Source organism: Cupriavidus sp. D39 (assembly GCF_026627925.1).
Lineage (GTDB): Bacteria > Pseudomonadota > Gammaproteobacteria > Burkholderiales > Burkholderiaceae > Cupriavidus > Cupriavidus ulmosensis.
Map to the genome: position 1 here is coordinate 3,828,457 of NZ_JAPNLE010000009.1, position 113,874 is coordinate 3,942,330.

The following is a 113,874-nucleotide window of genomic DNA, read 5'->3' on the forward strand; positions in this document are numbered from 1 at the left end:
CAGGCGTCCAGCAGCGCTTCGAGCGCGGGGCGGTCAAGGTCCTGGCCGATCAGCACCAGTTCCTGGCGCCGGTCGCCAAAGGGAGCGGGTTTGCCGTCCACCGTCATATCGGCTTCGAGCTCGGCGCGGCCGGCCTCGTCGTCCGGCCATTCGGACGAATCCAGCGCGGCCCACCAGGCGCCGGCGCCGCCGTGGCGGCACACGCCGCCGGCCTGGCCCCAGGTGCCGGCCGCGTGCATGCGCGTGGCCAGCCAGAAGAAGCCCTTGGAGCGCAGCACGTTGCCATGCTCGCGCAGCCACTCGGTGTGGATCAGGTCGGCAAAGCGCTGCGGATGGAAGGGGCGGCGGCGGCGGTAGACGAAGCTGCCGATGCCGTAGGCCTCGCTCTCCGGCACATGCTCGCCGCGCAGTTCGGCCAGCCAGCCCGGGGCGGCTGCGGCGGCGTCGAAGTCGAAACGGCCGGTGTCGAGAATGCTCTCCAGCGCAACCTTGCCAAAGCTGGCCGGCACGATAGCCGCGCGCGGGTTGAGCGAATGCAGGATGCCGGTCAGGCGCTCGCGCTCGGCCTCGCTGACGAGGTCGAGCTTGTTGAGCACGATCACGTCGCAGAACTCGACCTGCTCGATCAGCAGGTCGACCACCGTGCGGTCGTCGTCCTCGTCGCGCGCCTGGCCGCGGTCCTGGAGGAAGTCGGCTTCGTTGAAGTCTTGCAGGAAGTGCGCGGCATCGACCACCGTCACCATGGTGTCCAGGCGGGCGATGGCGTCCAGCGCCACGCCTTGCTCGTCCTCGAAGGTGAAGGTCTCCGCGATGGGCAGCGGCTCGGCGACCCCGGTCGACTCGACCAGCAGGTAATCGAAGCGGCCCTCGCGCGCCAGCTTGCCGATCTCGGTCAGCAGGTCCTCGCGCAGCGTGCAGCAGATGCAGCCATTGGTCAGCTCGATCAGGCGCTCGCCAGCCTGCGCCAGCATGCCGTCGCCAAGCAGGCGGGCGTCGATATTGACGTCCGCCAGGTCGTTGACGATCACAGCCACCCGCTTGCCTTCGCGGTTGGCCAGGACATGATTGAGCAGGGTTGTCTTGCCGGCACCGAGGAATCCGGACAGCACGGTGACGGGCAGGCGATCGGCCATGGCATCGAGGCGCGCCGGGGTTGGGCGCGTGTTATTGCAACAAAGTTGCGACTGTATCAGAAAGCAGGGGGAAAGCCGGTAATTCGGGGAGCGCGATGGCCGCACGAATCCAGCCGTTCCTAATGATAGGCCCGTGCCTGTGACACCACAAAGGCGAAAGACGAAAGGACGCGATGCCTGGCGGGGCGTGCCACTCAAACAAAACGGCCCGGAGAACCGGGCCGTCTGGCGCGCGGGGCGACGGCCCCGGGCAGTCGCGGAATCAGTCGCCGAACAGCTTCTGGCGCAGTTCGCGGCGTTGCTGGGCTTCCAGCGACAGCGTGGCGGTGGGGCGGGCCAGCAAGCGCGGCACGCCGATCGGCTCGCCGGTTTCCTCGCACCAGCCGTAGTCGCCGGACTCGATGCGGGCCAGCGATTGCTCGACCTTCTTGAGCAGCTTGCGCTCGCGGTCGCGCGTGCGCAGTTCCAGCGCGTGCTCTTCCTCGATGGTGGCGCGGTCGGCGGGATCCGGCACGATGACCGTTTCGCGCAGGTGCTCGGTGGTCTGGTCGGCGTTTTTCAGGATATCGTCGCGCAGCTGCTCAAGGCGATGTTTGAAGAAGCCGAGTTGCGCTTCGTTCATGTAATCCTTGTCGCCCATCTTCAGGATTTCAGCTTCAGTCAGAAGTTTATTGCTGCTCATGGTTGCTGCTGATTCTCTTGTTGGTGCGACCGGCGGCGTCTTGGTCCGCTCGGGTGCAGTGTCCGGCCGCTTGCGCGGCGCGGAGGTTTCGCTCTGGCTGGCTGCAGACTTGCTGCTGTGCGTGCCTCCCTTGGCCTCGCCCGCACCGGCGTGCGCCGTACTGCCGCGGGGAGCAGGCGCAGCCTCCATGGACTGTGCCTTCAGCGTCTCGGCCGCAGCGCTGCTGCTTTTGCTGCGGCTTTCTTTCGTTTTCGTTGCGGCTACCATGGGACACCTCTCTCTCGCGTCGATCGATGACGGCGCGTGACGGGTGCCCCAAGCGGAGGGCGGTCTCCGCATGAAGCACTGCGACCGCACCTGCCGGCAGCCCGCCTCATGCTGACGACGACCGCCGTCCTGCATTGCGGGTGCCGTCGCCAAAGGACAAAAGGCTACGTTACCCGCACTAAATCCAGCCTATTGTACTTGAACAAAAAATTTGGAGATATGGGAGAAAAGCGGGGAGTTTTCCCTGATATCCCAGCCCCCTCCGACGAGGGGGGCAGGGGGGCGGCGCTGCCCGTCGGCTTCAGGCCAGGCAGGTGGCGAGGCCCTTCAGGATGGCGTCCTTGGGCAGGTCCACGCCAATGAAGACCATCTTGGTGCCGGGGGTTTCATCGCCCCATTTGGCGCCGATATCGCTGCCCATCAACTGATGCACACCCTGGAAGACCACTTTCCGGTCCACCGCGTCCATATAGAGTACGCCTTTGTAACGCAGCAGGTGTTCCCCGTAGACCGACAGGATGCCGGACAGGAATTCCTCCAGCTTGGCGTAATTGAAGGGTTTTTCGCTGCGGAAGACGAACGAGCCGATGCGGTCGGTGTGGTGGTGGTGGTGGTGGTGGTCGTGCTTGTGACCATGGCCGTGATCGTGCTGGTCATGGCCGCAGTCATCCTCGCAATGGTCGCCATGGGCGTGTTCGTGCGCGTGGTCGTGATCGTGCTCTTCGGCCTCGGCACGCAGGAAATCCGGGTCGATTTCCAGCTTTTCGTTCAGGTTGAAGCCCCGAAGGTCAAAGATTGTGTCTATCGGCGCTTCGCCGAAATGCGCCGTGCGCACGGGCGCGCGCGGGTTCATGTGCAGCAGGCGGTGGCGCAGGTCTTTGATCCCGCCCTCCGGCACCAGGTCCGCCTTGGTGATGAAGATGGCGTCGGCAAAGCCAACCTGGCGCTGCGCTTCTTCCTGCTTGTCGAGCTGCCGGTTGGCGTGCTTGGCGTCCACCAGGGTGATCACGGCGTCCAGCAGGTAGCGCTGGGCGATCTCGTCGTCCATGAAGAAGGTCTGGGCCACGGGGCCGGGGTTGGCCACGCCGGTGGTTTCGATCACGACGCGGTCGAAATCGATCTCGCCGGCGTCGCGCCGGGTCATCAGCTGCGACAGCGCCGCCACCAGGTCGCCGCGGATGGTGCAGCAGATGCAGCCGTTGCTCATCTGCACGATCTGCTCGCGGCCATCCTGCACCAGGATCTCGTTGTCGATGTTCTCTTCGCCGAACTCGTTTTCGATCACGGCGATCTTCATGCCGTGCTGCTCGCTCAGGATGCGCTTGAGCAGGGTGGTCTTGCCGCTGCCGAGGAAGCCGGTCAGGATCGTGACCGGGATCAGTTTGGACATTGTTTTCTCCGGGAAGGGATACCGCTTTGGCCTGTCGTACGCGGGGTAAGTGGTGTTTGGATAACTTGTTCGTTCATATAGCGCGCGGGCGGGGCCTTCGCTCAGCCGTGCTTGCCATGGGTGCGTGCGCCGCATTCGGCACAAACGCCGTTTACGGTCAGCTCCACATGCTCCACGGCAAAGCCGCTTGGCACCTTGGGCGCGGCTTGCGCCGGCGCGCTGACGCCGTCCAGGCAGAAAGTGCGGTCGCAGCGGTTGCAATGGAAGTGGCTGTGCTGCCGGTGCACCTGGGCGCGCGCTGCCTCGTGCTCGACCAGGCTGAAGCGGAAGACGCGGTCGTGGCCGGCCCGTTTCTGGGCCAACCCTTGCTCGACCAGCCAGTCGAGCACGCGGTACACGGTCACGCGGTCGATCGCTTCGCCATCGGCCGGCATGCGGTCGATCACGGCTTGGTGGGTCAGCGGTTCATGGCTTTCCATCAGGCAGGCCAGGATGCCAAGGCGCGGCTGGGTCACACGGGCGCCCAGTTCGCGCAGGCGTTCGTGGGCGGCGTCCAGGGTAGCCGGCGCGGGGGACATGGCGGATGCCGGCATGGCCTGGGTGGGGGAGGGGCTGCTGCTCATGGACCGATTTAACCATAGCGCCCCGGGTGATGCAATTCAGTTGCGTCAACTCGTTGCCCTGGCTGCCATGCGCGGCGTGCGTCCCGTCGCGCTCTCGCTTTGCGTCTATCATCGCCAGCAGGCCCCCGAGACGCGAGGAGACACCCCATGCAGAACGACGCCAGCGCCCTGCTGTTTCCCAATTTCGAGTCCATTCGCCTGCACATCGGCGACGTGGGGATCGCCGGCGTGCGCGGCGGCTCCGGGCCGCCCTTGTTATTGCTGCACGGCCATCCGCAGAGCCACCTGATCTGGCACAAGGTGGCGCCGGCGCTGGCCGACCGTTTTACCGTGATCGCCACCGACCTGCGCGGCTACGGCGGCAGCAGCACGCCACCGGGCAACGCCGGCCACGAGAACTACAGCAAGCGCGCGATGGCGCAGGACCAGGTGGCGGTGATGGCGCAGCTGGGTTTCGACCGCTTCGCGCTATGCGCCCACGACCGCGGCGCGCGCGTGGCGCACAGACTGATCGCGGACCATCCGGGCCGGGTCACGCGCGCCATGCTGCTGGACATCGCGCCCACGCTGGCCATGTACGAGCGCACCAGCATGGCGTTTGCCGCCGCCTACTGGCACTGGTTCTTCCTGATCCAGCCGGCGCCGTTCCCGGAAACGCTGATCAATGCGGAGCCCGAGTTCTACCTCAGCAGGCTGATGGGCCTGCGCCACGCCGGGCTGAGCCCGTTCGCCCCCGACGCGATGGCCGCATATACCGCCGCCATGCGCGATCCGGCCCACGTGCACGCGATGTGCGAGGACTACCGCGCGGCGGCCACCATCGACCTGGACCATGACCGCGCGGACCGCGCCGATGGCCGCAGGCTGGATTGCCCGCTACGCGTGCTGTGGGGAGAGCACGGTGTGGTGGCCCGCTGTTTCGAGCCGCTGTCGCTGTGGCAGGAGGTGGCGAGCGAGGTCAGCGGCCGCGCGGTGCCTTGTGGGCATTACATCCCGGAGGAGGCCCCCGAGGTGCTGCAGGAGGAAATGCTCGGCTTCTTCTGCTGATCTTCTGCTGGTCTCCTGTTGTTGTCTTGTTGCTGTCCTGTTGCCTCCCGATTCCCGCGGGCTGCGGCGAGTTCGATACATTTGGCGTGATTTTGCGAAGAAATGTCTTAGCGGGTTATTCCGGATATTTGCCACTTTTCGACATTGATAGCATTGCGCTCCGGTCGCGCGGCCCAAGCCGCGGCGGCCGTATGCGCTGTGCCCGCGTCATGGTCGGCGCTGCCGCCCGGATCGGGCCGGCAGCGCAGGAATGGCAGCGCCCGACAGGGCGCGCCACTCCGGCCGGGGCAGTGTCGGGACGGGAATAGAAGGGTATCCAGGAGATAGCATGAAACGAGTTGCACAGTTTGTGGCTGCCGCGCTGACGGTCGGCGTAATGGGAGTGCATGCGGGCGCGCAGGCACAGGAATTCCCAGGCAGCAAGCCGGTATCGGTGGTGGTGCCGTTTGCCGCAGGCGGCCCGACCGACAAGGTCTCGCGCGAGCTGGTCATGATCATGTCCAAGCACCTGGGTACCACGATGGTGATCGAGAACCTGGGCGGCGCTGGCGGCACCATCGGCGCCAAGAAGGTCGCGCAGTCCAAGGGCGACGGCTACACCATCCTGATCCACCATATCGGCATGTCGACGGCGCCGGCCCTGTACCGCAACCTCGGCTTCGACCCGCTCAAGGACTTTGAGACCGTGGGCGAGATCGCCGACGTGCCGATGGTGATGGTTGGCAACAAGAACCTGCCGCCCGCCAACTTCAAGGACCTGGTCCCCTATATCAAGGCCAATGCCGCCAAGCTGTCGCTGGCCAACGCCGGCATCGGCTCGGCCTCGCACCTGTGCGGCCTGCTGTTCCAGAGCGCCATCCAGACCGAGCTGACCACGGTGCCCTACAAGGGCACGGCGCCGGCGCTGACCGATATCCTGGGCGGCCAGGTCAACCTGATGTGCGACCAGACCACCAATATCGCCGGCCAGCTCAAGGCGGGGTCTCTCAAGCCGTATGCGGCCATGCAGAACCGCCGCGTGGAAGCCTTCAAGGACATCCCGACGGCCGCCGAGCAAGGCCTGCCGGGTGTCGAAGTGAAGATCTGGCATGCCATGTACGCGCCCAAGGGCACGCCCAAGCCGGTGGTGGACAAGCTCTCGGCAGCGCTGCAAAAGGCAGTGACGGATCCGAACTTCCGCGCCAAGATGGCTGAGCTGGGCGCCGAAGCCGTGCCCGCGCAGCGCGCCACGCCGGAATCGCTGAAGGTCTTCCTGGCCGGGGAAATCGGCAAGTGGACCCCGGTGATCAAGAAGGCCGGCGTGTACGCCGACTGACCGGACGCAAAAGAACGGCTCGTCCGCGGGCGCCTGCCCGCGGATGGCGAAAAGGCTACGCGCAATGCGTGGCCTTTTTGTTTCTTGAGGGGGCGCGCGCGGCGGCAGCCACCTCGTCTATATTGGTTTGATTGCCTTCGGTCCGGCAGGGATGCGCACGGTGGGCCGCTTGCGGTGGCCCTTGAATTCACCGCACCCGTCGCCACCTACCTCCCTGACATATTCTTGCGAAGCCATCATGGAACAGTATCACGGCACTACCATCGTCAGCGTCCGGCGCGGCAACCAGGTTGCAGTCGGCGGTGACGGCCAGGTCACACTCGGCAATATTGTGATGAAGGGCACCGCCCGCAAGGTGCGCCGCATCTATAACGGCAAGGTACTGGTTGGCTTCGCCGGCAGCACCGCTGATGCCTTCTCGCTGCTCGACCGCTTCGAGGCCAAGCTGGAGAAGTACCAGGGCAACCTGACCCGCGCCGCCGTCGACCTCGCCAAGGACTGGCGCTCGGACCGCGCGCTGCGCCGGCTCGAGGCCATGCTGATCACCGCCGACCGCGACACCACGCTGGTGATCACCGGCAATGGCGATGTGCTTGACCCCGAAGGCGGCGTGGCCGCGATCGGCTCGGGCGGCGCTTATGCCCAGTCGGCCGCCAAGGCGCTGGTGGAGAACACCGAGCTTTCGCCCAAGGACATCGTCGAGAAGTCGCTGGGCATTGCCGGCGAGCTCTGCATCTACACCAACACCAATTTCGTCATCGAGACGCTGGAATGAGCGTCGGCCGGCCGCGCAAAAGCCTGACGCGCGGCTGCCTGGGCCCGGATGCCGCACCGCTCCGGTCCGTCGTCTTCCTCTGAACGGATACCATGTCGCATACCATGACCCCGTCGGAAATTGTTTCCGAACTCGACAAGCACATCATCGGCCAGAACAAGGCCAAGAAAGCGGTAGCGGTTGCGCTGCGCAATCGCTGGCGCCGCCAGCAGGTGGAAGAACCCCTGCGCCAGGAAATCACGCCCAAGAACATCCTGATGATCGGGCCGACCGGTGTCGGCAAGACCGAGATCGCGCGCCGCCTGGCCAAGCTGGCCGATGCGCCGTTCATCAAGATCGAGGCCACCAAGTTCACCGAGGTGGGCTACGTCGGCCGCGATGTGGACACCATCGTGCGCGACCTTGCCGAGATGGCGGTCAAGCAGGCGCGCGAGTCCGAAATGAAGAAGGTGCGCACCAAGGCCGAGGAAGCCGCAGAGGACCGCCTGCTCGACGTGCTGCTGCCGCCGCCGCGCGATATCGGCTTCAACCAGCCCGAGGAAAAGGATTCCAACACGCGCCAGGTGTTCCGCAAGAAGTTGCGCGAAGGCCAGCTCGACGACAAGGAAATCGAGCTCGAGGTTGCCGCCGGCTCGCCGAACATGGACATCATGGGTCCCCCGGGCATGGAAGACATGACCGAGCAGATCCGCACCATGTTTGCCGGCCTGGGCCAGGGCAAGAAGGCGCGCCGCAAGATGAAGGTGCACGAAGCCTTCAAGCTGCTGATCGACGAGGAAGCCGCCAAGCTGCTCAATGACGAGGAGGTCAAGCACAAGGCAGTGGCCAACGTCGAGCAGAACGGCATCGTGTTCCTGGACGAGATCGACAAGATCGCCAGCCGCAGCGAACTGGGCGGCGGCGAAGTGTCGCGCCAGGGCGTGCAGCGCGATCTGCTGCCGCTGGTCGAGGGCACCACGGTCAACACCAAATACGGCATGATCAAGACCGACCACATCCTGTTCATTGCCTCGGGTGCGTTCCACCTGTCCAAGCCCAGCGACCTGATCCCGGAGCTGCAGGGCCGCTTCCCGATTCGGGTCGAGCTGGAATCGCTGTCGGTCTCCGACTTCGAAGCCATCCTGACCCAGACCGATGCCAGCCTGACCAAGCAGTACCAGGCGTTGCTGAGCACCGAGCAGGTCGAGCTGGTGTTCGCGCCGGACGGCATCCGCCGGCTGGCCGAGATCGCTTTCTCGGTCAACGAGAAGGTCGAGAACATCGGCGCGCGCCGCTTGTACACGGTGATGGAGCGGCTGCTCGAGGACCTGTCCTTCCACGCCACCAAGTCATCGGGCGAGAGGGTCATCATCGACGCGGCTTACGTTGACGAACGCCTGGGCGACCTCGCCGGCAACGAAGACCTGTCGCGCTACGTGCTGTAAGCGTGTAAGCCTTAGCCCGCCATAGGTCTGTCAGGCGGCATCCAACGACAAAGGGCGCACTTCGGTGCGCCCTTTGTCGTTTTGCCATGCGCCCGCTCAGTGCGCGTGCACATGCCCCGCCGGCATCGGCGCGGTCAGTTCCAGTTCCGCCGCCGGCGTCTTCAGCTCGCGCAGGCTCTGGCCATCCGCGGGGATCTGCGTCCACTCGGCACGGCCGTCCTCGCACTCCTGCACCACCGGGAAATACAGCTTGCCGGCCTGCTCCGGCAGCTTCATCAGCATCACGAATTCATCGAAATGCGCGTCGGCCAGCGAGCCGGCAAACCAGCGCAGCGTGCGCACGTCCTCGCTCACGGTCTTGCCGTGCGAGGCATAGGGCTTGGCCAGTGGCGCGCGTTTCACTTCCAGTTGCCAGCCCGCCTTGGGCTGCGGATGGGCGCCTTGCACGCCTTCCGGGATGGTCACGGTGATGGCGCGGGTAGCGCTGCCGTTGCAGCCATGGCCCACCATCAGGGCGCCTTTGAAGTAGCTGCCGGCTGTCGCGGTCTTCTGCTCGAACACGATGTGGGCGAACGCGGCGGGCGTCCAGCTTGCGCCAAGCGAGGCCAGCGCGATGGTCATTGCGGGCAGCAGGCGGGATGCGGTCATGTCGATTCTCCTGGGAAGCGCGCCAGTCTAGCGCCGAAGGCCGTCGCTGGCCCTGCGGCGCAGGGCCGCAGGGCCACGGCGTGGTGTGCCCCGCAAATCATGTCGGAATTGTCTTACGTAGCTTTCGGAGCGTGACGCCTGATTGTAGGAGGTGCCCATGCGTACTCTGTACCTACGGTGTGGGCAAACGCGGATCGCACCGGGCAGGAGCCCAACAGCGAGACCGCCCTCCACAGTATTCCGCCACTGAAATAGGAGCACGACATGATGAAGAAATGGCTGAGCGCAGCAGTGTGTTCGATGATGTTTGCCGGTCCCGCCGCCTTCACGCTGGCGCATGCCGCACCCGCAGGTTCCAAGGCGGACTACGACGCGGCCGTGAAGACCGCTAACGCCGACTACAAGGCCGCCCGTGCCCAGTGCGACAGCCTCAAGGCCAATGCCAAGGACGTTTGCGTGAAGGAAGCCAAGCGCGACGAGGACGTGGCCAAGGCCAACGCCGAAGCGACCCGCGATGGCACGGCCAAGGCGCGCGCCAAGGCGGACAAGGTCAAGGCCGATGCCGACTACAGCGTGGCCAAGGAAAAGTGCGACGACAGGAAGGGCAATGACAAGGACGTGTGCGTGAAGGAAGCCAAGGTTGCCCATGAGCAAGCCCTGGGTTCGGCCAAGGTCGAGAAGGCTGCCGCTACCGGCACCAGCACCGACGTAGCCGAAGCGCGTGCCGATGCCAAGAAGGACACCGTGGACGCCGCCTACAAGGCTGACAAGGAAAAGTGCGATGCCATGTCCGGCGATGCCAAGAGCAAGTGCCAGGCCGACGTGAAGACCAAGTACGCCAAGTAACTTGCCTTCGTACGCTGACTCGATTCGTTGAGTCAGCACGCTGACTTAGCACGTTGACTTAGCACGACTCAGCACGTCACACATCCACGATAGAGGAAACGCCCATGAACTGGGATCAGATCGAAGGAAAGTGGGAGCAGGCCAAGGGTAAGGTCAAGGAAAAGTGGGGCAAGCTCACGGACGACGACCTTACCCAGATCCAGGGCAAGCGCGACCAGCTTGCCGGCCGGATCCAGGAGCGCTACGGCTACACCAAGGAGCGCGTGGAAGAGGAAATGAAGGCGTGGGAGCGGGATTCCCGCTGGTAAAGCACCGGGTAAGACGCGCTGGTAAAGAGAAGAGTAAGACAGGTAAGCATTCGTAAGCACGCTGGTGCGTGTTGCGATGCAATGCCAAAGTGGCGGCCGGCACGATCGAAAGCTCGTAGCCGGCCGGTTAGCACCCGCTTTCCGAACCCGCACCCTCAACCACCAACCAGGCAGGAGAACCGAAATGAAACGCGAGCTACTGTCCTCGTTCGGCGTGCTGTGTGGCCTTGCCGCGGCAACCGTCTTTCTCTGCGTGCGCCCGGAGGCCGCGCCCGTACTGCGCCAGGCGAGCGCGCCCGTTGTGGCGAAGCCCGCCGTGCTGACCAGCATCACGCCGCAAGCCGCGGTGGAGCTGGCCGTGCAGGCCGGCGATCTTGGCTCGCGCGCCGATCGCCATGCCAGTGACGCCCTGCGCGTTGCCGAGCAAGCCCTCGGCCGGGAGAACGATCTGGACTGGGACTACGTGCAACTGCGCCTCTGAAGGTGCGCCTGAGCGTTTCTCAGGCACGGACCGCCTACCGCGATACCGGCCGCTTGCCCAGTTTGCGCTGCAGCGTGCGCCGATGCATATTGAGCGCGCGCGCGGTAGCCGAGATATTGCCTTCGTGCTCGGACAGCACCCGCTGGATGTGTTCCCACTCCAGCCGCGCCACCGATAGCGGCACCGGCTCTTCCATGGCGGCTTCTGCCGCGTCTTCCGATACCCCGGCCATCAGCGCCGTCAGGATCGAATCCACATTGGCCGGCTTGGCCAGGTACTCATCGGCACCATGCTTGACCGCGGCCACCGCGGTGGCGATGCTCGCATAGCCTGTCAGCACCAGGATGCGCGCGTACGGCAATGCCGCACGCAGCGGCGCGACCAGTTGCAGGCCTGACTCGGCCGGCGCGGTGCTGCCCGCTTCCGGCGGCGCGCTCAGGTGCAGGTCCAGCGTGATATAGGCAAACGGCGTTTGCGCGGCGAGCGCAAGCGCCTGCTGGCGGTTGTGCGCGATCTGCACCGCATAACCGCGGCGCGTCAGCGCGCGCGCCAGGGCGCCTGCGAACACGGCATCGTCGTCGACGACCAGGAATGGAGCGGCATCGCTGGCGCCGGGCTGTGCGCCGTCGGCGGCGGGATCATGGTGGGCGTCGGTCATCGCGGGCTCGTTGTCGTTGTCAGGGGTGAGGCAAACGGTGGAGCGGCCGGCAAGGCTGCCGGGGAGGGCGCGGGCAGGCGCAGCTCGGCCACGGTGCCGCCCTCGTGGTGGTCGTGCCAGGCCAGCCGGCCGCCCATCTGCAGGGCTGCGCTTTGTGCCAGGTACACGCCGATGCCCTGGCCGCCATGCATGCTGGTCATCGGTGCTTCGCCCAGGCGCGCGCGCTGAGACTTGGGGATGCCCAGGCCGCGGTCGGTGACGCGAAACGTCAGCGTCGGCAGCGCGCGGTTGTCCTCCAGCGCGATGGCCAGGCGCAGCGGTATCTGTTCGTGCCCCGCGGCCAGCTGGCTGCGCGCGGCGTTGTCCAGCAGGATCGTCAGGATCTGCCCCACGCGCGCGGCTTCCACCGGCAGGGCGGCGGCTTCGCCGATGGCATTGGCTTCCAGCCGGGCATGGGGGTGGCGCAATTGCCAGCGCTCCACATAAGCGTCCAGCCAGGCATCGATGCGCTGCGCCGCCGCGGTCTCGTGGTCGTCGCGCAGGCGGGCCAGGATCGATTTGCACAGCTCGAGCTGCTGCTCCATGGTCTGCAGGTCCGGCAGGTAGGCGGCCACTTGCGTGGCCGCCAGGCGCGGGTCCGCGGCATCGGCGCGCAGCTCGCCCGCGATGACCGCCAGCGTGGCCAGCGGCGTGCCGATCTCGTGGGCGACCGCGGCGGCCTGGTCGTTCAGCGCTTCGATGCGCGCGTCGCGCAGCAACTGTTCACGCGCCAGGTTGAGCTCCGCGTCGCGCTGGCGCAGCACCCCGGACAGGCGCGCCACAAATACCGCGATCATCGTTGCGCTGGCGACAAAGTTGAGCCACATGCCGGCCAGGTGATAGTTGATGGCGTTGTCCGGGTTGTGCAGGTTCAGCGGCACGTACTCGATCAGCATCAGGCTGTAGCAGGCCATCGCGTAGACGGCGAGCGCGATCACATTGCGCCACGGCAGGATGGCGGCGGCAATCGCCAGGCCCGGCAGGTAGAACGAGACAAAGGGGTTGGTCGCGCCGCCGGTGAAGAACAGGTTGGCCGACAGCGCCGTCAGGTCGACCATCAGCTGGCCCATCAGCTCGGCGTCGCTCGGCATGCTGCCGCGGCTGGCGTGCATGCGCAGGCGCAGGCCGGTCAGCAGGTTGAACACCGCCTGCAGCGAGAGGATCGCCAGCAGCGGGCTGTACGGCAGGATCACGCCGGCCACGGACTCGCACGACACCAGCAGCACCGACTGCCCGCCCATCAACGCCCAGCGCAGCCAGAACAGGCGGCGCAGGCTCATCAGGTTGTGGCGGACCGGGGCGATGCTCGTGGCGGAGCCGGGGCGGAGGGGACCGTGTCTGGCGGCACGGCTGCGATGGTATCCATGCCGCGAGTTTAACAACGACCGGCGCCCGGCCCGTCGCGTGCGACACCGTGCCGCATTGGTTGGCGCCAGCGGCGCTGCCAGACTGAACGGTTCGCTGCAGGTTAGCTGCCCGGCCGGCTACCCGAATTGCGCTGCCCGGCTCACGTCGCCAGGGTCGACATGGTCTAATGTTTCTTTTGTGCAGTCCTTTGAATCTCAGTGGAGATAGTCCAGATGCAAGCCAGATTCCTCGCCGCGGTGCCCGCCGCCCTGCTCGCCGCGCTGTGCTCGAACGCGGCTTTCGCCCAGGTCGACGTCAGCAACGCCTGGGCGCGCGGCACCGTGCCCGCGCAGACCGCCACCGGCGTCTTCATGACCCTGCATGCGCACGAGCCCGCCAAGCTGCTCGGCGTCAGCACGCCAGCGGCAACCACGGCCGAAGTGCATGAAATGAAGATGGATGGCAACGTGATGCGCATGCGCGCCATCGGCGCGCTCGACCTGCCCCGCATGCAGGACGTCGAGCTCAAGCCGGGCGGCTACCACGTGATGCTGATGGGCCTCAAGGCGCCGCTGAAGAAGGGCGACACCGTGCCGCTGACGCTCAAGATCGAGCAGGGTGGCAAGGTGATCGAGCAGAAGGTCGACGCCGAAGTGCGTGATCTCACCGCCACGGCGCCGGCCGCCGGCGCGCACGGCGACCACAAGCACTGAAGCGCTAAAGGCAGGCAGCCAGTCTGCCTAGCTGCGCAGGCTGATCGCGTCGTCCGGCTCGTCGCCGGCCGCCACCGCGATCACGCGCTCGCGTAGCCAGCTATGGCCGGGATCGGCGTCGGTACGGTCGTGCCAGATCAGGCTGAAGCCGAAGCCCGGCAGCGGGAAGGGCGGATCGAACACCGCGAAGCGCGGATCTTCCTCGAAGGCGGCCAGGCTGCGCCGCGCCGTGGTCAGGACCAGGTTGGTGCCGGCGATCAGCGCTGGCGCCACGCTCCAGTGGGGCAGCACGCAGGCAATCTTGCGCCGCCCGCCAACCTTGGCCACGGCGACATCGATGGCATCCACGCGCTCGCTGTGGGCTGCCACCAGCACATGCGAGCGGGCCAGGTACGCCACCTGGTCAAGCTTGCCCAGGCCGCGCACCGTGGCCGCATCCACCATGCAGGCATAGGTTTCCTCGAACAGCTCCGTGCTGCGCACGCCTTCCGGAGGCTGCCCGAACACGCCCAGCGCCAGGTCGATCTCGCCATCCGCGACCTTGGCGGTCATGGCTTCGCGGCTGGCCTGGCTGACCACCAGGTCGATGCCTGGGGCGATCTTGCGCACCGCGCGCAGCAGCCCGGGGAGCAGCGCCATCGCGCCATAGTCGGACATGGCCAGGCGGAAGCTGCGGCGCGCCGTGGCGGGCTGGAAGCCGGACGGCCCCAGCAGGATGCGCACCTGCGCCAGCGCCTCGGCCAGCGGGCCCGCCAGTTCGTGTGCGCGCGCGCTCGGCACCAGGCCGCCCTGGCCGCGCACCAGCAGCGGGTCATCCAGCAACTGGCGCAGGCGGCCCAGCGCATGGCTCACCGCAGGCTGGCTGAGGTGCAGGCGCAGCGCGGCGCGCGAAATATGTCGTTCGGCCAGCAGGGCTTCCAGCACCACCAGCAGGTTGAGGTCGATACCGCGGAGATCATTCATGCGGCGCATATTAACGCTATGAAACGAGAATTGGTAATTCGCGGCGCAATATTTCACACTGAGGCATCAAATTTTTTTGCAGGAGATGCCTAGGTGCCCGGTCTCAACAACATTTCGCCGGCGCTTGCCGGCCTCGTTCCCGTCCTGGTGGCCATTGTTTCCGGGGCGCTGATTCCCTTCCAGGCCGGCGCCAACGCCACCCTCGGGCGCAGCCTGGGCCATCCGCTGTGGGCCACCGTGGTTTCGCTGCTGGTCAGCCTGGCGGTGGTGCTGCCGCTGCTGTGGCTGCTGAAGGTTCCGCTGCCCTCGCTGGCGGCGGGCGGGCCGGCCTGGATGTGGGCGGGCGGCGTGGCGGGCGTGTTCTACATTACCGTGGCACTGGTGCTGGCCCCGCGCCTGGGCGCCGGCGGCTTTATCGCGGCGGTGGTGGCGGGGCAGATGGTGGGCGCGCTGCTGCTGGACCAGTTTGGCCTGGCGGGCTTCGCGGCCCGCGCCGTGACGCCGGGGCGCCTGGCCGGCGCTGCGCTGGTGGTGCTGGGGGTGGTGGTGATGCATTTCGCCTGGGCGGGCGCGGCCAGCACGGTGCCGGCGCAGGCGGCGAACTGATCAGCCTTCGGCTTGCGCGTTGCCGCCATCCTTGCGGCGGCGCGCCAGGCAGGCGGGGCAGAGGCAGTGCTGGCCCGGCACGATCTGGCGGGCGGGCAGCAGCGGCTGGGTGGCGCACCAGCAGTGCGGCAGGCCGGCGGCATAGCCGCACACAAAGCCGGCGCCGCAGGCGCTGCAATGCTCCACCGGGCGCAGTTGCCCCGTCAGCACCGTGGCCGGATCGCTCACGGCGTGCCCCGGGGTGGCTCGTCTTCCTGGCCCAGCCGGGACATGGCGGCGCGCATCAGCCGCATCTGGCCCGAAAAATTGGTGCAGGCGTCGCAAATCGCCATGTGCCCGCGCATGCGCACGCGCTCGATCCAGGTCAGCGGCCGGTCCATGCCTTCCATGGTCAGGTGGTGGATCTCCCGGCAGTTTGGCAGCAGCCGGCGGCGGGGTGGCGTATCAGGCATGGCTTCCTTTGGTTCGAGAGGCGGTTTTGGGCCGTGGCAGCTTGCCTGGCTGTCGCGGCCCGCTTACAAGGTCAGGCCAGCTTCAGGCCAAGCTTCAGGCCAAGGTTCCGGCGCTCACGCCTTCTGCCCGAACCAGTTCAGCTCCAGGCACTCGCGCAGGCGCATGCGGGCCCGGTACAGCATGACCCAAGCATTAGTCGTCGTGATCTCCAGTTCCTGACAGATTTCTTCGGTTTCCAGCTCCAGCCATTCCCGCATCATGAAAATCCGGCCGATCTTGGCGGGCAGCTTGTCCACGCACAGTTGCAGGATCTCGAAGAACTCACGGCGCTCCAGGGCGCGGTCCGGGTTGCCCCAGTCGGACGGCGGCGTGTGGTAATGGCCATTCTTGGCGAACAGGGCATCGAAGGCGTCGATATCCGACTGGGCCTCGCCATCGTCGTCGCCGCCGCCCAGCGTCAGGCGCACTTCGCGCCGGCCGCTGCGCAGCGTATCGATGATCTTGTGCTTGAGGATGCCGATCAGGTAGGTCTTCAGCGCGGACTGCCCGCTAAAGCGCTCCGGGTGCTCCAGCGCGGCCACCAGGGTGTCGGAGACGGTATCCTCGGCCAGTGCCTGGTCACGCAGCTGCAGGCGCGCGAAGCGCAGCAAATGGGGGCGCAGGGCGCTAAGATCGTCGGGGTGCAGGCTCATTGTGTTGCCGCTATTCGGTGGTGATGCGACTGTTGGCCAACTGTTGCGTGGATAGAACGCCATGGTGCGCCGCAGTACGCATGCACCGGTTTTGAACCCCGCTGCACCACCGTCTGCACGCGTGCGCCGCGGTTTCTTGTAAAATCGGCGCCTGCCGCGGCCGGAGGTGGCCTAATCGGGGTAAAAACCCCCGTAACCAGTTGCTCACCGCCGGTCAGAATTGCCATGATACCTGTTGAATCTCACGGATGTCCCTTGCCATGAACGCCGACACCCCTGGGCCTGCCGCTACCGCGGTGGCCGCAATTGCCCCAGCCCTCAAGGCCGAAATCCTTGCCGAGGCGCTGCCCTATATCCGCAAGTTTCACGGCAAGACCATTGTGGTCAAGTACGGCGGAAACGCGATGACCGAGGACAAGCTCAAGCACGGCTTCGCGCGCGACGTGATCCTGCTCAAGCTGGTCGGCATGAACCCGGTCGTGGTTCACGGCGGTGGCCCGCAGATCGACGAAGCCCTGAAGAAGGTCGGCAAGGTCGGCACTTTTATCCAGGGCATGCGCGTCACCGATGAAGAGACCATGGAAGTGGTCGAATGGGTGCTGGGCGGCGAAGTGCAGCAGGACATCGTCATGCTGATCAACCAGTACGGCGGCCAGGCCGTGGGCCTGACCGGCAAGGACGGCGGCCTGATCCGCGCCAAGCGCCTCAAGATGCCGGACCGCGAGAGCCCCGGCGCCTTCATCGACATCGGCTTCGTGGGCGATATCGAGGCCATCAATCCGGCGGTGGTCAAGGCCCTGCAGGACGACGCCTTCATCCCGGTGATCTCGCCGATCGGCTTTTCCGACGACGGCCAGGCCTACAACATCAACGCCGATGTGGTGGCGGGCAAGATGGCCGAGATCCTCAAGGCCGAGAAGCTGGTCATGATGACCAACATCCCGGGCGTGATGGACAAGGCCGGCAACCTGCTGACCGACCTGTCCGCGCGCGAGATCGAGGAACTGTTCGCGGACGGCACCATCTCCGGCGGCATGCTGCCCAAGATCTCGTCGGCGCTGGACGCGGCCAAGAGCGGCGTGAATTCGGTCCACATCATCGATGGCCGCATCGAACACTCGCTGCTGCTTGAAATCCTGACCGAACAAGCGTTCGGTACCATGATCCGTTCGCACTAGAACGCATCTCCCGGCAGCGCGCCCATTGCGCGCATTGCGCGCGCTGCCGCCCCACCCTTCATTCTTTCCCGCGTGCCATCTATTTCCCCGCCCTTGCGCCGCAGCCTGCGCGGTGCGCGCCGACGCCGCCCCGCGGGCGACAATTCCGGCCGCACGGTCTGGCTGTTCGACCTCGACAACACGCTGCACGACGCGTCGCATGCGATCTTTCCCGCCATCAACCAGTTGATGACGGCGTATGTCGCGCGCGTGCTGGGCAGCGACGAGGCCACCGCCAGCGAGGTCCGGGTGAAGTACTGGCAGCGCTACGGTGCGACGCTGCTCGGCATGATCCGCCACCACAACGTGGACCCGGCCGACTTCCTGCGCGCCGCGCATGATTTCCCCGAACTGGCGGAGATGGTGCGGGTGCGGCGCGGCCTGGCCGGCCACCTGCGCCGCCTGCCCGGGCGCAAGATCCTGGTGACCAACGCGCCGGAGCAATACGCGCGCGCGGTGATGAAAGTGGCTGGCATCCAACGGTGTTTCGAGCGGGTGGTCGCCATAGAGGACATGTGGGTGCATGGCCACCTACGGCCCAAGCCGGACCGGCGCATGCTGCGCCGGCTGCTGGTGCAGCAGCGGGTGGCGCCGCACCGGGCGGTGCTGGTGGAAGACACGCTGTCCCACCTCAAGCGCTATGCGGGCACGGGCATTCGCACGGCCTGGGTGACGGGCTACCTGCGCACGCTGGCGCCATCGCGCCCGCACGACGTGCCGATGCCCGCGGGCGCTGCCGTGGCGGGCGCCGGCGGCGACGCCGCGGTGCGCAGCACGCTGGACGCGGAGGGCCGGCAGCACGCCGGCCACGCCGCGCAGGAACATTCGGTGACGCTGGTGGCGGCCGAGACGCAGGACCCGCCCGCGCTGGCGGCCGGCACGACGGCGCCGCAGGCGCTGCCGGCATCGGCGCCGCGCGTGCGGGCGCGGATCGTAAATCGCCCCGGCTATGTGAACGTAAAAGTACAATCCATGCATCAACTCCAACGACGAATGCGGAGAATCGGGTCATGATGCACAGTAACGGGCGCCCATCGGGTGCGGCTCCGGCCGCCGCCGGGCAGGGCGCAGGCGTGGACGGGGCGCCGGTACGCAAACGCCCGCGTCCGGGCGAGCGGCAGGTGCAGATCCTGCAAACGCTGGCCGGGATGCTGGAAGTGCCGCGCGGGGAAAAGGTCACCACCGCGGCGCTGGCTGCCAAGCTCAGCGTATCGGAGGCGGCGCTATACCGCCATTTCGCCAGCAAGGCGCAGATGTTCGAAGGCCTGATCGGCTTTATCGAGCAGACCGTCTTCGGCCTGATCAACCAGATCACCACCCAGGAAGAGCATGGCTTGCGCCAGGCGCACGCCGTGGTGCGCATGCTGCTGTCCTTTGCCGAGAAGAATCCCGGCATGACGCGCGTGCTGACCGGCGAAGCGCTGGTGGGCGAGCACGACCGCCTGCAGGAGCGCATCAACCAGCTAGTGGACCGGATCGAGGCCTCGCTGCGGCAGTGCCTGAAGATCGCCATCAGCCAGGGCGCCTTTCCGCCCGACGCCGACGTGCCGGTGCGCGCCGCGCTGATCGTGGCGACCGTGCAGGGGCAGTGGCATCGCTATGCCAAGAGCGGCTTTCGCAAGCTGCCCAGCGAGAACGCGGACGCGCAGTTGCGTGTGCTGCTCGGCTAGGCTGCGCCCATTCTGAAGCATTAGCCGAAGCCGGCCGGACAGGCCAAAACCGTCTGCCATGACGACGGCTGTCGCTCCCTCTCCCCTCAGGGGGAGAGGGCTGGGGAGAGGGGTGGCTTAGCTAGGAGCCACTGGAAGCGAAGCCCATGGTTTTTTCAGCATGACGGCATAACCAGCGCCAGCCCTCTCCCCCGGCCCCTCTGCCACAAGTGGGAGAGGGGAGCAAACCAGCGGCCCTGGACGAAGCCGCCGAACAGGCCAAAGCCGCGCGCCATGACGACGGCTGTCTCTCCCTCTCACCTCAGTGGGAGAGGGAGCAAACCGTGGCATTGTCCTCCGCTCAGGCCTGTATGGTCGCATCGGCGTTTTCGTCGGCCGGGGCCGCAGGCTTGTCGCGCAGAGGTTGCCATGCGGCGCCTGCGGCGTACCAGTCGATGCGCCGGGTCATCACCATGATGGCGGCCAGGATCACGAACATCAGCAGCGAGCCCAGCATCAGCGCATTGTCCTCCGACAGCAGCAAGCCATAGAGCGCGCCGTACAGCACGGCCAGCAGCGTGGCAAAGGCCAGCCCACGCCGCCAGCTCTGCAGCACGAACGACAGGTAGAAGCCCAGCAGCCCGATGCAGCCGGCGCTGGCCGCCAGGTAGGCGAGCGCGAACGAGATATGCTCGGACAGGCTCAGCAGCAGCAGGAAGAATACCGCGAGTGCGAGGCCTACCAACAGGTATTGGATCGGGTGGATGCGCAGGCGCTTGACCAGCTCGAACATGAAGAAGCCGGCGAAGGTCAGCAGCACGAACATGGCGCCGTACTTCACCGCGCGCTCCGCCTGCAGGTAGATGTTGACCGGATCGATCAGCGTCACCGACACCGTTTCGAGCATGCCGTCGCCGGTGCCCGCAAGCTGGCTGCGGGCCTTGGTGTTATACGAGGTCACGCTCCAGTTGCTGCGAAAGCCCTGCGCGCTCACGCTGCGGGTGCGCGGCAGGAAGTCGCCATCGAAACTCGGATGCGGCCACGCGGAATCGAGCGAGATGTCGTTCTGGTCCCCCACCGGGGTGAAGGCCAGCGACTGCGCGCCCAGCAGCGGCAAGGTCAGCGAGAACGGCACCACGCGCTGTGCCTGCGCGGACCTGCCATCCAGGCCGGGCTTGGCGGCTTTGGCGGGCGGCAAGTCGATCTCGGCGTGCAGGCCTTGCGACAGGCTTTTGAGCCGCGCGCCTTGCTCCAGCTTCAGCGCCTTGCCGTCCAGCTCGAACGCAGGTGCCGCCATCAGGCCGCGCGTGTCGCTGATGCCGATCGTGATGTACGGCTGGCCCACCTCAAAGGCGACGTGCCCGGCCGAGCGCGGCAGGTCGGCCGGGTCGGGCAGCGCGATGGTGCCCTGCCAGCGGCTTTGCATCTCGTACACCAGCACCTTGTGGATGCCGCGATAGCGCTCGCTCGGCGTGACCTCGCCCTTGACCCGTAGCATCGTGGGGAAGACCAGCAACTGTCCGACCTCTGCCTGCAGCACGGTGGCATTCGGCCGCTTCGGGTCGCTGCTGTCCGTCACGCGCAGGATCTCCTTGTACGGCAGCACCAGCACCGGGCCGGTCAGGGTCTGCGGGCCGGCGTAGCTTTGCCAGACGCTGCGTACCGCTTCCTCGCGGTAGTGCTTGCGGTCCTGCACGGCATTGCCCACGAGATGCAGCGGGATCAGGATCAGCAGGATCAGGAACGCCGTGATGGCGGATTTGAAAAACAGGATTCGGTTCATGGCGGCAGGCGCGCGGGAGTGACGATGCCGCTAGCTTAGGGTTGCCATGTGAGCCGCCGCGGAAGCCTGCGTGAAGCGATTGGCCCGATTGTGTGCTGAGTGTGAAGTCGCTATGCCGCAGGCAGCGCCAGCGTCGCGCACGCTCCGCCCTCGGCGCGGTTGGCCAGCGTGATTTCACCGTGATGCAGCGTAGCGATCTCGCGCACGAAGCACAGGCCCAGCCCGGTGCTCTTGTCCTGCCCGCCGGGGCGCGGCAGCGAGTAGAAGCGCTCGAACAGGCGCGGCAGCGCATAGTCCGGAATGCCGGGGCCGTGATCGGTGACGCGCACGGCGATCTTCTCGGCGGGATCACTGCCGTGCGCCACGGACACGTCGACCGTGCTGGCCGCCGGCGCGAAGTCGATGGCATTCTCCAGCAGGTTGCCCAGCGCCTGGTGCAGCAGGAACGGATCGCCTTTCACGACCGGCTCGGGCTGGCCAGACGGCATCAAGCGCAGCGTCAGGCCGCGCTGGCGGGCGCGCGGCTCCAACTCATGCAGCAACTGCTCGATCAGCGGCACCAATGCAACCGGCTCGTGGGTCTCCAGGCTCTGGCGTTGCTCCAGCGCCGCCAGCGCCAGCAGCTTGCGGATCATTGCCTCAAGCCGCTGTGCCTGCCGCCGGATATTGGCGACGAAGCGGTGGCGGTCGGCGCCCGGCATGTCTTCCTGCAGCAGCTCGGCGGCGCCGCTGATGGCCGCCAGCGGGCTCTTCATCTCGTGCGTCAGCGTGTGGATGTAGTGCTCGACATATTGCTTGTCCTCCAGCCGCAGGCGCATGCTCTCTACCGAGCGGCCCAGCTCGGCCAGCTCGCTGGCGCCGCGCAGGGGCATCTCGGCGCGCTCGCCCGCCGCCACCGCGCGCGCATAGCGCTGCAGCTGGCGCAGGCCGTGCACCAGCCACAGCGTGCAGGCCAGGCCGATGACGAACGCGCCGCCCATCAGCAACAGGCCGCTCTGCAGGATCTTGCGCTGGCTGCGTTCGATGAACGGCGCCATCGTCACGTTGGGCTTGGCCACGGTCAGCACGCCGATGGTCTTGTTGCCGTCGCGGATGGGGGCTGCCACGTGCATCACCGTGCTGGCATCGTCGTCGGGGTTGGCGCGCGTGCTGCGCGCGCCGTACTCGCCCCGCAGCGTGCGGTAGACATCGTTCCAGCGCGAGTAATCCGCGCCAACCGCCGCCTCGCCGGAATCGAAGCGCACGATGCCGCGCTCGTCCGTGATATAGATGCGGTAGCCCACCGCATCCTTGTGCATACCCCAGACATTGGCATCGACCTTGTCCTCGCGCAGCCGCGCCAGGCGGCGCGCGAAGGCGCCGTCGGCGATGCGGCCGTTCTTCATGTCGTCGGCGGCCAGCACCGCCAGCACATGGGCGGTATCGACCAGCGTGTCCTCCATGGCCTGCCGCACGCCGGGCTTGACCTCCTGCACGAACACCCGCAGCGTAAGGAACGCCGCCAGCCCGACGATCAGGAAGAAGCCGAAGAAGATGCGAAGCCCGATATGCATGCGTGGCCGTGGATAGGTTGTGTATGAAGTGGAGGCGCCGCTCAGCCTTCGAGCGAATAACCCATGCCACGATGGGTGCGGATCGAATCGCACTCCGGATCGAGCGCGCGCAGCTTGGCGCGCACCGTCTTGATATGCGTATCGACGGTGCGGTCGATGGTGTCGAGCGCGTCGTGCCAGACCAGGTCCATCAGCTGCGCGCGCGAATAGATGCGCCCGGGATGCTGCAGCAGCAAGGCCAGGAGCCGGTACTCGTAGCGGGTCAGGTCGAGCCACTGGCCGCGCCAGGCCAGGCGCGCGCCGTCGGCATCGAGCGTGAAGCCTTCAGGCTGCACGGGTGCCGGCGCAAGTCCAGGCGGCGCGGCACGCTTGCCGGCGCGCCGCAGGATCACGCGTACCCGCGCCGCCAGCTCTCGCGGCGAGAAGGGCTTCACCACGTAGTCGTCGGCGCCGATCTCCAGCCCGACGATGCGGTCGATTTCCTCGTTGCGCGCGGTGAGGAAGATCACGGGCACATCGGAGAAGGTGCGCAGCGTGCGGCAGACTTCGAAGCCATTGATGTCGGGCAGGCCCACGTCCAGGATCACCAGGTCCGGCGCTTGCGCGCGCAGGCGCGCAAGCGCGGCGCCGCCGAGCGCGCAGTGCTCGACCGTCATGCCTTCGGTGGATAGCGCATAGAGGATGGTGTCCGCGATGGCGGATTCGTCTTCGATGACCAGGATGCTGGGTGGTTTCGTCAAGGCTGGATTGGCGATTGGTTAGCGTTTGGTTCGTGTTTGGCCCGCGTCGGGCGGCGCGCCGCCGCCGCCGCCATTGTTTGCTCTATAATAGGCGGGTCGCGCCGATTTGATGACTGGCTTGCGGGCGCGCGGCGGCATGGTAACCCCTGGAGGCGTGGTTTTGGGGGTTCCGGCAGCCAATATAAATGCGGCTAAAGAGGTGGGTCGGTTCCCTGCCACGCAAGGCACCGACACGCGGGACACAAGACCCGTGCAAAACCCGATTTGGCTGCGCCGTCGTTGATGCTGTGTTTGATGTCAGGTTCGATGTCATCCGCAGGCAACGTCCACGCAATGCCGGTCGGGTTTTTTGCGCCTGTTTGCCAACGGGCTTATTCCATGACAGACGTAGCTCCGCCTCCTGCCACGTTGGCATTGCCGGCCGATTCGGTCGGCTTCGTCACGCCGCAGCGCATGCATTTCCCCGAGCCGTTGAAGCTGCGCAACGGCACCTCGCTAGCCGACTACGACCTGATGGTCGAGACCTACGGCACGCTCAACGCCGCCCGCTCCAATGCCGTGCTGGTGTGCCACGCGCTCAACGCTTCGCACCACGTGGCCGGCGTGTACGAGCACGACCCGCGCGACGTCGGCTGGTGGGACAACATGGTTGGCCCGGGCAAGCCGCTCGACACCGACCACTTCTTCGTCATCGGCGTCAACAACCTCGGTTCCTGCTTCGGCTCGACCGGCCCGATGAGCGCCAACCCCGCCACCGGCCAGCCCTATGGCGCGATGTTCCCGGTGGTCACGGTGGAAGACTGGGTCAATGCCCAGGCGCGCGTGGCGGACCGGTTCGGCATCACCCAGTTCGCGGCGGTGATGGGCGGCAGCCTGGGCGGCATGCAGGCACTGGCCTGGAGCCTGATGTATCCGGAGCGGCTGCGCCACTGCATCGTGGTGGCATCCACCCCCAAGCTGTCGGCGCAGAACATCGCCTTCAACGAGGTGGCGCGCAGCGCGATCCTGTCCGACCCGGACTTCCACGGCGGCAACTACTACGCGCACGGCGTCAAGCCCAAGCGCGGCCTGCGCGTGGCGCGCATGATCGGCCATATCACTTACCTGTCCGACGAGGACATGGCGGAGAAATTCGGCCGCGAGCTCAAGACCGACGACATCCGCTTCTCCTTCGATGTCGAGTTCCAGGTGGAGAGCTACCTGCGCTACCAGGGCGACAAGTTCGCCGAGTACTTCGATGCCAACACCTACCTGCTGATCACGCGCGCGCTCGATTATTTCGATCCGGCGCTGGCCTTCGGCGGCGATCTCACGCGCGCGGTGTCGCAGACGCAGGCCAGCTTCCTGGTGGCCAGCTTCACCACCGACTGGCGCTTCGCCCCCAATCGCAGCCGCGAGCTGGTCAAGGCCCTGCTCGACAACAAGCGCCCGGTCAGCTATGCGGAGATCGATGCGCCGCACGGGCACGACGCCTTCCTGCTCGACGACCCGCGCTATCACAACCTGATGCGCGCCTACTACGAACGCATCGCCGAGGAGATAGGTGCATGAATGCCGCGGCCAACCCCAATATCCTGGCGCTGCGCCCCGACTTCCGCGCCATCGCGCGCTGGATCGAGCCCAACTCCACGGTGCTCGACCTTGGTTGCGGCGACGGCAGCCTGCTGCGCGTGCTGCAGGACGAGCTCGACGTGCAGGCCTACGGCATCGAGATCCAGGACGACGGCGTGCTGGCGTGCGCGCAGAAGGGCGTGCACGTGATCCAGCAGAACCTGGAAGGCGGCCTGGCGCTGTTCGAGGACAAGAGCTTCGATACGGTGATCCTGTCGCAGACGCTGCAGACCATCCACAACACCGCGCAGGTCCTGCGCGAGACGCTGCGGGTGGGGCGCGAATGCATCGTGTCCTTCCCCAACTTCGGCTACTGGCCGCACCGGCTGTCGGTGTTCCGCGGCCGCATGCCGGTGTCGGAGGCGCTGCCGTACCAGTGGTACAACACGCCGAACGTGCGGGTGCTGACCATCAGCGACTTTGAAGCGCTGGCGTCCAAGGTCGGCCTGCGCATCCTCGACCGCGTGGTGATGCATGAGGGCGTGACGGTCAACTGGGGCTCGAACTGGCGCGGCAGCCTGGCGGTGTACCGGGTTTGCGCCGCCTGAGCCGGCGAGGGCGGGGGCTGTTCAGCCGCACTCCGCGCTAGTCTCGAGCGCCGTCTGCGCCACCAGGTGGTCGACGAAGGCGCGCACCTTGGGGGCCAGGTGGCGGGTTGGCGTGTAGACCGCGAAGGCGGTGCCCACGTAGGGTTCCAGGATCTCCCAGTCGTGAAGCACCGGTACCAGGCTGCCTGACGCCAGCGCCGCCGCGGCCGAGAAATCCGGCACCAGCCCGATGCCGCCGCCGGCCTGCGCCATGGCGACGATGGCCGCGCTGTTGTTGAGCGTGACCTTCGGCGGGATGCGCAGCGCCACTGTTTGCCCGTCGCGCTTGTGCCGCAGGCTCCAGCGTTCGCCGAAAGCGCCATAGCCCAGGTAGATGCAGCGATGCCCGGCTAGCGCCGCCGGCTCGGCGGGCGTGCCATGCCGGGCCAGCCAGCCGGGTGCCGCCACCAGCCGGTAACGCACCGCGCGGATTTGCCGCGCCGCCAGTCCCGGCGCCAGATCGCGCGCAATACGGATGGCCACGTCTATGCCCTCTTCCACCAGGTCCACCAGGCGGTCCGCCAGCGTCAGCTGCAGGTCCAGCGCGGGAAAGCGGTCCAGCAGGGCCGGCAGCCGCGGCGCCAGCCAGGCCTGCCCGAACACCACCGGCGCGCTGATCCGCAGCAGGCCATGCGGCGCGCCGCCGTGGTCGCTGGCCAGCGTGTTCACCTCCTGCGCGGCCGCCACCATGCGCGCGCAGGCGGCGTGCACCGCTTGCCCGAGTTCGGTCAGGGCAAAGGCGCGCGTGGTCCGTTGCAGCAGGCTTGCGCCGATGGCTGCTTCCAGCCGCGTCACATGGCGGCTGACGGCGGAGGGTGTCATGCCAAGCTCGCGGGCGGCGGCGGAGAAGCTGCCGCATTCCACCACCCGGGCGAATACGGCCATGGCATTGAGTTGCGCGACCGGCATGGCTGGCTCCTGGATTTGTGATCACAGGTCAAATAGTAATTGCTAATCTGATGGATTGTTGACTTGATTGCGCGGTGGAACAATGGCGTCCAAGCGTACGAAGCTCCGTAGGAGACATCAATGAATATCGATAGATCTGGCGCCGCCGTGGCTTCCCCGGCCCCACAGGCCACGGAATCCGCCCGGCGCGGCGGCGCCTGGCGCATGGTGGCCGCCATGGCCCTGTCGGGCACCATCGGCTGGTTCGTGGTGACCAGCGGGCAGTCCCCGCTCGACGTGGTGTTTTTCCGCTGCATCTTCGGCGGCGCCGCGCTGCTGGGCACGCTGGCCCTGCGGCGCGGCTGGCAGCCCATGCGCGGCCGCGACTGGGGCTGGATGGCGCTGGGCGGCGTCACGCTGGTCCTCAACTGGCTGGCCTTGTTCTCCGCCTATTCGTACAGCGGCATTTCGGTGTCCACGGTGGTCTATCACACCCAGCCCTTCTTCCTGCTGCTGCTGGCGGCGCTGTTCCAGCGCGAGGCGATCGCGCCCGGGCGCCTCGCCTGGCTGGTGCTCGCCTTTGGCGGCGTGGTGCTGATTACCGGGCTGGAACATGGCGGCGCCACTGGCGGCATGCTGTATGGGGTCGGGCTGGCGATGCTGGCGGCATTGCTGTATGCCATCACCACCATGGCCACGCGCCGCCTCAAGGGGATTCCGGCAGGGCAGATCGCGGGCCTGCAGATGGTGATGGGGGTGGTCATGCTGTTCCCGCTGGCGCATCCGGCGGTGGAAACGTTCGGCGGGCGGACCTGGGGGCGCTGCTGGCGCTTGGCCTGGTGCATACCGGGGTGATGTACACGCTGTTGTACGGCGCCTTCCAGCGCCTGAACGTGCTATCGATCGCCACGCTGTCGTTTGTCTACCCGCTGGTGGCCATCGTGATCGATGTGCTGGTGTTCGGGGTGGTGCTCACGCCGCTGCAACTGGCGGGCATGGCGCTGATCCTGCTGGCGGTGATCGGCAACCAGCTGGGTTGGAATCCTTTGCGGCGGGCGCGGGCGGCACGGGAGGAGGGCTGAGCCGGCGGCGGATTGGAGGGGACGCTCGGTTGACGCGGCGCCAGCGCCCATCTACCGTTTGCAGTATTATCGAACGACCGTACTTTTTTGTCCCCAACATGTCCACCACGCCAGCCAGCCAGACCGTCCATTCCTTCGACCATGCGATTGCGCTGGAGCCGGCAGGCGCAAACCTGTTCCACGGCCGCACCACGCCTGCCTACTGGAACATGATCGGCCCCTTCGGCGGCATCACGGCGGCCACCTTGCTGCAGGCCGTCCTGCAGCATCCCGAGCGGCTGGGCGATCCGTCCGCGCTGACCGTCAACTTCGCCGGCCCGATCGTCGAAGGGCCCTTTGTGATCGAGGCGCGCCCGGTGCGTACCAACCGCAACACCCAGCACTGGACCATCGAGCTGCGCCAGGGCGACGAAGTGGCGACCACGGCTACCGCCTTCTTCGCGGTGCGCCGCGAGACCTGGAATTGCGGCGAGGCGGTGTTCCCGCAGGTGCCGCCGGCAAGCGATGTCCCACCGATGGCCGGTTTCGCGCCGGTGCGCTGGCTGGATGCGTATGAGTTGCGGCCGGTGCGCGGCGCCAAGCCGAATGTCGAGGCCGGCACCGAGAATCCGGACAGCCTGACCCAGTTCTGGCTGCGCGACGCGCCCGCGCGTACGCCGGACTTCGCCGCGATGGCGGCATGGTGCGACACCTTCTACCCGCGCATCTTCCTCAAGCGCGCCGGCTTCGTGCCGGCCGGCACCGTGTCGCTGACCACATACTTCCATGCCGATGCCGCGACCCTGGCCGCGCTGGGCGACGGCCATGTGCTGGGCAGCGCCCAGGCGCAGGTGTTCCGCCAGGGCTTCTTCGACCAGAGCGCGCAGATCTGGAGCCCGCAGGGCGAACTGCTGGCGACCTCGCACCAGATCGTCTACTACAAGCAGTAAGCGTTCGCGCTGCCGGGTATCAGGGTGTCAGGGGGCAGGGGTCAGGCCGCGGCGCGGGCCTGGGCCTCGTAGCGGTGCACGGTGTTGCGCATCGCCCATAGCAGCACCACGCCGGGCACCGCCACCGCCACGGTGCTGAGGTAGAAGGCCGACCAGCCGAAGGCCTCCACCAGGTAGCCCGAGCTCGGCCCCACATAGACGCGCCCGACCGAGGCCAGCGCGGACAGCAGCGCGTACTGGGTGGCCGAGAACGAGCGGTTGCACAGCGTCATCAACAGCGCCACGAAGGCCGCCGTGCCCATGCCGCCGCAGAGGTTCTCCACCGCGATGGTGGCGCCCATGGTCCACAGGTGCGGCGGCGTCACCGCCAGGATCCAGTAGCCGAGGTTGGACACCCCCTGCAGGATGCCGAACAGCAGCAGCGAGCGGTACAGGCCCAGCCGCACCATCAGCGTGCCGCCGAACAGCGCGCCCACGATGGTGGCGGCCAGCCCGAGCGTCTTGTTGACCAGGCCGACTTCGCCGGCCGAAAAGCCCACGCCGCGGATCAGGAAGGTGGTGGACAGGCTGCCGGCAAACGCATCGCCCAGCTTGTAGAGCACGATCAGCAGCAGCAGCCACCAGGCGCCGGGGCGGGAGAAGAAGTCGCGCAGCGGGCCGAGGATGGCTTCTTCCATGGTGCGCGGCGTGCGCGCCGGCGATTCCGCCTCGGGCGCCCACAGCAGGCTGACGATGCCGATGCCCATCAACCCCGCCATCAGCAGGTACATCTGCTGCCAGCCCAGCACGCGGTCGGCCAGCCATAGTGCCAGTCCGCCCGAGACCAGCATCGCCAGCCGGTAGCCCAGCACCTTGACCGCCGCCCCCACGCCGCGCTCCGGCGCGCGCAGCACGTCGGTGCTGTAGGCGTCGAACACGATGTCCTGCGAGGCCGACATGAAGGCCACCAGGGTGGCCAGCGCGGCCAGCGTCCACAGCGCCTCGTGCGGCGGGCAGAAGGCCATGCCCGCGATGCCCAGCACCAGCCCGATCTGGGTCAGCAGCAGCCAGCCGCGGCGCCGGCCCAGCAGCGGCAGCGTATAGCGGTCCATCAGCGGGGCCCACAGGAACTTGAAGATATAGGCCTGGCCCACCAGCGAGAAGAAGCCGATGGTCTTGATATCAAGCCCTTCCACCGTCATCCAGGCCTGCAATGTGCCGGAGGTGAGTGCCAGCGGCAGCCCCGAAGCGAAGCCCAGCGTGAGCATGGCGCCGATTCGGCGATTGCGGAAAATGTCGAGATAGGCTTGAAAGGTCATGAATCAGGATGGCAATCGGGGCAATCGGGGCAATCGAGGCAGTCGGGATGGCGATCAGGCGGGGCAAGGCGCCGTGTATTATTGCATTACCGTCAGCGCCGGCCCCATGCGCGGGATGCGCCGGGCCCGGACCGTGTCCTGGCCGCATCAACCCTTGCTCACCCTGCTTGCAGGAAACCGCATCCAAGGAATCGCACATGTCCGATCGCCAGCGTTGTCAGTGCCGCCACCGGCGGGCCGGGATTGCGTTGCCACGTCGACTGGCCGCGCTGGCGCTGGCAGCCAGCGCCGCGCTGAGCATGGCCGCCGCCCAGGCCCAGGGCCAGGCACAGCCGCAGGACGCTGAAGATGGCATCCGCGTGCAACGCGGCGGTGCGTCCATCCGCCAGATCGTGCCGGTCGAGGTCATCGAGCAGCAGGCCTCGCAGGAGTACGAGCAACTCAAGGAAGAAGCGCAGGCCAAGAAGACCTTGGTCGGCGACAACAACCCGCAGCTGGTGCGCCTGCGCGCCATCGCTAAGCGCATCCTGCCGCAGACCCCGCGCTGGAACGAACGCGCGAGGCAGTGGAAGTGGGAAGTCAACCTGATCAACTCCAAGCAGGTCAATGCGTTCTGCATGCCCGGCGGCAAGATCGCCTTCTACACCGGCCTGCTCGACCAGCTCAAGCTGACCGACGACGAAGTCGCCATGGTGATGGGGCACGAAATCGCCCATGCGCTGCAGGAGCATGCGCGCGAGCGGGCGGCCAAGTCCGAGATCACCAACCTGGGCGCCAACGTGATCTCGCAACTGTTCGGTTTTGGCAACCTCGGCAATATGGCGCTCGGCACCGGGGCGCAGCTGCTCACGCTGCGGTTCTCGCGCTCGGACGAGACCGAGGCCGACCTGGTTGGCATGGACATCGCCGCGCGTGCCGGCTACGACCCGCGCGCCGCCGTGTCGTTGTGGCAAAAAATGGGGGCGGTCTCGCAATCCTCGGCGCAGTCGGGCTCGGAGTTCCTCTCCACCCATCCGTCGGGCCGCACCCGCATCGCCGAGCTGGAGAAGCACCTGCCCGAGGTGTTGCCGCTCTACGCGCGCGCGATCGATTCCAGTGTCGGCAAGCTGCCGACCTATCGGGCCAATATGGCCAACCTGAGCAGCGCGCCGGTCGACAGCGGCGACGACGACCGGCAAAAGCCACTTAATAAGTAAAGACGCCCGAGAGGCGCTCTTTATGGTGGATCCTGCAAGGGCATGGTGGACAAGGCCGGGATCTGATCGAAGGGATTTCCTGGGACGAAAAAAGCCGGCGAACCATCGCCGGCTTTTTCATTCGCGCGCGGCTGGTGAGAGCCGCATTGGCGCTTGAGCGTGTCAGGCGCTCAGGCCAGTCGCCTCGTCCGCGCCGACATGCACGTTCATGCATTGCACGGCAGCGCCGGCAGCGCCCTTGCCCAGGTTGTCCAGGCGCGCCATCAGCACGATGCGCTCGGCCGAGCCGAACACGAACAGGTCCACGCGGTTGGTGTCGTTGCTGGCCTGCACGTCGAAGAAGCCGCCGTCCAGGTTGGCCTCATCGCCCACCGGCATCACGCGCACGAACTGCTCGCCTTCGTAGTGCTTGCGGTAGATATCCGCGATCTGTTCCGGCGTGACCTTGCGCGCCAGGCGATCCGGGTACACCGGCACCGTCACGGCCAGGCCCTTGAGGAAGCTTGCCGACGATCGGGTTGAAGATCGGCGCCTGCGCCAGGCCGGCCTGCACGCGCATCTCGGGCAGGTGCTTGTGCGCGAGGCCGAGCGAGTAGGGGCGCGGGCTGTTGAGCTTGGGGTTACCGCCGGCTTCGAACTCGGCAATCATCTGCTTGCCGCCGCCGCTGTAACCGGTCAGCGAGAATGCAGAGACCGGGTAATCGGCTTGCATCACGCCGGCTTCCACCAGCGGGCGCACCGCCATCAGGAAGGCGCTGGCGTGGCAGCCCGGCACCGCGATGCGCTTGCTGGTGCGGATCTTCTCGCGCTGGCCGCGCGTGAGTTCCGGCAGGCCATAGGCCCAGCTGTCGGTGGTGCGGAACGCCGTGCTGGCGTCGATCACGCAGGTATCGGGATTGGTCACCAGCGCCACGGCCTCGCGGGAGGCAACGTCGGGCAGGCACAGGAAAGCGACGTCGGCGGCATTCAGAAAGCGTGCTCGTTCGGCCGGATCCTTGCGCTTGTCATCGGCGATACGCAGCAGCTCCACATCGGAACGGCCGGAGAGATAGTCGAGCAACCGGAGACCGGTGGTGCCTTCCTGACCATCTACGAACACTTTGAAAACCATGGCGGACTCACTCGGAAATACGAAAGGTCCCACGCCGGAATCGGATGGGAAACAGCATTGTAACTAGGTTGGGGGGACGTGGCAGGGTGCGTGCCGCAATGCAGCGCAAATCCCCTTGTCATGCATAACCTAGTAGGTTAAATTTGATCGAGAAACATACGCCTCACTGCAGGCCTCACTGCCGGCTCTCGGTGATCAGGACCTACGCGGATCACAAGGTATGGCAGGACGTTTACCGGCCAATTGCCGCCGCCCGTGCACTGCATCTGAAACTGATGGTCACCGATGCGGTGCTGATCATGTCATTCAAGGAGCTGGAACCATGAAATGTCCAGAATGCGGGGGTGCGGAACTGGTGCAGGACACGCGCGACGTGCCTTATACGTACAAGGGCGAAACGGTCATCGTTCCCGCGGTCTCGGGCAGCTTTTGTCCGGCGTGCGGGGAAATCGTGCTGGATCCGAATCAAGCGGACCGGTACGGCGAAGCGGCCGCGGCTTTCCAAAAGCAGGTCAACGCCGCGATCGTCGATCCGGCTTTCATCGTTGCCGTGCGCAAGAAGCTGAGCCTGGACCAGCGCGAGGCCGCGGAGATCTTCGGCGGCGGCGTCAATGCCTTCTCGCGCTACGAAACCGGCAAGACCAAGCCGCCGCTGGCCCTGGTCAAGCTGCTCAAGGTGCTGGAGCGGCACCCGGAGCTGCTCGACGAAGTGCGCTCGGCGTAGCCGGCGCGTCGGCTCACAGTGGGAAGTCGTAGTCGATCGACAGCGGCGCGTGGTCGCTGAACTTCTCGTCCTTGTAGATCGAGGTGGCCTGCGCGGTCTCGGCGATCTTGGTCGTGGCCAGGTGGTAATCGATGCGCCACCCGACGTTCTTCGCGTAGGCCTGGCCGCGGTTGCTCCACCAGGTGTACTGCTCGGGGCGCGGGTCCAGCTTGCGGAACACGTCCACATAGCCGTGCACATCGAACAGCTCGCCGATCCAGCCGCGCTCTTCCGGCAGGAAGCCCGAGTTCTTCAGGTTGCCCTTCCAGTTCTTGATGTCGATTTCCTTGTGGGCGATGTTGACGTCGCCGCACAGCACGATCTCGCGCCCGCTGGCCTTGAGTTGCAGCAGGTGGGGCAGGAAGGCTTCCATGAAGCGGAATTTCGCTTGCTGGCGTTCCTCCCCGCTGGAGCCCGAGGGCACGTAGACCGAGATCACGGCAAGGTGCGGATACTGCACCTCGACATAGCGGCCTTCGTTATCGAACTCGGCGACGCCGAAGCCGGTGATCACGCGCTCCGGCTTGTGCCGGGTGTAAAGACCGACACCGCTATAGCCTTTTTCTCCGCATAATGGAAGTAGCCGTGGTAGCCATGTGGCGCCAGGAACGCTTCCGTCATGTCGGCAGCCTGTGCCTTGAGCTCCTGGACGCAGACCATGTCGGCGTCCTGCTTGCCCATCCATTCGAAAAAGCCTTTCTTGGCCGCGGAGCGGATGCCGTTGAGGTTGGCGCTGATAATCCGTAACATCTCGGGAAATTTTGAAATCAGAGAGAAAAGATGACGCAGCAGACGACGCCGCAGCCCGGCGCTGGCGACCTGAGCCAGACCTTCATCCGCTTCGCGCTCGACGCTGGCGTGCTGTCCTTCGGCGAATTCGTGACCAAAGCGGGCCGCAAGTCGCCGTACTTCTTCAATGCGGGCCTGTTCAACCAGGGTGCGATGCTAGGCCAGGTGGCGCAATTCTATGCGAAAACCCTGCTCGCCTCCGGTTTGGACTTCGACGTGCTGTTCGGGCCGGCCTACAAAGGCATTACGCTGGCGTCGGCCACCGCGGTGGCGCTGGCCGGGCTCGGACGTGACGTTGGCTTCGCCTACAACCGCAAGGAAGCCAAGGACCACGGCGAAGGCGGTACGCTGGTGGGCGCCAAGCTGCAGGGCAAGGTCGTGATCATCGACGACGTGATCTCCGCCGGCACCTCGGTGCGCGAGTCGATGGCGATGATCCGCGCGGCTGGCGCAGAGCCGGCGGCCGTGCTGATCGCGCTCGACCGCATGGAAAAGAGCGGCACGGCCGATCAGGTCGGGACGCATTCTGCAGTGCAGGATGTGCAGCGCGAATATGGCGTGCCCGTGATCTCCATCGCCAGCCTGAAGGACTTGCTGGCTTACCTGGACGCATCGCAGGATCCCGCGCTGGGCGCCTCGCGCGAGGCGGTGGCTGCCTATCGGCAGCGCTACGGCGTATAGTCTGGAACCTGTTGCCTGCTGCTTGCAACGCTTTGTCGCAATGCAGCAGATAACGGGGAACCGCGCAGGAAAATCGCCGGTCTGACTGATTTCGCTGGCTGGCCCCTTCTGGATACCCGGGGCCGCCAGGGATTCGCCTTGCCGCCCGGCAAGGCGGCGCAGCATCTCTTTTGGGAGGTTAGCTGGCGATGGACATCAAGACGATCCGCGAGCAGGCATTCGCCATGCCGCTCACCAGTCCGGCCTATCCGATGGGGCCATACCGCTTCATTCATCGCGAATTCTTCATCATCTCCTACCGCACCGATCCCGAGCTGTTGCGCGCGGTGGTGCCGGAACCCCTGGAGATCGCCGACGCGGTGGTCAACTACGAATTCATCCGCATGCCAGACTCCACCGGGTTTGGCGACTACACCGAATCGGGCCAGGTGATTCCCGTCACCTACCAGGGCAAGCCCGGCAACTACACCCATGCCATGTACCTCGACGACCATCCGCCACTGGCGGGCGGGCGCGAGCTATGGGGCTTCCCGAAGAAGCTGGCCAGCCCCACGCTCGCGGTCCACACCGATACGCTGGTCGGCACGCTCGACTACGGCCCGGTGCGTGTCGCCACCGGCACCATGGGCTACAAGCACCGCGAGCTCGACATGGACGTGCTGGGCCTGGCGCTCGCGAGCACGCCCAACTACCTGCTCAAGGTCATTCCGCACGTGGACGGCTCCGCGCGCATCTGCGAGCTGGTCTGCTACTTCCTGAAAGACGTGCAGATGAAGGGCGCGTGGACCGGGCCCGCAGCGCTGTCGCTGTCCCCCCATGCGCTCGCGCCGGTGGCTGCCCTTCCGGTGCTGGAGGTCCTCGGTGCCAAGCACTACGTTGCCGACCTCACCCTAGGTCTGGGCGAGGTGGTGTTCGATTACCTGGCCTGAACGGCCACGCATCCATCGGTTTCCATTGGTTTCCAACGGCCCCGGCCCATCCGGCCCGGCCAACCATCCAGACAGGAGAAACGTCCATGAAGCTCCAAGGAAAATCCGCCATCGTGACCGGCGCCGCCAGCGGCATCGGCAAGGCCATTGCTGACCTGCTGGCCAAGGAGGGCGCGGCGGTCGCCATCGCCGACCTGAATCTCGAGGCTGCGCAGAAGGCCGCCGCCGATATCGAAGCCGCCGGCGGGCGCGCCATCGCCGTGGCGATGGATGTGACCAACGAGGACGCGGTCAACAGCGCCACCGAGGCGGTGGCCAAGGCGTTTGGCGGCATCGATATCCTGATCTCCAACGCCGGCATCCAGATCGTCAACCCGATCCAGAACTACGCCTTCTCCGACTGGAAGAAGATGCAGGCGATCCACGTCGATGGCGCCTTCCTCACCACCAAGGCCGCGCTCCAGCATATGTACAAGGACAAGCGCGGCGGCACCGTGATCTATATGGGCTCGGTGCATTCGCACGAGGCCTCGCCGCTGAAGTCCGCCTACGTTGCCGCCAAGCATGCGCTGCTTGGCCTGGCACGCGTGCTGGCCAAGGAAGGCGCGGAGTACAACGTGCGCTCGCACGTGATCTGTCCGGGTTTCGTGCGTACGCCGCTGGTGGACAAGCAGATTCCCGAACAGGCCAAGGAGCTTGGCATCAGCGAGGAAGAGGTGATTCGCCGCGTCATGCTGGGCGGCACCGTGGACGGCGTGTTCACCACCGTGGACGACGTGGCGCAGACCGCGCTGTTCCTGTGCGCCTTCCCGTCGGCGGCGCTGACCGGACAGTCCTTTGTCGTGAGCCACGGCTGGTACATGCAGTAAGCGACAAGAAAAGCGGCCGGGCGGCGATACCGCCGCCCGGCCGGCATGACCGCATGCAAGGTCGGAAAGCAAAGTCATCAAGGAGGGTTCGTGGCAGGTGGACGTCGGCAAAAGCTGGATAAAGTGGCACAGGAAAATATAGTTGCACTGCAAAAGGGCACGCCGAAGCAGCAGGCTGTAAAAAGCGCGGCCGTGAGAAGCACGGCTGTAAAAAGCGCCGCGGCGGCCGTGGTAGCGAACCCGGCGGCGCCCGCGCTCAAACACGAGGCGCCAAAGCCCGAACCGTTAAGAGAGCCGGAGCCAAATCTCCTGCCTCCCGGCGGCTGCGCGCCGCCGGACCTCGCGCCTGAGGGCGCCGGCCGCAAGCGGCCGGTTCACAATGAATACACGGTCAGGGCTTTGGTGCTGCAAGGCGGCGGCGCGCTCGGTTCGTATCAGGCGGGCGTGTACCAGGGGCTGGCGGAGGCGGGCATCCAGCCTAACTGGGTGGCCGGGATTTCAATCGGCGCGTTGAACGCAGCCGTGATCGCTGGCAATGCGCCCGAGCGCAGGGTCGAGCAGTTGCGCGCTTTCTGGGACTACATCTGCCAGCAGCCGTGGCTGCCCAGCCTGCTGCCCTACGAGGTGGTCGCGGAGACCGCCGCGCACTGGCCCGATCCGCTGCGCATCTGGTTCGACGGCATCGAGGCCGCGCGTGCCATCTTCGAGGGGCAGCGGGGGTTCTTCCAGCCTCGTCCGTGGACCAGCCTGGTGGAGCGCCAGTGCGGCCCCGCCAGCGCCAGCTACTACGACACCAGCCCGCTCAAAGCCACGCTGGAGCGATTTGCCGATTTTGACCGCATCAACTCGCATCATAAGGAGACGCGCGTGTCGGTGGGCGCGGTGAATGTGCGGACCGGCAATTTCGCCTATTTCGACAACACCCGACGCAAGCTGCACGCCGAGCATTTCATGGCCTCCGGCGCTTTGCCGCCAGGATTTCCCGCGGTGGAGATCGATGGCGAGTTCTATTGGGATGGCGGCCTGGTATCCAACACGCCACTGTCCGAAGTCCTGACCGCCCAGCCCCGGCGCGACGCGCTGATCTTCCAGGTGGACCTGTGGAGCGCGCGTGGCAAGTTGCCGCACAACCTGCTGGACGTGGCAGAGCGGCAGAAAGACATCCAGTATTCCAGCCGCACGCGCACCATTACGGATTACATGGGCGAGCAGCAGAACTACCGCCGCATGCTGAGCGAGGTGATGGCGCTGGTGCCGCAGGGGCAACGGGACAATGACTGGTACCGCAAGGCGGCGGAGTACGCATGCGATGCGCGCCGCAATGTGATCCAGCTGGTCTATCGCGACAAGACGTTTGAGGGCAACGCCAAGGATTATCAGTTTGGCTTGCTGACCATGAACGATCACTGGACCAGCGGGCTGGACGACATTCGGGAAACGTTGAAGCATCCGGAGTGGCTGGCCATGCCGACGCACGAGAAGCCGTTTGTCACGCACGACATCCATCGCGGCAACGGGCATGCCTGACCCGACGCGAGGGGGCCGGGGCCGGCTTGACCCTGGTCCCTTCGCTGCCGCCCCGCAGCTTCAGACCACCTTGAGCTTCGCCAACTCCGGCTTTCCCGGCGGATACTCGGGCTTCAGTTTCTCGAACACCGCCATCATGATCTCCGCCACCATCAGGTTCCGGTGCGTCTTCGAATTCGCGGGCACGATATACCACGGTGCTTCCGGCGTGCTGGTCGCGGCAATGGCGGCCTCGTAGGCGGTCTCGTAGTTCTTCCAGTACTGCCGCTCTTCCAGATCCTTCGGGTCGAACTTCCAGTGCTTCTGGGGATCCGCCAGCCGTGCTTCCAGCCGGGCCTTCTGCTCGTCCTTGGAAATATGCAGGAAGCATTTGACGATGGTGGTGCCGGTTTCCAGCAGCATCGTCTCGAAGGCGCGTAGCTGCTTGTACCGGCGCTCGCATTCGGCTTCGTCGATCCACTCGTGCACCCGCGTGATCAGCACGTCTTCATAGTGGCTGCGATTGAAGACTACGATCTCGCCGGCGCGCGGCACCTGGGCATGGATGCGCCACAGGTAGTCGTGCGCGAGTTCTTCGGCGGTGGGGGATTTGAACGCGACGACGCGGATGCCGAGGGGTCGAAGCTGCGGAACACGCCGCGCACGGTGCCGTCCTTGCCGCTGGTGTCCATGCCTTGCAGCACCACCAGCAGCTTGCGCTTGTGTTCGGCGTAGAAGATGTCCTGCAGCTCGTCAAGCCTGGTGCTCAGTTCGGCTATGCGGGCCTGGTCGGTGGCTTTGTCGCCGCTGGAGAGCGGCTTGGCGCCGGCGTTGAAGTCGGCCAGGCGGAAGTTCTTGCCCGAGGTGATGCGGAAATCGGCGAGCGACATTGGCACTCCATGGAGGGCGCGGCCGTGGCTGGCCGCAAGCCCCTATGGTCAGGCAGGCAGCCGGTCCAGGTCAATGCTGCCTTCGAACACCGTGGTGGCCGGGCCGGTCATGCGTACCGACTCGCCTTCGCCGTCCCAGGCAATCGTCAGGTCCCCGCCATGGGTGTGCACCAGTACAGGCGAGTCCAGCAGGCCGCGGCGAATGCCGGCGACGACTGCCGCGCACGCGCCCGTGCCGCAGGCCAGCGTCTCGCCGGCACCGCGCTCGAACACGCGCAGGCGAATCGTATGGCGCTCCACCACCTGCATGAAGCCGGCGTTGACGCGGTTGGGAAAGCTCGCGTGATGCTCGATGATGGGGCCATCCTGCAGTACCGGGAAGGCCTCGGTGTCGTCCACCACCTGCACCGCGTGGGGATTGCCCATCGAGACGGCCGAAATCCATTCGGTGCGGCCGTTGACTTCCAGCCCGTACAGCGTATCGCGGCCTTCGGCCTTGGTCGGCAGGCCGTCGGAGCGGAATGGCACGCGCTCGGGTTCGAGTTCCGGCGCGCCCATGTCGACCGTGACCTGGCCGTCGTCCTGCAGCGTCAGCGTGATCACGCCGTTCATCACCTGCACGCGCACCGAGCGCTTGTCGGTCAGGCCGTGGTCGGTGACGAAGCGCACGAAGCAGCGCGCGCCATTGCCGCAGTGCTCCACCTCGCCGCCGTCGGCGTTGAAGATGCGGTAGCGGAAGTCGACGTCGTCCCGGGTCGGTTTCTCGACCACCAGGATCTGGTCGGCACCCACGCCGAAATGCCGGCTGGCGAGCGCGCGCCACTGCGCCGGGGTCAGGCTCAGGGTCTGGTGGATGCCGTCGAGCACGACGAAGTCGTTGCCGGCGCCGTGCATCTTGGTGAACTGGAGTTTCATAGTGCGATTGTAGTCGGGCCGTCCCGCGCTTGCTGGCGGCGTATCGAGGGTGGCGCGGGCGACATATCTGCCTGGCGATGCCGCCGCCGCGCCCACATGGTCAGTAGTTTTCGCGTTCGCCGTCCGGGCGGTGCTTGAAGCGCTTGTGCACCCAGTAGTACTCGGTGATGCGCGGGCGGATGCAGTCTTCGAAGAAGGCATTCATGCGCCGGGTGTCCTCGGTCACGCTGTCGCCGGGATAGTTTTCCCAAGCCGGCAGGATGCGCAGCACATAGCCCTGGTAGTCGGGCAGCATCTCGGTATAGATCGGCACCACCTTGGCACCGGCCAGCCGCGCCAGGCGGGATACGGACGTCAAGGTCAGGGCCTCCACGCCGAAGAACGGGATGTACTCCGAGTCGCGCTCGCCGAAGTCCATGTCGGCGATCAGTTGCAGGGCCTCGCCCTTGCGCAGGCAGCGGATGATGTCGCGCGCGCTGTCGTTGCGCGCAATCATGTTGGCGCCGAAGCGCCCGCGCGCGTGCTTGAGGAAGCCGTCGAACAAGGCATTCTTCTGCTTGGTGTACAGCGACGCGCCGGAGCGTCCCACATGTTCGCGCAGGTGGATGGTGAGGCGGATGGCGCCGGCCTCGACGCCGGACAGATGCAGCGTGACGAGGATATGGGGCGTGCCGTCCAGCGCCACCAGATCGGCCTGGTCGTCGATCTGGACCCAGCGGCGCATCTGCGCCTCGCTGCCGGTCCAGAAGATGCCGCGCTCCGCAAAGCTGCGAAAGACGGTGCGGAAGGTCTGGCGCGAGAGCGTTTCGATCTCGGCCTCGCTCCGGTCGGGGAAGCACAGGCGCAGGTTGGTCTGCACCACGCGGCGGCGGCTGCTGGGAATCAGGTAGAGCAGGCTGCCCAGGCCTTCGCCGAAGCGCGCCACGAGCGGATAGGGGAGCTTGCCCAGCACGGTCAGCAGGCCGATGCCAAGCCAGGTAAAAATACGGCTCATTTTTGGTCGTTGGAGAGGGTGCCGGTGCCGGTGCCGGCACCTCCAGGGGATTGCGCGAGGCGTCGGCCGCGGGCGCGCGGGGTGGCTGCGCAGGCGGCAACTCGGCGCCGCCCGGATGCTTGTACCGGTTGTAGCCCCACAGGTACTGGGTCGGGGCTTCCTTCACCAGCTTCTCGACCGCCGCGTTGATCACCGCGACGGCTTCTGCCTGGTCGTCGGGCAGCGGATCCTTGATCAATTGCATATGGCCGACGAAGCCGGCGCCGCGCGGCAGGCGCTCCGCGAAGATCACCGCGATGGGCGCGCCCGTGAGTTGTTGCAGGCGCTGCACTAGCGTCATGGTGTAGGCCGGCTTGCCGAAAAACGGCGCCCATGCGCCTTCGCCGCCGGTCGGGACCTGGTCGGGCAGTATGCCGATGGCCTCGCCGCGTTTGAGCGCCTTGACCAGCATGCGCACGCCGCGCGGCTGCGCCGGCGCCATGGCCAGGTTGGGGCGCGTGCGCATCTTGACGATCCAGTCGCGCAGCCAGGCTTGGTGCGGCGGCTTGTACAGCGCCGTGACCGGATGCCGCAGGGCAAATGCCTGAGGAAGCACTTCAAAGCAACCAAGATGCGGCACCAGGATGATCAGCCCGCGGCCCTGCGCCATCAGCTTGTCGAGTTCCGGCCAGAGCCGGGTGGCAAAGCCGTACATGCGGGCCTGGGGATTGCGCCGGCTCCAGAAGTAAGGCATCTCCAGGATCATGCGGCCGGTTGCGCGGGCCGCTTCGGCCAGCATCGCGTCGCTGGCATCGGGATAGGCGTGGCGCAGGTTTTCCCGCAGGCGCGTGCCATAACGTCCCGGCAAGCGTGCCGCCAGCAATCCGAGCGCGCCGCCGATGGCGTGCAGCCAGGAGAGCGGCAAACGGGAAATCAGCCAGAACAGGAAGGTCATCGAATTACGATAGCGGCCCGGCGGGCCGGGTAGGTCATTAATGTTTTGCCGGGCGCTGCCGTTAGTGGGGCAATCAAAATGAATCTCGTGTTGTTACGGGGCCCACCGTACGGCTTGCACTGCCTGCAGGCTTCGCGCCAGGCAGTGCAAGCGCATCGCTCATGCGGGTGGCGCGGCCTGGCCGCGACAGCGTCCGGTATTTGGCAGGCGTGCCAGATAACCGGGGTGCTGCAGCGTAGCTTGCAGGCGCGTATAATAGCGCGTATCGCCGAGTTAACTGACAACTTGCGGGGCGATACCGTTCTACTGGAACGGCATGAAAATACCGCTAAAGCGTCGCCGCCCGGGCTTTGAGGTTGGCGCGCAATAGCCAAACCTGGAGAAAAGTTCGTGGCAAACGACTTCTTGTTCACTTCGGAATCCGTCTCCGAAGGCCATCCCGATAAGGTCGCAGACCAAATTTCCGACGCTGTCCTCGATGCCATCCTGGCCCAGGACAAGTACGCGCGCGTTGCCGCTGAAACGCTGTGCAACACCGGCCTGGTTGTCCTCGCCGGGGAAATCACCACGACCGCCAACGTCGATTACATCCAAGTCGCGCGCGACACCATCAAGCGCATCGGCTACGACAACACCGAATATGGCATCGACTACAAGGGTTGTGCAGTGCTGGTCGCTTACGACAAGCAATCGCCTGACATCGCCCAGGGCGTGGACCGCGCCTCCGACGACTACCTGAACCAGGGCGCCGGCGACCAGGGCCTGATGTTCGGCTACGCCTGCGATGAAACGCCTGAACTGATGCCCTTCCCGATCTATTATTCGCACCGCCTGGTCGAGCGCCAGTCGCAGCTGCGCCGCGACGGACGCCTGCCCTGGCTGCGTCCGGACGCCAAGTCGCAGGTGACCGTGCGTTACGTCGACGGCCGTCCGCACAGCGTGGATACCGTGGTGCTGTCGACCCAGCACTCGCCGGATATCACCCAGGCGCAGATCCGCGAAGCCGTGATCGAGGAAATCATCAAGCCGGTGCTGCCGGCCGAGATGCTCAAGGACACCAAGTACCTGGTCAACCCGACCGGCCGCTTTGTCATCGGCGGCCCGCAAGGCGATTGCGGCCTGACCGGCCGCAAGATCATCGTCGACACCTATGGCGGCGCTTCGCCCCACGGTGGCGGTGCTTTCTCGGGCAAGGATCCGTCCAAGGTCGACCGCTCGGCTGCTTATGCTGCCCGCTACGTCGCCAAGAACATCGTCGCCGCCGGCCTGGCGCGCCAGTGCCAGGTGCAGGTCAGCTACGCCATCGGCGTGGCCCGCCCGATCAACGTGACGGTGTACACCGAAGGCACCGGCAAGATCTCCGACGAGGCGATCGCCGCGCTGGTGCAAGAGCACTTCGACCTGCGCCCGAAGGGCATCGTGCAAATGCTCGACCTGCTGCGCCCGATCTACGAGAAGACCGCTGCCTACGGCCACTTTGGCCGCGAAGAGCCGGAGTTCTCGTGGGAAGCGACCGACAAGGTCGCGCTGCTGCGCGCCGCTGCCGGCCTGTAAGGCTGCCGCGAACCTGGCATCGGAAGAACACCGCCCTCGGGCGGTGTTTTTTGCCCTCGGGGTGGCGTTCCGGGCTTGCCGCCGCCTTGTCCTGGATCAACCGGGGGAGGGCGGGGCGTGGCGCGCCACGGCCACGAGGGTAGAATCCCGGGATGGCAAAGCGGCCCGGCGAGTGGCGTTTTGTTATCCCGGCGCGGCGCGCGCATGCGCGCTCAAGACCGCCGGAGCCCGCATACCGAGGATGCCCATGTCACTTGATTCGACCCTTACAACTTCCACGCCCGGCCCGGCCACTGCGCCCGCGTTCAACCTGATCCGGCCGCAGCCCTATACCGAGTGGGCCCCGCAGGTCGATGCCGATACCAAGGCCAGGCTGCGCCGCGAGCTGGAGCAAGGCGCCGTGCTGTTCTTCCCGCAATTGCGCTTCCGGTTCGAGCCTGGCGAAGAGCGCTTCCTGGATAGCCGCTGGTCGGATGGCAAGTCAAAGAACATCAACCTGCGCGCCAACGACCAGGCCGTGCGCGGCGCGACGGGCGGCGAACAGGACCTGCAGGACCTGTACCAGCTGATTCGCCGCTATGCCGAGTACAGCGAGAAGCTGGTGCTCAGCCTGTTCCCGGAATATGGCCCGCATATGGTGCGCGCCGGCACCTCGCTGCGCCCGAGCGAGATCGCCGGGCGGCCGGTGAGCTGGCGCAAGGACGACACGCGCCTGCATGTGGATTCCTTCCCGTCCAACCCGATGCTGGGCCAGCGGCTGCTGCGCGTGTTCCACAACATTGACCCGCAGGCGCCGCGCGTGTGGCGGGTGGGTGAGCCATTTGGCGATTTCGCCAAGCGTTTTGTGCCGAAGACCAAGGGCATGTGGCCGGGTCAGGCGCGGGTGATGGAGGTGCTGCATATCACCAAGCGCCGGCGCTCCGAGTACGACCATCGGATGCTGCAACTGCATGATCTGGCCAAGGCCGACCTGGAGTATCAGGCCAATGTGCCGCAGCAGGAATTTCATTTCCCGCCGGGCTCGACGTGGATCGTGTTCAGCGACCAGGTGCTGCATGCAGCTATGCGAGGGCGGGCCATGATGGAGCAGACTTATTACCTGTCGCCGAAAGCGATCTCGGACCATACGCATTCGCCGGAGGCGGTGCTGGCGCGGATGCTGGGGCGGCCGATGGTGGTGGGGTGAGGGTGCAGTGGGTTTGACTACAAGGGCAACTGCAACTGCAACTGCAAAATCAGCTTCAACTTCAACTACTTAAGGTCAAGGGCAACTGCAATTTCACCTCCCCTGCGGGGAGGCGACCTACTTTCTTGTCTCGCCAAGAAAGTAGGCAAAGAAGGCGACCCGGATGCGGCGAAAGCCTCCTCGTCGGCAAGCCAAAGAGCGGCCGGGACCCAAACTCACATCGCCTTAGGGCGATGCTCAGACATGGGTCCCTCTTTTCCGCTCTTTTGGCTTGCCGACGAGGCGCCGCATAACGGGAGATTCAAACCTTGACGGCTCGCTTCGCATCGCGCTTGGGTGATTCCCGCCCGTGGCGGCGAGAATCACGGCTACCACAATTGGTTCATCTTGCCGCGGGTTGGCTCCCTCTCCCACTTGTGGGAGAGGGGCCGGGGAGAGGGCGGGCGCTACAAATGCCACCTGCGCGCCGGAAAGAACCGAAAGCTTCGCTTTCAAGTGGCTCCTAGCCAAACCACCCCTCTCCCCAGCCCTCTCCCCATGAGGGGAGAGGGAGCGACAGCCGTCGTCATGGGGCGCGGCTTTGGCCCGTTCGGCGGCCCCGTTCATCGCCGCAGGTTTTCCTCTTCATTCACCGCATCAGCAGCTTGATCATCGTTTCGAACCGCTTGCCGTAGGGCGGCTTCAGCAGCCCGGCGCCATTGATCCCGGATTGGCGGAAGATCGGCTTGAGCTTGGAGAAGGTCTCGAAGCCCGCCTGGCCGTGGTACGCACCCATGCCGCTGGGTCCCACGCCGCCGAAGGGTAGGTTTTCCTGGGCGATATGCAGCAGGGTTTCGTTGATGCTGACTCCGCCGGCCACGGTGCGTGCCATCACGTGGTCGATCGTGCGGCCGTCTTTTTCGAACAGGTAGAGCGCTAGCGGGCGTGGGCGGGCGTTGATGTAGTCGATGGCCTCTTCCAGCGTGCGGTAGGTCACCAGCGGCAGCACCGGGCCGAAGATCTCTTCGCGCATCACGGTGGCGTCGGCGGGCACGTCCAGCAGCAGGACCGGGGCCAGCCGGCGGCGCTCCGGGTCCGAGGGCACTTGTGACAGCGGCACCACGCGCGCGCCGGCGCGGGTTGCGTCGCCAACCAGGCTGTCGAGCCGGGCGAAGTGCCGGGGGCTGATGATGGTGGTGTAATCGGGGTTGCCGGCATGGCCGGGGTGGCCCGGCGGGTCCGGGTAGAGCCGGGCGGCGCAGGCGCGTGCGGCTTCGACGAAGGGCTCGCGCAGCGCTTCGGGCAGCAGCACATAGTCCGGCGCGATGCAGGTCTGGCCGGCGTTTAGCAGCTTGCCCACCAGGATGCGTTCGACCGCGCGCTCCAGGTCCGCGCCGGGGCCGACGATGGCCGGCGACTTGCCGCCCAGCTCCAGCGTGACCGGCGTGAGATTGGCCGCCGCCGCGCGCATCACATGGTGGCCGACCTGGGTTGAGCCGGTAAACAGCAGGTGATCGAAGGGCAGGGCGGAAAAGGCGCTCGCCACTTGCGCGTCGCCATTGACCACCGTGACTTCGTCGGCGGCGAAGGCCTGCTGCGCCAGGTGCGCGAACAGCGCGGCGAAGCGCGGGGTGTACTCGGAGAGCTTGACCATGGCGCGGTTGCCCGCGACCAGCGCGCCCGCCAGCGGGCCCACGGTCAGGTAGAGCGGGTAGTTCCACGGCACCACGATGCCGATCACGCCCAGCGGCTGCGGCATCAGCCGCGACGTGGCGGGCTTGAACCACAGCCCGGTGCGAACTCGCCGCACCCGCATCCAGCGCTTGCCGTGACGCAGTGCATCGTCGATCCCGGCCACGCTGGGAAAGGCTTCGAGCAGCGCGGTTTCCTGGCGGGGGCGGTTGCCGAAGTCGGCGCTGATGGCTTGCGAGATCTCGTCCATGTGCTCGGTCACCAGCGTGCGCAGGCGCCGCAGCCGGTCGGCGCGCACTTCCCAGGCCGGAGCCTGGTCACGCCGCGAGGCGGCGCGCATGGCGTCGAATACGGATGACATCTCGGGCACTTCTCTCATGTCGCGCTCTCCTTGGGGTCGTGCGCTGCCCTTGGCGCGCGCGGCGTTTAGATCCCCGCACCATATGCCATGCGGCTGCGGCTGACAATGGAGGCCGGCCACTAGCCGCGTGCTTCAAACAACCGTATTCAACGCCCCTTCCATCGTCCTTTCCAGTGCCTCGGCAAAGCCCTACACTGATTTCGCGGCATGCTCTTGGCGTGCCAGCCAGACCGGGTTGGCCGGCATGCGCGGCCCGCCCCGAAGCGTTCGGCGCGACCCCGGCACACTGAACTCGGACCAGGCGGGGAGACGGATGGAAACCACCTTTGACTATCTCGTCGTTGGCGGCGGTTCGGCGGGGTGTGCCCTGGCCGGGCGGCTGGCCGACAGCGGCAGCGACAGCGTGGCGGTGCTCGAGGCCGGCGGCCACGATCACCATGTGCTGGTGTCGACGCCGGCGGGCTGCGCGGTAATGCTGCCGCGCGCCGGCAGCCATAATTACGGCTACCGCACCGTGCCGCAGCCCGGGCTGAACGGGCGCCGCGGCTACCAGCCGAGCGGGCGCGGCCTGGGGGCAGTTCCTCGCTCAATGCCATGATCTATACGCGGGGCACGCCGGCCGACTACGACCGCTGGGCCTCGGCCGGCTGCGACGGCTGGGCCTGGGACGATGTGCTGCCCTATTTCCGCCGGGCCGAATGCAACGAGCGCGTGGCCGGGCGCGATGATGATCCCTTGCACGGCGGCAGCGGCCCGCTTCATGTGTCGGACCTGCGCACGCCCAATCCCTTTGGCCAGCGCTTTATCGAGGCGGCCCAGCAGGCCGGCTATCGCCGCAACGACGACTTCAACGGCGTGGACCAGGAGGGCGCTGGCTGGTACCAGGTGACCCAGCATGGCGGCGAGCGCTGGAACGCCGCGCGCGCCTACCTGCACCGAGGCGACGCCGCCGACCGCGCCAGCAACGGCGGGCGCGACAACCTGCATGTGATGACGGGCGCGCAGGTGCTGCGCGTCGAGTTCGAGGGCCGCCACGCGGTGGGCGTGACGGTGCGGCTGGATGGCCGCGAGACCCTGTTGCGGGCACGCCGCGAGGTGATCGTGTCGGCCGGCGCGTTCGGTTCGCCGCAACTGCTGATGGTGTCGGGCGTCGGCCCTGCCTCGCATCTGCGCGAGCTAGGCATTCCCCTGGTGCACGACCTGCCCGGCGTCGGCGCCAACCTGCAGGACCATCTAGACATCATCGTGCATAAGCGCGTGGCGGCGTCCGAGCTGTTCGGCGTGTCTGTTGGTGGCGCGTTTCGCCTGCTGGCCGAGATCCTGCGCTACCGGCGCGAACGCACGGGCATGCTGACTTCCAACTTTGCCGAGGCCGGCGCCTTCCTGAAAAGCCACGCCGGGCTGGACGAACCGGACCTGCAACTGCATTTCGTGGTCGGCATGGCCGATGACCATATGCGCCGCATCCGCCTGGGCCATGGCTACTCCTGCCACGTTTGCGTGCTGCGCCCGAAAAGCCGGGGCGAGGTACGGCTGGCTTCGCCCGATATCCGCGAGGCGCCGGTGATCGACCCGTGCTTCCTGTCGGACCCGCGGGATCTCGACGGCCTGGTGGCCGGCGTGCGGATCGTGCGCCGCATCCTGGCCCAGCCGCAACTGGCGGCGTTCGGCGGCAAGGAGCTGTATTCGGCGCACTTGCCGGCCGATGGCGGCGACGACAGCGCGATCCGCGCCATGATCCGCGCCCATGCCGACACCATCTACCATCCTGTCGGGACGTGCCGCATGGGCATGGACGAATACGCGGTGGTCGACCCGCAGCTGCGCGTGCGGGGCGTGGAAGGCTTGCGCGTGGTGGATGCGTCGATCATGCCGACGCTGATTGGGGGCAATACCAATGCGCCGGCCATCATGATCGGCGAGCGCGCGCATGACCTGATCCGGCACGGTCCTCGGGTGGTATTGCGGATGGCGGAGGTATTGGCGGTGTAAGGGGCGGGGATCCGCCCTCACACCCGTGCTCAGGTTGTCGCCAGGCGGAAGGTCGATACCGTATCGCGCAGCTTGCCGGCCTGGTCATCCAGCGACTGCGCGGCGGCTGCCGCTTCTTCCACCAGCGCGGCATTCTGCTGGGTGACCTCGTCCATCTGGCCCACGGCCTGGTTGACCTGCTCGATGCCCGCGCTCTGCTCATCGGAGGCCGCGGCGATCTCGGCAATGATGTCCGACACGCGCTTCACCGCATTCTGGACTTCGCTCATCGTCTTGCCGGCATCCTCGGCCTGCGCCGAGCCGGTGCGCACGGTGTTGACCGAGCTGTCGATCAGGTCCTTGATTTCCTTGGCGGCGCTGGAAGAGCGCTGCGCCAGGCTGCGCACCTCGCCCGCCACCACCGCGAAGCCCCGGCCTTGCTCGCCGGCGCGCGCGGCTTCCACCGCGGCATTGAGCGCCAGGATGTTGGTCTGGAAGGCGATGCCCTCGATCAGGCTGGTGATCTCCGCGATGCGGTTGGAACTGGTGCTGATCGCGCCCATGGTTTGCACCATCTGCTGCACGGCGGTGCTGCCGTGCTCGGCCACGCTGGCGGCGTTGCCGGCCAGGCCGCTCGCCTGGCGCGCGTTGTCGGCGTTCTGGCGCACGGTGGTGGTCAGCTCTTCCATGCTCGATGCGGTCTGCTCCAGCGAGGCAGCCTGCTGCTCGGTCCGCGCCGACAGATCGGTATTGCCCGCGGCGATCTGGCGTGCCGCCACGCCGACGGATTCCGTCGAATGGCGCACTTCGCGCAGCGCCACCGCCACGCGTTCCAGCAGGCGGTTGAAGGCGGCCGCGGTACGGCCAATCTCGTCCATGCGTCCGACCGGCGCGCGGCGTTCGAGGTCAAGCGACTCGCTGACGTATTCCAGGGTGTGCTCGATCTCGGCCAGGCTGCCGCGGATACGGCGGTACAGGGTGGCGGCGAGGAAACCGGTCACCAGCACCGCCATGGCGATGATCGCCGAGAACGCCGTTACCGCCGTGTGGTATTGCGCGCGGTTGCTCGTCACGGCATGGTCGCCCAGGTCGCCGTTATAGGTAATGTGATCGTCGATCGCTTTGCGCAAGGCGATCGATGCATCGTTCAGCTCGCCGCTCACCAGCATGTCCCGGACTGCGCCGAAGTCGTTGGCGCGCGATTTCTCCAGCATGGCGGCACGCCCTTCGCGGTAGCGCTTGAGCGCGGCGCGGTCGGCGTCGAGCATCTTGCGATCGGTATCGTCGCTGATGTCATCGCGCTCGTACTTGGCGGCCGTGGCGTCGAACTTCTCGTCAGCGCGAGCCAGCGCCGCTTCGGCCTCGCTCTTGGCCTTCGCATCATCGCTCATGGCGTGCCGGTAGAGCGCGCGATGCGCATGGCGTTGACGTTGTCCTTGAGGCTGCCAAGGGTGCGCACGCTGCCCAGGGTGTTGCTGTTGAAGTACTCGAAGCGCTGCTCCGACTGGCTGAGCTGCCAGATGCCGCCGAGGCCGACCACGAGCAAGGCGAGTAAGGCTAGGGATAAGGAAAGCAGCAGGCGTTGGCTGATGTTCATGTCGGGATGTCGGCACCCCGCGTGGCAGGGCGCTCCGCTGATGTGTAAAGGCGATGAAAGGGGATTAATGGGCACCTATGTATTAAATGTATGCCCTTAGTGTCATAGGGTTTACGGCAGGTCTCGTCCCAGTTGTAGCGGGCGAGGCAAATTAATATGTGGAGGGGTTTGGCGAGCCTTGGGGGAGGCCCAGCACCAGGCGCGAGCGCCGCCACGAGCAGACGCGATGCCACCACGCGCCGGCATGCCGGCGCGTTGCCGTGCTATCTGGCAGGGGCCGCCAGTGGTCCAGGCGCTTTGACGCGCCGGTGGCGTCAGGCCGGCCAGGCGCGCGCCACCACGCTTGCCAGCGCGGCGTCATCGCCCTCCAGCGTGCCGAACACGCGGCCGTGCTGGCGTCCCAGCCGGCTGGCGGCGAAGCGCTCGGCATCGTCAGCATCGGCGTGGGCGAGCATCAGCGCCGCCTGCGCGGTCAGCACCAGGCCCTGGGAAAAGCGACGCGCGCCGGCTTCCAGGTGATCCGGCGCGTCGCGCAGCATCGCCTGCAGCGAGGCGAGTTCGGCCCGCACCGCCGGATGGCCGCCGGCGCGCCGGGCGAGGTCCTGCAACAGCCGGGCGGCGTCCTCGGGGTTGCGCTGGAGCGCGCGCAGCACGTCCAGGCACATGATGTTGCCGGAGCCCTCCCAGATCGAGTTGACCGGCGCCTCGCGGTACAGCCGCGCCATCGGGCCCTCCTCGACGTAGCCATTGCCGCCCCACACCTCCATGGCTTCGCCGGTGACCTCGATGGCGCGCTTGCAGATCCAGAACTTGGCCGCCGGCGTGACGATGCGCTTCCACGCGGCGGCCAGCGGATCGGCATCGGCCCGCTCGAAAGCGTGCGCCAGCTCCATCATGAGCAGGGTGGCGGCCTGGCTTTCCAGCGCCAGGTCGGCCAGCACATTGCGCATCAGCGGCTGGTCCGCCAGCAGGCGGCCGAAGGCCATGCGGTGCCGCGCGTGGTGGATGGCCTGCACCAGCGCCGCGCGGATGATGGCGGCGCTGCCGATCACGCAGTCCAGCCGGGTATAGGTGGCCATTTCGATGATGGTCGGGATGCCGCGGCCTTCCTCGCCGATCAGGATGCCAGTGGCCTCAAGGAATTCCACCTCGCTGCTGGCGTTGGAGCGGTTGCCCAGCTTGTCCTTGAGGCGCTGGATCTGCACCGGGTTCTTGCTGCCGTCGTCGCGAAAACGCGGCACGAAGAAGCAGGACAGTGGCCCGTCCTCGGCGCCCATGCGCGCCACCACCAGGTGGGCATCGCACATCGGCGCGGAGAAGAACCACTTGTGGCCGGTGAGCGCATACTCGGCGCCGCGGCCCTCGCCGCGCAAGGGGCGTGCGACGGTGGTGTTGCTGCGCACATCGGAGCCGCCCTGCTTTTCCGTCATGCCCATGCCGATCATCACGGCGTGCTTGTCGCGCCAGGGCAGGTCGCGCGGATCGTGCTCGGTGGCGAACAGCTTTGGCCCCAGTTCCGCGAACAGCGACGCTTCCTTCTGCAGCACCGGGATGCTGGCGAAGGTCATGGTGGGCGGGCACAAGGATCCGGACTCGGCCTGCGCCTGCAGGAAGTAGCCCGCCGCGCGCGCCACCCACGCGCCGTCGCGGGGCTGCGCGAACGGCAGCGCCTGCAACTGCTGGCTGCGCAGCAAGGCCAGCAACGCATGCCATGCGGGCGGAAATTCCACTTCGTCGATGCGCTCGCCGGTGCGGCTATGCGTATGCAGTTCCGGCGAGTGGCGATTGGCCTCGGCCGCCCACTGCTGCACATCGGGTTTGCCCAGGCGGGCGCCGAAGACATCCAGCGCACCGGCGTGCCAACCGCCGCCAAGCCGTTCCAGCGCGGCCCGCAACGCGGGATCGCCGGTGAACAGGTTGTAGTCGGTCAGGTCCGGGACCTGGTTGAACACGCGGTGGGTGGCGGCTTCGGTCATGAGGTCTCCTGTGCAGTCTTCTGCGAGCGTTGCGCATGGGCATGTCTGATTGCATGGTAGAGCAAGCGGCGGGCTATGTGCTGGGGGCGGCAAGCCCGGCAAAGGGGCTTGCCCGGAGTGCCGAGGCCAGCGCTTGACCGTCGTCCTGCACTGCAACAAGGGGATAAGCCCACTGAAACGCACGACACTCCAGATTGAAACAGGGGTGGTCAAGCTCCAAGCCTTGTGCTTAAATTCACCCCGTTGGATGAAACAGGGGTGCCGTACGGATGGGCCGTGCGGCTGAGAGAGTCCCTTCGAACCCGATCCGGCTAGTACCGGCGTGGGAAGTTTCATGGTTACCGAACAGCTCCTGCCTTCTCCAAGGCACATGACCCGGCCACACCGCCGCGGCCATGCTCACAGGGCTCCTGGTTTCGTCCATCCCCGCAAGAGAGAGGACGACACCCATGGCCCGCACAAATACCGCCCCCGCCGCATCTTTCGAGTCGCTTGAAACCGATCTCGACAAAAAGTTTGCCTATCCGGCATCCAGCAAGACCTACCTGACCGGCAGCCGCCCCGATATCCGCGTGCCGCTGCGCACGATCCTGCAGACGTCCACGCGCACGGACAAGGGCGAGATGTCCAATCCGCCGATTCCCGTGTACGACACCTCGGGCCCGTACAGCGATCCGGACATCCATATCGACCTGAAGTCGGGCCTGCCGTCGGTTCGCGGCAAGTGGATCGAAGAGCGCGGCGACACCGAAGTGCTGCCCGGCCTGTCGTCGGAATACGGCCTGGCGCGCGCCGCCGATCCGGCCACCGCCCACCTGCGCTTTGCCCAGCTGACCAACCCGCGCCGCGCCAAGGCCGGCGCCAATGTGTCGCAGATGCACTATGCGCGCCGCGGCATCATCACGCCCGAGATGGAATACGTGGCACTGCGCGAGTCGCTGAACCTGCAGGCGCTGTACGACAAGCCCGAATACAAGGCGCTGCTGCGCCAGCACCCCGGCAATGCGCTGGGTGCGTCGCTGCCGCTGCGTCCGGAAGACATGACGCCGGAATTCGTGCGCCGCGAAATCGCCTCCGGCCGCGCGATCATTCCCGCCAACATCAACCACACCGAGCTGGAGCCGATGGCGATCGGGCGCAATTTCCGCGTCAAGATCAACGGCAACCTGGGCAACTCTGCCGTGACGTCGTCGCTGGCCGAGGAAGTGGAAAAGATGGTGTGGTCGATCCGCTGGGGCGCCGACACCATCATGGACCTGTCCACCGGCAAGCACATCCACGAAACCCGTGAATGGATCCTGCGCAACTCGCCGGTGCCGATCGGCACGGTGCCCATCTACCAGGCCCTGGACAAGACCGGCGGCGTCGCCGAGGACCTGACCTGGGAAATGTTCCGCGACACGCTCGTCGAGCAGGCCGAGCAGGGCGTGGACTACTTCACCATCCACGCCGGCGTGCTGCTGCGCTATGTGCCGATGACCGCGGACCGCGTCACCGGCATCGTCTCGCGCGGTGGCTCGATCATGGCCAAGTGGTGCCTGGCGCATCACAAGGAAAACTTCCTGTACACGCACTTCGACGAGATCTGCGAAATCATGAAGGCGTACGACGTGTCGTTCAGCCTCGGCGATGGCCTGCGTCCCGGCTGTATCGCGGACTCCAACGACGACGCCCAGTTTGGTGAGCTGCGCACGCTCGGCGAGCTGACCGACAAGGCCTGGAAGCATGATGTGCAGGTCATGATCGAAGGCCCGGGCCACGTGCCGCTGCAACGCATCCAGGCCAATATGGATGAAGAGCTCAAGCACTGCTTTGAGGCCCCGTTCTACACGCTCGGACCGCTGGTGACCGACATCGCCCCTGGCTATGACCACATCACCAGCGGCATCGGCGCGGCCAACATCGGCTGGATGGGCACGGCCATGCTGTGCTACGTCACGCCGAAGGAACACCTGGGCCTGCCGGACAAGGAAGACGTGCGCGAAGGCATCATCACCTACAAGATCGCTGCCCACGCAGCCGACCTTGCCAAGGGCTGGCCCGGCGCGCAGCTGCGCGACAACGCGTTGTCCAAGGCGCGCTTCGAGTTCCGCTGGGAAGACCAGTTCAACCTCGGCCTGGACCCGGAACGCGCGCGTTCGTACCACGACGCCACGCTGCCGGCCGAAGGCGCCAAGATCGCGCATTTCTGCTCGATGTGCGGTCCCAAGTTCTGCTCGATGAAGATCACGCAGGAAGTGCGCGACTACGCCGCCTCGCTCAAGCCCGAAGCCGAGCAAGGCATGCAGGAAAAGTCGATCGAGTTCGTCAAGAGCGGCAGCAAGATCTACTCGTAAGGCGTAGGACCATGGTGCGGCGCATGCCCGTGCAGCGCCGCACGCGAAGTACCGTGCCCCTTCCCCGAAGGGGCGCGCCATGACTTATAGGAGGCCGGTGCTCGCCGCGCCGTCGCGGCGAGCACCGGCACAACCATCCCCATGACAGTGCAGTCGTTTGATGTGGCCGTGCTCGGCGCCGGCCTGGCCGGGCGCCTATCCGCCTGGCAACTGGTGCGTGCCGGCCTGCGCGTGGCGCTGGTCGAGCGTGGCGGCCCCGACGGCGTTGGCTCGGCCGCGCATGTTGCCGCGGCGATGCTGGCGCCCCTGGCGGAATCCGCCATTGCCGAGCGCCGCATCGTCGAGCTCGGCACCGCCAGCGTCGACCTCTGGCGCGCCTGGGTCGCCGAAATGCCGGAGCCCGTGTTCTTCCAGGAAGACGGCACGCTGGTGGTATGGCATACCCGCGACCGCAGCGAGATGTCGCTGTTCACCAGCCGGGTGCGCGCCGTGGCGCCGCCCGAACTGGTGGCCGAGCGCATGCGCGCGCTGGACGGCAATGGCGTGGCCGCGCTCGAGCCCGCGCTCGCGGGCCGCTTCTCCCAGGGGCTGCTGCTGGCCGGCGAAGGCCAGCTCGACAACCGCGGCACGCTGCGCGCATTGCTGGCCTGCGCGGTTGCCAGCGGCCTGCATTGCGTCTGGGAAGCCGGTGAAATCGAAAGCGGCGACCTGCCGGAGCTTGGCATCCGCGCACGCGTGGTGCTGGATTGCCGCGGCCTGGGCGCCCGCGCCGCGTGGCCGGGACAGCCCGCCGCGCACGGCAGCATGCCGGGATTGCGCGGCTTGCGCGGAGAAGTCGTGCGTGTGCATGCGCCGGAGGTCAAGCTGCATCGCCCGGTGCGCCTGCTGCACCCGCGTTACCCGATCTATATCGCGCCCAAGCCCAATGACCTCTATGTGATCGGCGCCACCGAACTCGAGAGCGAAGACGATTCGCCGATGAGCGTGCGCTCCGCGCTGGAGCTGCTTTCCGCGGCGTACTCGCTGCACCCCGCCTTTGGCGAGGCGCGCGTGCTTGAACTCAATGTGCAGCGCCGCCCGACGCGGCCGGACCACCTGCCGGCCATCCGGGTCGACCAGCATGCCCGCATCGTGCGGCTCAATGGCCTGTACCGGCACGGCTTCCTGATCGCCCCGGCGGTCACCGAGGCCGCCTGCCAGGTGGTGCGGGCCCTGCTCGACGACGATCCTGCCGCGCATGCCGTGCCCGCTTCGGTGCGCTGGCTAGGCATGATCGCGGCTGTGCTCGATACCGTCGCCGGCTCTCCGGTGCTGCACTGAACGACAATGACCATGGATATCCTGCTCAACGGCCGCCCGCTCGCCCTTGCCGATAACGCCACACTGGCCGACGCAGTCGCGGGCGCGGGCATCGCGCCGCCCTTTGCCGCCGCGCTCAACGGCCAGTTCGTGCCACGCGCCGCGCATGCGGCCACCGTGCTCGCCGCCGGCGATCGTATCGACCTCGTGCAACCCGTGACGGGAGGCTGACCCCAAATGACCTTCAATACCGCTGAACCCCGCCGCGACCTGTTCGCCGACCCCTTCGTGCTCTATGGCGAGTCGTTCGCCTCGCGCCTGTTGCTGGGTACCGCGCGCTATCCGTCTCCCGCCACGCTCCAGGCCGCGGTGGAAGTGGCCCGGCCCGCCATGCTGACGGTGGCGCTGCGCCGCCAGGGCTCGGTCGGCGATGGCGAGGGCGGCCAGGCTTTCTGGCAGATGCTGCGCTCGCTGAACGTGCCGGTGCTGCCCAATACTGCCGGCTGCATGGCGCCGCAGGAAGCCATCACCACCGCCATGATGGCGCGCGAAGTGTTCGAGACCGACTGGATCAAGCTTGAGCTGGTGGGCGACGATTACACGCTGCAGCCCGATACGCTCAACCTGCCCGCCGTCGCCGAGACGCTGATCAAGGAAGGCTTCAAGGTGCTGCCGTACTGCACCGAGGACCTCGTGCTGTGCCGCCGCCTGCTGGATGTGGGCTGCCAGGCGCTGATGCCCTGGGCCGCGCCGATCGGCACCGGCAAGGGCGCCGTCAACCCGCACGCCATGCGCCTGTTGCGCGAACGCCTGCCGGATACCCCGCTGATCGTCGACGCCGGCCTCGGCCTGCCGTCGCACGCAGCCCAGGTGCTGGAGTGGGGCTACGATGGCGTGCTGCTGAACACCGCCGTGGCGCAGGCCGCCTATCCGGTCAACATGGCACGCGCCTTCGCGCTGGCGGTGGACGCGGGCCGCACCGCCTACCTGGCCGGCCCCATGCCGGAGCGCGATATCGCGCAGGCCAGCACGCCGGTGGTGGGCATGCCATTCTGGCACGCCGAAGGCGCGGAGGACCGCGCATGACCCGCAATCTTCTCCCGGCCGGCATCGACGCCGCGCTGCGCGACACGCTGCTGGCACGCTATGGCGCCACCTTCGGCACCAGCGACAAGGCCTGGCGCGCGTGGGCGCGCGGCGATGCGCCCGCAGCGCTTGGCGATGCCGACGTGGTGCTGTTCGACGGCGAAGCCGACGAGGCCACGCTCGCACGCATTGCCGCCGCCGGCGCCATCGCCATCGAGAGCGACCGCGAAGGCGGACAGTGGAGCGACACCGTGCGCTCGCCGATGGGCACCTGGGTCTTCAGCGCGCATGCCGACGACGACACCGCGCATTCGCCGGCCTTCGTCGCCGTGCTACTCGCTTGCCTGGCGCTGCATTTCCCCGCGCACGATGCGCTCTGCCTGGCGCGCGCCTGGCAGCCGGGCTCGCTCGACTGGCCGGTGGGCTTCGCGCGCTTCCCGCAGGTGCGCCACGCCGCCCTGGTAGCGCCGGAGTTGCGTGCGGAGCCGTTTGCGCCATGCCCGCCGCTGGGTTTGTACGCGGTGGTGCCCAGCGCTGAATGGATCGAACGGCTGGTGCCGCTGGCGGTGCCCACCGTGCAGCTGCGCTTCAAGTCCGACGATGCACAGGCCGTGCGCAGCGAGATCGAGCGCGCCGCCAGGGCCGCGCGCGGCAGCGCCTCGCGCCTGTTCATCAACGACCACTGGCGTGCCGCCATCGACTACCACGCCAGCCAGGGTGGCGACAGTGGCATCTACGGCATCCACCTCGGCCAGGAAGACCTTGATGAAGCCGACCTCGACGCGCTGCGCGCCTCGGGGCTGCGGCTTGGCGTGTCCACGCATGGCTATGCGGAGATGCTGCGCGTGGCGACCATCGGGCCGAGCTACCTGGCGCTGGGTGCGATCTTCCCGACCACCACCAAGGTCATGCCGACCGCGCCGCAGGGCTTGGGCCGCTTCCATGCCTACGTCAAGCTGATGCAGCCGGTGGTGCCCTCGCTGGTGGGCATCGGCGGTGTCGATGCGGCGCGGCTGCCGGAGGTGCTGGCTGTCGGCGTTGGCAGCGCCGCCGTGGTGCGGGCGATTACCGAGGCGGCCGATGTGCCGGCCGCGGTGGCGAATCTGGTGGGGATGTTTCCGGCGGCTTGATGTGCGTTGGGTGTGGCGTTGGCGCTCGAACGTCAAAAGGTCAAAAGCTTAAAGTCAAAGGCAGTTTCACCTCCCCTGCGGGGAGGCGACCTACTTTCCTCAACTTTAGACATTCAGGCCCGCTCAACGAGCGGGTTGGAAACGGATTCAAGAAATCGAAAAATGCTTGACATGGGGCAATGATCGTGTGGCCGCCGCGCTGCTTGCGCGGGTTTTAGCGCAAGCAGCGCGGCGGCCAATGAGGATCGTTTTCGGTCCTCTTGCGATTGCCCATGTCTTTGTCCAACCGTGTACGACTGTGTCTGTCCGAATGGATCAACCTTCTGCTTCTGGCCGTGCCAATTCGCTCTCGCGGGAGCTTTGTCGAGCTGCTGTGCGGCTGTATGGTTTCGCCAGAAGGCTGGGTGACGCGCGCTATCAGCGCCATCGCGCGACGCAGGCACTGGACGACCTACTACAAGCTTCTCGGGCGCGGCAGCTTGCGCACCGTGCGTTTGGCCCGCCAATTGTTCTTGCTGGTGCTCACAGTGCTGCCATGCGATGTGCTGACACTGGTCATCGACGATACGCTGGTGCCGCGCTCCTCGGAGCAGGCGCCCGGTTGCGCGTATCGCCACGACCACAGCCGCAAGATCAATCGGCCGCAATTCATACGGGCCCAGTGCTGGGTTACGCTGGGCGTGAGCGCGCTGGGCAACGGCGGGGTCAACCTGGTGCTGCCAATTCTCTCGCGGCTGGTGCCAAACACCGGCAACCGCAACAAGCTGAAAATCGCGCTGGTGCTGGTCCGCTCTCTGGCGGGCGTGGCCAACAAGCCGGTGCGCGTACTGTTCGATTCGTGGTTCATGCGCGCCCGCCTGGTATTGCCTTTGCTGCGCAGACAAATGCACGTGATTGGACAGGCGCGCATCGACACCGCGCTGTTTCTCGTGCCGCCACCGCCAACCACACCCAGACGTGGTCGCAAGCGCATCTATGGCGAGCGCCTGAACGCCGAGGCCATCGAAGCACTGCCCGCGATCGAACTGCGCATGCCGCTCTATGGCAAAGACCAGCAGGTTCGCCTGCGCTCTGCCGAGGCTCGCGCGCGCTTCCTCAAGGGCGCGTTGGTGCGTGCCGTCTGGTGCCAGTTCTTCGATGCGAAGAAACAGGCCTGGACCAAGCCCCGTCTGCTGCTCGCGAGCGAAACGGACTTGAGCGCCCAGGAGATCGTGCAGTTGTACGCGCGCCGCTGGGGCATAGAACCGCTGTTTCACAATCTCAAGCGCTGGTTCGGCGTGAGCAATCTCTGGCAGCAATCGCGCACCGTGCTGGAGTTGTGGATGCAAATTCGCTCGATGGCCTGGACTTTGAACCAACTGCTGAGTCTGGTGCTTGTCGAGACCTTCCCGATGAACGCGGTCGCACCATGGCGCATGAATCAGCCCGTCACGGCCGGTCTGGTCACGCAGTGGCTGCGCATGGAATTTACCGGACTTGCGTTTCGCGATGGCCTGAATCGCAAGTCCCAGAAATTCCAGTGGCCAACGCCACGCAACGACACGCGACCGACCTCGTAGGATTGCCCGCGCGCGCTTCTGACGGCGTCTCATCGCTGTTTCCATTGCCAAATCGCCTCGTTGACGACCACCTTCGCAGCCGGTGAGGCAGCCATTCGCATGTCTAATGTTGAGCTACTTTCTTGTCTCGCCAAGAAAGTAGGCAAAGAAGGCGACCCGGATGCGGCGAAAGACTCCTCGTCGTCAGTCCAAAAGAGCGGCCGGAGGCCAAACTCGCATCGCCTTAAGGCGATACTCAAACATGGCCTCCTCTTTTCCGCTCTTTTGGCCTGCCGACGAGGCGCCGCATAACGGGAGATTCAAACCTTCACGGCTCGCTTCGCATCGCGCGTGGGTGATTTCCGCCTGGGGGCGGAAATCACGGCTACACCGAGTGATGCTTTTACTACCGCCGGTTGGCTCCCTCTCCCACTTGTGGGGGAGGGGCCGGGGAGAGGGCGCGAGCCTGAGCTTGCCACCACCGCACAAACTCCCATGCCATCTCCAGTCATCCGCCTCGCCACCACTGCAGACGTACCCATCCTTGCTGCCATCGAACGCGCGGCCGCCACGCTATTTCCCGAATCCGACTTGCCGGCAGCGCTGCGCGAGCAAGTCACCCCCATCGAAGACCTGCAATGCGCGCAGCGCGAGCGCCGCTTGTGGGTGGCGATTGCCGACGATGGCGCAACCGCCGGCTTCGCGCTGGCCAGCGTGCAGGGACAGAATGCGTATCTCGACGAAATGGACGTCCATCCCGCCCATGCCCGCCGCGGCATTGGCCGCGCGCTAGTGGACACCGTAGCGGACAACGCGCGCCGGCAGGGGTTGCAGTCGCTGAATCTCACCACCTTCGGCCACCTGCCGTGGAATGCGCCGTTTTACGCGCGCCTTGGCTTTCGCCGGCTCGGCGACGCGGATCTGTGCCCCGAACTGGCTGCTGCATTGGCGCGCGAAGCGCAGCTTGGTTTGCGGCAACGCATCGCCATGCGCCTGGTGCTGTAGGCGCTGCACTGCGTTACGATAGTGGCGTGCCCTCCACCGGCGAACCCCATGATCTCGTCCCAGTTCATCAGCCGCGTCACCCTGCGGCGCGACATCGTAGACAGCTTCGAGCGCTATCCGTTCAGCCTGCCCGCGGTGCGCACGCTCGACGCGATGGAGATGCACCCCAAGGTCACCTTCTTGGTCGGCGAGAACGGCTCGGGCAAGTCCACACTGATGGAGGCCATCGCCGTGGCCATGGGCTACAACGCCGAGGGCGGCTCGCGCAATTTCAGCTTCGGCACGCGCCGCTCGCATTCGGAACTGCACGAATACCTGCGCGTCGCACGCGGCTTCAAGCGGCCGCGCGATGGCTTCTTCCTGCGCGCGGAGAGCTTCTTCAACGTGGCCACGGAAATCGAGCGCCTGGACCAGGAGCCGGCCTTCAGCCCGCCCGTCATCCACGCCTATGGCGGGCGCTCGCTGCACGAGCAATCGCATGGCGAATCGTTTCTCGCGCTGATGATGCATCGCTTCGGCGGCAACGGGCTCTACCTGCTCGACGAGCCCGAGGCGGCGCTGTCGCCGCAGCGGCAGCTGGCGGTGCTGTCGCGCATCCACGATCTGGTGGAAGACGGCTCGCAGTTCATCATCGCCACACACTCGCCGATCCTGATGGCCTATCCCGATGCGTGGATCTACAATTGCTCGCCGGACGGCGTGGCGCGAATCGACTATCAGGACACCGAGCACTTCCGCGTGACGCGCGATTTCCTGGCCAATCCTGAGCGGATGCTGTGCGTGCTGCTCGATGGTGAGCAGGGCGAAGCGAGAGAGCCGATCTGAATGCTTCGCTGTCCCACGCTGATCGCTTCCTTGTTGATGCTGCTCGTCACATTCAGTGCAGGGGATGCGCACTGGATGGACGACGCTGGATTTCTCGACCGCGCGATGCAGGGCGGCGCCGTTGTCTGGATCTTCCTGTTTTGCTTCCTGGCCTACATTCCGCTGCTGGTGCTGGCTGCCAGCTATGCGCTGCGGGATCTGATGGCGCTCTACCTCTATAGGAACCGGCGCGCAGTCATCCGCCTGTTCTTGTTTGCCGTCATTCCATCCATTGCGCTTTACCGCTTCAATGCCTGGTTCATCCGGGAGATTCTGTAAGCCACGCAATCGTTCGTGCTCAGCCGCGCGCGCCGCGCTCCAGGAGCTTGTACAGATGCGAGCGTGAAATGCGCAGTTGCTCCGCCGCACGCTTCTTGTTGCCGCCGTGCCGTGCGATGGCCTGCAGCACGGCCTCGTACGCTACCTCCCGCAGGTCCGCCGACGATGCGGCGCCCACATCGAGCGCGGCGTCGTCCGACGCATCGTCCAGTGCCGCGCCAAACGGCAACGCCGGCTCGCTCACGCTGAACGCCGCCGCGCTTTCCTCGCCCCGCGCGAAATCCGCCGCGCGCAGCACGCGGCCGTCGCAGAACACCAGCGCTTCCTCGATCTTCTGCCTGAGCTGGCGCACATTGCCCGGCCACCGCCGCTCGGCCAGATAGCGCGGCACCTCGGACGCCACCTCCGGCACCGGCACCTGGTTGCGCGCGCAGAAGCCGCGCACGAAATGGGTCAGCAGGGCAGGGATGTCCTCGCGCCGCTGGCCCAGCGCGGGAATGCGCAGCACCACGCCGCTCAGGCGGTAGTACAGGTCCAGGCGGAAGCGCCCACCGTCGATCAGCGCCTGGATGTCGCGGTTGGTCGCCGCCACCAGACGGAAGTCCACGCGCTGCGCCTGCCGGCTGCCCAGCCGCTCCACCATATGGTCTTCCAGCACGCGCAGCAGCTTGACCTGCATCTCCATCGGGATATCGGCGACTTCGTCGAGGAACAGCGTGCCGCCCGCGGCCTGCTCCAGCTTGCCGGCCTGGCCGCCGCGCTGGCTGCCGGTGAAGGCGCCGGCCACATGCCCGAACAGTTCGGACTCGATCAGCGTGGCGGGCAGCGCGGCCAGGTTCAGGCTGACCAGCGGCTTGCCCTCGGCCGCGCGGCTGGCGCCGTGGATGGCGCGCGCCACCAGTTCCTTGCCGGTGCCGCTTTCGCCGAGGATCAGCACCGGCACGTCCAGGCGTGCCACGGTGTCGATCTCGCGGCGCAGGCGTTGCATCGGCGCGCTGTCGCCGATCAGCAGGCCGGGGCCCGGGCTCGCTTGCTGCTCGCGCAACGCGTCCAGCTCGCGCTGTGTTTGCGCCAGTTGCGAGCGCAGCTGCGTCATCTCGCGATGCATGCGGCCGATGGCTTCGGGCTCCTTGAAGAGGATCTGGCCGATGGCGCCGACCACCTCGCCGCCCGCGCTGATCGGGATGCGGTTCACCACGCGCGTCACGCCGTTCATCTCCTGCAGCTGCCCGATCTCTGCCTTGCCGCTGGCGGCCACCTGCGCGAGGCGCGAATTGGGAATGACGTCTACCGCGGGCCGGCCCGTGCCCTCACCGGTGCGCAGGCCGAGGAATTTCTCGTGCACCGGGCTGATGAAGCGCATGTTGCCGGCGCGGTCCGCCACGGTGATGGCCTGGTAGGGGTTGGTGATGAAGTGATCGAGGATCGCGCCGGCAAAGGGCACCGCGCCCAGGAAGTCGAACAGGGCAGCGTCGCGCTCGGCCGGGCGCAACAGGATGACCTGCCGCGCGCGGTCCCGAAGGCGCATGGCGATGAAGCGGCGCGCGGGCTTGCCGCCGGCGCCGGGCAGGCTGCACTCGAACAGGCGGCCGGCATCCTGGTGGAGATCGTCGTCACTGGCGAGTTGCGCGGTGGCGGCCAGTGCGGCGGTCGCCAGCGAGGCGTCGGCGGCCAGGCCCAGGCTGGCGAGTACGTCTCCCGCGTGGCTGGCGACCAGCACGCCGAGGCTGTCTTCAGTGCCGGGGAAAGTGTCTTCGGGTGTCGCTGCTGACGACATGCCGTGTCTCCATAGTGGACACTCTGGTGTCCTTATTGCGAACACAATATCAGCGGGCAATAAAAAGAACAATGAAATCAAGGGCTGGCGCGCCTGGCACGTTTGCTGCACTGAGAGAGCCTACGCACATAACGACAGCACTAAGGAGACCGACGTGTCCTGGCAGCCCGAAATCGATGAACTGGCCTATCGCAAGCAACTCGCCGCTCAGCTCGGCGGCCCCGACAAGGTCAAGCGCCACAAGGACGCCGGCAAGCTGACCGTGCGCGAGCGCATCGACGCGATCGCCGATGCTGCCTCCTTCCGCGAGGTGGGCGCGCTCACCGGCAGCGGCCAGTACGACAGCAACGGCCGCCTGGTGGGCCTCACGCCCGCCAACCTGGTGATGGGTCGCGCCAAGCTGGACGGCCGCCCGGTGGTGCTGGTGGGCGACGACTTCACCGTGCGTGGCGGCGCCAACGACGGCGCGGTCGGAGAGAAGCTGATCCACGCCGAGAAGATGGCGCACGACCTGCGCCTGCCCATGGTGCGGCTGGTGGATGGCACCGGCGGTGGCGGCTCGGTGCGCAATATCGAGAACAAGGGCTATACCAACATCCCCACCATGAAGGTCTGGCAGCACGTGGTGGAGAACATGTCGCTGGTGCCGGTGGTGTCGCTGGCGCTGGGCTCGGTGGCCGGCATGGGCGCGGCGCGCGTCGCCGCGAGCCACTACTCGGTGATGGTCAAGGGCACCGCGCAGCTGTTCAACGCCGGCCCGCCGGTGGTGGCGCGCATCGGCCAGGTGCTGGAGAAGAACGAACTCGGCGGCAGCCAGATCCATACGCGCAACGGCGTGGTCGATGATGAAGTGGCGAGCGAGGAAGAAGCCTTCGCGCGGGCGCGCCGCTTCCTGTCCTACCTGCCGGGCTCGGTGCATGAATTGCCGCCGCGCATCGAACCCACCGACGATCCCTCGCGCCGCGACGAATGGCTGCTGTCGGCGATCCCGCGCGACAGCCGCTCCGTCTACAAGGTGCGCCCCATTGTCGAGGCGCTGGTGGACCAGGGCTCCTTCTTCGAGATGGGCCGCCACTGGGGCCGCGCCATCGTGACCGGGCTGGCCCGGGTGGATGGCTGGCCGGTGGCGGTGGTGGCGAGCGATCCGTATCACTACGGCGGCGGCTGGGACGGCCCCACCGCGGAGAAGTTCATCCGCTTCGTGGACCTGGCCGAAGCCTTCCACCTGCCGGTGATCAATATGGTCGATATCGCCGGCTTCCAGATCGGCCTGGAAGCCGAGAAGGCCGGCACCATGCGCTACGGCGTGCGCGCGCTGGCCGCGGTGTACCAGGCCACCACGCCGTGGTGCTCCGTGATCCTGCGCCGCGCTTATGGCGTGGCGGCGGCGGGGCACCAGCATATGGGGCGCTTCAACTTCCGCTATACGTGGCCGTCCGGCAACTGGGGCTCGCTGCCGATCGAGGGCGGGCTGGAAGTCGCCTACAAGGCCGAGATCGAAGGCGCCGACGACCCCGTGCAAAAGCGCGCCGAGATCGAGCAGCGCGTGCGCAGCCTTACCTCGCCGTTCCGCAGCGCCGAAGCCTTCGTGGTGGAAGACATCATCGACCCGCGCGACACGCGCTCGCTGCTGTGCGAGTTCGCCAACCTGGCGGCGCCGCTGCGCGAGCCGGGCGTGCGCAAGTTCGGCATCCGGCCCTGAGACGGGAAAGCGCCAAAAACCAGACACAAACGATCAATGGAGACAGCCTTGCCCAATCACCGACCTTTACTTGCGCACCGTCCCGCCCTTGGCGCCATCGTCACCGCAACGCTCGCCGTTGGCGCCGCGCTGCTGCCCGCCGCCGGCGCGCAGGCGCAGGAGCAATGGCCGCACAAGCCCGTCACCATCGTCGTGCCCTTTCCCGCCGGCGGCATGACCGACCTGCTGGCGCGCCGCATCGCGCGCGACATGCAAGCCGAGTTCAAGCAGCCCTTTGTGGTGGACAACCGCGCCGGCGCCAGCGGCCAGATCGGCACCGAGATCGTGGCGCGCGCCAGCCCGGACGGCTACACGCTGCTGGTCAGCGCCACGCATCAGGTGATCAATCCCGCGGTGCGGCCCAAGCTGCCCTACAACGCGGCCAAGGACTTCACGCCGATCGCGCTGCTGGCGACCACGCCCAACGTGCTGGTGGTGAACAACAACGTGCCGGTGTCGAACCTGCAGGAATTCCTGGCGTACGCGAAGACGCAGAAGGACGGGCTGTCATTCGGCTCATCGAGCATCGGCGGCGCCACGCATATGTCGGGCGAACTGTTGCGGCTGATGACCAATGCGCCGCTGACGCATATACCCTACAAGGGCGCGGCGCCGGCGCTGTCGGACCTGCTCGGCGGCCAGATCCCCGCGCTGTTCCATGACGTGATGACGATGGCGCCGTATGTGAAGGACGGCAAGGTCAAGGCCATCGGCGTGACATCGGCCAAGCGCAGCGAGGCATTGCCCAACGTGCCCACCATCGCCGAGCAGGGCGTGCCCGGCTACGAGGCCACCACCTGGATCGGCTTCTACGGCCCGGCCAACCTGCCCAAGCCGCTGGTGGAGCGCCTGAACCGCGATGCGGTGAAAAGCATGAACACGGCGGAGTCCAAGGCCAACCTGGCGCAGAGCGGCACCACGCCCGGCACGCTGAACGCGGAGCAGTTCGGCGCCTTCGTGCAGGCCGAACTGGTCAAGTGGAAACGCGTGGCGACGCAAGCCAAGGTGAAGGTGGACTGAGATGAGCGACAACATCCTCGAGCTGCTGGCCCCGCGCTCGGTCGCCATCCTCGGCGCTTCCGACAATCCCATCAAGGCCGGCGGCCGGCCCATCGACTACATGCGCCGCTACGGCTTTGCCGGACGCGTGTATCCGGTCAATCCCAAGCGCGCGCAGATCCAGGGCCTGCAGGCGTATCCCGAACTGGCTGCCTTGCCGGATGCGCCCGATCTCGTGGTGGTGAGCGTGGCGGGGCAGGAAGTCGAGCGGGCCATCGACCAGTGCCTGGCGGTCAAGGCACGCGCAGCGGTGATTTATTCCTCCGGCTTTGCGGAGCTGGGCGAAGCTGGCGCCGCGCAGCAACGCAAGCTGGTCGAACGTGCGCGCGTGGGCGGCTTGCGCCTGTTCGGCCCGAATACGCAGGGCGTGGCCAACTTCCGCGATGGTGCCATCCTGCATTTCTCCACCATGATCAATGAGGAAGCGGGCCAGGACGGCCCGGTGGCCATCGTCAGCCAGAGCGGCGCGGGTTCCTCCATTGTCTATGGCGGGCTGCGCCGCAAGGGCATCGGCGTGCGCTACATGGTGGCGACCGGCAACGAGGCGGACATCACGGCCGCCGAGGTGCTGCGCGCGGTCGCGGCCGATCCGGAAATCCGCGTGCTGCTGCTCTATATCGAATCGCTGAAGGACCCGGCGGTGCTCGCGCAGGCCGCGCGGATCGCGCATCAGCGCGACATCCCCATCCTCGCCGTCAAGGCTGGTCGCACGCAGGCCGGGCAACTCACCGCCAGCTCGCACACCGGTGCGCTGGCCGGTGAGGACGCATTGGCCGATGCGTTCCTGCGCCAGCACGGCATCCAGCGCGTGGCGGACTTCCGCGAGCTGGTCGAGTACAGCCAGGTCTTTATCGGCGGGCAGCGTCCGCGCGGGCGCAAGGTGGTGGCCATCAGCAACTCGGGCGCTACGTGCGTGCTGGCGGCCGACGCGGCCGAGGACCAAGGGCTTTCGCTGTGCCAGTTCGAAGGCGAGGGCGCTACCGCGCTCAAGGCGGTGCTTCCTTCCTTCGTGTCGGCCCGCAACCCGATCGACATGACCACCGCATTGCTGGGCCAGCCGCAGATCTACGGCCAGACGCTGGACGTGGTAGCCGCGCAGCGCCAGGCCGACATGATCTTCGTGGGCTTTCCCATCGGCGGCGAGGGCTACGACTTTGCCGACTTCTCCGCGCAGACCGGACGCTTCGCCTCGGCCAGCGGCGTGCCGGTGGCGGTCGGCGCCAACCAGGAATGGGTAGCGCAGGCGTTTCGCGCGCAGGGCGTGCCGGTATTCGACAGCGAACGCGCGGCCATGCGTGCGCTCGGCATGCTGGCGCAGCATGTGGCAGTGAATGCTTCGGCACTGGCGGAGCCTGCCGCGTTGCCGCCATCCGTTCCCAAGGACGGTGGCGCCACCAGCGTATCGCTCGACGAAGTGGCGAGCCTGGCCGCGCTGGCGCAGGCGGGCCTGCCGGTAGTGGCGCATCGCCTGTGCCACAGCGCGGGCGATGTGCGCCGCGCGCTGGCGGAGCTGGGTACGCCGGTGGTGGCCAAGGGCGTCTCGCCCGATATCACGCACAAGTCCGAGCTCGGCCTGGTGCGCCTCGGCCTTGCCGACGAAGCGCAGGCGCTGGCGGCCTTTGATGACCTGGACCGTATGCTGCGCGGGCTGGCCGCGAGCGAAGGCGTCAAGCACGGCGGCGTGCTGATTGCGCGCCAGCAGCGCGGTGCCTTCGAGCTGGCTGTCGGCGCGCATATCGACGACGTCTACGGGCCGGTGGTGATGGTGGGGCAGGGCGGCGTGCTGGTCGAGGCGATCGACGATGTGCAGTTCCTCGTCGCGCCCTTCAGCGCCACGCAAGCGCGCGAGGCCATCGGCCGGCTGCGCATTGCGCGTGCTTTCGGCGCGCTGCGCGGCATGGAGGCGGTCGACGTGGACGCGCTGGCGCAAATGCTGGTGCGCCTGGGCGACTGGATGGTGCGCTCGCAGGGACGGGTACGCTCGGTGGACGCCAATCCGGTCATGGTGAGCCGCGGCAGCGTGGCGCCGGTGCTGGTGGATGCGGTGGTGATCCGCGCGGGAGAGACGTCATGAACGCCACGACGAACGCTTATGAAACGGTACGTCCACTGCGCCGCGTGCTGGTCGCAAATCGCGGCGCGGTGGCGGCGCGCATCATCCGCGCGCTGCGCGGGCTGGGCCTGGAATCGGTCGCGGTGTACTCCGATGCCGACGCGGACCTGCCGTACCTGCGCGAGGCGGATGTCACGCTGCGCCTGGGTGAAGCGCCGCCGCTGGCCAGCTACCTGGACCAGGACAAGCTGCTGGATGCCGCGCGCGCCAGCGGCGCCGATGCGGTACATCCGGGCTACGGCTTCCTGTCGGAAAACGCCGCCTTCGCCGAGCGCGTGGAGGCAGCTGGCCTGTGCTTCATCGGCCCGTCCCCGCACTGGATCCGGCGCCTTGGCCACAAGACCGAAGCGCGCGCCTTCATGGCCGCGCAAGGCATGCCGCTGGCGCCCAGCTCCGAGGTGCTGCCAGACGACATGGATACCGTGGCCGCGGCGGCGCAGCGCATCGGCTATCCGGTGCTGATCAAGCCCGCCGGCGGTGGCGGCGGCATCGGCATGGTGCCCGTGCGCGACGCGGCCGGCCTGGCCGCCGGCTGGCAGCAGGCGCGCTCGGTGGCGCAGCGCAGCTTCGGCCTGGCCGAGCTGTACCTGGAGAAGCTGGTCGAGCAGCCGCGCCATATCGAGTTCCAGGTGCTGGCCGACCGCCGCGGCGGCGTGCGCATCCTGTGGGAGCGCGATTGCTCCGTGCAGCGCCGCCACCAGAAGGTCATTGAGGAAGCGCGCGCGCACGGGCTCGACCGCGCCGAGGTGGAGGCCATGGCGGCCAAGCTCTCGGCGCTGCTGTCCGGCATTGGCTACGACGTGATCGGTACGGTGGAAATGCTGCACACCCCGGCGACCGGGTTCGTCTTCCTGGAGATGAACACGCGCCTGCAGGTGGAGCACGCCGTCACCGAGCAGATCACCGGCGTGGACATCGTGGCCGCGCAGATCCGGCTGGCGCGCGGCGAGCGCATCGATGATGTGCTGCCGGGCGGCGCGGTGCCTGCGCAAGGCCACGCCATCGAGGCGCGCGTGTATGCCGAGGACCCGGTGCGCTTCTTCCCGTCGCCCGGCCCGCTGGATGTGTTCCGCCCGCCGCAAGGCGCGGGCATCCGCGTGGAGACCGGCTACGCCGAAGGCGCCCGCGTGACGCCGTACTACGATCCCATGCTGGCCAAGGTGGTCGCCACCGGCGCCGATCGCGGCGAGGCCATCGCCACGCTGCGCGCGGCGCTGGAAGACTTCGCCATCGCCGGCGTCAAGACCAACATCCCTTTCATCCTGCGCGTGCTTGCGCATCCCGATTTCCTGGCCGGGCGCATCGATACCGCGCTGGCCCAGCGCGTGCTGGCTACGCCCGCCGCAGAGAACCAACAACCTACCCAGAGAGCTGCCTGATGAACAAGATCGAAGCCGCGGTGAGCGGCCATGTCTGCGCCATCCATATCGAAGTTGGCGCTACCATTGCGGCCGGCGACGCCGTGATGATGATCGAGTCCATGAAAATGGAGATTCCGCTCGAATCCGAATATGCTGGCGTGGTCAAGACCATCCTGGTGCAGCAAGGCGACGCCGTCGCCGAGGGCCAGGCGGTGGTGGAACTCGCATAACGCCAATAAGGAAGAACTGTTTTGGAAAGCACCGCTCAGATTGTCCCGGTGGCGCCGGGCACGCCCGAGAAGCCCTATTTCGGCATCGACATCCCGCTGATGCGTCATCTCGGCCTGCAGCCCGTGCAGATGGAAGAAGGCCTGTGCCGCACGCGCCTGCCGGCCAGCCCGTTCCTGGTCAACAGCCGGGGCGACGTGCACGGCGGCACCTTGATGGCCACGCTGGATTTCACGCTCAGTGGCGCCGCGCGCTCGCACGCGCCGCTGGAAACCGGCGTGATCACCATTGATATGTCCACGCACTTCCTCGCCGCCGCGCGGGGCGAGCTGCACCTGGAAGCGCGTTGCATGCGGCGCGGGGCGCGCATCGCGTTTTGCGAGGGCGAAGTGAAGAACGGTGCTGGTGAAGTGGTTTGCGTGGCGCGCGCGGCGTTCAAGCTGGTGCCGCTGAGCAGCGGCGGGAACTGAAGCTTCAGGCCTGGCTCGGTGCCGGCCGGTAGACCTGCGCGAAGCGGGCCTGCTGGACGATGCCGTAGTCGTTCGGCGCGTACTGCATCAGCCAGTCGCCGGCCGCGCCGTGCAGCACGTCGCCTCCGGCGGAGCGGGCGATGCTGAAGGCTTCGTCCATGCGTTTGGCCAGCACCACGCCAGGGATGTTCTGGTAGGCGCCGTCCTGGCCGTGCGTGCCGGCTTGCAGGGGATCGTACTTGGGGTCGAAGCGCTCGCGGGATACGACCCAGCGGTCGCCGGTGGAGCCGGTGATGATCGCGTCGCCGGGTTGGTAGCGGTTGGGGCCTTCGAGGCTGATGAGTTCGCCGGGTTCTTTGGCGAAGGCCACCTGGACTACTTCGTGTTTTTGGTAGAGGGCGGCAGCGGGGTCGGTGCGCAGGTCGATGTGGGCTAGGGTAGGCATGGCGTGGCGGATGTCAGGCTGGGGCGCAAATCATACCGCTGGTTCGCTCGCGCTCCCACTTGTGGGCCGGGGGAGCCCGGAGGGAGAGGGAGCGACAGCCGCCGTCATGGCGCGCGGTGTTTGCCCATTCGTCGACTCGGTTCAATGCCGCTGGTTTGCTCCCCTCTCCCACTTGTGGGAGAGGGGCCGGGGAGAGGGCGGGCGCTCGATATGCCGTCTGCTGGACAAAACCGAGGGCTTTGCTTCAAGTGGCTCCTAGCTAAGCCACCCCTCTCCCCAGCCCTCTCCCCTGAGGGGAGAGGGAGCGACAGCCGTCGTCATGGCGCGCGGCCTTGGCCTGTTCGGCGGATTCGTCCGGCGCCACTGGCTTGCTTCACCCCAGCACCCGCGGCGCAAAGCCGTGATTGAGCGGCCCGTTGCCCGCTCCAAGCGCAAAATCCGCGCCCGCCACAATCGCATCGGCCACGAAATCCAGCGCCACCTCCACCGCATCTTTCAGCGCATCGCCCCGCGCCAGCTGGGCGGCAATGGCCGCCGCCAGCGTGCAGCCTGTGCCATGCAGGTTACGGGTGTCGACCCGCTGATGTGAAAACACGCGCACGGTGCCGTCGGCGCCCAGCAGCAGGTCGTCCAGCCCGGCATCCGCAGGATCCAGGTGCCCACCCTTGAGCAGTACCGCCGGGCAGCCCAGCGCGACCAGGTCGCGTGCGGCCTGCTCCATTTCGTCGCGCCGGGTGATCTTGCGGCCCAGCAAATAGGACGCCTCAGGCAGGTTGGGCGTGACCAGCACGGCGCGCGGGAACAGCAGGCGCACCATGGCCTGGGTGGTGGCGTCGTCCGCCAGGGTGGCGCCGGAGGTGGAGATCATCACCGGGTCCACCACCAGCTGGCGGATGCCATGGCGGTCCACCGCGGCGGCTACCGCTTCGACGATGGCGGCCGTGCCCAGCATGCCCGTCTTGGCCGCATCCACGCCGATATCGCTGGCAACCGCGTCGATCTGGGCCGCCACCATGTCGGCCGGGATGGCGTGCACGCCGGTCACGCCGAGCGTGTTCTGCGCCGTGATGGCGGTAATCGCGCTCATGCCGAAGCAGCCCAGCGCGGCAAAGGTCTTGAGATCGGCCTGGATGCCCGCGCCGCCGCCGGAATCGGAGCCGGCGATGGTCAGGGTGCGCGGGGGGCGGTGTGTCGTCTGGGTCATGTATCGGACGGGCGGCAAATAAAAATCGTGTGGGTGGCAATGCGCGGCGCCTTTTGGCAGGCTACAATACCGCCACTCCGAGGAGCGTTGCAACGAATGGGCCTTATTGTGCCATTCGCCAGGCTCGGACTGTCTTCAACGGCGCTCGCTGATCCGTGGCACACACACGGAGGCGAGTCGACCTATCCGCCCGTTATGCAATGGCCTTGGTTTTCACCATCCTTGCATGGCGCGGCCGTATTTCCCCGCACTCGTCCTTCGTCGCCACTCTTCATCGGAGTGAAACATGAACGCAGTGACTGACCTGAAAAACGATTACCTCGTGGCCGACCTGGGCCTCGCCGGCTGGGGCCGCAAGGAAATCGCAATTGCCGAAACCGAAATGCCCGGCCTGATGGCCATCCGCGACGAGTACGCCGCTGCCCAGCCCCTGAAGGGCGCGCGCATCGCCGGCTCGCTGCACATGACCATCCAGACCGCCGTGCTGATCGAGACGCTGGTGGCGCTCGGCGCCGATGTGCGCTGGGCTTCGTGCAACATTTTCTCCACCCAGGACCACGCTGCCGCGGCCATCGCGGTTTCCGGCACGCCGGTGTTCGCCTTCAAGGGCGAATCGCTGAAGGAATACTGGGACTTCACCCACCGCATCTTCGACTGGAAGGATGGCGGCACCCCGAACATGATCCTGGACGACGGCGGCGATGCCACGCTGCTGCTGCACCTGGGCGCCCGCGCCGAGAAGGATGCATCGCTGATCGCCAACCCGGGCAGCGAGGAAGAGACCTTCCTGTTCGCCGCGATCAAGGAAAAGCTGGCCAAGGACCCGTCCTGGTACAGCCGTAACCTGGACGCCATCAAGGGCGTGACCGAGGAAACCACCACCGGCGTGCACCGCCTGTACCAGATGGCGCAAAGGGCGAGCTCAAGTTCCCCGCCATCAACGTCAACGACTCGGTGACCAAGAGCAAGTTCGACAACCTGTATGGCTGCCGTGAATCGCTGGTGGACGGCATCAAGCGCGCCACCGACGTGATGATCGCCGGCAAGGTTGCGCTGGTGGCCGGCTACGGCGACGTGGGCAAGGGCAGTGCGCAGGCACTGCGTGCCCTGTCGGCCCAGGTGTGGGTGACCGAAGTCGACCCGATCTGCGCACTGCAGGCCGCGATGGAAGGCTACCGCGTGGTGACCATGGAATACGCTGCCGACAAGGCTGACATCTTCGTCACCTGCACCGGCAACTACCACGTGATCACCCATGACCACATGGCCAAGATGAAGGACCAGGCCATCGTCTGCAACATCGGCCACTTCGACAACGAGATCGACATCGCCTCGCTGGAAAAGTACGAGTGGGACGAGATCAAGCCGCAGGTCGACCACGTGGTCTTCCCGGCAGTTGGCGACCAACCCAGCAAGAAGATCATCATCCTGGCCAAGGGCCGCCTGGTGAACCTGGGCTGCGGCACGGGCCACCCGTCGTACGTGATGAGCAGCTCGTTCGCCAACCAGACCATCGCCCAGATCGAACTGTGGCAGGAACGCGAAAGCGGCAAGTACCCGGTCGGCGTCTACACGCTGCCCAAGCACCTGGACGAGAAGGTCGCGCGCCTGCAGCTCAAGAAGCTGAACGCGCAACTGTCCGAGCTGACCGAGCAGCAAGCAGCTTATATCGGCGTGAAGAAGGAAGGCCCGTACAAGGCCGATCACTACCGTTATTGATTCGCTGATCAGCGGTTGATCTGCAGTTGATCTTTGTTTGATCCGTTTCCGATCGACCGCCAGCTCGTCAACCCGCGGCGCCCGCGCGCCGCGGGCCTCCTGCCCCGAATCCGTTATCCGTCTTGCCCAAGCGAAGGAGCCGTCATGAGATTGTTGGCCGTCTGGATCATCAACGCCGCCGCGCTGTTCCTGGTGGGTAGCCTGATCGATGGGATTCATCTTGGCGGCTTTGGCTCGGCCATGATCGCGGCGCTGGTGCTTGGCCTGGTGAACACCTTGATCCGCCCGATCCTGGTGATCCTTACCCTGCCGGTGACGCTGCTGACGCTTGGCCTGTTTATCTTCGTGATCAACGCGCTGCTGTTCCTGTTCGTGGGCAAGCTGCTGGCCGGTTTCGTGGTCACCGGCTTTGGCGCGGCCCTGCTCGGCTCGATCCTCTACAGCGTGATTTCCTGGGCACTGTCGAGCGTGCTGCTCGGCGAACGCCGCAGCGCCTGACGCCGTCCGGCGTCCCATGCCAATTTTTCAGCGCGCCGCGCCATAGGCGGCGCGCCACCATCATGCAAGACCGCTACTTCAGCTTTGAATTCTTCCCGCCCAAGACGGCGGAGGGCGCCGAGAAGCTGCGCAACACGCGTGCGCAGCTCGCTCCGCTGCAGCCCAAGTTCATCTCGGTGACCTTCGGCGCCGGCGGCACCACCCAGCAGGGCACGCTGGATGCCGTGCTGGAGATCCAGCGCGAAGGCATCGAGGCCGCGCCGCACCTGTCGTGCGTGGGATCCTCGCGCGAGAGCATCCGCGATATCCTCAAGACCTACCGCGAGGGCGGCATCCGCCACATCGTCGCGCTGCGCGGCGACATGCCGTCGGGCATGGGCGAGATCGGCGAGTTCCGCTATGCCAACGAGCTGGTGGCGTTCATCCGCGCCGAGACCGGCGACTGGTTCAACATCGAGGTGGCGGCTTATCCCGAGTACCATCCGCAAGCCAAGTCGCCCCGCCACGATCTCGAGAATTTCGTGCGCAAGGTCAAGGCTGGCGCCGACTCGGCCATCACCCAGTACTTCTTCAACGCCGACGCGTACTTCCGCTTTGTCGACGACGTGCGCGCCATGGGCGTGGACGTGCCGATCGTGCCGGGTATCATGCCGATCACCAATTCCTCGCAGCTGATGCGCTTCTCCGAGATGTGCGGCGCCGAAGTGCCGCGCTGGGTGGCCAAGCGCCTGGAAGGCTTCGGCGACGACCGCGAGTCGATCCGCGCCTTTGGCCTGGACGTGGTCACCGCGCTGTGTGAGCGCCTGCTTGCGGCCGGCGTGCCGGGGCTGCATTTCTATACGCTCAACACGGCCAGCGCCACCAAGGCCATCTGGCAACGCCTGAAGCTCTAAGGCACCTGCCTGCCCGAAGCGCGATGCCCGCCCGCCGCCCCGACCCTTTCATCGACCACCTGCTCGAACTGATGGGGCCGCTGGCGGCGCGCATCGGGCCTATCACCGCGCGCCGCATGTTTGGCGGCCACGCGCTGTACTACGACGGCCTGGTGTTCGCGCTGGTGCTGGGCGGGCGCTGCTTCCTGAAGGTGGACGACAAGACGCGCGGCCGCTTCGAGGCCGAGGGCGGCGAGCCGTTTCGCTACAGCCGTAATGGACGCGAGATCTCCATGCTGCATTACTTGAGCGCGCCACCGGCCTGCCTGGAATCGGCCGAGGCCATGACCACCTGGGCACGGCTGTCGGTGGAATCCACGCTGCGGCTGGCCAACCAGGCCGGCTGAACGGCTGAAACGCCGCTACGCAGTGGCATACTTTGGCCCATGGCCACCGTCACCGCCACGTTTCGTTTCTACGAGGAACTGAACGATTTCCTGCCGCGCGCGCAGCGCGGCCGGGATTGCGTATGCGCCTGCGCGCGCGCCGCCACCGTCAAGCACATGATCGAGGCGCTGGGCGTGCCGCACACCGAGGTCGAGCTGATCCTGGTGAATGGCGAGTCATGCGGCTTCGAGCGCCTGCTGCAGGATGGCGACCGCGTCTCGGTCTATCCCCGCTTCGAAGCCTTCGACATCACACCGTTGCTGCGCGTGCGCGCCGAGCCGCTGCGCACCACGCGCTTCGTTGCCGACGCCCACCTGGGCGGGCTGGCGCACCTGCTGCGCCTGACCGGCTTCGACACCCTCTACGACAACCACTACGCCGATAGCGAGATCGAGGCCATCGCCATGCGCGAGGGCCGCATCGTGCTCACGCGGGACCGCGAGCTGCTCAAGCGGCGGGGGTCACCCATGGCTGCTACGTGCGCGCCATCAAGGCCACGCCGCAACTGCGGGAGATCTTCGCGCGGCTCGACCTGGCCCGCAGCGCGCGACCGTTCTCGCTGTGCCTGGACTGCAATGTGCCGCTGCAACGGATCGACAAGGCCGAGGTGGACGGGCGCGTGCCGGCGGGCGTGTTTGCGCGGCAGGAGCGGTTTGTGACGTGCGGTTGCTGCCAGCGAGTGTTTTGGGAGGGGTCGCATTGGCGGCATATGCGGGATCTGGTGGATGAGTTGGTGCCTGGGGGAGGTTTTTAGTTGGGTGCTGTTTGTGTTTGATTGAGCGGTGATGGCTCTTGGACCCAACAGCCGTACGACATCCCCCTGCGGGGGCTGCCGGTCACTCTTCTTTGCGTCGGCAAAGAAGACTAACGAGAAGAAAGCCGACCCTGCCGGGGGCAGAGCCATCGCGAGTGCGCAGGACGCTGGTTTCGTCGTACGGCCACAGTACTGCTGACATCTGCCGTTACCGGCTCGTAGGGCATCGCAATGGCATGACCCATGGGTTTCGTCGTGGGGCCCCTGACCTCGTTTGCGGTGCCCATTCGCACTTCTGCCGTTACCGGTGCAAAGCACCACGACACATCCCCCGTCAATGGTTTCGTGGTGGGGCGGGCGCGGTGGTCAAGGTCTCGGGCTTATCAACCCCGTGCCACCGCGCCCACGACGGAACCGGTGCGCCTGCAACTTCGTGGCCGGCCAATTCGCGAGCGACAGACGGCTTGAAGCAAGTGATGCCTGCTACCGGGGGCCCCACCACGCATCCCGGAGGCTGGCAGGTTCGTGGCAGGTCAAACCGGTACCGGCAGAAGCCCGCCGGCACTCTGGGCCGTACGACGAAACCATCGAGATTCGAAAGCCTTATTGCTCTGCTCCCGGCAGGGCGGCTTTCTTCTCGTTAGTCTTCTTTGCCGCGCAAAGAAGAGTGACCGGCAGCCCCCGCAGGGGGATGTCGTACGGCTTTTGGGTGCAAAAACCAACGCCGATCAAAGAAACAGCGACCAACCCCGCAACGGGATGTATCACCAATCCCTCAAAACACCCCCCTCACTAACCACCCAATCCATCGGCAAATCATGCTCCTGCGGCACCAGCGCAATCCGGCAGGCCTCATGGCCGATGCCGATCGCCACCGGCGCGTTCCCGCCGGCAGCCAGCGCCGCCAGCGTGCGGTCATAGAACCCGCCGCCATATCCCAGGCGGAACTTATCCCCGCTGAAACCGACACATGGAATCAGCAGGACGTCAGGCTGCAAGGGCGGCGTGCCGTCCGGCACCGGAATGCCGTAGTGCCCGGCAACCATCGGCGTAGCCGGCTCCCACAGGTGGAAATCCAGCGGCGCGCCCGGCCGGCTCACCACCGGCAGGGCCGCTTGGCGCCCGGGGGCGCCGGCCAGCCAGCGCGAGACCACGCCACGGGCGTCGAACTCCTGCTGGATCGGCCAGTAGAAGCCAAGGCGATGCACGGGCAGGCGCTCCAGTAGTGCGGCCAGCGCGGCTTCGATGCCGGCGTCGGCGGCGCTGCGCTGCGCCAAGGCGCCGCGCAGCGCCAGCAGCTGGCGCCGCAGCGCCGCTCGCTGCATGCCGGGATCAGGCTTTCCGGACTCGCCGGAGGGGCTGCGAACGTCGTCGCTGGGCATGGCTGCGTGGGATAATGTCTGTAGTTGACCAAACATTGCACGGTCGGATGCGCGCCCTCGAAAGGTGTTGTCCGGCCGTCACAACAAGGAAGAAGAATGCCGAAGGGAGTATATCCGCAGCGTGCGGCCAAGGCCGCCCTGGCGGCGATCGCGTGCGCACTGCTTGCCACGCCGGTATTTGCGCAGAAACGGCCCCAGCCGCAACCCCAATCGCAGTCGCTCGCCATCCCGAGCGACCCCGACGACGCTTTCGTGGCGCTGCGCGACGCCGCGCGCAAGAACGACGTGGCACGCACCGACGCCATCTCGGCCACGCTGGTGGACTACCCGATCTCGTCTTACGTCGAGTACTTCCGCATCAAGCCGCAGATGTTCGATGCCAGCGGCCTGGCCCGCATCGATGCCCCCGACGACCAGGTGCGCGCCTTCCTGCAGCGCTACAAGGGCCAGGCCATTGCCGACCGCATGCGCAATGACTGGCTGCTGGTGCTGGGCAAGAAGCGCGACTGGGCCAATTTCGATGTCGAATACCCGCAGTTCGTGCTCAAGGACGATACGCAGGTCGAGTGCTACGCGCTGCTGTCGCGCGCGCTCAAGGGCCAGAACGTGGCGGCGGATGCACGCGCGGCGCTGAGCGATCCACGCTACTACGGCGAAGGTTGTGTCGACCTGATCGGCTACCTGGCCCAAAGCAAGCAGATCGAGCCGAGCGACGCGGCCTTCCAGGCACGCCAGGCGCTGGAGCAGAACTATGTGACGCTGGCCGGGCGCATCGCCGCCACCGTGCCCGACGCGCGCGGCGACAGCGACGCCCTCGCCACCGTGGTCAAGATGGCGCGCAACGATCCCTCCCAGGCCGCGGCCTACCTCAGCGCCAACGCCGGCAGCCTGTCGCGCGAGGAGCAGGGCGCTGGCTGGGGCGTGATCGGCCAGTTTGCCGCCAAGAAGCTCGCGCCCGAGGCGGCCGGCTACTACCGCCGCCAGATGGACCTGGGCGGCAACCAGTGGCTGTCAGACGAAACGCAGGAGTGGCGCGTGCGCGCCGCGCTGCGCCAGGGCGACTGGAGGCAGGTGCGCCAGGCGGTGGAGCTGATGCGCCCCGAGCTGCGCGCCAAGGACCCGGCCTGGACGTACTGGTACGGCCGCGCGCTCAAGGCGGACAACCGCGGCGCCGAGGCCGAGAAACAGTTCCAGTCGATTGCCGGCCAGTTCAACTTCTATGGCCAGCTGGCCAGCGAGGAACTGGGCAATCGCATCGTGCTGCCGGCACGCACGGCGGTCAGCGATGCCGAGGTCAATGCCATGCGCACCCGCCCGGGCTTCCTGCGCGCGCAGAAGCTCTATGACCTGAACCTGCGCTTCGAGGGCAACCGCGAATGGAACTGGGAGCTGCGCGGCATGACCGACCGCCAGCTGCTGGCCGCTGCCGACTACGCCCGCCGCATCGAGCTGCTGGACCGCGCCGTGAACACGGCCGACCGCACCCAGGCCGAGCACGACTTCTCGCTGCGCTTCCTGATGCCGTACCGCGACATCATGCAGCGCGCCACCGATGACGTGGGCCTGGACATGGCGTGGGCCTATGGCCTGGTGCGCCAGGAATCGCGCTTCATCATGAACGCGCGCTCCTCGGCGGGGGCCCATGGCCTGATGCAGGTGATGCCGGCGACCGCCAAGTGGGTGGCGCGCAAGATCGGCATGAGCGATTTCTCGCCCTCGATGATGAGCGATCCCAATATCAACATCCAGCTCGGCACCAACTACATGAGCATGGTGTTTACCGACCTGGACAGCTCCTGGACGCTGGCGTCGGCCGCCTACAACGCTGGCCCGGGCCGTCCCAAGAACTGGCGCTCCAGTTTGCCGCGCGCGGTCGAGGGTGCGATCTTCGCCGAGACCATTCCGTTCTCGGAGACCCGGACCTACGTGAAGAATGTACTGTCGAACGCCACGTACTATGCTGCATTGATGAGCGGCCGGCCGCAGTCGCTCAAGGATCGCCTGGGCGTGGTGTCGCCGTCGCAGGTCACCACGACCAGCCTGCCCTGAGGTTTTAACGCCTTAGAGGCAGCGCGGTCTGCAGGCCGATGCGGCAGCCGGCGCGTGCTCCAGCCCTGGAGCACGCGCCAGTCGTCCCATGCCACGGAGAGATCCATGCAGACCAGCAACGTTCTAGTGATCGGAGGGGCCGGCTTTCTCGGCAGCCACCTGGTGGCCCGGCTGGCGGGCGTTGCCACCGCGTCGGCCACGCCGCTGGAGCCGGGCACCGTCGTGGAGCCGCCTCTCGACCCCGAGCGGATCGTGGTCGCCACCCGCGACGCCGAGCATGCGCAGCACCTGCTGCTGTTGCCGCGCGTGGAGGTGATCGAGCTGGACGTGAGAAACGATGTCGCGCTGAATGCCGCCATCGGCACGCTGGGCACCGACGGCATCGTGGTCAACCTGGTCGGCATTCTCCACGGCGAACGCGCCGAGCCCTACGGCGCTGCCTTTGCCGCGGCGCACGTGGACCTGCCGCGGCGCATCGTCGAGGCCTGCCGCAGCACGGGCGTGCGCAGGCTGTTGCACATGAGCGCGCTGGGCGCCGACAGCGCCGGCCCGTCGATGTACCTGCGCAGCAAGGGCGACGGCGAGCGCGTGGTGCGCGAGAGCGCTCTGGACTGGACCATCTTCCGTCCGTCCGTGATATTTGGCCCCGACGACCATTTCCTCAATCTGTTCGCCCATATGCAGGAACTGGCGCCGGTGGTGCCGCTCGCCTGCGCGCAAGCCAGGTTCCAGCCGGTGTACGTGCAGGACGTGGCGCAGGCCATGGTCAACGCCATGGCGACCCCGGCCACCATCGGTCACGCCTACGACCTGGCGGGGCCGCAGGTCTATACGCTAGAGGAGCTGGTGCGTTTTGCGGGCCGCGCCAGCGGGCACCCGCGCCCGGTCCTGCACCTGCCCGACGCCCTGGCCCGCGTGCAGGCAGCCATCCTCGAACATATGCCGGGCGCACCGGTGATGACGCGCGACAACCTGGACTCCATGCGGCTCGACAATGTCATGCACGGGACGATTGCGCCCGAGCTTGGGCTGCGCCAGCCGGTGGGGCTGGAGGTGGTGATGACCGATGTGCTGGCGGGCCGCGGGCACGAGAGCTTCATGCTGGGACTGCGGCGCAGCGGGTACCGTTGAGCGGCAGGCAGGGCCGGCGCGGCCCGGTTCGGCCTTGCGCTTGTGACCTGGATTCACATCGCTGCGAGCGTAATTCGCTGGAGGCGCTCTGCGCGGCTGGCTACAATGGTTCGTTCGCCGGGATGTGGTTCCGCCCGCACGCTTCGCGCTGCGGCTTGCCCCGGCCGCTCCCTCCCCCACGTTTCCTGCAAGGATTTTGCGATGAAGCTCGTCATCGGCAACAAGAATTACTCTTCCTGGTCGCTGCGCCCCTGGTTGCTGATGCGGCAGGCGGGCATTGCGTTCGAGGAGGTCAAGGTGCGCTTGTTCGTGGCCGGATTTGACGAAGCGATTGCCCGGCACTCGCCCGCTGGCAAGGTGCCGGTGCTGGTCGATGGCGATATCTCCGTATGGGACTCGCTGTCGATCGCCGAATACCTGGCCGAGGCCTTTCCCGAGAAGCAGCTCTGGCCGGCCGACCGTGCCGAGCGCGCGCACGCGCGCTCGATCTGCGCGGAGATGCATTCGGGCTTCGGCAACCTGCGCAGCCAGTTGCCGATGAACGTCACCGCGGTGCTGCCGGGCATGGGCTGGAACGTAGCGGTACAGCGCGACGTGGACCGCGTCGCCGCGATCTGGTCAGGCCTGCGCGCACGCCACGCTGGCGCCGGCCCGTTCCTGTTCGGCACGTTCACCATCGCCGACGCATTTTTCGCGCCTGTGGTCAGCCGCTTTGCCACCTACGGCATCCACCTGCCCGACGCCGCCAAGCAATATGCGGACTTTATCCTGGCGCTGCCGGCCATGCAGGCATGGATCGCCGATGCCCATGAAGAGCGCGATTTTGTCGCCTCCGACGAGCCCTACCGTCTCGTCCCCGATCGCGCCGACGCGGTCGTGATCAACCATTGAGCTCGTCCATGCAGGTCTATGCCGTAGGCGGAGCCATCCGCGACGCCCTGCTGGGCTTGTCGAGCCAGGACCGCGACTACGTGGTGGTGGGCGCAACCCCGGCCGAGATGGAAGCCGAAGGCTACAAGCCGGTAGGCAAGGATTTCCCCGTTTTCCTCCATCCCAGGACCCGGGAGGAATACGCGCTGGCCCGCACCGAGCGCAAGACCGCGGCGGGCTACAAGGGCTTTTCGTTCTATTGCGCACCGGACGTGACGCTGGAAGACGACCTGGTGCGGCGCGACCTTACCATCAACGCCATGGCGCAAGCGGTGGGCGATGACGGCGCGCTCACCGGCCCCGTGATCGATCCCTACGGCGGGCAGCCCGACCTTGCCGCACGGCTGTTCCGCCATGTGTCGGACGCTTTCGCCGAAGACCCGGTGCGGATCCTGCGCGTGGCGCGCTTCGCGGCGCGTTTTGTCGATTTCACGGTAGCGACGGAGACGCTGGTGCTGATGCGCCGGATGGTGGAAGCCGGCGAGGTCGACGCGCTGGTGGCTGAGCGCGTCTGGCAGGAACTCGCGCGCGGCCTGATGGAGGCGCGGCCCTCCCGCATGTTCGAGGTGCTGCGCGAATGCGGCGCGCTGGCGCGGCTGCTGCCCGAGCTGGACCGGCTATGGGGCGTGCCGCAGCGGGCCGATTACCACCCGGAGGTGGATACCGGCGTGCATGTGATGATGGTGGTGGATACCGCTGCCGCGATGGGCGTCTCGCTGCCGGTGCGCTTTGCCGCGCTGGTGCACGACCTGGGCAAGGGCACCACGCCAGAGGATGTGCTGCCGCGCCATCTCGGCCACGAGCAGCGCAGCGTGGAATTGCTGGAGGCGGTTTGCAAGCGGTTGCGCGTGCCGACCGAGTGCCGTGACCTGGCGGTGGTGGTGGCGCGCGAGCACGGCAATATCCATCGCTCCGAGGCGTTTGGCGCTGCCGCGCTGACGCGTTTGCTGGAGCGGTGCGATGCCCTGCGCAAGCCGGCGCGGTTTGCCGAAGCGCTGCAGGCTTGCGAGGCGGATGCGCGAGGGCGGCTTGGGTTTGAAGACCGGGCGTATCCGCAGACGGCGCGGCTGTTGATGGCGTTGGAGGCGGCGGCTTCGGTGGATGCGGGGGCGGTGGCGCGGGAATGCGCTGGTAATCCGGGCCTGATCAAGGATCGGGTGCATGCGGCGCGGGTGGCGGCGGTGGAGGCGCGGCTCGCGGAGTAGGGGAGGTGTCGTGCTGGACCAAACCGTTGGCCTCGGTTTTCGTGGCTCCTAGCCAAACCACCCCTCTCCGCGGCCCTCTCCCCATGAGGGGATAGGGAGTAAACACCGTCGTCGTTCCAGGCGGCTTCGGCGCATCCTGTCAGCTTCGTTTGGCACCCGGGGCTTGCGCGTTTGCGCTGGCCCGTGGTGTTCAAATCCCAACAGGGTGCTCCCCCTCCGCCTGGCGGGAGAGCAACCGTGTCAAGTGGGGTCGGGGGAGAGGGCGGGCGTTGGATGTGGCGTTGGCCTGCTTGACGTCAAAAGGTCAAAAGCTCAACGGCTTAAAGTCAAAGGCAGTTTCACCTCCCCTGCGGGGAGGCGACCTACTTTCTTGTCTCGCCAAGAAAGTAGGCAAAGAAGGCGACCCGGATGGGGCGAAAGACTCCTCGTCGGCAGGCAAAAAGAGCGGCCGGGGGCCAAACTCACATCGCCTTAGGGCGATGCTCAGACATGGGTCCCTCTTTTCCGCTCTTTTGGCTTGCCGACGAGGCGCCGCATAACGGGAGATGAAAACCTTGACGGCTCGCTGCGCATCGCGGGCGGGTGATTTCCGCCTGGCCGGCGGAAATCACGGCTACACCGATTGGTTCTCTATTCCCGTCGGTTTGCTCCCCTCCCCGCCTGGCGGGAGAGGGGCCGGGGAGAGGGCGGGCGGTCGCAGAGGCGATATCCGCCACCATGCCGCGGCGTCCTCAGGCGCTAGAACAACTTCCCAATCACCAACGCCACCATCGACAATAGAATCGTCGAAGCAAACGGCAACACGAACTCCCGCCCGAACAACCGAAACCGCAAATCCCCCGGCAGCCGCCCCAGCCCCAGCTTCTGCAGCCAGGGCAGCGCCGACGACAGCACGACGACGGCGAGGAAGATGGTGAAAGTCCAGCGCAGCATGGCGGCGTGCCTAGAGGATAAAGGGTGGGATTCGGTGGCAGGACTATAGCGCGTGGCTGCGATCGCCGCGTGCGAAGCCGGCCAGCGGCAGCGCCGCATCGAAGTCGCGGGTCAGCGCGATGACCTTGAACAGTTCGCCCATCTCGGCCTCCGACAGCAGCTTTTGCACAGCGTTGGCGGCGGGCAGGAAGTTGCGCGTGTCGTTGGGGTCCAGCGCCATCAGCAGTTCGGTGATGCCGGCATTCATCAGGAAGCGCGCCTGCGAGGCGAAGCCGGCCACCGTCAGCCCGGCATCAGCCGCGGCGTGGGCGATGCCGCTGAAGTTGACGTGGGCGGTGATGTCCTGCAGGCCGGGGTAGAGGAAGGGGTCCGGGTGGGCGTGATGGCGGTAGTGGCACATCAGCGTGCCGCCGACGCGCTGCGGATGGTAGTACTCGGCGGCGGGGAAACCGTAGTCGATCAGGAACACCGCCCCGCGCGTGAGCATCGTGCCCACCGCCCGCATGAAGCCTTCGGCCTCGGCGTGGGTTTCGGTGACGATATCGTGGTCGCCGGCCACGGCGTGCAGCGCCTCGGGCAGGGCATCTGCCGCCAGGGGGCGGTCGGAGAAGACAAAGGCGGCGTCCGCTGCGTCCGCTTGATCGGCATCGTCATCCCGGCGGGCTACGCCGCGCTCCAGCCAGCGGCCATGGCTGCGGGCGAACAGCCTCACCGGCATGGCGTCCAGCACTTCGTTGCCGACCACGATCCCCTCGAAATGCTCGGGCAGCGTATCCAGCCAGGCGACGCGCGGGGCCAGGTGCGGCGCGCGCGCGGCCAGCGTGGCCTGCTGGCGCGCGCGCAGCTCGCCGGAGAGCTCGACGATGGCGTAGCGCTCGGGCAACTGGCCTTCCTGCTCCAGGGCCAGCAGCAGGTCGGCGGCGAGCCGGCCGGTGCCGGCGCCGAATTCCAGGACCTGCGACAGGCCTTGCGCCAGCAGGGGCGCGAACTGGCGCGCAAGCGTACGGGCGAAATACGGGCTGAGCTCGGGGGCGGTGATGAAGTCGCTGCCATCGCGCGCGTCGCGGCCGAACTTGGCGGCGCCGCCGCTGTAGTAGCCCAGCCCGGGCGCATATAGCGCAAGCGCCATATAGCGGTCGAAACCGAGCCAGCCGCCCGCGTCGTCGATAGCCTGGCCGATGTGCGCGGTCAGCGCGGCGGACGCCGACAGTGCGTCGGCGGGGGAAGGGTAAACTAATGCCTTTGTGCATACCGCGATTGTAGCAATGCCAGCCTCCGAATCCCCTGACTCCGCATCGCCTGCCGGCGCTACCGCCGCCGCAGCCTCCGCTACCCCGCGCGCGGCATCGCGCTTGTCACCGGCGCCGCGCGCCGGCTCGGGCGCGTGATCGCGCTGGAACTGGCCGCGCGCGGCTGGGACGTGGCGGTACACTGCCACCGCTCGCTGGCCGAGGCCGAGGCGCTGGCCGAACAGATCCGCGCCGGCGGACGGCGCGCCGCCGTGCTGCAGGCCGACCTGGCCGACGAGGCGTCCACCGCCACGCTGATCAAGGCCTGCACCGATGCGCTGGGCGTGCCGACCTGCCTGGTCAACAATGCCTCGCTGTTCCAGTACGACGTGGCCACCAGCTTTTCCTATGCCTCGCTCGATACGCATATGCGCACCAATGTGGCCGCGCCGCTGCTGCTCGCGCGGGAAATGCACCGTGCCATGTCGGACACGCAGCGCGGCGTGGTCATCAACCTGCTCGACCAGAAGCTGGATAACCTGAATCCGGACTTCCTGTCGTACACCCTGTCCAAGGCGGCGCTGCAGACGGCCACCGTGCAACTGGCCCAGGCACTGGGGCCCAAGCTGCGCGTGGTGGGCGTGGCGCCCGGCATCACCATGGTCTCGGGCGACCAGTCCAGCCCGGGCTTCCGGCGCGCCCACCGCATGACGCCGCTGGGGCAGTCGTCCACGCCGGAAGACATCGCGCAGGCGGTGGCCTACCTGGCCGAGGCGCGCGCCGTGACCGGCACCACGCTTTACGTCGACGGCGGCCAGCACCTGATGCCGCTGGCGCGCGACGTGATGTTCCTGACTGAATAATCGAATAACGTACCGGCGCGCGCGCCATGACCGCGCGTGCCTTCTCCTTCTTTTTCCTCTCCCCCATCATGACCATGCTCGCCGCCCTCACACACCCCAGCCTGCAAGACTGCCGCCGCATGTTCTTGCGCAACTACGAAGTGCGGATCAATATCGGCGTGCACGAATTCGAGAAAAAGGGCGAACAGCGCGTGCTGATCAATATCGACCTGTTCGTGCCGCTGGCCCAGAGCACGCCGCAGGACGACAAGTTGCAGGAAGTGGTGGACTACGACTTCATGCGCAATACGGTCGCCGAGCGCATGGCGCAGGGCCACGTCCACCTGCAGGAAACCCTGTGCGACGACGTGGCGCGCGCCATGCTCAAGCACCCCAAGGTGCGCGCCGTGCGCGTATCGACCGAAAAGCCGGACGTCTATCCGGACTGCGATTCGGTCGGCGTCGAGGTGTTCCACATCAAGAGCGAGTAAGTTAGTCAGTGAGCTAGTTGCCCTGGCAGGCCACCGGCGCAGGGTGGCGGCTCACGGTAAAATGCCGGGTTCTCCGGCCCCGGCAGCCTGCATGTGATGCAACGGCCGCATTGCGCGCCGCTTTGCCTTTGCTTTGCCGTACCCATTGCCCCATCGCCCCATCGCCCCATCGCCATGACCGCCACCACGCATTCCAAGAACTTCTTCCGTCTGGAGACCTATCTCCAGTCGCAGACGGGCCGCGCCATCGGCGATTTCAAGATGATCGAGGATGGCGACACGGTGCTGGTGTGCCTAAGCGGCGGCAAGGACTCGTACACCATGCTGTCGGTGCTGATGGCGTTGCAAAAACGCGCGCCGGTCAAGTTCAAGCTGATCGCGATGAACCTGGACCAGAAGCAGCCGGGTTTTCCCGCGCACATCCTGCCCGCCTACCTGAAATCGGTGGGGGTGGAGTACGTAATTGTCGACGCGGATACCTATTCCATCGTCAAGGAGAAGGTGCCCGAGGGCAAGACCACCTGCTCGCTGTGCTCGCGCCTGCGCCGCGGCGTGATCTACCGTACCGCCAAGGAGCTCGGCGCCAACAAGATCGCGCTGGGCCACCATCGTGACGACATCATCCAGACCTTCTTCCTGAACCTGTTCTTTGGCGGCAAGATGAAGGCGATGCCACCCAAGCTGGCCACCGACGACGGCCAGCACATCGTGATCCGCCCGCTGGCCTATTGCCCTGAAAAGGACATTGCCAGCTACGCGCGCGCCATGGAGTACCCGATCATCCCGTGCAACCTGTGCGGCTCGCAGGAGAACCTGCAGCGCAAGAAGGTCAAGGAGATGGTGTTGGAGTGGGAGCGGACCAATCCGGGGCGCACCGACAATATCTTCGCCGCGCTGCGCAGCGTGGTGCCGTCGCATCTGGCCGATACCGATCTGTTCGATTTCAACGGGCTGGCAACGGGCCTGGCCAAGGTGGACGAGGCGGCGCTGTTCGGCGAGACCACCTTCTCCCAGCAGCCGCTGGTCTTTGCCGGCGGCATGGAAGAGAACAAGCTGGAATTCGTGCGCTTCGAGAAACCCGCGCCGGCCAACCCGGCGCAGCCTGCCGCCGAATAGGCCACCCGGCGGCCCCCATCAGTTCTCCGCGCGCGCTGGCCGGGCCGCTGCCGCATTGACGGTGCCATCCCGCATCAACGCATTCGCATCCTCAATCCATTTCTGGAAGCGATCCGCCGCGTGGGCCTTCTGCTCCGGCGTGGTCAGGTTGGCGATGGTGGTGGTAAGCGCCAGCCCAGCCTCGTTATTGGCGTCATAACGGGCATTGCGTTCCCGGGTAGGCGGGTTCTGCCAGTGATCGCCATAGCGCTTTAGCATCTCCACGACCTGGGCCTTGGGCGGATGCTCGGCCTGCACCTGGCGCACCAGCGCCAGCCATTCCTGCTGGCGCTTGACGCGCTCCGCATAGCGCGCCTCGGCGCCTTGCACCACGGGTGCCATGGCGCGGCGGATGGTGGCTTCCTGGTCACTCGAGAAGCGGCCATAAACCAGCCGCGCGTAGTCCATTATCTTGTCGAACCGGGCTTCCTCGCGGGCGGCCGGGTCGGGGCGCAGGTATTCCTTGCGGTATTTGGCGTTGGCATCGGCGAACTTCTTCTCCATGCGGGCGATCTGCTCCGGCGTCAGCGTCAGCAACAGGTCGGCCACGTCGGGCGTGGAGCGATCGAAGGCGACGCGTGCCAGGCGCTGGGCGTCGTCCTGGATCTTGCCGACCGCGGCCGCGGAGACCGGTTGCTGTACCTCGCTCCTGGCCTGGCGCAGCAGGCCGACGATCTCGGGCAACTGGTCCTTGCGGTGCCAGGCGAAGAAGCGGGCGATGGCGTCGCGGGTGAGGGGTTCCTGGCTGGCGGAGACATCGACGTAGTTGTCGATCCACCAGTAGGCGAGCCGGTCGCCCTGCTGGTAGCCTAGCTTCATGGCATTGCAGGCCGTCAGGGCGACCACGGCTGTGACCAGAAAGAGACGCCGGAGAAGGTCCCCACGCAGGAAGGGAAAGGCGGTCAAACGGCGCAAAACCCCCATGATAGAATCCTTTTCCGCGCGTTTTGGCAGCTGATCGCGCCCGCGATTCCCGGCCGATGCTGGCTTTGCCGCCGGTTTCGGGGTTCGGGCCAGGATCCTGGCCAACGCTGCCGGCCCCGGGCTCTCCGAGGGGGTGATTCATACTGTTTGCTGTACACACTCACTTAGGATCCTCCTTGTGAATATCGTCATTCTCGCTGCAGGAATGGGCAAGCGGATGAACTCTGCGCTGCCCAAGGTCCTGCATCCCCTCGCTGGCCGGCCGCTGCTTGCTCATGTGATTGAAACGGCACGCAAATTGTTGCCGACCCGGCTCGTGGTGGTGGTTGGGCATGGCGCCGACCGCGTGCGCGAGGCGGTTGGCGCGCCAGACGTCGCTTTTGCCCTGCAAGCCGAGCAGCTTGGCACCGGCCATGCCGTGGCGCAGGCGCTGCCGCTGCTCGACGACAGCCAGCCGACGCTGGTGCTGTACGGCGATGTGCCGCTGACCGAAGCCGCCACGCTGCAGCGCCTGGTGGTCGCGGCCGGCAGTGAGCGCTTCGGCATCCTGACGGTCGAGATGGATGACCCCACAGGCTATGGCCGCATCGTGCGCGACGCGGGCAAGATCGTGCGCATCGTCGAACAAAAGGATGCCAGCGAGCCGCAGCGCGCCATCCGTGAAATCAATACCGGCATCATCCTGGCGCCCACCGGCCCGCTGCGCCGCTGGCTGTCCACGCTGCGCAACGACAACGCCCAGGGTGAGTATTACCTGACCGACGCTGTCGAGCGCGCGGTGGCGGACGGCATGGAAGTGGTTTCCGCACAGCCCGATGCGCTGTGGGAAACGCTGGGCGTCAACAGCAAGGTGCAGCTCGCCGAGCTGGAGCGCATTCATCAGGGCAACCTGGCGCAGCGCCTGCTGGAAGCCGGCGTGACGCTGCTGGATCCGGCGCGCATCGATATCCGCGGCGAGCTCACCTGCGGGCGCGACGTCACCATCGACGTGAACTGCGTGTTCGAAGGCCGCGTGCACCTCGAAGACGGCGCGCATATCGGCGCCAACTGCGTGCTGCGCAACAGCACCGTAGGCGCTGGCGCGCGGGTGCAGCCGTTCTGTCATTTCGAGGATGCCAGCGTTGGCGCGGCCGGCCGCATCGGCCCGTACGCGCGCCTGCGCCCGGGCACGGTGCTGGGCGAAGACGTGCATATCGGCAACTTCGTCGAGGTCAAGAACAGCCAGATCGCCGCGCACAGCAAGGCCAACCACCTTGCCTACGTGGGCGACGCCACGGTCGGCTCGCGCGTCAACATCGGCGCGGGCACCATCACCTGCAACTATGATGGCGCGAACAAGTACCGCACCGTCATCGAGGACGATGTCTTTATCGGTTCCGATACGCAGCTGGTCGCGCCGGTGACCGTGCGCCGCGGCGCCACCATTGGCGCCGGCACCACGCTGACCAAGGAGGCGGCGGCCGACAAGCTGACGCTGTCGCGCTCCAAGCAGATGACGCTCGACGCGTGGCAGCGTCCGGTCAAGCAAGCCAAGAAATAAACCCCGCCACCGTGCGGCCGGGATACGGCCGCACGGCAATGGCAACTCGCGGGAGACGGCATCGCCGTCCTCGCGCCATTCATCCGGTGCGGCCGTGTCCGCGCCCTGTGGGAGAAGAATATGTGCGGCATCGTCGGCGGGGTTTCCTCGCGCAATATCGTTCCTGTCCTGATCGAAGGACTGCGTCGCCTCGAGTACCGTGGCTATGATTCGTGTGGCGTGGCGGTGGTGCGCGATGGCGCGCTCGAGCGCGCCCGCACGGTCTCGCGCGTGGCTGACCTGGACGAGCAGACCCGCGCGTCCGGCCTGTCCGGCATGATTGGCGTGGCGCATACGCGCTGGGCCACGCACGGCAAGCCTGACACCACCAACGCCCACCCGCATTTCTCGGGCGAGTCCATCGCGCTGGTGCACAACGGCATCATCGAGAACTACGAGCCGCTGCGCGAAGAGCTGCGCGCCGCCGGCTACGGCTTCGAGTCGCAGACCGACACCGAAGTGGTGGCCCACCTGATCCACCAGGTCTACACCTACCCGAGCAGCGCCACGCGCGGCGACCTGTTCGCCTCGGTGCGCGCGGTGACCAAGCGCCTGCGCGGCGCCTACGCCATCGCCGTGTTCTCCAAGGACCATCCGGAACGCGTGGTCGGCGCCCGCGCCGGCTCGCCGCTGGTGGTGGCGCTGGGCGACAACGAATCCTTCCTGGCCTCCGACGCGCTGGCCGTGGCGGGTACCGCCAACCGCATCATCTACCTGGAAGAAGGCGACGTGGTGGAGCTCACCCGCGAAGGCGCCACCATCCGCGACGCGCACGACCACCTGGTCGAGCGCGAAGTGCGCGTGGTTGAGACGCACGCCGCGGCGGTGGAGCTGGGCCCGTACCGCCACTTCATGCAGAAGGAAATCTTCGAGCAGCCGCGCGCGCTCGGCGATACGCTGGAAGGCATCGAGGCCATCACGCCGGAACTGTTCGGCGAGACGGCCCAGAGCGTGTTCAGCGAGATCGACAGCGTGCTGATCCTGGCTTGCGGCACCAGCTATTACTCGGGCTGCACCGCCAAGTACTGGCTCGAATCGGTGGCCAAGATCCCGACCCAGGTCGAGGTGGCGAGCGAGTACCGCTACCGCGAGACCGTGCCCAATCCGCGCGCGCTGGTGGTGGTGATCTCGCAGTCCGGCGAGACCGCCGATACCATGGCCGCCCTGCGCCACGCCAAGTCGCTGGGCCACACGCATACCCTGGCGGTGTGCAATGTATCCACCAGCGCCATGGTGCGCGAGACCGAACTGCGCTTCCTGACCCGCGCCGGCACCGAGATCGGCGTGGCGTCGACCAAGGCCTTCACCACCCAGCTCGCCGCGCTGTACATGCTGACCCTGGCGCTGGCCAAGGTACGCGGCAGGCTCACGGCCGAGGCGGAAGCCGCCGCGCTGACCAACCTGCGCCACCTGCCTGTGGCCCTGCACGGCGTGCTGGCACTGGAGCCGCAGATCATCTCCTGGTCCGAGGACTTTGCCCGCCGCGAAAACGCGCTGTTCCTGGGCCGCGGCCTGCATTACCCCATCGCCCTGGAAGGCGCGCTCAAGCTCAAGGAAATCTCGTATATCCACGCCGAAGCCTATCCGGCTGGCGAGCTCAAGCACGGCCCGCTGGCACTGGTGACCGAGGCCATGCCCGTGGTCACGGTGGCGCCCAACGACGCGCTGCTGGAAAAGCTGAAATCCAACATCCAGGAAGTGCGCGCCCGCGGCGGCCGGCTGTATGTGTTCGCCGACAGCGACACGCACATCCAGTCCACGGAGGGCATCCAGGTGATCCGCCTGCCCGAGCACTACGGCGACCTGTCGCCGATCCTGCACGTCGTGCCGCTGCAATTGCTGGCGTACCACACCGCCTGTGCGCGCGGTACCGACGTGGACAAGCCGCGTAACCTGGCCAAGTCGGTCACGGTGGAGTAACGCAAGCGATAGCGATAGCTGCTGCAAGCCGCGCCGCACGGCATGGCCAGGAACGCCTGGCCGGCCGGGCGGCTTGGCCGGCATGGGTAAGCGCGTATTCATGCCAGTTGCCGGTGGAGGGCGCGCGGCCAGACGGCCGGCTTTGCGCCGATACTGGTTTCAGGATGGTCTTTCGGCTCGCCGCACGCTATCGGTGAGTTGCCTACTTTGGTATCGGCCAACGCCGCCGGGGCGCGCCATGCGCTCGTTCACTTCGTTCGCCTCGTTCGTTTGGTGGACTTGAATAGTCCCCGTCAATGGCCAAACATCTCGCACGGCTGTGTTCTCGCCGATTGACGTGCCCGACACAAGGCCTCCTGCAGATCCAGGCAAGCAGGAAGACGATAAAAACCTAAAACACCAATGCGAATATGCGGGCCAGGTGCTCTAGGCGTCCCGCCGCACGTCTTGCCTCGGGAATGACTGAAGATTGGCTTGCCGGGCGGCTCCTACGCCGCCCAGGATGTTGGGGATAACAATGCCTGTGGCCAGCGCCGCGCCTACCTGTGCTCGGCAGACCGGAGGAAGCTCGCCGAGATCTCCCGCGTGAGCAGGCTGATGGCTTCCATCTCCCCATCGGACAGCCCGCCCGTGCAGGCGGTTGGGCCCCAGTCTCCGCAGATCACGGCGACGCAGCGATTCTTGATCATCACGGGCGCCAGCAGGATGGAGCGGGTATCGGGCATCTGTTCCCGATACCAGCGGGGCACGCGGTGCGCCACCTCTTTGTCAAAGGAGTCTTCGAACAGCAGCGGCTTGTTGCCGATGGTGGCGAAGTGAAAGATGTCGGGGACGAATCCTTCCTCGAACGATAGCGCCTCCATTTTCTCGCGCATGCCCTCGCCAAATCCAACCCGTGCGCCGAAGCGCTTGGCCATGGGGTTGAGCAGCATGAGGAAGCAATGCGAGAAATTCAGCGCCTGCATGGTCGATTCGAGCACCAGCGGCGCCAGCTCGGAGACCGGCAGCTCGCTGCCCTCGCGCTGTACTTCCAGCAGGCTTTGCTGAAGGCGCTCGAGGGCATCCTTTGGCTTGCCGGCATTGAGCGCAGGGCTCGCCTGTGCTGTCTCCGGGAACTCGGCATTGGTCATGGAGACGTTCAATGCCTGCGCCTGCCTGACCGCGCATTCGACCGCGGAAGATTGCAACCCCAATGCCTGGGCGCGATCCAGCAGCAGGGCCTGCACGACGTCTGCGGGCGCGTCCCTTGCGAGCAGCACCGCGGCACGCGAGGACACGTCGGCAATGGCACCCAGCCAGTCGGCATGGGATTCCAGGACTGCTTCGGCGTCAAGGCGCTGGCTGCGCATCGAGGTTGCGATCAGGCTGGGCAACCGCCATTTGGCGGCAGCCGCTGCCGCAATGTCTTCGAGGGTGACGCCCAGCACCTGCTGGCACGCTTGGTCTTCCCGCGCGGGGTCGCCCTCGCACAGGGCCTGGATCCGTTCCCACTCCTCGGCAAAGTAGAAGACCAGAAGCAGGCGGCTCATGTGGTGCATCAACGTGCAAACCACGGCTTCTTCCGCCTGCCTGATGCCTTGCGCGTTGCTCAGCGCGCGCGTGAGCTCGCCGGCGACCAGGGCCTGCCTCAGCTCGATGGAAGCCTGCGGGCGATTGATGGCCACGCCGGAAAAATAGTCCAGCAACTGGACCCCGAGCGTGAGGTGGCTGATCGCTTCTACCCCCAGGACCAGGATGGCGCGCGACACCGTCGTGACTTCCCCCGAACGAGCGATACATGGCGGAGTTGGCCAGGCGTATGACCTTCTGCGACAAGCTGAAATCGGAGAGCACGCCCGCGGCCATCTCACCGACGCTGGTGTCGCTGTTCAGCGTCTTGAAGATGTTGTCGATGCAGAACTGCAGCGTGGGGAAATCCCCTTGCTGCGCCATGCGGTTCCATAGTGTCTCGAAGAACGTCTTGTTTGACATGGCGGCGTCTACTTCGAAAACACTTGGGCGCTGCCAAGCTGCAGCATGCCGGCTCGCGCCTGGTCCACGAACTGGGCCGGGCTCATCGCCTTCGCATAGCGCCAGCCCTGCACCAGCTCACAGCCTTGCTCGGCCAGCAACTGGCTTTGCTCGTCGGACTCCACGCCTTCCGCGATGGCCACCAGCCCGAGCTCCCGCGCGAGCGACAGCACGGCAAACACAATGGTCCGCGCATGCGGGAGTCCATCATGTCGGCCACAAAGCTCTGGTCGATCTTCAGTGCCGAGAGCGGGAAGCGGCGCAGGTAGGACAAGCTGGAGTACCCCGTGCCGAAGTCGTCGACCGCGAACCGCACGCCCAATGCGCGCAACTCCGTCAGCAAGTCTTGCGCCGCTTCGGGGTCGGTCATCAACGCGCCTTCCGTAATTTCCAGGACCAGCCGGTGCGAGCTGATGCCGGCATCCTTGATGGCCCGCCTGACGCTGTCCGCGAAGCCGGGGTGCCTGAACTGCACCGGCGAGACATTGACGGATATATATCCCACGTCCAGGCCTAGCGCATCCCAGCTTGCCAGTTGCGCGCAAGCGCACCGTAGCGCCCACGCCCCAAGATGGTTGATGAGGCCGTTATGTTCGGCAACCGGGATAAACACACCCGGCGGGACACACCCCGTCGGGTGTTGCCACCGCATCAGCGCCTCGACCGCGCAGACCTTGCCGGAGCCGGGCCACACGATCGGCTGGTAGTGGAGCAGGAACTCGCCGTTCTGGACGGCCTCGAACATGTTCTGTTCGATCCGGAACTGCTCGTCCAGCCGATGCTCCAGCTCCGGCGTGTAGACGCGGAATCGATTCTTGCCCTGCGCCTTGGCGTCATACATGGCCAGATCCGCCCGCTTGAGCAGCTGCGACTCGGGCTGATGGGCCAGCGTGCCAAAGGTGAGCCCCAGGCTGGTGGTGACGCGGATCTGGCAACCGGCCAGGTGAAAAGGCTGCCTGCAGACATGGATCACCTTCTCCACGATGCCGATGGCGGCCTCTTCCGATGCGATCCCGTCCAGCAGCAGCACGAACTCATCGCCGCCCAGCCGAGCGACCATGTCCGTCGGGCGCACGGCGCCAAGCAGCCGCACGCTGATTTGCTTGAGCAAGGCGTCGCCAAATTCATGGCCGAGCGAGTCATTCACCTTCTTGAACCCGTCGAGGTCCATCAAGGCAAGCGCAAATGGCGCCTTTCCCGTGCCATCTTCGGCAAAGTACCCGGCAATGCGCTCGCGCACCATGGCGCGGTTGCCTACGCCGGTGAGCGGATCGCGAAAGGACGCCTCGATGAGCCGCTCTTCGTTGTCGACCCAGTCGGTCACGTCGTAGCCAGACAGCAGCAAACTCGGGTTGCCATCCTCGTCGGCATAGCGGCACACGCGCAGGTCCAGCCAGCGGCTTTCGCCGACGCCGCCGGAGAAGCGGATGCGGCTGGTCTTGCAGGGCGCGTCTTGCTCGCAGGCACGCAGCAGCTCGGCGAGCCGCTCACGCTGCTCGAACGAGACGACGTCCAGGATCGAGGATTTAAGAAGGTATTCCCGGGGATAGGCAAGCAGCTGCGCCGAGGCTTCGGTTGCCAGGATGATGTTGCCCGCGTCATCGATCTGCAGGGCGAGCCCGCCCGAAGCCTCGAGCAATGCCCAGGCAGCCCGCGCCGATACCCCGGCGGATAGGAGCGGGTTCCGGTCGGAGGATGGCCATTCAGGGGGCTCGTCCGCTAGAACTGCGTCATACGTAAACGACGTCATGGAACTCTGGTTGAAACTCGGGCCGAATTGAGCGTCTGGTGATCGAACGCCGCCAGCGCTGCCGTGCCTGGCTGTCTTGCGCATTAAAGTGATTTTGGATACATGTTACCCATGCTGCGCATGCCAGTTTAACGCTTTACCACGACGTTCGATCACGCGAATGCGTTACCTGGCAAGAGATTGTGGCGCCGTTGCACAGGAGGCCCCTCGATACATCGATGGCCCAAGTCTGGCTGACACGGATTTGCCGGGTACTTCCCGCCCCGCGAACGTTCGCGCACTGGTGCCTTAGAATGCAGCACAAACCAGACCGGAGACCGTGCATGCTGTGGAAATCGACCCCTCCCTGAAAGACCTCCAGGACCGCCACAAGGACACCGCCGTCGAGCAACTCGGCATCGAGTTCACCGAGATCGGCGCGGCTTCGCTCAGTGCACGCATGCCGGTGGACCGCCGCACCGTGCAGCCGTATGGCATCCTGCACGGCGGGGCTTCGGTGGTGCTGGCGGAGACGCTGGGCAGTTGCGCCGCCAGCCTGTGCCTGGATAGCGAGACGCAATATTGTGTCGGGCTCGACATCAATGCCAACCATGTGCGCGCGGCGCGCACCGGTTTTGTGACCGGCACCGCCACGGCGGTGCATATCGGCCGCACCACCCATGTGTGGGCCATCGAGATCCGCAACGACGAAGGCAAGATGGTGTGCGTCTCCCGGATCACCATGTCCATTCTTTCGCGCTGAGCGCCACGGCCCCAAGGCCGGCATGGTGCGATGTCCCGGCCTTGAGCAAGCGCGCTCCCGGCCGCCGCTTCGCGCTCCGTGCAGAGTTTTTCATTTCCGGCTACACTGCGCCCCGCACTGTAAGCGGACGCCAAAACGCGGCGTCCCGGCAGCGGCGGGGTGGCAGAGTGGTTATGCGACGGTCTGCAAAGCCGTACACGGCGGTTCAATTCCGTTCCCCCGCCTCCAGGTTTCCAGTCATGCGGGTGTTCCGCCCGCACTCTCCTGTCAGTCCCTCCTGCCTCCGGCCATCGGCGCCTGGCAAGGCCTTGCCCACTTGTTCCACGCAAGCAGCGGACAAGGCGTCATTTATGCCGTTTTCCCCGCTGGAACAAGTCGCCCGAATCATGTAGTGTGAAGTCAGCGCAGTCCATCCATGACAACCTCCGCCATCGTGCGTGGCGGGGAGATAATTGCAATGACAAGAGATCTGCGTATCCGCGCCGCACAACCGGCCGACTGGCCGGCAATCGCGGAAGTTCTTGAAGCCTGTGGCCTCGCCAGCGACGATCTCGATCCCTCGCTGGCGTTGTTCCATATTGCCGTGCTCGACGGCGGGATTGTCGGTTGCGCCGGCGCAGAAGGCTATGGCGACACCATAGTCGTGCGCTCGGTCGCGGTGTTGCCGCCCTATCGCGATCGCGGCATCGCCTCCCATATGGTTTCCACCGTGCTGATGCGCGCCCGTGCCAGCGGCTGCACGCGCGCCGTGCTGCTGAGCGCCACTTGCCCCAGCTACTTTGCCCGCTACGGGTTCTCGCTGATCTCGGCCGATCGCTTGCCACCGGAAGTGCGCGCGTCGCGCGAATTCCGGCAGCAAGAGGGCGCGCTGCCGCTATGCATGTGTTGCGAGCTGAAATGATCCACCTGACGTGCCGATGACCCCGACGAACACGACGAACCCACTGAACCCGACCCAGCCGGCGAGCGCTGTCCCCTTCGATTACCTGGTCTATATCGGCCGTTTCGAGCCCTTGCACAACGGGCACTTCGCCATGCTGCGCCAGGCGCTGGCGCAGGCCCGCACGGTGATCGTTGTGCTGGGTTCCGCGGGTGGCGCCCGCACCGTGAAGAACCCGTTTACCGCGGATGAGCGCCGCCAGATGATCGAGGGCGCGGTGGCGGCCTGGGACGCCGCGCGCGTTGCCGACCTGCGTTTTGTGGTGGTGCGCGACTACTACGAAAGCGCGCGCTGGACAGCGGCAGTGCGCGCCGTGGCGGGCGCGGTGATCGATGCGCCCGCGCACGGCACGCCGCGCGTTGGCCTGTTCGGGCACTTCAAGGATGCGTCCTCGGGCTACCTCAATGACTTCCCCGGCTGGGAGCTGGTGCCGCAGCCAAGCTTCGGGCAGCTCAATGCTGCCGACGTGCGCCGCCAATGGTTCGAGCAGCAGGGGGCCTGCAAGGGCTGGAGAGCGTGCTGCCGCAGCCGGTGGCCGCGTTCCTGCGCGAGTTCGCCGGGCGCGAAGCGTTCGCGACCTTGCTGGCCGAGTACCGCTTCCTGCAGGACCACGGCCGCCGCTGGGCGGCCGCGCCGTATCCGCCGATCTTCGTGACCGTGGATGCGGTGGTGCGCTGCTGCGGCCAGGTGCTGCTGATCCGCCGTGGCGGACAGCCAGGACGTGGCGCCTGGGCGCTGCCCGGCGGCTTCCTGGACCAGCACGAGCGCGTGGCCGATGCGGTGCTGCGCGAGCTCGACGAGGAAACACGCTTCGGCCTGCCCAAGGCAGCGTTGCAGCAGTCCTTGCGCGACCAGGCGCTGTTCGACCATCCCGAGCGCAGCCAGCGCGGGCGCACGCTGACCCACGCTTTCTTCTTCGACCTGCCGCTCGATGCGCTCCCGGCGGTGGCCGCCGCCGATGACGCGGCCGCGGTGCGCTGGGTGCCGCAGCAGGAGTTGCTGGCGCTGGAAGGGCAGATGTTCGAGGATCACCTGCTGATCCTCGATCGCTTCCTGCATCTGTTCGACGGCGAGGCGCAGCCGGCGGGCTGAGCCGACCCGCCGCCGGGATCAGTGTCCGCTACCACGGCGGTAGATGAGATGTGAACTGGTTGGTCATGCAATAGCGGTGAACGATGCGGCGGCGCCAACCGAGCTGACGCCGCGCGGGCACATCTACGAGAAACTCGGCGTGGAGACCCGCACGGCCGCCGTGGCGGCCGCGCAGCGCGCTCTGGCCTAGGCCAGCCTTTGGCCAGCAGCGCTGGTGTTGCTAATGCGCTTCATCCAGGCCGGCTGTATGGGTGGTTGGCAAACAAGTCGACACAAGCCTCTGCTATCTTAGGCGCCCCGCCTGTCGCTGGCCTCCACTCCCATATTGGCTCCCATGCAAGCTTCGACTACCACGCCGGACACCGCAGCCCCGGCCGCCATCAGCCTGCGCCAGGCTTTCTGGTACTGGCTCAAGCTGGGCTTCATCAGTTTTGGGGGGCCGGCGGGGCAGATTGCCATCATGCACGAGGACCTGGTCGAGCGGCGCCGCTGGATCTCCGAGAGCCGTTTCCTGCATGCGCTCAATTACTGCATGGTGCTGCCCGGCCCGGAGGCGCAGCAGCTGGCGACATATATCGGCTGGCTGATGCACCGCACCTGGGGCGGGGTGATCGCGGGCGGGCTATTCGTGCTGCCGTCGTTGCTGATCCTGATGCTGCTGTCGTGGATCTACATGCGCTTTGGCGAGGTGCCGGCGGTGGCGGGGGTGCTGTACGGCATCAAGCCGGCGGTGACGGCCATCGTGATGTCGGCGGCGTGGCGCATCGGCTCGCGGGCGCTGAAGAACAGCTGGTTGTGGGCGATCGCGGCGGCTTCGTTCGTCGCCATCTTCGCGCTGGAGCTACCGTTTCCGGTCATCGTGCTGGTCGCGGCCTTGATCGGCTACGCGGGCGGCCGGTTTGCGCCCGCGCGCTTTGCCAGCGGGGGCGGGCACGGCGCGGGCAAGGCCGGCTTTGGCCCCGCGCTGCTGGACGATCACACGCCCACGCCGCCGCATGCGCTCTTCACGTGGAAGCGCTTCGCGCTGGTGCTGGCGGTGTTCCTGGCGATCTGGGCGCTGGCGCTGGGCGCGCTGGCCTGGCGCTACGGCTGGCAGGGCACGCTCACGCAAATGGGCTGGTTCTTCACCAAGGCCGCGCTGATGACCTTTGGCGGCGCCTATGCGGTGCTGCCCTACGTCAACCAGGGCGCTGTTCAACACTACCACTGGCTTACCGCGCCGCAGATGATCGACGGCCTGGCGCTAGGCGAAACCACGCCCGGCCCGCTCATCATGGTGGTGGCCTTCGTCGGCTTTGTCGGCGGCTGGGCGCAGGCCGTGTTCGGTGCCGATGCGGTGGTGGCGTCGGCCGTGGTGGCGGCGACGGTGGTGACGTTCTTCACCTTCCTGCCATCGTTCCTGTTCATCCTGCTGGGCGGGCCGTTCGTGGAGAGCACGCACGGCAACCTGAAGTTCACCGCGCCGCTGACCGCCATCACCGCGGCGGTGGTTGGCGTGATCGTCAACCTGGCGGTGTTCTTTGCCTATCACGTGCTGTGGCCCGCCGGGCTGCAAGGGCGCTTCGAGTGGCCCTGCGCGCTGATCGGCCTGGCCGCGGCGGTGGCGTTGTTCCGTTTCAAGGCTGGCGTGATCCCGGTGATCCTCGCTTGCGGCGCCGCCGGGCTGGCGCTGGTGTTCGTGCGCGGCATGGCCTGAGCGGCTACCAGCCACTATAGGGCGCGCCCGCCACGCGATGGGCCGCGAAGTGCTCCGCCAGGAAGTCCACGAATGCGCGCACCTTGGCCGTGAGGTGGTCACGCGTGAGGAATACCGCGAACACATCGGCCGGCGGTGTCTCCCAGTCGGGCAGCACCTGGCGCAGCCGCCCGGACCTGAGCATCGGCGCCACCTCCCATTCGGAGCGCATCAATATGCCGTGGCCTTGCAAGGCCCAGCCGAGCGCCACTTCGCCATCGTTGGTGCTGGCTGGGCCGCGCACCTTCACGGTTTCCTGCCGGCTCGCCGAGCGCAGGTGCCAGGTGCCGTAGGTGGCGTCGCTTTCCCGGATCACGATGCAGCGATGCTGCTGCAGCTCGCGCGGCGAGGCCGGCTCGCCGTGGCTGGCCAGGTAGCGCGGCGCGGCGCATAGCAGGCGGCGGTTGTGCGCGAGGGGCGGGCGGTGAGGCGCGCATCGGGCAGGTCGCCCACGCGGATGCCGATGTCGAAGCCCGCTTCGGCCAGGTTGAGCGGGCGGTCGGTGAGTTCAAGCTGCACCTCCACCTCGGGGCAGGCCAGCAGGAAGGCGCCCACCGCCGGCGCCACGTGGCGCCGGCCGAAGCCCAGCGTGGCGTTGACCCGCAGCAGCCCGCGCGGCGCCACCCGGCTGCCGCCCAGCCCTTGCTCCAGTTCCTCCAGCTCGGCCAGGATGCGTGCGCCCTGGGCCAGGTAGGCCTCGCCTTCCTGCGTGACGCTCAGACGGCGCGTGGTGCGGTTGAGCAGGCGCACGCCCAGGCGCGTCTCCAGCGCCGCCAGCCGCTTGCTGGCGGCCGAGGGCGTGATGCCGAACTGCTGGGCCGCGCCGGCCAGGCTGCCGCGCTTGACCAGGGTAACGAAGAAGGCGAGGTCGGAGAAATTGTCCACGGTGCACGGTACAACGTTGCGTCTGGTGTCGAGATTAGTGAAATCAGCGACTGAATGAAAGTCTGTGGATGAAATTATAGCGGTGGGTTCAATGGTTAAACTGGCATTTCAATAAGTGCGGCGGCATTGGGGGCGTTCCCCGTCAGCCAGCCGGCCACCCAGGAGACCCCATATGACCCGCTTTGCCGCCATCGCCCGCCGGATCTGCTGGATCCGCCGGCTATCGCTAGCCTTGGGCGCTGTCGCCCTGTCGGTTGCCCTCGCGCCGGCAGCCGCCTCGGCCGAGACGTTTCCCGCGCGCCCGATCCGCCTGATCGTGCCGTTTGCCCCCGGCGGCAGCGTCGACATCGCCGCGCGGCTGATCACCGAAGCGTGGGGCCGGCAGCTCGGCCAGCCCGTGGTGGCGGACAACCGCGCGGGCGCCTCCGGCAATATCGGCATGGACCAGACCGCCAAGGCCAAGCCCGATGGCTATACGCTGGCCATCAACAACGTGGCGCTGGCGGTGAATCCTTCGCTGTTCGCCAAGCTGCCGTTCGACACCGAGCGCGACCTGATGTCGGTCGGCACCATGGGCACCTCGCAGCATGTGCTGGTGGTGACCAACAGCCTGCCGGCCAAGGATGTGAAGGCGCTGATCGCGCTGGCCAAGAGCCGCCCCGGGCAACTGAGCTTTGGCTCGGCGGGCACTGGCAGCACCTTCCATATGGCGGCGGAGCTGTTCAAGTCGGAGTCCGGCACCGCCATCCTGCACGTGCCGTACAAGGGCGGCGGCCCGGCCATGGTCGACACCATCGCCGGCCAGGTGCAGCTCAGCTTCCCGGTGCTGTCGGCCGCGCTGCCGCAGGTGCAAGCCGGCAAGCTGCGCGCACTGGCGGTGACCGGGCCCAAGCGCTCGCCGCTGCTGCCCGATGTGCCCACCATCGCCGAGGCGGGCCTGCCCAACTACGCCTTCGAGACCTGGTTCATCGTCAGCGCGCCGGCCGGCACGCCCAAGGACGTGATCGCCAGGCTCAACCAGACGCTGAACCAGGCGCTGGCCGCACCGGAGATCAAGGCGCGCCTGCTCAAGGAAGGCTTCGAGCCGCTCAGCATGAGCCCGTCCCAGGCCGACGCCATGCTGCACAAGGAAATCAAACGCTGGGCCGCGCAGATCAAGCAGGCCGGCATCACGCCGGAGTAAGCGCAGTTCTGTCTCCCGCGCATTTTCTAACCCACATCAAGCAGGCTGTCCCATGTCAGGCCTTACCTTCTATCGCAAGCTGGTGGATTCGCACACCGTGGCCGCGCTCGACGCCGACCACGTGCTGCTCTACGCGGATCTGCACCTGATGAACGAATACACCAGCCCGCAGGCTTTCGCCGGGCTGGCCGCGCAGGGCCGGGGCGTGCCGTCGCCGGGCCAGCAGGTGGCGGTGGTGGACCACATCATTCCCACCCATGCCGAAAGCCCGCGCCGCATCCAGGATCCCGCCTCGGCGCTGCAGGCGCGCAACCTCAAGCGCAATTGCGACCAGCACGGCATCCCGCTGTTCGATACCGATGACGCGCTGCAGGGCATCGAGCACGTGATCGCGCCCGAGCACGGGATGATCCGCCCGGGCATGGTGGTGCTGTGCGGCGACAGCCATACCACCACCTACGGCGCGCTGGGCGCGCTTGGCTTTGGCATCGGCACGTCGGAGGTGGAGCACGTGCTGGCCACGCAGACGCTGGTGTACCGCGTGGCGATGGACCTGCGCATCCGCGTGGACGGCATGCTGCCGCGCGGCGCCACCGCGAAGGACCTGATCCTGCATATCATCAGCCGCATCAGCGCGCAGGGCGCGCGTGGCTATGTGGTGGAGTTCACCGGCAGCGCCATCGCCGCGCTGTCCATCGAGGCGCGCATGACCTTGTGCAACATGACGGTGGAAGCCGGCGCACGCGGCGCGCTGATCGCGCCGGATGCGGCGGCCATCGACTACGTGCTGGCCCGCGCCGCCGATATCGATGCAACGCTGCGCGAGCGCGCGCTGGCCTGCTGGCGCGCGCTTCACTCCGATGCGGATGCCAAGTTCGACTGCGAGCTGGTGTTCGACGCCAGCCATGTGGCGCCGTACGTGAGTTGGGGCACCAGCCCCGATCAAGCGATCCCCATCGATGCGCGCGTGCCGCTGGTGGAGGATGCCGTCGACGACACGGCGCGCAGCGCTGCCGCCAAGGCGCTGGACTACATCAGCCTGCAGGCGGGTGCCTCGCTCGAAGGCTTGCCGGTGCAGCGCGTGTTCATCGGTTCGTGCACCAATGGCCGCATCGAAGACCTGCGCGCGGTGGCCGCCATCGTGCGCGGGCGCAAGGTGGCCGAAGGCGTGCGCGCGATGGTGGTGCCGGGCTCCGGCGCGGTGCGCCAGCAGGCGGAGGAAGAAGGCATTGCGCAGGTGCTGCTGGATGCAGGCTTCGAATGGCGCAAGCCGGGCTGCTCGATGTGCCTGGCCATGAACGACGACGTACTCGCGCCGGGCGAGCGCTGCGCCTCCACCACCAACCGCAATTTCGAGGGACGCCAGGGGCGCGCCGGGCGCACCCACCTGATGAGTCCCGCCATGGCCGCCGCCGCGGCGCTGACCGGCTGCATCACCGATGTACGCCGCCTGGAGCAGACCGATGCCTGATGCAATGCCTGATTCAATACCTGATCACGATTCCGACCTGATCTCCGCGCTCGGCGCGCCCTGCCCATCGGTAACCTCGACACCGACCAGATCATGCCCAAGCAGTTCCTGCGCATCATCGACAAGGCGGGGCTGGACCGTGGCCTGCTCTACGATATGCGTTTCGACGCGCAAGGCGCGCCGCGCCTGGAGTTCGTGCTCAACCAGCCGCGGTACCAGGGTGCGGGCGTGCTGGTGGCCGGCCCGAACTTTGGCTGCGGCTCAAGCCGCGAGCACGCTGTATGGGGCTTGCAGCAATTCGGCATCCGCGCGGTGATCGCGCCGAGCTTTGGCGAGATCTTCTACTCCAATGCCATGAACAACCGCCTGCTGCTGGTGATGCTGCCGCAGGCGCAAGTGGATGCGCTGATGGCCGTAGTGTCGCGCGACGTGCCTGCGCAGATCGACATCGACCTCGCGGCGATGACGGTGAGCGCTGGCCCCGTGCGCTTTGCCTTCACGCTGGCCGAGCGCCACCGCACCATGTTCCGGCAAGGGCTGGACATGATCGGTGCAACGCTGGCACAGTCGTCGCAGATCGCCGGGTTCGCGCGGCGTCATCATCATGCGCAGCCCTGGCTGCAGGACGTCGCCGCCAAGACCATGGCGCGACTGTCCGCCTGAAGGAGGACGGATTGTGTTCGAAGGTTTCACCCCGCACCGCATTCCATGCGGCGACGTCGAGATCAACGCCATCGTCGGCGGCCAGGGCCCTGCGCTGCTGCTGCTCCATGGCCATCCGCAAACGCATGTGATCTGGCATAAGGTCGCCGCCACGCTGGTGCGGCACTTCACGGTGGTCGCCACCGACCTGCGCGGCTACGGCGACAGCGGCAAGCCCGCCGGCCTGCCGGACCACGCCAACTACAGCAAGCGCAGCATGGCGCAGGATCAGGTCACGGCGATGCGCGCGCTGGGCTTCGCGCGCTTCCTGGTGATGGCGCACGACCGCGGCGGGCGCGTGGCGCACCGCATGGCGCTGGATCATCCGGATGCCGTGCGCCGGCTGGTCACGCTCGATATCGCGCCCACGCTGGCGATGTACGAGCAGACCAACCTGCAGTTCGCGCTGGCCTATTACCACTGGTTCTTCCTGATCCGGCCCGCGCCGTTTCCCGAGACGCTGATCGAGGCCGATCCGGCGCTCTACCTGCGCAGCACTATGGGCAGCCGCAGCGCCGGCCTAGCGCCGTTCACCGAGGCGGCCATGGCGGAATACCTGCGCTGCCTCAGCCTGCCGGGCGCGGCGCACGGGCTGTGCGAGGACTATCGCGCCAGCGCGTCGATCGATCTCGAGCACGACCGCGCCGACCTGGCCGCCGGGCGCAAGGTCGAGTGCGAGATGCTGGCGCTGTGGGGAGAGCAGGGCGCGGTGGGCCGCTGCTTCGCGCCGCTGGAGGAGTGGCGCAAGGTGGCGCGCAACGTGAGCGGCAAGAGCCTGCCGTGCGGGCACTACATTGCCGAGGAAATGCCGGAGTTGCTGCTGGAAGAGACGCTGCCCTTCCTGCTGGGCGCAGGTTAAAGACGCAACGGGCGAATGCGCAGCGAGCCGGGCTGGCTTACACTCGCTGTCTTCGCCCCTGTCCCAACCGAACGCATTCTCCAGCCCATGCCGCCCCGCAAGAATCCCGCCGCTGCCATCGAAACGCTCGACACGCTCGCGCAAGGCCGCGCTGCCAGCGACCAGGCCATCCAGTTGCTCGACGGCGCCGTCAACCACGTGCTGGAACACGGCATCGGCGACTTGTCGCTGCGCCATATCGCCGAAGCGCTCGGCACCAGCCACCGCATGCTGATCTACTACTTCGGCTCGGCCGACCAATTCTGGGAGGCGGTGCTGCGCCGCATCCGCCATGCCGAGCTGGATGCGCGCGCCAGCCTGGCCGCCAGCGAGCCCGATCCCGCGCGGGCGCTGGAGGTGGCCTGGGCGCGCTACTCGGCGGATAACTACCTGCCCATCATCCAGTTGCTGTTCGAGATCTACGGCCGTGCCATTCGCGATCGAGAACGCTTCCAGGCGTTCCTCGACGACGTGATCGGCAGCTGGACCGGCGCGCTGACCGAGCGCTTTCACAAGCAGCTTGGCTTGAGCTTGAGCGAGGCGAAGCTGCGGGCTCGCGTCGAGGTGGCCACCGTGCGTGGCTTGCTGCTGGATCTCGTCACCACGGGCGACCGCAAGGGCACCACCGCCGCGCTGAAGTACTTCGCGCGCATGCTGAATGCGCCGAAGGCCGCGGGCGCGAAATCCGATCCCGAAGCCTGATCCGTGCGCGGCGCCGGCATCGGCGCCGCGGCCCTGCAAAATTTTTCCCTCTGCATGTACCACATGGTACAGTAAACCGGACGCACCCGATGCGAGGGTGCCGTTCAGGGGATTGCAGAGGAGATCGAAGTGAAGAGACGCACACTGATATTAAGCGCCGCGCTCGCCGCGGCTGGCATGGCATATGGCGCCGCCGGCTGTGCGCAGGACTGGCCGCAGCGCCCCGTCAGGCTGGTCGTGCCGCAGGCCGGCGGCACGGGCAACGACGTGCTCGCGCGCGCACTGGCCGAAGCGCTGGGCAAGCGCTGGGGCCGCAGCGTTGTCGTGGAAAACAAGCCCGGCGCCAACGGCGTGCTGGCCATCAACTATGTGCTGCAGCAGCCGGCCGATGGCTACACCTTGTTCTTTGCCGGCGTTTCCAACCTGGCCTTCAATCCCTTCCTGTATCCCGCGCTGCCTTATGTGCCGCAGCGCGACCTGACCGGCGTGGCGATGCTGGCCAACTCGCCGTTCGTGCTGGTGGTCGCGCCGGCGATGCATGCCACCAGCTTTGCCGAATTCGTGCGGCTCGCCAAGGCGCGGCCGGGCGGCATCAGCTACGCCTCCGGCGGCATCGGCAACTCCACGCACCTGGCCATGGAGCTGGTGGCCGAGCGCGCCGGCGTCAAGCTGCAGCATGTGCCGTTCAATGGCGCCGGTGGCTCAACCAGCCTGATGTCGGGCGAGACGCCCGTCATGATGAATGTGCTGGCGGGCGTGCAGCCCTATATCGCCGGCAAGAAGCTGGTGGCGCTGGCCGTGACCGGCGAGCGGCGGCTGGCCGCGTTGCCAGATGTGCCCACCTTCAAGGAGCTGGGCTACGACGTGGCGGTGCCGGGCTGGTACGCCATCGTGGCGAAGTCGGGCACGCCGGCGGCGCTGGTGCAGAAGATCAACGCCGACATCGGCGCAGCCATGGACGAGCCGGCATTCAAGGACAAGCTGGCCAACCAGCTCCTTGACGCGATCAAGGGTCCGCCCACCGAGGTGGAGCGCTACATGCAGCGCGACGCGCAGGCGTGGGGCCCCATGATCCGCAAGCTCGGCATTGCCCTCTGACCCCGCACCCACTACCAAGGAGACAAGACATGCCGCAGATCACGACCGCCGTGCGCGACTACCGCCTGGCCATGATGCACGCGCTGATGGACCGCATCCACGTTGGCGCGCTGGTGTTCAGCACGCCGGATTTTTTCCAGTTCGCCACCAACTTCCAGCTGGATGTCTGGCCATGGGAGCGCCCCGTATTCGTGTTCGTGCCGCGCAACGGCGAACCCTTCGCGGTGATGAACGAACTGTCCACCAACCACATGCGCCTGTGCACGGAAAGGGAGAAGGTCTGGCTGCGCGACGTGACGTACTACGCCGAGCATCCGCGCGTGTCGCAGCGGCTGGCGCTGGCGCCGCAACTACCCGAGGTGGTGGCGTCGCTGCTGGCATCGCATGGGCTGAGCGGCTCGCGCATTGCCGTGGATGTAGCTCATCCGATCCTCGCAGCGGCGCAGCGCTACCTGCCGGAACTCACGCTGCGCCCGGCCATGGCCGAGATGCGCGGCATGCGCTGGGTCAAGCATGCGGAAGAACTGCAGGTGATGCGCGAGCTTGGGAGCCTGACCGACTGGGTGCAGGACCGCTACCGCGAGAACATTCGCCCGGGGCGGCTGGTGCAGGAGCTGGACCACGCCATGTCAGCGCTGATGGTGGAGGAGGCCGCGCGCCGCTTCCCCGGCGAGGATTTCGACATCCTCAAATGCTGGACGCTGACGGGACCGGCCTCGGCCTCGCCGCATGGCGACGGCGCCGCGTGCGGCGCGCGCATCGCGCCCGGCGATACCATCGTGAACCTGATCCTGCCGCGCTTGAACGGCTACTACGTGGAGAACGAGCGCACGTGGTTCTGCGGTAAACCGGACGAGCGCCAGGCACGCTGCTACCAGGTTGCCGCCGAGGCCACAGACGCGGCGGTGGCGGCCGCGGTGACCGGGCGCCGCGTCTGCGACATGGACGCCGCCGCGCAGGCCGTGATCGAGCGTGCGGGGCTGGGCGAGACCATCTTCCACCGCACCGGCCACGCGGTCGGGCTGATGCTGCACGAGTATCCGGAAGACATGGCCTTCAACACGCGCGCGCTGCTGGGCGGCGAGGTCTACTCGGCGGAGCCGGGGATCTATGTCTACGGGCTGGGCGGTTTCCGGCTCGACGATACGGTCGTGGTGGGCGAGCGCCCCGAGGTCATCGTGAAGACGCCAAAAACGCTGGAGTATGCAACGGTGGCGTGACGCGGGCGACAAGTGGGGGATGACGGGGGATGACGGGGGAAGCCGTATGTGGCCGGTGGTCATCGTCGCGGGCATTGGCGCGCAATTCCTTCGGCCAAAGGCAGGCGCCGCACGCCGGCGGGGTGGTGGTGCTGTTCGTCGATCTCGACCGCTGCGGCATCAGCGCCTCGCTGGACGATTTCGGCTCCGGATACTCGAGCCTGGCCTACCTGACGCGCCTGCCGGTTGCGACACTCAAGATAGACAAGTCGTTTGTTGCTGTGCTTGGCAGTGCGCCCAAGGCACTGGCCGTCATTCGCGGGGTCATCGCGCTGGCGCGCTCGGTGATGGGCCACAACGCCGTCGCGCGGGGGATTGACGCGGCGCGGCAACAGCCCCGCCGTGCCGCAAGCATGAGCCGTCCCGGAGGTGCATAATCGCTCACCGATACGTCGAGCCCTAGCCCGATTTCGCCGGTCTCAACATACATTCATGACTGGATGTATAATTCCGTAATTATTCGCTTGTCCCCAAGCGATTATTGCGGAAATTGACCATGACTTACCGATTTATTGCCGGGTGCATGACCGCCTGGCTCGCGATCTGCGTGACCGCGGGCTGGGTAGTGGAACGCCTCTGGTCCTGAGTACGGGTGGTCGGCTTTGCCGCTGGGAGGTGGCAAGGTTTTCGCTAGGACTTGCCATTCTTCGCGGTAATTACCACCCATCATGCACATGACCAACGACAAGAAGAACGCCGGCCTTGCCCACCGGTTTGCATTGCGTATCAAGGCGCTTGGCGCCGCTGCTGCCCTCGGCGCATGCGCTGCCGCGCACGCCGATCCTGGGGTGCACGTGGCCATCGGCCGCGATCCCGGCCACAACATCGACAAGTACGAAGTTGGCGTGAACTGGGATTCCGGCTTTGCCTGGGGCAACCCGCAGGGCTGGCTGGCCAAGCTGCAGTGGGAGGCCGAACTGGCCGAATGGAACGCCCGCAGCGGCACCAATCACCAGAACGTGACCGAATTCGGCTTCTCGCCGATCCTGCGCGTGGAGAAGCGCGGCGGCTCGCTGGTGCCTTTCCTGGAAGCTTCGGTTGGTGTGCGCATGATGAGCCACAAGGCCACCTCGGACGAGCACCGCTCCGGCAGCCTGTTCCAGTTCTCCGACATGATCGGCGTGGGCATGGCCTTTGGCCCCAAGACTGCCTACGAAGCCGGCTTCCGCTACCAGCACGTCTCCAACGCCGGTATCAAGCAGCCCAATCCGGGCAGCGGTTTTTACACGGGTTACGTGCGCTATCGCTTCTGAACTTGCAAAAATGGCTGGCCTGGCCTGATGCCGTGACGCTCAGGCCAGCTTGACCATGCCTGCGCGCGGGGCGCGCGTGGCGCGGGAGGCGGGTTCGGTTTCCACGCCTTGTGCTTCCTGCTGCGCAGCGCGTCAAAAAATCGCCACAGCGCGGGTTCATCGCTGGTGGCCACGTTGAACCGTATCCAGGGCGAGTCGCCTTCTTCCGGCTCGAAATAAGACCCCGGCGCCAGCCAGATGCCGTGCTCCAGCGCCAGCGTCGCCAGGCGGTTGCCCGACAGCGCGGCCTGGTCGCCGCCGTTTTCCGGCTGCATCCTTGCCCAGGCGAACATCCCGCCTTCCGGGCGCAGCATCACCTCCAGCCCGTGCGCTTCCATCTTCTCCGTGATCCGGTCCTGCTGGGCGCGCAGCCGCTCCGCCAGCGCCGCCACATGGCGGCCATAGTGGCCGCTGGTCAGCACCGAGTACACCAGCCGCTCGGTCACTTCCGATGACGTCAGCCCCACGGCCATCTTGGTGCGGGCCAGCGCCTTGGCCAGTTCCGGGCTGGCCGCCAGGTAGCCGACCCGCAGCGACGGCGTGATCGTCTTGGAAAAGCCGTTCACGTAGATCACGTGCGAGAGCCCGTCCATGGCCGCCAGCATGGGCGAGCCTGCCGGCGCCAGCTCGCGGTAGATATCGTCCTCCACCACCAGCAGCCGGTATTGCTCGGCCAGTTGCAGCACGCGGTGCGCGTTCATGCTGGTGAGCGTGCCGCCTGTGGGGTTCTGCAGCACCGTGTTGACGAACAGCGCGCGCGGCGCGTGGGTGCGGATGGCGTGGTCCAGCGCGTCGGTGTCGAGCCCGCTTGCGGTGCGGCGCACGCCCACTACCTGCAAGCCGGCGAGGCGCAGGATTTGCAGCAGGTTGCAGTAGCAGGGTCTTCCACCAGCACGGTGTCGCCCGGGCGCAACAATGTGCGGACCACCAGGTCCAGCGCCTGCGTGGCGCCCTGGGTCAGCACCACTTGCTGGGCCTGCACCGGCATGCCGTACTGGCTGAGCCCGGCGGCGATATGCTCGCGCAGCGCGGCGAAGCCGTAAGGGTGGCCATAGCCCGAGACCTGCGCGGCGGGCACTCGCGCCGCCGCGCGCATGGCCTGGTGCAACCCTTCCTCGTTGAGCCAGTCGCCGGGCAACCAGCCCGCGCCCGCCTTGATCGGCACCGAATGATCGGCGAACACATCCGACAGCAGCCACGCGGCGTTGAGCCCCGGCGCCTCCCAGCGCGCCGCCGGCGCCTGGCCGGCCGGCGCGTGTCGGTGTGCCACCGTGTAGCCCGATCCCACGCGCGCGCTCAGGTAGCCCAGCGCGGTCAGGCGGCCGTAGGCCTCGGCCACGGTGAAGGTGCTGACCCCGTGCTGCTGGGCAAAGCGCCGCACCGACGGCAGCGCCACGCCAGCGCGCAGCACGCGCCGGTCCACTAGGCTGGCGATGCCGGCCACGATCTGCTCGGTGAGGGTGTCGCCGCTGCGCCGGCTGCGGACGAGTTCAAGGTTCAGCATGCGTTACATGTAAGGATGGACCTGTACAGTTTAATGGGCGTAGCGGTGCGATGGGAAGCAACGTCACGGTGCCGGGTTTTGCCGCGCTGCAACGTGAATCCGGCTGCTGGCGGGACTTTGGCTGTCGTGGCGAGCGATGCAACGGGATCCACAGGCGTGATCGTACGCCTTGGGTATTTTTTGATCTGTACAGTTGCCTCACTCTTAACTGTACGGTAAGGCGAGGTTCTGTCGACCGTATATTCTTTAAGCCAGGCTGCGCCGCTACAGTGGCCGCATTCACCAGAATCAACTGACAACCCGGTGCGGCGCCAACCGCCGCCGCCCAAGCCAATACCAATTGCTCCTGAGGAGGACGTATGGATGCCGCCAAGACTGTGATCCCCGATCTCGATGCCCTGTGGATGCCGTTTACCGCCAACCGCCAGTACAAGGCGGCCCCGCGCCTGCTCGACTCCGCCAGCGGCATGTATTACACCTCGCATGACGGCCGCCAGATCCTCGACGGTTGCGCCGGCCTGTGGTGCGTCGCTGCCGGCCATTGCCGCCAGGAGATCGCGGACGCGGTCGCCCGCCAGGTGCAGACCCTGGACTACGCGCCGCCTTTCCAGATGAGCCACCCGCTCACCTTCGAGGCCGCCACCAAGGTAGCCGCCATCATGCCGGCCGGGCTGGACCGCATCTTCTTCACCAATTCGGGCTCGGAATCGGTCGACACCGCGCTGAAGATCGCACTGGCGTATCACCGCGCCCGTGGCGAGGGCCAGCGCACCCGCGTGATCGGCCGCGAGCGCGGCTATCACGGCGTTGGCTTTGGGGGCATGGCGGTCGGCGGCATCGGCCCCAACCGCAAGGCCTTCTCGGCCAACCTGATGCCTGGCACGGACCACCTGCCGGCCACACTGAATATTGCCGAGGCAGCTTACTCCAAGGGCCAGCCGACCTGGGGCGCGCACCTGGCCGACGACCTGGAACGCATCCTGGCGCTGCACGACCCGTCCAACGTGGCCGCCGTCATCGTCGAGCCGCTGGCCGGCTCCGCCGGCGTGCTGGTGCCGCCGGTGGGCTACCTGGAAAAGCTGCGCGAGATCACCAGCAAGCACGGCATCCTGCTGATCTTCGACGAGGTCATCACCGCCTTCGGCCGCCTGGGCGCGGCCACAGCCGCCGAGCGCTTCAAGGTCACGCCGGACCTGATCACCATGGCCAAGGCCATCAACAACGCAGCCGTGCCGATGGGCGCGGTGGCGGTCCGGCGCGAAGTGCACGACACCGTGGTCAACGCCGCGGCACCGGGCGCCATCGAGTTCCTGCACGGCTACACCTATTCAGGCCACCCGCTGGCCATGGCTGCTGCCATCGCTACGCTGGATATCTACAAGAACGAGAACCTGTTCGGCCGTGCGGCCGAGCTGGCGCCGAAGTTCGAAGCCGCGGTGCACGCCGTGCGCGGCGCGCCGCACGTAAAGGACATCCGCAACCTCGGGCTGGTCGCCGGCATCGAGCTGGAGCCGCGTCCCGGCCAGCCGGGCGCGCGCGGCTACGAAGCCTTCCTGAAATGCCTGGAGCGCGGCGTGCTGGTGCGCTTCACCGGCGACATCCTCGCCTTCTCGCCGCCGTTGATCATCACCGAGGCGCAGATCGACGAGATGTTCGACACCGTGAAAACGGTCCTGCAAGAGCTGCAGTGATTGCAGCGAATGCCGCGGCCGCAGAGACAAGACAAGGAACACTGACGTGAACATCGCAGAGAACCGGCAGATCGCCGACATCGCGCACTACATCGGCGGCACCGTGCGCGCCGCCTCGTTGGACCGGTTTGCCGACGTCTTCAACCCGGCCACCGGCGCCGTGGCCGGGCGCGTGGCGCTCGGCTCGGCGCAGGACGTGGATGCCGCGGTGGCAGCGGCGCACGCCGCGTTCCCGGCCTGGTCCGAGACCGCGCCGCTCAAGCGCGCGCGCATCCTGTTCAAGTTCAAGGAGCTGCTCGACCGCCACCATGACGACCTCGCCGCGCTGATCACGCGCGAGCACGGCAAGGTGTTCTCGGATGCCAAGGGCGAAGTCACCCGCGGCGTCGAGATCGTGGAGTTTGCCTGCGGCATTCCCAACCTGCTCAAGACCGACTTCACCGATAACATCGGCGGTGGCATCGACAACTGGAACCTGCGCCAGCCGCTGGGCGTGGTGGCCGGCATCACGCCGTTCAACTTCCCTGTGATGGTGCCGATGTGGATGTTCCCGGTGGCGCTGGCCTGCGGCAACACCTTCGTGCTCAAGCCGTCCGAGCGCGATCCCTCGCCCTCGCTGCTGATTGCCGACCTGCTCAAGCAGGCTGGCTTGCCGGATGGCGTGTTCAACGTGGTGCAAGGCGGCAAGGAAGCCGTTGACGCGCTGCTGGCGCACAAGGACGTGCAGGCGCTGTCCTTCGTCGGCTCCACGCCGATCGCCGAGTACATCTACACGGAAGGCACCAAGCGCGGCAAGCGCGTGCAGGCCCTGGGCGGCGCCAAGAACCACCTGGTGGTGATGCCCGACGCCGACCTCGACCAGGCCGTGGACGCGCTGATCGGCGCCGCCTATGGCTCGGCCGGCGAGCGCTGCATGGCCATTTCGGTCGCCGTGGCGGTGGGCGATGTCGCCGACAAGCTGGTGCCGCGCCTGGCTGAGCGCGCGAAATCGCTGAAGATCCGCAACGGCATGGAAGACGATGCCGAGATGGGGCCGCTGGTGACCGCCGCGCACAAGGCCAAGGTCGAAGGCTATATCGCCAAGGGCGTGGAAGAAGGCGCCAAGCTGGTGACCGACGGCCGCGGCCACAAGGTCGAGGGACACGAAAACGGCTTCTATGTGGGCGGCACGCTGTTCGACAACGTCACGCCGGACATGACCATCTACAAGGAAGAAATCTTCGGCCCGGTGCTGTCAGTGGTGCGCGTGCATGACCTGGCCGAAGCGGTGGACCTGATCAACGGC

At 66.7% G+C, this 113,874-nt stretch carries 96 protein-coding genes, 1 tRNA gene, 12 pseudogenes and 2 riboswitches (2 of these 111 cut by a window edge); of the genes and pseudogenes, 72 read left to right on the top strand and 37 right to left on the bottom strand.

The features are described 5' to 3' along the window. From zigA to OMK73_RS29950, 4 genes are all read right to left on the bottom strand, one after another. Positions 1–1,133: the 5' portion of a zinc metallochaperone GTPase ZigA gene (gene zigA, locus OMK73_RS29935; RefSeq protein ID WP_267605212.1), read on the bottom strand. 163 nt of this gene lie to the left of the window's left edge; the window shows 1,133 of its 1,296 coding nt (coding positions 1–1,133); the start codon lies at positions 1,131–1,133; the stop codon falls past the left edge of the window. A 262-nt stretch (positions 1,134–1,395) separates the two neighbouring features. Next, entirely contained in the window at positions 1,396–1,815 is a 420-nt protein-coding gene (gene dksA, locus OMK73_RS29940) for an RNA polymerase-binding protein DksA (protein ID WP_006164034.1), read from the bottom strand. A gap of 568 nt (positions 1,816–2,383) precedes the next feature. Further along, entirely contained in the window at positions 2,384–3,472 is a 1,089-nt protein-coding gene (locus OMK73_RS29945) for a CobW family GTP-binding protein (RefSeq protein ID WP_267605213.1), read from the bottom strand. 101 nt (positions 3,473–3,573) lie between these two features. Then, the gene (locus OMK73_RS29950) at positions 3,574–4,095 is read right to left on the bottom strand and encodes a Fur family transcriptional regulator (protein ID WP_267605214.1); all 522 of its coding nucleotides are present in this window, start codon (positions 4,093–4,095) and stop codon (positions 3,574–3,576) included. A gap of 147 nt (positions 4,096–4,242) precedes the next feature. On the opposite strand from OMK73_RS29950, the gene OMK73_RS29955 reads away from it, so the two are divergent. From OMK73_RS29955 to hslU, 4 genes are all read left to right on the top strand, one after another. After that, a complete protein-coding gene (locus OMK73_RS29955; protein WP_267605215.1) occupies positions 4,243–5,142 on the top strand; it encodes an alpha/beta fold hydrolase in 900 nt (299 codons plus the stop codon). A gap of 328 nt (positions 5,143–5,470) precedes the next feature. Then, on the top strand, positions 5,471–6,457 hold the full coding sequence (locus OMK73_RS29960) for a tripartite tricarboxylate transporter substrate-binding protein (protein WP_267605216.1): 987 nt from the start codon (positions 5,471–5,473) through the stop codon (positions 6,455–6,457). 238 nt (positions 6,458–6,695) lie between these two features. After that, positions 6,696–7,232 carry an ATP-dependent protease subunit HslV gene (gene hslV / locus OMK73_RS29965; RefSeq protein ID WP_006162714.1) on the top strand — a complete coding sequence of 179 codons (537 nt, stop codon included), beginning with the start codon at positions 6,696–6,698 and terminating at the stop codon, positions 7,230–7,232. A 92-nt stretch (positions 7,233–7,324) separates the two neighbouring features. Then, a complete protein-coding gene (hslU, locus tag OMK73_RS29970) occupies positions 7,325–8,656 on the top strand; it encodes an ATP-dependent protease ATPase subunit HslU (RefSeq protein ID WP_267605217.1) in 1,332 nt (443 codons plus the stop codon). Between the two features lie 96 nt (positions 8,657–8,752). Here hslU and OMK73_RS29975 read toward each other — a convergent pair whose 3' ends face one another. Next, on the bottom strand, positions 8,753–9,304 hold the full coding sequence (locus tag OMK73_RS29975; protein ID WP_267605218.1) for a YcnI family protein: 552 nt from the start codon (positions 9,302–9,304) through the stop codon (positions 8,753–8,755). Between the two features lie 264 nt (positions 9,305–9,568). On the opposite strand from OMK73_RS29975, the gene OMK73_RS29980 reads away from it, so the two are divergent. From OMK73_RS29980 to OMK73_RS29990, 3 genes are all read left to right on the top strand, one after another. Then, positions 9,569–10,150 (top strand): hypothetical protein, encoded by a 582-nt coding sequence (locus OMK73_RS29980; protein WP_267605219.1) that lies wholly within the window; start codon positions 9,569–9,571, stop codon positions 10,148–10,150. Positions 10,151–10,254: 104 nt separating this feature from the next. Beyond that, positions 10,255–10,458: a CsbD family protein gene (locus OMK73_RS29985; protein ID WP_267605220.1), complete on the top strand. Its 204-nt coding sequence runs from the start codon at positions 10,255–10,257 to the stop codon at positions 10,456–10,458. Positions 10,459–10,642: 184 nt separating this feature from the next. Beyond that, complete coding sequence (locus tag OMK73_RS29990; protein WP_267605221.1) at positions 10,643–10,939, top strand: hypothetical protein; 297 nt, start codon at positions 10,643–10,645, stop codon at positions 10,937–10,939. A 34-nt stretch (positions 10,940–10,973) separates the two neighbouring features. Here OMK73_RS29990 and OMK73_RS29995 read toward each other — a convergent pair whose 3' ends face one another. Together OMK73_RS29995 and OMK73_RS30000 are read right to left on the bottom strand one after the other, a co-directional pair. Further along, positions 10,974–11,597, bottom strand: a complete 624-nt coding sequence (locus tag OMK73_RS29995) for a response regulator transcription factor (protein ID WP_267605222.1) — start codon at positions 11,595–11,597, stop codon at positions 10,974–10,976. Continuing rightward, the gene (locus OMK73_RS30000) at positions 11,594–12,916 is read right to left on the bottom strand and encodes an ATP-binding protein (protein ID WP_267605223.1); all 1,323 of its coding nucleotides are present in this window, start codon (positions 12,914–12,916) and stop codon (positions 11,594–11,596) included. The genes OMK73_RS29995 and OMK73_RS30000 overlap by 4 nt, the downstream gene beginning before the upstream one ends. Before the next feature lie 300 nt (positions 12,917–13,216). Between OMK73_RS30000 and OMK73_RS30005 the strand changes: the two genes are divergently transcribed. After that, on the top strand, positions 13,217–13,696 hold the full coding sequence (locus OMK73_RS30005; RefSeq protein WP_267605224.1) for a copper chaperone PCu(A)C: 480 nt from the start codon (positions 13,217–13,219) through the stop codon (positions 13,694–13,696). Between the two features lie 27 nt (positions 13,697–13,723). Here OMK73_RS30005 and OMK73_RS30010 read toward each other — a convergent pair whose 3' ends face one another. Beyond that, positions 13,724–14,659, bottom strand: coding sequence for a LysR family transcriptional regulator (locus tag OMK73_RS30010; protein WP_267605225.1), 936 nt, complete (start codon positions 14,657–14,659; stop codon positions 13,724–13,726). A gap of 93 nt (positions 14,660–14,752) precedes the next feature. Here OMK73_RS30010 and OMK73_RS30015 point away from each other — a divergent pair, with 93 nt between their 5' ends. Continuing rightward, positions 14,753–15,265: a DMT family transporter gene (locus OMK73_RS30015; protein ID WP_267605226.1), complete on the top strand. Its 513-nt coding sequence runs from the start codon at positions 14,753–14,755 to the stop codon at positions 15,263–15,265. Here the strand turns inward: OMK73_RS30015 and OMK73_RS30020 are convergent, their stop codons facing one another. The 3 genes from OMK73_RS30020 to OMK73_RS30030 form a co-directional block, all read right to left on the bottom strand. Then, a complete protein-coding gene (locus tag OMK73_RS30020) occupies positions 15,266–15,493 on the bottom strand; it encodes a cysteine-rich CWC family protein (protein WP_267605227.1) in 228 nt (75 codons plus the stop codon). Further along, entirely contained in the window at positions 15,490–15,717 is a 228-nt protein-coding gene (locus OMK73_RS30025) for a zf-HC2 domain-containing protein (protein ID WP_267605228.1), read from the bottom strand. The genes OMK73_RS30020 and OMK73_RS30025 overlap by 4 nt, the downstream gene beginning before the upstream one ends. 114 nt (positions 15,718–15,831) lie before the next feature. Next, complete coding sequence (locus OMK73_RS30030; RefSeq protein ID WP_267605229.1) at positions 15,832–16,410, bottom strand: sigma-70 family RNA polymerase sigma factor; 579 nt, start codon at positions 16,408–16,410, stop codon at positions 15,832–15,834. Between the two features lie 248 nt (positions 16,411–16,658). Here OMK73_RS30030 and argB point away from each other — a divergent pair, with 248 nt between their 5' ends. From argB to slmA, 3 genes are all read left to right on the top strand, one after another. Continuing rightward, the gene (gene argB / locus OMK73_RS30035; protein WP_400097422.1) at positions 16,659–17,588 is read left to right on the top strand and encodes an acetylglutamate kinase; all 930 of its coding nucleotides are present in this window, start codon (positions 16,659–16,661) and stop codon (positions 17,586–17,588) included. A gap of 72 nt (positions 17,589–17,660) precedes the next feature. Next, positions 17,661–18,641 carry a pyrimidine 5'-nucleotidase gene (locus OMK73_RS30040; RefSeq protein ID WP_420715604.1) on the top strand — a complete coding sequence of 327 codons (981 nt, stop codon included), beginning with the start codon at positions 17,661–17,663 and terminating at the stop codon, positions 18,639–18,641. Beyond that, a complete protein-coding gene (gene slmA / locus OMK73_RS30045) occupies positions 18,638–19,297 on the top strand; it encodes a nucleoid occlusion factor SlmA (protein ID WP_267605231.1) in 660 nt (219 codons plus the stop codon). Before OMK73_RS30040 ends, slmA begins: the two co-directional genes overlap by 4 nt. A gap of 340 nt (positions 19,298–19,637) precedes the next feature. Here slmA and creD read toward each other — a convergent pair whose 3' ends face one another. From creD to creB, 3 genes are all read right to left on the bottom strand, one after another. Then, entirely contained in the window at positions 19,638–21,059 is a 1,422-nt protein-coding gene (gene creD, locus OMK73_RS30050; RefSeq protein WP_267605232.1) for a cell envelope integrity protein CreD, read from the bottom strand. 110 nt (positions 21,060–21,169) lie between these two features. Then, positions 21,170–22,612 (bottom strand): two-component system sensor histidine kinase CreC, encoded by a 1,443-nt coding sequence (gene creC / locus OMK73_RS30055; RefSeq protein WP_267605233.1) that lies wholly within the window; start codon positions 22,610–22,612, stop codon positions 21,170–21,172. Positions 22,613–22,653: 41 nt separating this feature from the next. Next, entirely contained in the window at positions 22,654–23,352 is a 699-nt protein-coding gene (gene creB / locus OMK73_RS30060) for a two-component system response regulator CreB (RefSeq protein WP_267605234.1), read from the bottom strand. Positions 23,353–23,730: 378 nt separating this feature from the next. Between creB and metX the strand changes: the two genes are divergently transcribed. Together metX and metW are read left to right on the top strand one after the other, a co-directional pair. After that, positions 23,731–24,903, top strand: coding sequence for a homoserine O-succinyltransferase MetX (gene metX / locus OMK73_RS30065; protein WP_267605235.1), 1,173 nt, complete (start codon positions 23,731–23,733; stop codon positions 24,901–24,903). Beyond that, positions 24,900–25,511 carry a methionine biosynthesis protein MetW gene (gene metW, locus OMK73_RS30070; protein WP_267605236.1) on the top strand — a complete coding sequence of 204 codons (612 nt, stop codon included), beginning with the start codon at positions 24,900–24,902 and terminating at the stop codon, positions 25,509–25,511. The genes metX and metW overlap by 4 nt, the downstream gene beginning before the upstream one ends. A 21-nt stretch (positions 25,512–25,532) precedes the next feature. Here metW and OMK73_RS30075 read toward each other — a convergent pair whose 3' ends face one another. After that, positions 25,533–26,459, bottom strand: a complete 927-nt coding sequence (locus OMK73_RS30075; RefSeq protein WP_267605237.1) for a LysR family transcriptional regulator — start codon at positions 26,457–26,459, stop codon at positions 25,533–25,535. 204 nt (positions 26,460–26,663) lie between these two features. On the opposite strand from OMK73_RS30075, the pseudogene OMK73_RS30080 reads away from it, so the two are divergent. Together OMK73_RS30080 and OMK73_RS30085 are read left to right on the top strand one after the other, a co-directional pair. Further along, positions 26,664–27,520, top strand: a pseudogene (locus OMK73_RS30080) (DMT family transporter). 98 nt (positions 27,521–27,618) lie between these two features. After that, the gene (locus tag OMK73_RS30085) at positions 27,619–28,449 is read left to right on the top strand and encodes an acyl-CoA thioesterase (protein WP_267605238.1); all 831 of its coding nucleotides are present in this window, start codon (positions 27,619–27,621) and stop codon (positions 28,447–28,449) included. Between the two features lie 41 nt (positions 28,450–28,490). Here the strand turns inward: OMK73_RS30085 and OMK73_RS30090 are convergent, their stop codons facing one another. Next, positions 28,491–29,747 (bottom strand): muropeptide transporter, encoded by a 1,257-nt coding sequence (locus OMK73_RS30090; RefSeq protein WP_267605239.1) that lies wholly within the window; start codon positions 29,745–29,747, stop codon positions 28,491–28,493. 197 nt (positions 29,748–29,944) lie between these two features. Here OMK73_RS30090 and OMK73_RS30095 point away from each other — a divergent pair, with 197 nt between their 5' ends. After that, positions 29,945–30,943: a M48 family metallopeptidase gene (locus OMK73_RS30095; RefSeq protein WP_420715605.1), complete on the top strand. Its 999-nt coding sequence runs from the start codon at positions 29,945–29,947 to the stop codon at positions 30,941–30,943. Between the two features lie 162 nt (positions 30,944–31,105). On the opposite strand, the pseudogene argC reads toward OMK73_RS30095, so the two are convergent. Further along, a pseudogene (gene argC, locus OMK73_RS30100) lies at positions 31,106–32,054 on the bottom strand (N-acetyl-gamma-glutamyl-phosphate reductase). Between the two features lie 191 nt (positions 32,055–32,245). Between argC and OMK73_RS30105 the strand changes: the two are divergent. Next, a complete protein-coding gene (locus OMK73_RS30105; protein ID WP_267605240.1) occupies positions 32,246–32,380 on the top strand; it encodes a type II toxin-antitoxin system MqsR family toxin in 135 nt (44 codons plus the stop codon). Further along, complete coding sequence (locus OMK73_RS30110; protein WP_267605241.1) at positions 32,377–32,778, top strand: type II toxin-antitoxin system MqsA family antitoxin; 402 nt, start codon at positions 32,377–32,379, stop codon at positions 32,776–32,778. The genes OMK73_RS30105 and OMK73_RS30110 overlap by 4 nt, the downstream gene beginning before the upstream one ends. 13 nt (positions 32,779–32,791) lie before the next feature. Here the strand turns inward: OMK73_RS30110 and OMK73_RS30115 are convergent. Beyond that, positions 32,792–33,567 (bottom strand): annotated as a pseudogene (locus OMK73_RS30115) (exodeoxyribonuclease III). A 30-nt stretch (positions 33,568–33,597) separates the two neighbouring features. Here OMK73_RS30115 and pyrE point away from each other — a divergent pair. The 4 genes from pyrE (at position 33,598) to OMK73_RS30135 (ending at position 37,612) form a co-directional block, all read left to right on the top strand. After that, positions 33,598–34,287 carry an orotate phosphoribosyltransferase gene (gene pyrE, locus OMK73_RS30120; RefSeq protein ID WP_267605242.1) on the top strand — a complete coding sequence of 230 codons (690 nt, stop codon included), beginning with the start codon at positions 33,598–33,600 and terminating at the stop codon, positions 34,285–34,287. 188 nt (positions 34,288–34,475) lie between these two features. Further along, complete coding sequence (locus OMK73_RS30125) at positions 34,476–35,216, top strand: acetoacetate decarboxylase (protein ID WP_267605244.1); 741 nt, start codon at positions 34,476–34,478, stop codon at positions 35,214–35,216. 86 nt (positions 35,217–35,302) lie between these two features. Continuing rightward, a complete protein-coding gene (locus tag OMK73_RS30130; RefSeq protein ID WP_267605245.1) occupies positions 35,303–36,085 on the top strand; it encodes a 3-hydroxybutyrate dehydrogenase in 783 nt (260 codons plus the stop codon). A 192-nt stretch (positions 36,086–36,277) separates the two neighbouring features. After that, a complete protein-coding gene (locus OMK73_RS30135) occupies positions 36,278–37,612 on the top strand; it encodes a patatin-like phospholipase family protein (protein WP_267605246.1) in 1,335 nt (444 codons plus the stop codon). A 60-nt stretch (positions 37,613–37,672) separates the two neighbouring features. On the opposite strand, the pseudogene OMK73_RS30140 reads toward OMK73_RS30135, so the two are convergent. From OMK73_RS30140 to OMK73_RS30155, 4 genes and pseudogenes are all read right to left on the bottom strand, one after another. Next, a pseudogene (locus OMK73_RS30140) lies at positions 37,673–38,481 on the bottom strand (polyphosphate kinase 2 family protein). Between the two features lie 48 nt (positions 38,482–38,529). After that, positions 38,530–39,396, bottom strand: a complete 867-nt coding sequence (gene dapF, locus OMK73_RS30145; RefSeq protein WP_267605247.1) for a diaminopimelate epimerase — start codon at positions 39,394–39,396, stop codon at positions 38,530–38,532. Positions 39,397–39,496: 100 nt separating this feature from the next. Continuing rightward, positions 39,497–40,390, bottom strand: coding sequence for a lipid A biosynthesis lauroyl acyltransferase (locus OMK73_RS30150; protein ID WP_267605248.1), 894 nt, complete (start codon positions 40,388–40,390; stop codon positions 39,497–39,499). A 55-nt stretch (positions 40,391–40,445) separates the two neighbouring features. After that, positions 40,446–41,324 (bottom strand): annotated as a pseudogene (locus OMK73_RS30155) (lysophospholipid acyltransferase family protein); the annotation flags it as partial. 390 nt (positions 41,325–41,714) lie between these two features. Here OMK73_RS30155 and metK point away from each other — a divergent pair. Together metK and OMK73_RS30165 are read left to right on the top strand one after the other, a co-directional pair. Next, positions 41,715–42,878 (top strand): methionine adenosyltransferase, encoded by a 1,164-nt coding sequence (gene metK / locus OMK73_RS30160; RefSeq protein WP_267605249.1) that lies wholly within the window; start codon positions 41,715–41,717, stop codon positions 42,876–42,878. Positions 42,879–43,125: 247 nt separating this feature from the next. After that, positions 43,126–44,064, top strand: a complete 939-nt coding sequence (locus tag OMK73_RS30165) for a Kdo hydroxylase family protein (RefSeq protein WP_267605250.1) — start codon at positions 43,126–43,128, stop codon at positions 44,062–44,064. A 628-nt stretch (positions 44,065–44,692) separates the two neighbouring features. Here OMK73_RS30165 and OMK73_RS30170 read toward each other — a convergent pair. Beyond that, positions 44,693–46,114: a coniferyl aldehyde dehydrogenase gene (locus OMK73_RS30170; protein ID WP_267605251.1), complete on the bottom strand. Its 1,422-nt coding sequence runs from the start codon at positions 46,112–46,114 to the stop codon at positions 44,693–44,695. Between the two features lie 295 nt (positions 46,115–46,409). Between OMK73_RS30170 and OMK73_RS30175 the strand changes: the two are divergent. Continuing rightward, positions 46,410–48,088, top strand: a pseudogene (locus OMK73_RS30175) (GMC family oxidoreductase). Positions 48,089–48,117: 29 nt separating this feature from the next. On the opposite strand, the gene OMK73_RS38475 reads toward OMK73_RS30175, so the two are convergent. The 3 genes from OMK73_RS38475 to OMK73_RS30195 form a co-directional block, all read right to left on the bottom strand. Continuing rightward, positions 48,118–49,458, bottom strand: a complete 1,341-nt coding sequence (locus OMK73_RS38475) for a methyl-accepting chemotaxis protein (RefSeq protein ID WP_324291777.1) — start codon at positions 49,456–49,458, stop codon at positions 48,118–48,120. Continuing rightward, the gene (locus OMK73_RS30190) at positions 49,455–49,664 is read right to left on the bottom strand and encodes an MCP four helix bundle domain-containing protein (protein WP_267605252.1); all 210 of its coding nucleotides are present in this window, start codon (positions 49,662–49,664) and stop codon (positions 49,455–49,457) included. Before OMK73_RS30190 ends, OMK73_RS38475 begins: the two co-directional genes overlap by 4 nt. Positions 49,665–49,978: 314 nt before the next feature. Further along, the gene (locus OMK73_RS30195; RefSeq protein ID WP_267605253.1) at positions 49,979–51,640 is read right to left on the bottom strand and encodes an acyl-CoA dehydrogenase family protein; all 1,662 of its coding nucleotides are present in this window, start codon (positions 51,638–51,640) and stop codon (positions 49,979–49,981) included. Positions 51,641–51,884: 244 nt separating this feature from the next. Next, positions 51,885–51,986, top strand: a riboswitch (TPP riboswitch). Positions 51,987–52,089: 103 nt separating this feature from the next. Here OMK73_RS30195 and thiC point away from each other — a divergent pair. From thiC to OMK73_RS30240, 9 genes are all read left to right on the top strand, one after another. Further along, complete coding sequence (gene thiC, locus OMK73_RS30200; RefSeq protein ID WP_267605254.1) at positions 52,090–53,976, top strand: phosphomethylpyrimidine synthase ThiC; 1,887 nt, start codon at positions 52,090–52,092, stop codon at positions 53,974–53,976. Between the two features lie 141 nt (positions 53,977–54,117). After that, on the top strand, positions 54,118–55,296 hold the full coding sequence (locus OMK73_RS30205; protein WP_267605255.1) for an FAD-dependent oxidoreductase: 1,179 nt from the start codon (positions 54,118–54,120) through the stop codon (positions 55,294–55,296). Positions 55,297–55,308: 12 nt separating this feature from the next. After that, positions 55,309–55,506 (top strand): sulfur carrier protein ThiS, encoded by a 198-nt coding sequence (gene thiS / locus OMK73_RS30210; protein WP_150989923.1) that lies wholly within the window; start codon positions 55,309–55,311, stop codon positions 55,504–55,506. A 6-nt stretch (positions 55,507–55,512) separates the two neighbouring features. Continuing rightward, on the top strand, positions 55,513–56,361 hold the full coding sequence (locus OMK73_RS30215) for a thiazole synthase (RefSeq protein WP_267605257.1): 849 nt from the start codon (positions 55,513–55,515) through the stop codon (positions 56,359–56,361). Beyond that, positions 56,358–57,491: a thiamine phosphate synthase gene (locus tag OMK73_RS30220; RefSeq protein WP_267605258.1), complete on the top strand. Its 1,134-nt coding sequence runs from the start codon at positions 56,358–56,360 to the stop codon at positions 57,489–57,491. Before OMK73_RS30215 ends, OMK73_RS30220 begins: the two co-directional genes overlap by 4 nt. A 272-nt stretch (positions 57,492–57,763) precedes the next feature. Next, positions 57,764–59,050 carry a transposase gene (locus OMK73_RS30225; RefSeq protein ID WP_267600424.1) on the top strand — a complete coding sequence of 429 codons (1,287 nt, stop codon included), beginning with the start codon at positions 57,764–57,766 and terminating at the stop codon, positions 59,048–59,050. 474 nt (positions 59,051–59,524) lie between these two features. Further along, positions 59,525–60,034 carry a GNAT family N-acetyltransferase gene (locus OMK73_RS30230; protein WP_267605259.1) on the top strand — a complete coding sequence of 170 codons (510 nt, stop codon included), beginning with the start codon at positions 59,525–59,527 and terminating at the stop codon, positions 60,032–60,034. A gap of 48 nt (positions 60,035–60,082) precedes the next feature. Beyond that, a complete protein-coding gene (locus OMK73_RS30235; RefSeq protein ID WP_267605261.1) occupies positions 60,083–60,859 on the top strand; it encodes an AAA family ATPase in 777 nt (258 codons plus the stop codon). Further along, on the top strand, positions 60,860–61,177 hold the full coding sequence (locus tag OMK73_RS30240) for a hypothetical protein (protein WP_267605262.1): 318 nt from the start codon (positions 60,860–60,862) through the stop codon (positions 61,175–61,177). A gap of 19 nt (positions 61,178–61,196) precedes the next feature. Here OMK73_RS30240 and OMK73_RS30245 read toward each other — a convergent pair whose 3' ends face one another. Beyond that, a complete protein-coding gene (locus tag OMK73_RS30245) occupies positions 61,197–62,954 on the bottom strand; it encodes a sigma-54 interaction domain-containing protein (RefSeq protein ID WP_267605263.1) in 1,758 nt (585 codons plus the stop codon). Positions 62,955–63,108: 154 nt separating this feature from the next. Between OMK73_RS30245 and OMK73_RS30250 the strand changes: the two genes are divergently transcribed. Genes OMK73_RS30250 through OMK73_RS30275 form a run of 6 tightly spaced genes read left to right on the top strand, consistent with a single transcriptional unit; the run spans position 63,109 to position 69,926 of the window. After that, positions 63,109–64,656: an acyl-CoA carboxylase subunit beta gene (locus tag OMK73_RS30250; RefSeq protein ID WP_267605264.1), complete on the top strand. Its 1,548-nt coding sequence runs from the start codon at positions 63,109–63,111 to the stop codon at positions 64,654–64,656. Positions 64,657–64,704: 48 nt separating this feature from the next. Further along, a complete protein-coding gene (locus tag OMK73_RS30255; protein ID WP_267605266.1) occupies positions 64,705–65,715 on the top strand; it encodes a tripartite tricarboxylate transporter substrate binding protein in 1,011 nt (336 codons plus the stop codon). 1 nt (position 65,716) lies between these two features. Further along, positions 65,717–67,828: an acetate--CoA ligase family protein gene (locus OMK73_RS30260; RefSeq protein WP_267605267.1), complete on the top strand. Its 2,112-nt coding sequence runs from the start codon at positions 65,717–65,719 to the stop codon at positions 67,826–67,828. Then, on the top strand, positions 67,825–69,246 hold the full coding sequence (locus OMK73_RS30265) for an acetyl-CoA carboxylase biotin carboxylase subunit (protein WP_267605268.1): 1,422 nt from the start codon (positions 67,825–67,827) through the stop codon (positions 69,244–69,246). The genes OMK73_RS30260 and OMK73_RS30265 overlap by 4 nt, the downstream gene beginning before the upstream one ends. Continuing rightward, positions 69,246–69,458, top strand: coding sequence for an acetyl-CoA carboxylase biotin carboxyl carrier protein subunit (locus OMK73_RS30270; protein ID WP_267605269.1), 213 nt, complete (start codon positions 69,246–69,248; stop codon positions 69,456–69,458). Before OMK73_RS30265 ends, OMK73_RS30270 begins: the two co-directional genes overlap by 1 nt. 21 nt (positions 69,459–69,479) lie before the next feature. Beyond that, the gene (locus tag OMK73_RS30275) at positions 69,480–69,926 is read left to right on the top strand and encodes a PaaI family thioesterase (RefSeq protein ID WP_267605270.1); all 447 of its coding nucleotides are present in this window, start codon (positions 69,480–69,482) and stop codon (positions 69,924–69,926) included. Positions 69,927–69,930: 4 nt separating this feature from the next. On the opposite strand, the gene OMK73_RS30280 is transcribed toward OMK73_RS30275, so the two are convergent. Both OMK73_RS30280 and thiD read right to left on the bottom strand, forming a co-directional pair. Then, positions 69,931–70,371 carry a PGDYG domain-containing protein gene (locus OMK73_RS30280; RefSeq protein WP_267605271.1) on the bottom strand — a complete coding sequence of 147 codons (441 nt, stop codon included), beginning with the start codon at positions 70,369–70,371 and terminating at the stop codon, positions 69,931–69,933. A 373-nt stretch (positions 70,372–70,744) separates the two neighbouring features. Continuing rightward, entirely contained in the window at positions 70,745–71,575 is an 831-nt protein-coding gene (gene thiD, locus OMK73_RS30285; RefSeq protein WP_267605272.1) for a bifunctional hydroxymethylpyrimidine kinase/phosphomethylpyrimidine kinase, read from the bottom strand. A gap of 73 nt (positions 71,576–71,648) precedes the next feature. Then, a riboswitch (S-adenosyl-L-homocysteine riboswitch) is annotated at positions 71,649–71,729 on the top strand. A 132-nt stretch (positions 71,730–71,861) separates the two neighbouring features. Between thiD and ahcY the strand changes: the two are divergent. The 5 genes and pseudogenes from ahcY to OMK73_RS30310 all read left to right on the top strand — a co-directional run bounded on the left by ahcY (position 71,862) and on the right by OMK73_RS30310 (position 75,865). Then, positions 71,862–73,294, top strand: a pseudogene (ahcY, locus tag OMK73_RS30290) (adenosylhomocysteinase). A gap of 144 nt (positions 73,295–73,438) precedes the next feature. Continuing rightward, positions 73,439–73,792, top strand: coding sequence for a phage holin family protein (locus OMK73_RS30295; protein ID WP_150989950.1), 354 nt, complete (start codon positions 73,439–73,441; stop codon positions 73,790–73,792). A gap of 62 nt (positions 73,793–73,854) precedes the next feature. Continuing rightward, the gene (metF, locus tag OMK73_RS30300; RefSeq protein ID WP_267605274.1) at positions 73,855–74,685 is read left to right on the top strand and encodes a methylenetetrahydrofolate reductase [NAD(P)H]; all 831 of its coding nucleotides are present in this window, start codon (positions 73,855–73,857) and stop codon (positions 74,683–74,685) included. A gap of 23 nt (positions 74,686–74,708) precedes the next feature. After that, positions 74,709–75,071, top strand: coding sequence for a TfoX/Sxy family protein (locus OMK73_RS30305; protein ID WP_267605275.1), 363 nt, complete (start codon positions 74,709–74,711; stop codon positions 75,069–75,071). A 39-nt stretch (positions 75,072–75,110) separates the two neighbouring features. Beyond that, positions 75,111–75,865: pseudogene (locus OMK73_RS30310) on the top strand (Mut7-C RNAse domain-containing protein). A gap of 764 nt (positions 75,866–76,629) precedes the next feature. On the opposite strand, the gene OMK73_RS30315 reads toward OMK73_RS30310, so the two are convergent. Further along, entirely contained in the window at positions 76,630–77,190 is a 561-nt protein-coding gene (locus tag OMK73_RS30315; RefSeq protein ID WP_267606568.1) for a 5-formyltetrahydrofolate cyclo-ligase, read from the bottom strand. Between the two features lie 153 nt (positions 77,191–77,343). Between OMK73_RS30315 and OMK73_RS30320 the strand changes: the two genes are divergently transcribed. The 4 genes from OMK73_RS30320 to OMK73_RS30335 all read left to right on the top strand — a co-directional run bounded on the left by OMK73_RS30320 (position 77,344) and on the right by OMK73_RS30335 (position 82,562). Next, positions 77,344–79,296, top strand: coding sequence for a lytic transglycosylase domain-containing protein (locus OMK73_RS30320; protein ID WP_267605276.1), 1,953 nt, complete (start codon positions 77,344–77,346; stop codon positions 79,294–79,296). 105 nt (positions 79,297–79,401) lie between these two features. Beyond that, positions 79,402–80,427: a complex I NDUFA9 subunit family protein gene (locus tag OMK73_RS30325; protein ID WP_267605277.1), complete on the top strand. Its 1,026-nt coding sequence runs from the start codon at positions 79,402–79,404 to the stop codon at positions 80,425–80,427. Positions 80,428–80,628: 201 nt separating this feature from the next. Continuing rightward, on the top strand, positions 80,629–81,318 hold the full coding sequence (locus OMK73_RS30330) for a glutathione S-transferase family protein (protein WP_267605278.1): 690 nt from the start codon (positions 80,629–80,631) through the stop codon (positions 81,316–81,318). An 8-nt stretch (positions 81,319–81,326) separates the two neighbouring features. Then, a complete protein-coding gene (locus OMK73_RS30335; RefSeq protein WP_267605279.1) occupies positions 81,327–82,562 on the top strand; it encodes a multifunctional CCA addition/repair protein in 1,236 nt (411 codons plus the stop codon). Between the two features lie 738 nt (positions 82,563–83,300). On the opposite strand, the gene OMK73_RS30340 is transcribed toward OMK73_RS30335, so the two are convergent. Both OMK73_RS30340 and OMK73_RS30345 read right to left on the bottom strand, forming a co-directional pair. Beyond that, positions 83,301–83,495, bottom strand: coding sequence for a DUF2905 domain-containing protein (locus OMK73_RS30340; RefSeq protein ID WP_267605280.1), 195 nt, complete (start codon positions 83,493–83,495; stop codon positions 83,301–83,303). 43 nt (positions 83,496–83,538) lie between these two features. Next, positions 83,539–84,745: pseudogene (locus OMK73_RS30345) on the bottom strand (class I SAM-dependent methyltransferase). 95 nt (positions 84,746–84,840) lie between these two features. Here OMK73_RS30345 and OMK73_RS30350 point away from each other — a divergent pair. The 3 genes from OMK73_RS30350 (at position 84,841) to ttcA (ending at position 87,173) form a co-directional block, all read left to right on the top strand. Next, positions 84,841–85,587, top strand: a complete 747-nt coding sequence (locus OMK73_RS30350; protein WP_420715681.1) for an SDR family oxidoreductase — start codon at positions 84,841–84,843, stop codon at positions 85,585–85,587. Positions 85,588–85,655: 68 nt separating this feature from the next. Then, entirely contained in the window at positions 85,656–86,057 is a 402-nt protein-coding gene (locus OMK73_RS30355) for a dihydroneopterin aldolase (RefSeq protein ID WP_267606570.1), read from the top strand. A gap of 174 nt (positions 86,058–86,231) precedes the next feature. Beyond that, positions 86,232–87,173 (top strand): tRNA 2-thiocytidine(32) synthetase TtcA, encoded by a 942-nt coding sequence (gene ttcA / locus OMK73_RS30360; protein WP_267605282.1) that lies wholly within the window; start codon positions 86,232–86,234, stop codon positions 87,171–87,173. Between the two features lie 18 nt (positions 87,174–87,191). Here the strand turns inward: ttcA and OMK73_RS30365 are convergent, their stop codons facing one another. Then, positions 87,192–88,058 carry a DUF6279 family lipoprotein gene (locus OMK73_RS30365; RefSeq protein ID WP_267605283.1) on the bottom strand — a complete coding sequence of 289 codons (867 nt, stop codon included), beginning with the start codon at positions 88,056–88,058 and terminating at the stop codon, positions 87,192–87,194. A 256-nt stretch (positions 88,059–88,314) separates the two neighbouring features. On the opposite strand from OMK73_RS30365, the gene glmU reads away from it, so the two are divergent. Continuing rightward, entirely contained in the window at positions 88,315–89,676 is a 1,362-nt protein-coding gene (glmU, locus tag OMK73_RS30370; protein WP_267605284.1) for a bifunctional UDP-N-acetylglucosamine diphosphorylase/glucosamine-1-phosphate N-acetyltransferase GlmU, read from the top strand. A 120-nt stretch (positions 89,677–89,796) separates the two neighbouring features. Continuing rightward, positions 89,797–91,635, top strand: coding sequence for a glutamine--fructose-6-phosphate transaminase (isomerizing) (glmS, locus tag OMK73_RS30375; RefSeq protein ID WP_267605286.1), 1,839 nt, complete (start codon positions 89,797–89,799; stop codon positions 91,633–91,635). Positions 91,636–92,174: 539 nt separating this feature from the next. On the opposite strand, the gene OMK73_RS30380 is transcribed toward glmS, so the two are convergent. Then, complete coding sequence (locus OMK73_RS30380) at positions 92,175–93,383, bottom strand: HDOD domain-containing protein (protein ID WP_267605287.1); 1,209 nt, start codon at positions 93,381–93,383, stop codon at positions 92,175–92,177. A gap of 231 nt (positions 93,384–93,614) precedes the next feature. Then, positions 93,615–95,479, bottom strand: a pseudogene (locus OMK73_RS30390) (putative bifunctional diguanylate cyclase/phosphodiesterase). Positions 95,480–95,714: 235 nt separating this feature from the next. Here OMK73_RS30390 and OMK73_RS30395 point away from each other — a divergent pair. The 6 genes from OMK73_RS30395 to chrA all read left to right on the top strand — a co-directional run bounded on the left by OMK73_RS30395 (position 95,715) and on the right by chrA (position 99,865). Next, on the top strand, positions 95,715–96,137 hold the full coding sequence (locus OMK73_RS30395; protein ID WP_267605290.1) for a hotdog fold thioesterase: 423 nt from the start codon (positions 95,715–95,717) through the stop codon (positions 96,135–96,137). 153 nt (positions 96,138–96,290) lie between these two features. Beyond that, positions 96,291–96,365: transfer RNA gene (locus tag OMK73_RS30400), tRNA-Cys, on the top strand. Positions 96,366–96,594: 229 nt separating this feature from the next. Further along, a complete protein-coding gene (locus OMK73_RS30405; protein WP_267605291.1) occupies positions 96,595–97,038 on the top strand; it encodes a GNAT family N-acetyltransferase in 444 nt (147 codons plus the stop codon). Positions 97,039–97,054: 16 nt separating this feature from the next. Next, positions 97,055–97,732, top strand: coding sequence for an adenylyltransferase/cytidyltransferase family protein (locus OMK73_RS38480; RefSeq protein WP_324291779.1), 678 nt, complete (start codon positions 97,055–97,057; stop codon positions 97,730–97,732). After that, complete coding sequence (locus OMK73_RS38485; RefSeq protein WP_324291780.1) at positions 97,657–98,169, top strand: NUDIX domain-containing protein; 513 nt, start codon at positions 97,657–97,659, stop codon at positions 98,167–98,169. The genes OMK73_RS38480 and OMK73_RS38485 overlap by 76 nt, the downstream gene beginning before the upstream one ends. A 334-nt stretch (positions 98,170–98,503) precedes the next feature. Beyond that, complete coding sequence (chrA, locus tag OMK73_RS30415; RefSeq protein WP_267605293.1) at positions 98,504–99,865, top strand: chromate efflux transporter; 1,362 nt, start codon at positions 98,504–98,506, stop codon at positions 99,863–99,865. Between the two features lie 4 nt (positions 99,866–99,869). Here chrA and OMK73_RS30420 read toward each other — a convergent pair. Beyond that, a pseudogene (locus OMK73_RS30420) lies at positions 99,870–100,789 on the bottom strand (LysR family transcriptional regulator). A 172-nt stretch (positions 100,790–100,961) separates the two neighbouring features. Between OMK73_RS30420 and OMK73_RS30425 the strand changes: the two are divergent. The 9 genes from OMK73_RS30425 (at position 100,962) to OMK73_RS30465 (ending at position 109,355) form a co-directional block, all read left to right on the top strand. Beyond that, positions 100,962–101,972 carry a tripartite tricarboxylate transporter substrate binding protein gene (locus OMK73_RS30425; protein ID WP_267605294.1) on the top strand — a complete coding sequence of 337 codons (1,011 nt, stop codon included), beginning with the start codon at positions 100,962–100,964 and terminating at the stop codon, positions 101,970–101,972. A gap of 52 nt (positions 101,973–102,024) precedes the next feature. Next, on the top strand, positions 102,025–103,443 hold the full coding sequence (gene leuC, locus OMK73_RS30430) for a 3-isopropylmalate dehydratase large subunit (protein ID WP_267605295.1): 1,419 nt from the start codon (positions 102,025–102,027) through the stop codon (positions 103,441–103,443). A gap of 93 nt (positions 103,444–103,536) precedes the next feature. Then, on the top strand, positions 103,537–104,106 hold the full coding sequence (gene leuD, locus OMK73_RS30435) for a 3-isopropylmalate dehydratase small subunit (RefSeq protein ID WP_267605296.1): 570 nt from the start codon (positions 103,537–103,539) through the stop codon (positions 104,104–104,106). Between the two features lie 13 nt (positions 104,107–104,119). Further along, entirely contained in the window at positions 104,120–105,004 is an 885-nt protein-coding gene (locus OMK73_RS30440; RefSeq protein ID WP_267605297.1) for an alpha/beta fold hydrolase, read from the top strand. Positions 105,005–105,091: 87 nt separating this feature from the next. Beyond that, positions 105,092–105,745: a TetR/AcrR family transcriptional regulator gene (locus OMK73_RS30445; RefSeq protein WP_267605299.1), complete on the top strand. Its 654-nt coding sequence runs from the start codon at positions 105,092–105,094 to the stop codon at positions 105,743–105,745. A 129-nt stretch (positions 105,746–105,874) separates the two neighbouring features. Continuing rightward, positions 105,875–106,843, top strand: coding sequence for a Bug family tripartite tricarboxylate transporter substrate binding protein (locus OMK73_RS30450; RefSeq protein WP_267605300.1), 969 nt, complete (start codon positions 105,875–105,877; stop codon positions 106,841–106,843). A 29-nt stretch (positions 106,844–106,872) separates the two neighbouring features. Beyond that, entirely contained in the window at positions 106,873–108,063 is a 1,191-nt protein-coding gene (locus tag OMK73_RS30455; RefSeq protein WP_267605301.1) for a M24 family metallopeptidase, read from the top strand. A gap of 74 nt (positions 108,064–108,137) precedes the next feature. Next, the gene (locus OMK73_RS38490) at positions 108,138–108,479 is read left to right on the top strand and encodes an EAL domain-containing protein (protein ID WP_324291781.1); all 342 of its coding nucleotides are present in this window, start codon (positions 108,138–108,140) and stop codon (positions 108,477–108,479) included. A 297-nt stretch (positions 108,480–108,776) separates the two neighbouring features. After that, a complete protein-coding gene (locus OMK73_RS30465; protein WP_267605302.1) occupies positions 108,777–109,355 on the top strand; it encodes an acyloxyacyl hydrolase in 579 nt (192 codons plus the stop codon). A 125-nt stretch (positions 109,356–109,480) separates the two neighbouring features. Here the strand turns inward: OMK73_RS30465 and OMK73_RS30470 are convergent. Then, a pseudogene (locus tag OMK73_RS30470) lies at positions 109,481–110,898 on the bottom strand (PLP-dependent aminotransferase family protein); the annotation flags it as partial. A gap of 359 nt (positions 110,899–111,257) precedes the next feature. On the opposite strand from OMK73_RS30470, the gene OMK73_RS30475 reads away from it, so the two are divergent. Both OMK73_RS30475 and OMK73_RS30480 read left to right on the top strand, forming a co-directional pair. After that, positions 111,258–112,589 (top strand): aspartate aminotransferase family protein, encoded by a 1,332-nt coding sequence (locus tag OMK73_RS30475; protein WP_267605303.1) that lies wholly within the window; start codon positions 111,258–111,260, stop codon positions 112,587–112,589. 46 nt (positions 112,590–112,635) lie between these two features. Continuing rightward, positions 112,636–113,874: the 5' portion of a CoA-acylating methylmalonate-semialdehyde dehydrogenase gene (locus tag OMK73_RS30480; RefSeq protein ID WP_324291782.1), read on the top strand. The gene runs 279 nt beyond the window's last position; the window shows 1,239 of its 1,518 coding nt (coding positions 1–1,239); the start codon lies at positions 112,636–112,638; the stop codon falls past the right edge of the window.

What these genes read in the sequence shown, in the direction of transcription:
- dksA (WP_006164034.1), bottom strand. Translation starts at nt 1,815, where the DNA reads ATGAGCAGCAATAAACTTCTGACTGAAGCTGAAATCCTGAAGATGGGC.
- OMK73_RS29945 (WP_267605213.1), bottom strand. Translation starts at nt 3,472, where the DNA reads ATGTCCAAACTGATCCCGGTCACGATCCTGACCGGCTTCCTCGGCAGC.
- OMK73_RS29950 (WP_267605214.1), bottom strand. Translation starts at nt 4,095, where the DNA reads ATGAGCAGCAGCCCCTCCCCCACCCAGGCCATGCCGGCATCCGCCATG.
- OMK73_RS29955 (WP_267605215.1), top strand. Translation starts at nt 4,243, where the DNA reads ATGCAGAACGACGCCAGCGCCCTGCTGTTTCCCAATTTCGAGTCCATT.
- OMK73_RS29960 (WP_267605216.1), top strand. Translation starts at nt 5,471, where the DNA reads ATGAAACGAGTTGCACAGTTTGTGGCTGCCGCGCTGACGGTCGGCGTA.
- hslV (WP_006162714.1), top strand. Translation starts at nt 6,696, where the DNA reads ATGGAACAGTATCACGGCACTACCATCGTCAGCGTCCGGCGCGGCAAC.
- hslU (WP_267605217.1), top strand. Translation starts at nt 7,325, where the DNA reads ATGTCGCATACCATGACCCCGTCGGAAATTGTTTCCGAACTCGACAAG.
- OMK73_RS29975 (WP_267605218.1), bottom strand. Translation starts at nt 9,304, where the DNA reads ATGACCGCATCCCGCCTGCTGCCCGCAATGACCATCGCGCTGGCCTCG.
- OMK73_RS29980 (WP_267605219.1), top strand. Translation starts at nt 9,569, where the DNA reads ATGATGAAGAAATGGCTGAGCGCAGCAGTGTGTTCGATGATGTTTGCC.
- OMK73_RS29985 (WP_267605220.1), top strand. Translation starts at nt 10,255, where the DNA reads ATGAACTGGGATCAGATCGAAGGAAAGTGGGAGCAGGCCAAGGGTAAG.
- OMK73_RS29990 (WP_267605221.1), top strand. Translation starts at nt 10,643, where the DNA reads ATGAAACGCGAGCTACTGTCCTCGTTCGGCGTGCTGTGTGGCCTTGCC.
- OMK73_RS29995 (WP_267605222.1), bottom strand. Translation starts at nt 11,597, where the DNA reads ATGACCGACGCCCACCATGATCCCGCCGCCGACGGCGCACAGCCCGGC.
- OMK73_RS30000 (WP_267605223.1), bottom strand. Translation starts at nt 12,916, where the DNA reads ATGAGCCTGCGCCGCCTGTTCTGGCTGCGCTGGGCGTTGATGGGCGGG.
- OMK73_RS30005 (WP_267605224.1), top strand. Translation starts at nt 13,217, where the DNA reads ATGCAAGCCAGATTCCTCGCCGCGGTGCCCGCCGCCCTGCTCGCCGCG.
- OMK73_RS30010 (WP_267605225.1), bottom strand. Translation starts at nt 14,659, where the DNA reads ATGAATGATCTCCGCGGTATCGACCTCAACCTGCTGGTGGTGCTGGAA.
- OMK73_RS30025 (WP_267605228.1), bottom strand. Translation starts at nt 15,717, where the DNA reads ATGCCTGATACGCCACCCCGCCGCCGGCTGCTGCCAAACTGCCGGGAG.
- OMK73_RS30030 (WP_267605229.1), bottom strand. Translation starts at nt 16,410, where the DNA reads ATGAGCCTGCACCCCGACGATCTTAGCGCCCTGCGCCCCCATTTGCTG.
- argB (WP_400097422.1), top strand. Translation starts at nt 16,659, where the DNA reads ATGTCCCTTGCCATGAACGCCGACACCCCTGGGCCTGCCGCTACCGCG.
- slmA (WP_267605231.1), top strand. Translation starts at nt 18,638, where the DNA reads ATGATGCACAGTAACGGGCGCCCATCGGGTGCGGCTCCGGCCGCCGCC.
- creD (WP_267605232.1), bottom strand. Translation starts at nt 21,059, where the DNA reads ATGAACCGAATCCTGTTTTTCAAATCCGCCATCACGGCGTTCCTGATC.
- creC (WP_267605233.1), bottom strand. Translation starts at nt 22,612, where the DNA reads ATGCATATCGGGCTTCGCATCTTCTTCGGCTTCTTCCTGATCGTCGGG.
- metX (WP_267605235.1), top strand. Translation starts at nt 23,731, where the DNA reads ATGACAGACGTAGCTCCGCCTCCTGCCACGTTGGCATTGCCGGCCGAT.
- metW (WP_267605236.1), top strand. Translation starts at nt 24,900, where the DNA reads ATGAATGCCGCGGCCAACCCCAATATCCTGGCGCTGCGCCCCGACTTC.
- OMK73_RS30075 (WP_267605237.1), bottom strand. Translation starts at nt 26,459, where the DNA reads ATGCCGGTCGCGCAACTCAATGCCATGGCCGTATTCGCCCGGGTGGTG.
- OMK73_RS30085 (WP_267605238.1), top strand. Translation starts at nt 27,619, where the DNA reads ATGTCCACCACGCCAGCCAGCCAGACCGTCCATTCCTTCGACCATGCG.
- OMK73_RS30090 (WP_267605239.1), bottom strand. Translation starts at nt 29,747, where the DNA reads ATGACCTTTCAAGCCTATCTCGACATTTTCCGCAATCGCCGAATCGGC.
- OMK73_RS30095 (WP_420715605.1), top strand. Translation starts at nt 29,945, where the DNA reads ATGTCCGATCGCCAGCGTTGTCAGTGCCGCCACCGGCGGGCCGGGATT.
- OMK73_RS30110 (WP_267605241.1), top strand. Translation starts at nt 32,377, where the DNA reads ATGAAATGTCCAGAATGCGGGGGTGCGGAACTGGTGCAGGACACGCGC.
- pyrE (WP_267605242.1), top strand. Translation starts at nt 33,598, where the DNA reads ATGACGCAGCAGACGACGCCGCAGCCCGGCGCTGGCGACCTGAGCCAG.
- OMK73_RS30125 (WP_267605244.1), top strand. Translation starts at nt 34,476, where the DNA reads ATGGACATCAAGACGATCCGCGAGCAGGCATTCGCCATGCCGCTCACC.
- OMK73_RS30130 (WP_267605245.1), top strand. Translation starts at nt 35,303, where the DNA reads ATGAAGCTCCAAGGAAAATCCGCCATCGTGACCGGCGCCGCCAGCGGC.
- dapF (WP_267605247.1), bottom strand. Translation starts at nt 39,396, where the DNA reads ATGAAACTCCAGTTCACCAAGATGCACGGCGCCGGCAACGACTTCGTC.
- OMK73_RS30150 (WP_267605248.1), bottom strand. Translation starts at nt 40,390, where the DNA reads ATGAGCCGTATTTTTACCTGGCTTGGCATCGGCCTGCTGACCGTGCTG.
- OMK73_RS30165 (WP_267605250.1), top strand. Translation starts at nt 43,126, where the DNA reads ATGTCACTTGATTCGACCCTTACAACTTCCACGCCCGGCCCGGCCACT.
- OMK73_RS30170 (WP_267605251.1), bottom strand. Translation starts at nt 46,114, where the DNA reads ATGAGAGAAGTGCCCGAGATGTCATCCGTATTCGACGCCATGCGCGCC.
- OMK73_RS38475 (WP_324291777.1), bottom strand. Translation starts at nt 49,458, where the DNA reads ATGAGCGATGATGCGAAGGCCAAGAGCGAGGCCGAAGCGGCGCTGGCT.
- OMK73_RS30190 (WP_267605252.1), bottom strand. Translation starts at nt 49,664, where the DNA reads ATGAACATCAGCCAACGCCTGCTGCTTTCCTTATCCCTAGCCTTACTC.
- OMK73_RS30195 (WP_267605253.1), bottom strand. Translation starts at nt 51,640, where the DNA reads ATGACCGAAGCCGCCACCCACCGCGTGTTCAACCAGGTCCCGGACCTG.
- thiC (WP_267605254.1), top strand. Translation starts at nt 52,090, where the DNA reads ATGGCCCGCACAAATACCGCCCCCGCCGCATCTTTCGAGTCGCTTGAA.
- OMK73_RS30205 (WP_267605255.1), top strand. Translation starts at nt 54,118, where the DNA reads ATGACAGTGCAGTCGTTTGATGTGGCCGTGCTCGGCGCCGGCCTGGCC.
- thiS (WP_150989923.1), top strand. Translation starts at nt 55,309, where the DNA reads ATGGATATCCTGCTCAACGGCCGCCCGCTCGCCCTTGCCGATAACGCC.
- OMK73_RS30215 (WP_267605257.1), top strand. Translation starts at nt 55,513, where the DNA reads ATGACCTTCAATACCGCTGAACCCCGCCGCGACCTGTTCGCCGACCCC.
- OMK73_RS30220 (WP_267605258.1), top strand. Translation starts at nt 56,358, where the DNA reads ATGACCCGCAATCTTCTCCCGGCCGGCATCGACGCCGCGCTGCGCGAC.
- OMK73_RS30225 (WP_267600424.1), top strand. Translation starts at nt 57,764, where the DNA reads ATGTCTTTGTCCAACCGTGTACGACTGTGTCTGTCCGAATGGATCAAC.
- OMK73_RS30230 (WP_267605259.1), top strand. Translation starts at nt 59,525, where the DNA reads ATGCCATCTCCAGTCATCCGCCTCGCCACCACTGCAGACGTACCCATC.
- OMK73_RS30235 (WP_267605261.1), top strand. Translation starts at nt 60,083, where the DNA reads ATGATCTCGTCCCAGTTCATCAGCCGCGTCACCCTGCGGCGCGACATC.
- OMK73_RS30240 (WP_267605262.1), top strand. Translation starts at nt 60,860, where the DNA reads ATGCTTCGCTGTCCCACGCTGATCGCTTCCTTGTTGATGCTGCTCGTC.
- OMK73_RS30245 (WP_267605263.1), bottom strand. Translation starts at nt 62,954, where the DNA reads ATGTCGTCAGCAGCGACACCCGAAGACACTTTCCCCGGCACTGAAGAC.
- OMK73_RS30260 (WP_267605267.1), top strand. Translation starts at nt 65,717, where the DNA reads ATGAGCGACAACATCCTCGAGCTGCTGGCCCCGCGCTCGGTCGCCATC.
- OMK73_RS30265 (WP_267605268.1), top strand. Translation starts at nt 67,825, where the DNA reads ATGAACGCCACGACGAACGCTTATGAAACGGTACGTCCACTGCGCCGC.
- OMK73_RS30270 (WP_267605269.1), top strand. Translation starts at nt 69,246, where the DNA reads ATGAACAAGATCGAAGCCGCGGTGAGCGGCCATGTCTGCGCCATCCAT.
- OMK73_RS30280 (WP_267605271.1), bottom strand. Translation starts at nt 70,371, where the DNA reads ATGCCTACCCTAGCCCACATCGACCTGCGCACCGACCCCGCTGCCGCC.
- thiD (WP_267605272.1), bottom strand. Translation starts at nt 71,575, where the DNA reads ATGACCCAGACGACACACCGCCCCCCGCGCACCCTGACCATCGCCGGC.
- OMK73_RS30295 (WP_150989950.1), top strand. Translation starts at nt 73,439, where the DNA reads ATGAGATTGTTGGCCGTCTGGATCATCAACGCCGCCGCGCTGTTCCTG.
- metF (WP_267605274.1), top strand. Translation starts at nt 73,855, where the DNA reads ATGCAAGACCGCTACTTCAGCTTTGAATTCTTCCCGCCCAAGACGGCG.
- OMK73_RS30305 (WP_267605275.1), top strand. Translation starts at nt 74,709, where the DNA reads ATGCCCGCCCGCCGCCCCGACCCTTTCATCGACCACCTGCTCGAACTG.
- OMK73_RS30315 (WP_267606568.1), bottom strand. Translation starts at nt 77,190, where the DNA reads ATGCAGCGAGCGGCGCTGCGGCGCCAGCTGCTGGCGCTGCGCGGCGCC.
- OMK73_RS30320 (WP_267605276.1), top strand. Translation starts at nt 77,344, where the DNA reads ATGCCGAAGGGAGTATATCCGCAGCGTGCGGCCAAGGCCGCCCTGGCG.
- OMK73_RS30325 (WP_267605277.1), top strand. Translation starts at nt 79,402, where the DNA reads ATGCAGACCAGCAACGTTCTAGTGATCGGAGGGGCCGGCTTTCTCGGC.
- OMK73_RS30330 (WP_267605278.1), top strand. Translation starts at nt 80,629, where the DNA reads ATGAAGCTCGTCATCGGCAACAAGAATTACTCTTCCTGGTCGCTGCGC.
- OMK73_RS30335 (WP_267605279.1), top strand. Translation starts at nt 81,327, where the DNA reads ATGCAGGTCTATGCCGTAGGCGGAGCCATCCGCGACGCCCTGCTGGGC.
- OMK73_RS30340 (WP_267605280.1), bottom strand. Translation starts at nt 83,495, where the DNA reads ATGCTGCGCTGGACTTTCACCATCTTCCTCGCCGTCGTCGTGCTGTCG.
- OMK73_RS30355 (WP_267606570.1), top strand. Translation starts at nt 85,656, where the DNA reads ATGACCATGCTCGCCGCCCTCACACACCCCAGCCTGCAAGACTGCCGC.
- ttcA (WP_267605282.1), top strand. Translation starts at nt 86,232, where the DNA reads ATGACCGCCACCACGCATTCCAAGAACTTCTTCCGTCTGGAGACCTAT.
- glmS (WP_267605286.1), top strand. Translation starts at nt 89,797, where the DNA reads ATGTGCGGCATCGTCGGCGGGGTTTCCTCGCGCAATATCGTTCCTGTC.
- OMK73_RS30405 (WP_267605291.1), top strand. Translation starts at nt 96,595, where the DNA reads ATGACAAGAGATCTGCGTATCCGCGCCGCACAACCGGCCGACTGGCCG.
- OMK73_RS38480 (WP_324291779.1), top strand. Translation starts at nt 97,055, where the DNA reads ATGACCCCGACGAACACGACGAACCCACTGAACCCGACCCAGCCGGCG.
- chrA (WP_267605293.1), top strand. Translation starts at nt 98,504, where the DNA reads ATGCAAGCTTCGACTACCACGCCGGACACCGCAGCCCCGGCCGCCATC.
- OMK73_RS30425 (WP_267605294.1), top strand. Translation starts at nt 100,962, where the DNA reads ATGACCCGCTTTGCCGCCATCGCCCGCCGGATCTGCTGGATCCGCCGG.
- leuC (WP_267605295.1), top strand. Translation starts at nt 102,025, where the DNA reads ATGTCAGGCCTTACCTTCTATCGCAAGCTGGTGGATTCGCACACCGTG.
- leuD (WP_267605296.1), top strand. Translation starts at nt 103,537, where the DNA reads ATGCCCAAGCAGTTCCTGCGCATCATCGACAAGGCGGGGCTGGACCGT.
- OMK73_RS30445 (WP_267605299.1), top strand. Translation starts at nt 105,092, where the DNA reads ATGCCGCCCCGCAAGAATCCCGCCGCTGCCATCGAAACGCTCGACACG.
- OMK73_RS30455 (WP_267605301.1), top strand. Translation starts at nt 106,873, where the DNA reads ATGCCGCAGATCACGACCGCCGTGCGCGACTACCGCCTGGCCATGATG.
- OMK73_RS30465 (WP_267605302.1), top strand. Translation starts at nt 108,777, where the DNA reads ATGACCAACGACAAGAAGAACGCCGGCCTTGCCCACCGGTTTGCATTG.
- OMK73_RS30475 (WP_267605303.1), top strand. Translation starts at nt 111,258, where the DNA reads ATGGATGCCGCCAAGACTGTGATCCCCGATCTCGATGCCCTGTGGATG.